The sequence below is a fragment of the Achromobacter sp. Root565 genome (assembly GCF_001427425.1).
Lineage (GTDB): Bacteria > Pseudomonadota > Gammaproteobacteria > Burkholderiales > Burkholderiaceae_B > Achromobacter > Achromobacter spanius_D.
On the sequence record NZ_LMGO01000001.1, the window covers coordinates 2,485,508 to 2,599,949 of the forward strand.

The 114,442-nt window shown below is 65.3% G+C and carries 100 protein-coding genes and 4 tRNA genes (2 of these 104 cut by a window edge); 56 read left to right on the top strand and 48 right to left on the bottom strand.

The features are described 5' to 3' along the window. The 5 genes in view from ASD71_RS11100 to ASD71_RS11120 are tightly spaced (at most 13 nt apart) and all read left to right on the top strand, a layout consistent with a single transcriptional unit that may run on beyond the window. On the top strand, positions 1–1,237 hold the 3' portion of the coding sequence (locus ASD71_RS11100; protein ID WP_056563321.1) for an O-antigen ligase. The gene continues 59 nt to the left of window position 1, outside the view; only the last 1,237 of its 1,296 coding nucleotides appear in the window; its start codon lies off the left edge, out of view; its stop codon occupies positions 1,235–1,237. Continuing rightward, positions 1,230–2,360, top strand: a complete 1,131-nt coding sequence (locus ASD71_RS11105) for a glycosyltransferase (protein ID WP_056563324.1) — start codon at positions 1,230–1,232, stop codon at positions 2,358–2,360. The genes ASD71_RS11100 and ASD71_RS11105 overlap by 8 nt, the downstream gene beginning before the upstream one ends. A 13-nt stretch (positions 2,361–2,373) precedes the next feature. Beyond that, complete coding sequence (locus ASD71_RS11110) at positions 2,374–3,261, top strand: glycosyltransferase family 2 protein (protein WP_056563327.1); 888 nt, start codon at positions 2,374–2,376, stop codon at positions 3,259–3,261. Continuing rightward, positions 3,258–3,818, top strand: a complete 561-nt coding sequence (locus ASD71_RS11115) for a putative colanic acid biosynthesis acetyltransferase (protein WP_056563330.1) — start codon at positions 3,258–3,260, stop codon at positions 3,816–3,818. Before ASD71_RS11110 ends, ASD71_RS11115 begins: the two co-directional genes overlap by 4 nt. Next, positions 3,815–5,086: a glycosyltransferase WbuB gene (locus ASD71_RS11120; protein ID WP_056566767.1), complete on the top strand. Its 1,272-nt coding sequence runs from the start codon at positions 3,815–3,817 to the stop codon at positions 5,084–5,086. Before ASD71_RS11115 ends, ASD71_RS11120 begins: the two co-directional genes overlap by 4 nt. 90 nt (positions 5,087–5,176) lie before the next feature. On the opposite strand, the gene ASD71_RS11125 is transcribed toward ASD71_RS11120, so the two are convergent. The 5 genes from ASD71_RS11125 to ASD71_RS11145 form a co-directional block, all read right to left on the bottom strand. After that, positions 5,177–6,076, bottom strand: a complete 900-nt coding sequence (locus tag ASD71_RS11125) for a hypothetical protein (protein WP_056563333.1) — start codon at positions 6,074–6,076, stop codon at positions 5,177–5,179. Beyond that, a complete protein-coding gene (locus tag ASD71_RS11130; RefSeq protein ID WP_156395122.1) occupies positions 6,073–9,090 on the bottom strand; it encodes a toxin VasX in 3,018 nt (1,005 codons plus the stop codon). The genes ASD71_RS11125 and ASD71_RS11130 overlap by 4 nt, the downstream gene beginning before the upstream one ends. Before the next feature lie 276 nt (positions 9,091–9,366). Further along, positions 9,367–10,032, bottom strand: coding sequence for a response regulator transcription factor (locus ASD71_RS11135; protein WP_056563340.1), 666 nt, complete (start codon positions 10,030–10,032; stop codon positions 9,367–9,369). 355 nt (positions 10,033–10,387) lie between these two features. Beyond that, on the bottom strand, positions 10,388–11,137 hold the full coding sequence (locus tag ASD71_RS11140; RefSeq protein WP_056563343.1) for a response regulator transcription factor: 750 nt from the start codon (positions 11,135–11,137) through the stop codon (positions 10,388–10,390). Positions 11,138–11,699: 562 nt separating this feature from the next. Then, positions 11,700–13,304, bottom strand: a complete 1,605-nt coding sequence (locus ASD71_RS11145; protein WP_056563345.1) for a hypothetical protein — start codon at positions 13,302–13,304, stop codon at positions 11,700–11,702. Positions 13,305–13,681: 377 nt separating this feature from the next. Between ASD71_RS11145 and ASD71_RS11150 the strand changes: the two genes are divergently transcribed. From ASD71_RS11150 to ASD71_RS11220, 15 genes are all read left to right on the top strand, one after another. Then, on the top strand, positions 13,682–14,365 hold the full coding sequence (locus ASD71_RS11150) for a TetR/AcrR family transcriptional regulator (RefSeq protein WP_056563348.1): 684 nt from the start codon (positions 13,682–13,684) through the stop codon (positions 14,363–14,365). A gap of 80 nt (positions 14,366–14,445) precedes the next feature. Then, positions 14,446–16,794: an acyl-CoA dehydrogenase gene (locus ASD71_RS11155; RefSeq protein ID WP_056563351.1), complete on the top strand. Its 2,349-nt coding sequence runs from the start codon at positions 14,446–14,448 to the stop codon at positions 16,792–16,794. 12 nt (positions 16,795–16,806) lie between these two features. Next, the gene (locus ASD71_RS11160) at positions 16,807–18,099 is read left to right on the top strand and encodes an acetyl-CoA C-acetyltransferase (RefSeq protein WP_056563354.1); all 1,293 of its coding nucleotides are present in this window, start codon (positions 16,807–16,809) and stop codon (positions 18,097–18,099) included. Further along, the gene (locus ASD71_RS11165; protein ID WP_056563357.1) at positions 18,096–20,057 is read left to right on the top strand and encodes a 3-hydroxyacyl-CoA dehydrogenase NAD-binding domain-containing protein; all 1,962 of its coding nucleotides are present in this window, start codon (positions 18,096–18,098) and stop codon (positions 20,055–20,057) included. The genes ASD71_RS11160 and ASD71_RS11165 overlap by 4 nt, the downstream gene beginning before the upstream one ends. A 62-nt stretch (positions 20,058–20,119) precedes the next feature. Next, positions 20,120–21,442: an OmpP1/FadL family transporter gene (locus tag ASD71_RS11170; protein WP_056563360.1), complete on the top strand. Its 1,323-nt coding sequence runs from the start codon at positions 20,120–20,122 to the stop codon at positions 21,440–21,442. A 54-nt stretch (positions 21,443–21,496) separates the two neighbouring features. Continuing rightward, a complete protein-coding gene (locus ASD71_RS11175; RefSeq protein WP_056563362.1) occupies positions 21,497–23,887 on the top strand; it encodes a 3-hydroxyacyl-CoA dehydrogenase/enoyl-CoA hydratase family protein in 2,391 nt (796 codons plus the stop codon). A 219-nt stretch (positions 23,888–24,106) separates the two neighbouring features. Then, complete coding sequence (locus ASD71_RS11180; protein WP_056563365.1) at positions 24,107–25,306, top strand: acetyl-CoA C-acyltransferase; 1,200 nt, start codon at positions 24,107–24,109, stop codon at positions 25,304–25,306. A gap of 16 nt (positions 25,307–25,322) precedes the next feature. Continuing rightward, positions 25,323–25,868, top strand: coding sequence for a DUF4442 domain-containing protein (locus ASD71_RS11185; protein ID WP_056563368.1), 546 nt, complete (start codon positions 25,323–25,325; stop codon positions 25,866–25,868). Continuing rightward, a complete protein-coding gene (locus tag ASD71_RS11190; protein ID WP_056563371.1) occupies positions 25,832–26,419 on the top strand; it encodes a chalcone isomerase family protein in 588 nt (195 codons plus the stop codon). Before ASD71_RS11185 ends, ASD71_RS11190 begins: the two co-directional genes overlap by 37 nt. A gap of 29 nt (positions 26,420–26,448) precedes the next feature. After that, positions 26,449–28,176, top strand: coding sequence for an AMP-binding protein (locus ASD71_RS11195; RefSeq protein WP_056563374.1), 1,728 nt, complete (start codon positions 26,449–26,451; stop codon positions 28,174–28,176). A gap of 309 nt (positions 28,177–28,485) precedes the next feature. Then, positions 28,486–30,576 (top strand): TonB-dependent siderophore receptor, encoded by a 2,091-nt coding sequence (locus tag ASD71_RS11200; RefSeq protein ID WP_056566770.1) that lies wholly within the window; start codon positions 28,486–28,488, stop codon positions 30,574–30,576. 192 nt (positions 30,577–30,768) lie between these two features. Further along, complete coding sequence (locus ASD71_RS11205) at positions 30,769–31,755, top strand: 2-keto-3-deoxygluconate permease (RefSeq protein WP_056563377.1); 987 nt, start codon at positions 30,769–30,771, stop codon at positions 31,753–31,755. Next, on the top strand, positions 31,752–32,969 hold the full coding sequence (dtnK, locus tag ASD71_RS11210; protein WP_056563380.1) for a D-threonate kinase: 1,218 nt from the start codon (positions 31,752–31,754) through the stop codon (positions 32,967–32,969). Before ASD71_RS11205 ends, dtnK begins: the two co-directional genes overlap by 4 nt. Then, positions 32,966–34,018, top strand: coding sequence for a 4-hydroxythreonine-4-phosphate dehydrogenase PdxA (gene pdxA, locus ASD71_RS11215; RefSeq protein WP_056563382.1), 1,053 nt, complete (start codon positions 32,966–32,968; stop codon positions 34,016–34,018). The genes dtnK and pdxA overlap by 4 nt, the downstream gene beginning before the upstream one ends. A gap of 5 nt (positions 34,019–34,023) precedes the next feature. Beyond that, the gene (locus ASD71_RS11220) at positions 34,024–34,914 is read left to right on the top strand and encodes a GntR family transcriptional regulator (protein ID WP_056563385.1); all 891 of its coding nucleotides are present in this window, start codon (positions 34,024–34,026) and stop codon (positions 34,912–34,914) included. A gap of 63 nt (positions 34,915–34,977) precedes the next feature. On the opposite strand, the gene ASD71_RS11225 is transcribed toward ASD71_RS11220, so the two are convergent. The 7 genes from ASD71_RS11225 to ASD71_RS11255 form a co-directional block, all read right to left on the bottom strand. Next, positions 34,978–36,375, bottom strand: a complete 1,398-nt coding sequence (locus ASD71_RS11225; protein ID WP_056563388.1) for a 3-carboxy-cis,cis-muconate cycloisomerase — start codon at positions 36,373–36,375, stop codon at positions 34,978–34,980. A gap of 25 nt (positions 36,376–36,400) precedes the next feature. Next, positions 36,401–36,970 (bottom strand): protocatechuate 3,4-dioxygenase subunit alpha, encoded by a 570-nt coding sequence (gene pcaG, locus ASD71_RS11230; protein WP_056563391.1) that lies wholly within the window; start codon positions 36,968–36,970, stop codon positions 36,401–36,403. Between the two features lie 3 nt (positions 36,971–36,973). Then, entirely contained in the window at positions 36,974–37,675 is a 702-nt protein-coding gene (gene pcaH / locus ASD71_RS11235; RefSeq protein ID WP_056563395.1) for a protocatechuate 3,4-dioxygenase subunit beta, read from the bottom strand. Positions 37,676–37,741: 66 nt separating this feature from the next. Further along, positions 37,742–39,022: a TRAP transporter large permease subunit gene (locus tag ASD71_RS11240; RefSeq protein WP_056563400.1), complete on the bottom strand. Its 1,281-nt coding sequence runs from the start codon at positions 39,020–39,022 to the stop codon at positions 37,742–37,744. Continuing rightward, entirely contained in the window at positions 39,019–39,585 is a 567-nt protein-coding gene (locus ASD71_RS11245; RefSeq protein ID WP_369818966.1) for a TRAP transporter small permease, read from the bottom strand. The genes ASD71_RS11240 and ASD71_RS11245 overlap by 4 nt, the downstream gene beginning before the upstream one ends. Positions 39,586–39,634: 49 nt before the next feature. Next, entirely contained in the window at positions 39,635–40,078 is a 444-nt protein-coding gene (locus ASD71_RS11250; RefSeq protein ID WP_056563405.1) for a type II 3-dehydroquinate dehydratase, read from the bottom strand. 20 nt (positions 40,079–40,098) lie between these two features. Continuing rightward, positions 40,099–41,106, bottom strand: a complete 1,008-nt coding sequence (locus ASD71_RS11255; RefSeq protein ID WP_056563407.1) for a TRAP transporter substrate-binding protein — start codon at positions 41,104–41,106, stop codon at positions 40,099–40,101. A 126-nt stretch (positions 41,107–41,232) separates the two neighbouring features. Between ASD71_RS11255 and ASD71_RS11260 the strand changes: the two genes are divergently transcribed. Continuing rightward, complete coding sequence (locus ASD71_RS11260) at positions 41,233–42,060, top strand: IclR family transcriptional regulator (protein ID WP_056563410.1); 828 nt, start codon at positions 41,233–41,235, stop codon at positions 42,058–42,060. On the opposite strand, the gene ASD71_RS11265 is transcribed toward ASD71_RS11260, so the two are convergent. Continuing rightward, the gene (locus ASD71_RS11265; protein WP_056563413.1) at positions 42,057–42,890 is read right to left on the bottom strand and encodes an IclR family transcriptional regulator; all 834 of its coding nucleotides are present in this window, start codon (positions 42,888–42,890) and stop codon (positions 42,057–42,059) included. The two genes, ASD71_RS11260 and ASD71_RS11265, sit on opposite strands and share 4 nt — an antisense overlap. A 173-nt stretch (positions 42,891–43,063) precedes the next feature. Between ASD71_RS11265 and ASD71_RS11270 the strand changes: the two genes are divergently transcribed. Both ASD71_RS11270 and ASD71_RS11275 read left to right on the top strand, forming a co-directional pair. After that, on the top strand, positions 43,064–44,095 hold the full coding sequence (locus ASD71_RS11270) for a TRAP transporter substrate-binding protein (protein ID WP_056563416.1): 1,032 nt from the start codon (positions 43,064–43,066) through the stop codon (positions 44,093–44,095). Positions 44,096–44,127: 32 nt separating this feature from the next. Beyond that, a complete protein-coding gene (locus tag ASD71_RS11275; RefSeq protein ID WP_156395123.1) occupies positions 44,128–44,781 on the top strand; it encodes a hypothetical protein in 654 nt (217 codons plus the stop codon). Positions 44,782–44,830: 49 nt separating this feature from the next. On the opposite strand, the gene gudD is transcribed toward ASD71_RS11275, so the two are convergent. Both gudD and ASD71_RS11285 read right to left on the bottom strand, forming a co-directional pair. Next, positions 44,831–46,177: a glucarate dehydratase gene (gene gudD, locus ASD71_RS11280; RefSeq protein WP_056563422.1), complete on the bottom strand. Its 1,347-nt coding sequence runs from the start codon at positions 46,175–46,177 to the stop codon at positions 44,831–44,833. Positions 46,178–46,223: 46 nt separating this feature from the next. Further along, on the bottom strand, positions 46,224–47,195 hold the full coding sequence (locus ASD71_RS11285) for a tripartite tricarboxylate transporter substrate binding protein (RefSeq protein ID WP_056563426.1): 972 nt from the start codon (positions 47,193–47,195) through the stop codon (positions 46,224–46,226). Positions 47,196–47,413: 218 nt separating this feature from the next. On the opposite strand from ASD71_RS11285, the gene ASD71_RS11290 reads away from it, so the two are divergent. From ASD71_RS11290 to ASD71_RS11315, 6 genes are all read left to right on the top strand, one after another. Beyond that, a complete protein-coding gene (locus ASD71_RS11290; RefSeq protein ID WP_082578859.1) occupies positions 47,414–48,439 on the top strand; it encodes a LacI family DNA-binding transcriptional regulator in 1,026 nt (341 codons plus the stop codon). A gap of 197 nt (positions 48,440–48,636) precedes the next feature. After that, entirely contained in the window at positions 48,637–49,284 is a 648-nt protein-coding gene (locus ASD71_RS11295; protein ID WP_056563431.1) for a DedA family protein, read from the top strand. A gap of 33 nt (positions 49,285–49,317) precedes the next feature. After that, the gene (locus tag ASD71_RS11300) at positions 49,318–50,319 is read left to right on the top strand and encodes a bestrophin family protein (RefSeq protein WP_056563434.1); all 1,002 of its coding nucleotides are present in this window, start codon (positions 49,318–49,320) and stop codon (positions 50,317–50,319) included. Between the two features lie 115 nt (positions 50,320–50,434). Further along, entirely contained in the window at positions 50,435–51,313 is an 879-nt protein-coding gene (locus ASD71_RS11305) for an RNA polymerase sigma-70 factor (protein ID WP_056563437.1), read from the top strand. Positions 51,314–52,317: 1,004 nt separating this feature from the next. Then, positions 52,318–52,752: a cupin domain-containing protein gene (locus tag ASD71_RS11310; protein WP_056563439.1), complete on the top strand. Its 435-nt coding sequence runs from the start codon at positions 52,318–52,320 to the stop codon at positions 52,750–52,752. A gap of 141 nt (positions 52,753–52,893) precedes the next feature. Beyond that, on the top strand, positions 52,894–53,895 hold the full coding sequence (locus ASD71_RS11315; protein WP_056563442.1) for a LysR family transcriptional regulator: 1,002 nt from the start codon (positions 52,894–52,896) through the stop codon (positions 53,893–53,895). Between the two features lie 32 nt (positions 53,896–53,927). Here ASD71_RS11315 and ASD71_RS11320 read toward each other — a convergent pair whose 3' ends face one another. Genes ASD71_RS11320 through ASD71_RS11330 form a run of 3 tightly spaced genes read right to left on the bottom strand, consistent with a single transcriptional unit; the run spans position 53,928 to position 55,687 of the window. Further along, positions 53,928–54,422: an Ohr family peroxiredoxin gene (locus tag ASD71_RS11320; protein ID WP_056563444.1), complete on the bottom strand. Its 495-nt coding sequence runs from the start codon at positions 54,420–54,422 to the stop codon at positions 53,928–53,930. Between the two features lie 20 nt (positions 54,423–54,442). Continuing rightward, a complete protein-coding gene (locus ASD71_RS11325; protein WP_056563447.1) occupies positions 54,443–55,198 on the bottom strand; it encodes an SDR family oxidoreductase in 756 nt (251 codons plus the stop codon). A gap of 9 nt (positions 55,199–55,207) precedes the next feature. Then, positions 55,208–55,687, bottom strand: a complete 480-nt coding sequence (locus tag ASD71_RS11330) for a carboxymuconolactone decarboxylase family protein (RefSeq protein WP_056563450.1) — start codon at positions 55,685–55,687, stop codon at positions 55,208–55,210. Positions 55,688–55,889: 202 nt separating this feature from the next. Between ASD71_RS11330 and ASD71_RS11335 the strand changes: the two genes are divergently transcribed. Then, positions 55,890–56,777: a LysR family transcriptional regulator gene (locus ASD71_RS11335; RefSeq protein ID WP_082578860.1), complete on the top strand. Its 888-nt coding sequence runs from the start codon at positions 55,890–55,892 to the stop codon at positions 56,775–56,777. A gap of 502 nt (positions 56,778–57,279) precedes the next feature. Here ASD71_RS11335 and ASD71_RS11340 read toward each other — a convergent pair. Further along, a complete protein-coding gene (locus ASD71_RS11340) occupies positions 57,280–57,948 on the bottom strand; it encodes a FadR/GntR family transcriptional regulator (protein ID WP_056563451.1) in 669 nt (222 codons plus the stop codon). A gap of 196 nt (positions 57,949–58,144) precedes the next feature. On the opposite strand from ASD71_RS11340, the gene ASD71_RS11345 reads away from it, so the two are divergent. Together ASD71_RS11345 and ASD71_RS11350 are read left to right on the top strand one after the other, a co-directional pair. After that, positions 58,145–59,014 (top strand): fumarylacetoacetate hydrolase family protein, encoded by an 870-nt coding sequence (locus ASD71_RS11345; protein ID WP_056563454.1) that lies wholly within the window; start codon positions 58,145–58,147, stop codon positions 59,012–59,014. 70 nt (positions 59,015–59,084) lie between these two features. Beyond that, on the top strand, positions 59,085–60,068 hold the full coding sequence (locus ASD71_RS11350; RefSeq protein ID WP_056563456.1) for a tripartite tricarboxylate transporter substrate binding protein: 984 nt from the start codon (positions 59,085–59,087) through the stop codon (positions 60,066–60,068). On the opposite strand, the gene ASD71_RS11355 is transcribed toward ASD71_RS11350, so the two are convergent. From ASD71_RS11355 to ASD71_RS11375, 5 genes are read right to left on the bottom strand one after another with little or no spacing between them, the layout of a single operon-like run. Next, positions 60,043–61,542, bottom strand: coding sequence for a class I adenylate-forming enzyme family protein (locus ASD71_RS11355; protein WP_056563459.1), 1,500 nt, complete (start codon positions 61,540–61,542; stop codon positions 60,043–60,045). The two genes, ASD71_RS11350 and ASD71_RS11355, sit on opposite strands and share 26 nt — an antisense overlap. A gap of 43 nt (positions 61,543–61,585) precedes the next feature. Continuing rightward, positions 61,586–62,320 (bottom strand): CoA-transferase subunit beta, encoded by a 735-nt coding sequence (locus ASD71_RS11360; RefSeq protein ID WP_056563462.1) that lies wholly within the window; start codon positions 62,318–62,320, stop codon positions 61,586–61,588. Then, on the bottom strand, positions 62,313–63,146 hold the full coding sequence (locus ASD71_RS11365; protein WP_056563465.1) for a CoA transferase subunit A: 834 nt from the start codon (positions 63,144–63,146) through the stop codon (positions 62,313–62,315). The genes ASD71_RS11360 and ASD71_RS11365 overlap by 8 nt, the downstream gene beginning before the upstream one ends. A 29-nt stretch (positions 63,147–63,175) precedes the next feature. Next, positions 63,176–63,895, bottom strand: a complete 720-nt coding sequence (locus ASD71_RS11370; protein ID WP_056563468.1) for an enoyl-CoA hydratase/isomerase family protein — start codon at positions 63,893–63,895, stop codon at positions 63,176–63,178. Continuing rightward, positions 63,892–65,061, bottom strand: coding sequence for a CaiB/BaiF CoA-transferase family protein (locus ASD71_RS11375; RefSeq protein ID WP_056563471.1), 1,170 nt, complete (start codon positions 65,059–65,061; stop codon positions 63,892–63,894). The genes ASD71_RS11370 and ASD71_RS11375 overlap by 4 nt, the downstream gene beginning before the upstream one ends. 311 nt (positions 65,062–65,372) lie before the next feature. Here ASD71_RS11375 and ASD71_RS11380 point away from each other — a divergent pair, with 311 nt between their 5' ends. Both ASD71_RS11380 and ASD71_RS11385 read left to right on the top strand, forming a co-directional pair. Then, complete coding sequence (locus tag ASD71_RS11380; protein ID WP_056563474.1) at positions 65,373–66,341, top strand: tripartite tricarboxylate transporter substrate binding protein; 969 nt, start codon at positions 65,373–65,375, stop codon at positions 66,339–66,341. Further along, positions 66,338–67,987, top strand: a complete 1,650-nt coding sequence (locus ASD71_RS11385; protein WP_056563476.1) for an FAD/NAD(P)-binding protein — start codon at positions 66,338–66,340, stop codon at positions 67,985–67,987. The genes ASD71_RS11380 and ASD71_RS11385 overlap by 4 nt, the downstream gene beginning before the upstream one ends. Here the strand turns inward: ASD71_RS11385 and ASD71_RS27635 are convergent. Together ASD71_RS27635 and ASD71_RS11395 are read right to left on the bottom strand one after the other, a co-directional pair. Further along, a complete protein-coding gene (locus ASD71_RS27635) occupies positions 67,896–68,660 on the bottom strand; it encodes an IclR family transcriptional regulator (protein WP_082578861.1) in 765 nt (254 codons plus the stop codon). The genes ASD71_RS11385 and ASD71_RS27635 overlap by 92 nt on opposite strands. Positions 68,661–68,741: 81 nt before the next feature. Then, positions 68,742–69,356: a cysteine dioxygenase gene (locus ASD71_RS11395; RefSeq protein WP_056563481.1), complete on the bottom strand. Its 615-nt coding sequence runs from the start codon at positions 69,354–69,356 to the stop codon at positions 68,742–68,744. A gap of 167 nt (positions 69,357–69,523) precedes the next feature. Here ASD71_RS11395 and ASD71_RS11400 point away from each other — a divergent pair, with 167 nt between their 5' ends. From ASD71_RS11400 to ASD71_RS11410, 3 genes are all read left to right on the top strand, one after another. Then, positions 69,524–70,312 (top strand): NAD-dependent deacylase, encoded by a 789-nt coding sequence (locus ASD71_RS11400; protein WP_056563484.1) that lies wholly within the window; start codon positions 69,524–69,526, stop codon positions 70,310–70,312. A gap of 98 nt (positions 70,313–70,410) precedes the next feature. Then, the gene (locus tag ASD71_RS11405) at positions 70,411–71,013 is read left to right on the top strand and encodes a helix-turn-helix domain-containing protein (protein WP_056563487.1); all 603 of its coding nucleotides are present in this window, start codon (positions 70,411–70,413) and stop codon (positions 71,011–71,013) included. 95 nt (positions 71,014–71,108) lie between these two features. Further along, a complete protein-coding gene (locus ASD71_RS11410; protein WP_175124227.1) occupies positions 71,109–71,357 on the top strand; it encodes a hypothetical protein in 249 nt (82 codons plus the stop codon). A gap of 22 nt (positions 71,358–71,379) precedes the next feature. Here ASD71_RS11410 and ASD71_RS11415 read toward each other — a convergent pair whose 3' ends face one another. Continuing rightward, positions 71,380–72,264 carry a LysR family transcriptional regulator gene (locus tag ASD71_RS11415; RefSeq protein WP_056563493.1) on the bottom strand — a complete coding sequence of 295 codons (885 nt, stop codon included), beginning with the start codon at positions 72,262–72,264 and terminating at the stop codon, positions 71,380–71,382. Between the two features lie 130 nt (positions 72,265–72,394). Here ASD71_RS11415 and ASD71_RS11420 point away from each other — a divergent pair, with 130 nt between their 5' ends. After that, positions 72,395–72,991, top strand: coding sequence for a short chain dehydrogenase (locus ASD71_RS11420; protein ID WP_056563497.1), 597 nt, complete (start codon positions 72,395–72,397; stop codon positions 72,989–72,991). A 168-nt stretch (positions 72,992–73,159) separates the two neighbouring features. On the opposite strand, the gene ASD71_RS11425 is transcribed toward ASD71_RS11420, so the two are convergent. Then, positions 73,160–73,236, bottom strand: a tRNA-Arg gene (locus ASD71_RS11425). A 165-nt stretch (positions 73,237–73,401) separates the two neighbouring features. On the opposite strand from ASD71_RS11425, the gene ASD71_RS11430 reads away from it, so the two are divergent. After that, positions 73,402–73,623: a DUF3079 domain-containing protein gene (locus ASD71_RS11430; RefSeq protein WP_056563500.1), complete on the top strand. Its 222-nt coding sequence runs from the start codon at positions 73,402–73,404 to the stop codon at positions 73,621–73,623. A 181-nt stretch (positions 73,624–73,804) separates the two neighbouring features. Here the strand turns inward: ASD71_RS11430 and ASD71_RS11435 are convergent. Together ASD71_RS11435 and ASD71_RS11440 are read right to left on the bottom strand one after the other, a co-directional pair. Further along, positions 73,805–73,881, bottom strand: a tRNA-Arg gene (locus ASD71_RS11435). Positions 73,882–74,058: 177 nt separating this feature from the next. Next, a tRNA-Arg gene (locus ASD71_RS11440) sits at positions 74,059–74,135 on the bottom strand. A 217-nt stretch (positions 74,136–74,352) separates the two neighbouring features. Here ASD71_RS11440 and acpA point away from each other — a divergent pair. After that, positions 74,353–76,098, top strand: a complete 1,746-nt coding sequence (gene acpA / locus ASD71_RS11445) for an acid phosphatase (protein ID WP_056563503.1) — start codon at positions 74,353–74,355, stop codon at positions 76,096–76,098. Positions 76,099–76,208: 110 nt separating this feature from the next. Here acpA and ASD71_RS11450 read toward each other — a convergent pair whose 3' ends face one another. Continuing rightward, on the bottom strand, positions 76,209–76,724 hold the full coding sequence (locus tag ASD71_RS11450; protein WP_056563506.1) for a DUF2199 domain-containing protein: 516 nt from the start codon (positions 76,722–76,724) through the stop codon (positions 76,209–76,211). Positions 76,725–78,015: 1,291 nt separating this feature from the next. Here ASD71_RS11450 and mnmH point away from each other — a divergent pair. Continuing rightward, entirely contained in the window at positions 78,016–79,062 is a 1,047-nt protein-coding gene (gene mnmH / locus ASD71_RS11455) for a tRNA 2-selenouridine(34) synthase MnmH (protein ID WP_056563509.1), read from the top strand. A gap of 121 nt (positions 79,063–79,183) precedes the next feature. On the opposite strand, the gene ASD71_RS11460 is transcribed toward mnmH, so the two are convergent. From ASD71_RS11460 to cysS, 6 genes are all read right to left on the bottom strand, one after another. Then, positions 79,184–79,276: transfer RNA gene (locus ASD71_RS11460), tRNA-Ser, on the bottom strand. 89 nt (positions 79,277–79,365) lie between these two features. After that, positions 79,366–80,631, bottom strand: a complete 1,266-nt coding sequence (locus tag ASD71_RS11465; protein ID WP_056563512.1) for an aspartate kinase — start codon at positions 80,629–80,631, stop codon at positions 79,366–79,368. A 187-nt stretch (positions 80,632–80,818) separates the two neighbouring features. Beyond that, a complete protein-coding gene (gene tilS / locus ASD71_RS11470) occupies positions 80,819–81,895 on the bottom strand; it encodes a tRNA lysidine(34) synthetase TilS (RefSeq protein ID WP_082578862.1) in 1,077 nt (358 codons plus the stop codon). Between the two features lie 53 nt (positions 81,896–81,948). Continuing rightward, positions 81,949–82,914 (bottom strand): acetyl-CoA carboxylase carboxyltransferase subunit alpha, encoded by a 966-nt coding sequence (locus tag ASD71_RS11475; protein ID WP_056563515.1) that lies wholly within the window; start codon positions 82,912–82,914, stop codon positions 81,949–81,951. 36 nt (positions 82,915–82,950) lie between these two features. Further along, entirely contained in the window at positions 82,951–83,595 is a 645-nt protein-coding gene (locus ASD71_RS11480; protein ID WP_056566776.1) for a DNA-3-methyladenine glycosylase, read from the bottom strand. Positions 83,596–83,615: 20 nt separating this feature from the next. Beyond that, a complete protein-coding gene (cysS, locus tag ASD71_RS11485) occupies positions 83,616–85,070 on the bottom strand; it encodes a cysteine--tRNA ligase (protein ID WP_056563518.1) in 1,455 nt (484 codons plus the stop codon). A 268-nt stretch (positions 85,071–85,338) separates the two neighbouring features. On the opposite strand from cysS, the gene ASD71_RS11490 reads away from it, so the two are divergent. The 3 genes from ASD71_RS11490 (at position 85,339) to ASD71_RS11500 (ending at position 87,432) form a co-directional block, all read left to right on the top strand. Then, a complete protein-coding gene (locus tag ASD71_RS11490; RefSeq protein ID WP_056563521.1) occupies positions 85,339–86,022 on the top strand; it encodes a tetratricopeptide repeat protein in 684 nt (227 codons plus the stop codon). 134 nt (positions 86,023–86,156) lie between these two features. Continuing rightward, positions 86,157–86,666 carry a peptidylprolyl isomerase gene (locus ASD71_RS11495; protein WP_056563523.1) on the top strand — a complete coding sequence of 170 codons (510 nt, stop codon included), beginning with the start codon at positions 86,157–86,159 and terminating at the stop codon, positions 86,664–86,666. Next, a complete protein-coding gene (locus ASD71_RS11500; protein WP_056563525.1) occupies positions 86,659–87,432 on the top strand; it encodes a UDP-2,3-diacylglucosamine diphosphatase in 774 nt (257 codons plus the stop codon). Before ASD71_RS11495 ends, ASD71_RS11500 begins: the two co-directional genes overlap by 8 nt. Positions 87,433–87,514: 82 nt before the next feature. On the opposite strand, the gene ASD71_RS11505 is transcribed toward ASD71_RS11500, so the two are convergent. From ASD71_RS11505 to azu, 3 genes are all read right to left on the bottom strand, one after another. Beyond that, positions 87,515–88,378, bottom strand: coding sequence for an undecaprenyl-diphosphate phosphatase (locus ASD71_RS11505; RefSeq protein ID WP_056563528.1), 864 nt, complete (start codon positions 88,376–88,378; stop codon positions 87,515–87,517). Positions 88,379–88,397: 19 nt separating this feature from the next. Beyond that, on the bottom strand, positions 88,398–89,984 hold the full coding sequence (locus tag ASD71_RS11510) for a TerC family protein (RefSeq protein WP_056563530.1): 1,587 nt from the start codon (positions 89,982–89,984) through the stop codon (positions 88,398–88,400). Between the two features lie 240 nt (positions 89,985–90,224). Next, positions 90,225–90,674, bottom strand: a complete 450-nt coding sequence (azu, locus tag ASD71_RS11515) for an azurin (protein ID WP_056563534.1) — start codon at positions 90,672–90,674, stop codon at positions 90,225–90,227. A gap of 268 nt (positions 90,675–90,942) precedes the next feature. Between azu and ASD71_RS11520 the strand changes: the two genes are divergently transcribed. The 9 genes from ASD71_RS11520 to ASD71_RS11560 all read left to right on the top strand — a co-directional run bounded on the left by ASD71_RS11520 (position 90,943) and on the right by ASD71_RS11560 (position 102,805). Next, positions 90,943–93,213, top strand: a complete 2,271-nt coding sequence (locus tag ASD71_RS11520; protein ID WP_082578863.1) for a NosR/NirI family protein — start codon at positions 90,943–90,945, stop codon at positions 93,211–93,213. Positions 93,214–93,266: 53 nt separating this feature from the next. After that, positions 93,267–95,183: a TAT-dependent nitrous-oxide reductase gene (nosZ, locus tag ASD71_RS11525; RefSeq protein WP_056563537.1), complete on the top strand. Its 1,917-nt coding sequence runs from the start codon at positions 93,267–93,269 to the stop codon at positions 95,181–95,183. Positions 95,184–95,189: 6 nt separating this feature from the next. Further along, entirely contained in the window at positions 95,190–96,575 is a 1,386-nt protein-coding gene (locus ASD71_RS11530) for a nitrous oxide reductase family maturation protein NosD (RefSeq protein WP_082578864.1), read from the top strand. Then, positions 96,572–97,477, top strand: coding sequence for an ABC transporter ATP-binding protein (locus ASD71_RS11535; RefSeq protein WP_056563540.1), 906 nt, complete (start codon positions 96,572–96,574; stop codon positions 97,475–97,477). Before ASD71_RS11530 ends, ASD71_RS11535 begins: the two co-directional genes overlap by 4 nt. Then, positions 97,474–98,304, top strand: coding sequence for an ABC transporter permease (locus tag ASD71_RS11540; RefSeq protein WP_056563543.1), 831 nt, complete (start codon positions 97,474–97,476; stop codon positions 98,302–98,304). Before ASD71_RS11535 ends, ASD71_RS11540 begins: the two co-directional genes overlap by 4 nt. Beyond that, the gene (locus ASD71_RS11545) at positions 98,301–98,810 is read left to right on the top strand and encodes a nitrous oxide reductase accessory protein NosL (RefSeq protein ID WP_056563546.1); all 510 of its coding nucleotides are present in this window, start codon (positions 98,301–98,303) and stop codon (positions 98,808–98,810) included. The genes ASD71_RS11540 and ASD71_RS11545 overlap by 4 nt, the downstream gene beginning before the upstream one ends. Before the next feature lie 65 nt (positions 98,811–98,875). After that, positions 98,876–99,874, top strand: coding sequence for an FAD:protein FMN transferase (locus tag ASD71_RS11550; RefSeq protein ID WP_056563549.1), 999 nt, complete (start codon positions 98,876–98,878; stop codon positions 99,872–99,874). A gap of 185 nt (positions 99,875–100,059) precedes the next feature. Beyond that, the gene (locus ASD71_RS11555; RefSeq protein ID WP_056563553.1) at positions 100,060–100,677 is read left to right on the top strand and encodes a glutathione S-transferase family protein; all 618 of its coding nucleotides are present in this window, start codon (positions 100,060–100,062) and stop codon (positions 100,675–100,677) included. A gap of 58 nt (positions 100,678–100,735) precedes the next feature. Next, positions 100,736–102,805, top strand: coding sequence for a pyridoxamine 5'-phosphate oxidase family protein (locus ASD71_RS11560; RefSeq protein WP_056563556.1), 2,070 nt, complete (start codon positions 100,736–100,738; stop codon positions 102,803–102,805). A 105-nt stretch (positions 102,806–102,910) separates the two neighbouring features. Here the strand turns inward: ASD71_RS11560 and ASD71_RS11565 are convergent, their stop codons facing one another. After that, positions 102,911–103,696 (bottom strand): inositol monophosphatase family protein, encoded by a 786-nt coding sequence (locus tag ASD71_RS11565; RefSeq protein ID WP_056563559.1) that lies wholly within the window; start codon positions 103,694–103,696, stop codon positions 102,911–102,913. 129 nt (positions 103,697–103,825) lie between these two features. Here ASD71_RS11565 and ASD71_RS11570 point away from each other — a divergent pair, with 129 nt between their 5' ends. Further along, the gene (locus tag ASD71_RS11570) at positions 103,826–104,602 is read left to right on the top strand and encodes an RNA methyltransferase (protein ID WP_156395125.1); all 777 of its coding nucleotides are present in this window, start codon (positions 103,826–103,828) and stop codon (positions 104,600–104,602) included. Positions 104,603–104,722: 120 nt separating this feature from the next. On the opposite strand, the gene ASD71_RS11575 is transcribed toward ASD71_RS11570, so the two are convergent. After that, positions 104,723–105,712 (bottom strand): tripartite tricarboxylate transporter substrate binding protein, encoded by a 990-nt coding sequence (locus tag ASD71_RS11575; protein ID WP_056563566.1) that lies wholly within the window; start codon positions 105,710–105,712, stop codon positions 104,723–104,725. A 161-nt stretch (positions 105,713–105,873) separates the two neighbouring features. Here ASD71_RS11575 and ASD71_RS11580 point away from each other — a divergent pair, with 161 nt between their 5' ends. After that, positions 105,874–106,635, top strand: coding sequence for an IclR family transcriptional regulator (locus ASD71_RS11580; protein WP_056563570.1), 762 nt, complete (start codon positions 105,874–105,876; stop codon positions 106,633–106,635). Positions 106,636–106,745: 110 nt separating this feature from the next. Here ASD71_RS11580 and ASD71_RS11585 read toward each other — a convergent pair whose 3' ends face one another. The 6 genes from ASD71_RS11585 to ASD71_RS11610 all read right to left on the bottom strand — a co-directional run bounded on the left by ASD71_RS11585 (position 106,746) and on the right by ASD71_RS11610 (position 113,912). Beyond that, on the bottom strand, positions 106,746–107,582 hold the full coding sequence (locus ASD71_RS11585) for a mechanosensitive ion channel family protein (RefSeq protein ID WP_056563573.1): 837 nt from the start codon (positions 107,580–107,582) through the stop codon (positions 106,746–106,748). 279 nt (positions 107,583–107,861) lie between these two features. Continuing rightward, complete coding sequence (locus tag ASD71_RS11590; protein ID WP_056563575.1) at positions 107,862–108,971, bottom strand: DUF1513 domain-containing protein; 1,110 nt, start codon at positions 108,969–108,971, stop codon at positions 107,862–107,864. Then, entirely contained in the window at positions 108,961–110,049 is a 1,089-nt protein-coding gene (locus tag ASD71_RS11595; RefSeq protein ID WP_056563578.1) for an imelysin family protein, read from the bottom strand. The genes ASD71_RS11590 and ASD71_RS11595 overlap by 11 nt, the downstream gene beginning before the upstream one ends. Beyond that, positions 110,049–111,566 carry a di-heme oxidoredictase family protein gene (locus ASD71_RS11600; RefSeq protein ID WP_056563581.1) on the bottom strand — a complete coding sequence of 506 codons (1,518 nt, stop codon included), beginning with the start codon at positions 111,564–111,566 and terminating at the stop codon, positions 110,049–110,051. Before ASD71_RS11600 ends, ASD71_RS11595 begins: the two co-directional genes overlap by 1 nt. Continuing rightward, entirely contained in the window at positions 111,563–112,861 is a 1,299-nt protein-coding gene (locus ASD71_RS11605; RefSeq protein ID WP_056563584.1) for an imelysin family protein, read from the bottom strand. The genes ASD71_RS11600 and ASD71_RS11605 overlap by 4 nt, the downstream gene beginning before the upstream one ends. Positions 112,862–113,000: 139 nt before the next feature. Next, complete coding sequence (locus tag ASD71_RS11610) at positions 113,001–113,912, bottom strand: LysR family transcriptional regulator (protein ID WP_056563587.1); 912 nt, start codon at positions 113,910–113,912, stop codon at positions 113,001–113,003. 243 nt (positions 113,913–114,155) lie between these two features. Here ASD71_RS11610 and ASD71_RS11615 point away from each other — a divergent pair, with 243 nt between their 5' ends. Beyond that, on the top strand, positions 114,156–114,442 hold the start of the coding sequence (locus ASD71_RS11615; RefSeq protein ID WP_056563590.1) for an ABC transporter substrate-binding protein. 721 nt of this gene lie beyond the right edge of the window; only the first 287 of its 1,008 coding nucleotides appear in the window; the start codon lies at positions 114,156–114,158; its stop codon lies off the right edge, out of view.

Genomic DNA, 114,442 nt, shown 5'->3' on the forward strand with positions numbered 1-114,442 from the left:
GCTGGCGCTGAACGACGACAGGTTCGTCGTGGGCGTGGGCAGCTTCAAGCTGTCGCCCTTCGATCTGCTGTTCGTGGCCATGCTGGGGGTCAAGGCGCTCAGGCTGGCCGACCCGCGCGCGTACGCGTTGCCGCGCGGCGCGCTGGGCATGCTGCTCGGCATCCAGGCGATCTCGGTGATCTACCTGCTGCTGGTGTCCGTTCACCACCCGGGCATCGAGACCGGCGACGTCGCGCGCGACTTGCGCATCGTCTTCTACTTTTTGTGCACGCCCTTCCTTTGCTACAAGGACATCGACAGTCCGCACGCCTACGCGATCCTGCAAAAGTACATCGTGGCGGCGAGCCTGGCGGTCGCCGCGCTGATGCTGGTGGAACAGGCAGCCGGCTTCAGCGTGGCCAACCCCCTGCGCAACGTGCGCCTGGGTGTGTGGGCGATCCCGATGGGCGTGGTGTCGCTGCTGTACTTCCGCCGCACGCTGAACGTATCGGGTCCCAAGGCCTACGCGCTGATCCTGTTCATGGTGATGGCGCTGGTGTTCTCGCTGAACCGCAGCCAGTACCTGCAGTTGGCGATCTCCGTCATCATCGCCGTGCTGCTGGCCGGCAGCGCCGACATCCGCCGCCGCGCCGTGATGATCTTCGCGCCGGCGGCCGTGGCCGGCGTGCTGATCTTCGCCAGCATTGGCTATCTGGACGTGCTTACCGATCGCATCTTCAGCGTCGAGCGCCTGGACGAAGACTCCAGCTACGGCGCGCGGGTGCAGGAAATGGAAGGCCAGATGCAGTTCTTTGCCGAAAGCCCCGTCTTTGGCAAGGGTGCGGGCTTTCGCAGCTGGGTGATGGGCGAGAACGGCTTTGAACTGAGCACGTTCGCGCACAACTCCTGGGCCTTCTACCTGATGAAGTTCGGGGTGGTCGGCACGACCATGATCATGCTGCCGCCCTTGTTGATCCTGCTGTTCTCGCTCTTTCGGCGCTATGCCCATCCCGGGCTGGAGATGCACCGGCGATATCTGCTCGCCACCGCGCCCATCTATATCTTCATCGACTCGATGTCCGGTGGCCTGGCCTATGCGCCCAAGACCGCGTTTACCGGCTTTCTGCTGTGCTATTGCCTGTCTCTGATCCGCAATGCACAGATCATGCCCGTGCCCCGCAACGAACCGCCCGTTCACAGCCCCCGTCCGGACATCGTGCGCCGGACGCCACCCACGCGAGTAATACCCCATGCCTGATGTCTTGTTTGTCGCACCGGACTTGCATGGCGGCGTCGGAAGATGCGTCGCCTTCATTGTGGATGCGTTGCCGGAACAGGGGGTGGACTCCTCCCTGTTCCTGCTGCGCTCGCGCAATCGCGAGTACCCCATCGCCAATCCCAAGGTCACCCGCGCATTTCCCATCATCGAGTCCCCAACCAAGCTGCGGCTCGCGCTGCCCGTGGCGTTCTTCAAGCTGCTGCAGCACATCCGCCGCGAAAAGCCCGCCATCGTCTGCTCGCATGGCCTCTTGTGCAACATGCTGGTCGTGCTGGCCAGAAAGATCCTGCGCGGCAACTTCCGCACGGTGGCGTTCGAACACAGCAGCCCGGCCATCCACTACGGCGCCTCAAAAATGCGGCGCCTGAAGTGCTGGCTGGTCAGCCAGACCTACCGGCGGCACGATGCCGTGGTGGGCGTGTCGCGCGGCGTGAAGGAAGACCTGGTCAGCATGTTTCCGCCGCTGCGCGGCAAGGTCCACACCATCTACAACGGCGTGCCGCTGGACAACGTGCGCCGCCAAGGCGCGCAGCCCAAGCCGGCCGACGACGGCGAGTCGCCCTACCACGTGGTTGCCGTGGGCCGCCTGGAGGCGGTCAAGGACTACGCCACGCTGATCGATGCCGCCGCGCTGCTCGACGATCCGCGCATCGCGTTCACAATCCTGGGCGAAGGCTCCGAGCACGCCGCCCTGCAAAAGCGCATCGACGACAGGCCGTCGCGCACGCAGGTCACGCTGGCAGGTCACATCGACAATCCCTTTCCGGTTATCGCTGGCGCTGGCGCCTTCGCGCTCACGTCCGTGCGGGAGAGCTTTGGCAACGTGCTGGTCGAGGCCCTGTGCCTGGGCGTTCCCGTAATCTCCACGGACTGCCCGCACGGCCCCGCCGAGATTCTGGACGCGGGCCGCTACGGGCTGCTGGTGCCGGTGGGCGACGCGGCGGCGCTGGCCGATGCCGTGCGGCGCCTGGCCTACGACGGCGAGATGCGCGAGAAGCTGGCGGCCCAGGGCCCCGAGCGCGCGGACGCCTTTTCCCTTGAGCGGCACTGCCGCAACGTCATCGATCTCTTCCGCCCGCTCATGCAGCGCGGAACGCCCTGAACAGGACAGCATCATGCAGAAGATACCGGTATCCGTCGTGGTGATGACGAAGAACGAGGAACGCAACATCGCGAAGTGCCTGAAGGGGCTGGTGGAGTTCGACGAAGTCTTTGTCGTGGACTCCAACAGCACGGACGCCACCTGCTCGATCGCCACGGCGATGGGCGCGCGCGTCTCGAATTTCCAGTGGGACGGCAAGTATCCCAAGAAAAAGCAGTGGTGCCTGGAGCAACTGCCCTTCACCCACCCTGTCGTCCTGTACGTCGATGCCGACGAAGAGATGACGCCGGGCCTCGCGGCCGAAATCCGCGACGTGCTGCCACGCTTTGCGGCAGGCGCGGGCGGCGCGTTCGTGCCGTTCGACTACGTGTTCTGCGGCAAGAAGCTCGAGCACGGCCACCGCGTCTACAAGCTGGCGCTGCTGGCGCGCGACCGCTCCCGCTTCCTGGACTACGACGACCTGGACGTCGCCAACATGTGGGAGGTCGAAGGCCACTACCAGCCGCAGGTCGAGGGCGAGACATTCGCGCTGCGCCAGCGCATGGTGCACAACGACCACGACTCGCTCTATCACTACTTCGACAAGCACAACCGCTATTCGGACTGGGAAGCGAACCTGCGCACCAAGGGCCTGATGAACGACCCGCGCGAAGCCAACGTGGGCGGCCGCGCGCTGCTCAAGCGCATTTTCCAGGCCATGCCGTTCAAGGCGCCCATCTCGTTCCTGCATTCCTACGTCTTCAAGCTGGGCTTCCTGGACGGCAAGGCGGGCTATGACTATGCCGTCGCGCGCGCCATGTACTACTGGCAGATCCGCATCAAGACCGAGGAAATCCTGAAGGCGCGCGAGGCCACCGAGGCCGCGTCCCGGCGCGATGCCGTTGCGGGAGCGGCCAAATGAGCACATTGCAACGCCTGGACCAGTTCGCGCTGGCGCCGGGTCAGCGCGGGCGTTCTGCGCTGACCGTGCAGTTGTGGTGGATGGTGCAAGGCACGCTGTTCCGCTGGTCGCCGCAGGTGGCCTACGGCTTTCGCCGCTGGCTGCTGCGCTGCTTTGGCGCGCGCGTGGGCCACAAGGTGCTGATCCGGCCCACGGCCACGGTCACCTATCCCTGGAAGGTGGAGATCGGCGATTACGCCTGGATCGGCGACGACGCGGTGATCTACAGCCTGGGACCCATCCACATCGGCGCGCACGCCGTGGTGTCCCAGCGCAGCTACCTGTGCGCGGCAGACCACGACGCCGGCCGGCCCGACTTCCCGCTACGCGAACGCGCCGTGCGCGTCGAAGACGGCGCGTGGGTGGCCACGGACGTGTTTGTCGGACCGGGCGTGACGATCGCGCGCGAGGCGGTGATCGGCGCACGCAGCTCGGTGTTCCGCAACATGCCGGCCGCGATGGTCTGCCACGGCAACCCGTGCCGGCCCATCCGGCCCCGCACCGCCACGCCAACATGAAAATACTCATCTATGGCATCAACTACGCGCCCGAACTGACCGGCACCGGCAAATACACCGCCGAACTGGCCGAATGGCTGGCCGCTCGCGGACACGAAGTGAGCGTGGTCACCGCCCCGCCCTACTACCCGCAATGGCGAGTCCACGACGGCTACCGCGGCTCGCGCTACACCAAGGAAACGCGCCGGGGCGTGACCGTGCGGCGCGCGCCCTTGTGGGTCCCCGAAAGACCAGGCGGCGCCAAGCGGCTGGTGCACCTGGCCAGCTTCGCGCTGTCCAGCCTGCCGTCGCTGCTGCGCGCAGCGATGCGGCGGCCGGACATCATCCTGGTCGTCGAACCCGCCCTCTTCTGCGCGCCGGCCGCTTGGCTGACAGCGCGCCTGACCGGCGCGCGCGCCTGGCTGCACATCCAGGACTTCGAGGTCGACGCGGCGTTCGAACTGGGGCTGCTCAAGGGCGGCGCCCTGCGATCGATGGTCAAGCGCGCCGAACGCTGGCTGATGCGCAGGTTTGACCGTGTGTCCACGATTTCAAACCGCATGCTGGATCTGGCGCTTTCCAAAGGCATCGATCCCCGCCGCGCGGTGCTGTTGCCCAACTGGATCGACGTCAATGCCATCACGCCGCTCGCTGAAGGCGGGGATTACCGCGCGCAGCTCGGCATTCCGGACAACGCCATCGTTGCGCTGTATTCGGGGAATATGGGCGGCAAGCAGGGCCTACAGATTCTGGCCGAGGTGGCGCGGCGTCTTAACCGCGAAGACCGCCTGTGGTTTTTGTTCTGCGGCCAGGGCCCGGAACGCGCGGCGCTCGAGGAAAAATGCCGTGGCCTGACGCGCGTCATCTTTCTGGATTTGCAGCCGGCGGAACGGCTGGGTGCGCTTTTGGGCACGGCAGACATCCACCTGCTGCCCCAGCGCGCAGGTGCCGCGGACCTGGTGATGCCATCCAAATTGACCGGCATGCTGGCCAGCGGCCGCCCGGTCGTCTGCGGCGCGGCGCGCGGCACGGAGCTTGCCAGTGTCGTGTCGCGCTGCGGCCTGCTGACGCCGCCCGAGGACGCAGTCGCCATGGCCGAGGCGGTGCGCAAGCTCAGCTACAACGCGCAGATCAGAGAAACGCTAGGTGCTGCGGCACGACAGTATGCGATGGCGCATTTGCATGTGGATGCGGTGCTGGGTGCGGCGGAGCGGGAGTTTATGGCGATTGCGAAGAACAAGGGGCGCGGAGTGCCGGCGGGTACGCAGGCGAGTGAGGGGGATGTTTGATGTTTAAGGGGGTGTGGGTGCCGGACTTGGCGCATGCATTGGCGCGCGCGGGACAGCATGGACACCGTCGCCTTGCCCAGCCGTTCTCGATTAGCCAGTAGAAAAGCCACAATGTCGATTGTTCTCTTCCGGAAATTGAATCTCCGGATACTTGAGGACGATCAGTTGCGGCAGGGCCCAGGATGGCATGTATAGAAGCAGAATCGCCAAATCCACCCAGATCATCAAAGGCAACCATAGCCGCCCCTTCCTCGTCGTCAGGGACCTAAAGATCCGGCGGCCACCATAGCGCATCAGCACGTCGCCCGGATTCTGAGGAAATAGGATGATTTTTGGTGGGGGAAGGTCTCCGACCTTATCCATAAATAGATGAAGCCAAGCCCAGATCTGGGTTCCGAAAATCTTCTCGTTAAAAATTACGGGTATCTTGACCAATTGAGGCTCGGGCAGGTTGCACGTATAACCAACGAGGTAAAGATACGGTTGCGCCTGACCTGTTGACCATTGAATTCCCAGCAACTGATCCCAATCAAGTTCCCAAACCGCTTCCGAGCTTTCCTCCGGATACGGAACATAGTAGACACGACGACTACGGCGATCAAATCGCACTTTCGAACAACGATATCGATAGCGCGGCCTCAAGACACGAGGAATGAAAAACGAAAGGAAACCTATACCAGGGAGGCCGAGTGACAGAATCAACACGCCTGCAGACCAGCCGCCAAAGCCTCCAATCAACGCATAGAAAAATAAGAAAATTCCAGAAAAAGTGAAAATTCGTAGAAGCTCCCCCTCCTTTCCGGTTTGCAAAGTATCGGAAATCACTTCGATGCAGTTTTCATTGAATCGCGTTGCTTCGATGGCGGGCGTTTCGTGAGCGTCAGCGTCCAGTGGCAATAACGTACTTGCGAAGCGAAACAGCCGCCACTTTCTCTGAACCTCCCTGAACGTTGGGCGGTACTGCCGAAGCTGCTTGGTAGTCCCCATCATTTAGGTTCCTGGACTGGAGCAAGCAGCGCTGCGTCGATGGGATCTGTGAGCCACGTACCGTGTGTAAAGACAAGCGGCTCCTGCTGTGGAAACATCGCGAGGCCAGGTTCGGTCACGATATCCGGCCTGTAACAGTAGTCCAACATGATCTCCGTGTCTCCCCGCATAGTAATTTGCCAACTTACATGGCGGGTACCGTCTCGAATGTAGTCCTTACCAACGACCATGCATTCCGTGTCATAGGGAAAGCGGTAACCCGGACCAGTTGCGATGGGTCCGCGGACTATATTCAGGCTTTGACCGTGTCTCTTGGCATTGAGCGTGTATTGGAAAACATCGTCATGGCTTATAAGCGGCGGCCCTTCGCCTAAAGTGGGATAGGCGGGCAGAACTACAGATAGGGAAAGCGTCCCGATGCCTTCCTTGGCGGCAGCACGCTTTAGATCCACGCTGTCTTGCCAGAGACCGTAAATAGGGATACTGCGAATTACGATGTTGCGTGCCGACATCGAGGGCGTCTCCCAACTCGCTACAGCGCGAACGCCGTAGACGGCGCCGTGAAAGGCAGCGAGTTCCTGGTCCATAGATTTATAGCGATATGCTCGATCTCCCCGACTCCAATAACAGTGGGCCAACCAGACTTCGTCGGGCTGAAACTTCGCGAAAGCGGCCTGGATGCTGAAATAAACTACTCCAACCGTGGCAAGGAAGGCCAGCACGACCCAGCCGACTGGTCCGATAATGCCAAGGACGGTGCCGGAGGCGCTTAAAGCCAAGCCCGCGGTCGCCAACACTCCGCACCCAGCAGACGCAAGATACATTCGGCCCGCTTCGAAATTTTGCTGTGTCGTGAATGCGATAGCAGCACGTATTCCGTCGGCGACAGCTCCAAGGCCAGCAGCTCCTGCACCATACATCGTTGCTAGTCTTCGCACTTCGAAAGCGGCTAATCGGGCTAAAGCAAGTGACTTCCCTTTCGCCAACGCATGTAGTTGGATCAGATCGCCCTTCACCAACAAACCGGAGCTAATTACAGCTGCCACCGCCGATAATGCGCTGACGCCGTTAACCATACCTACAAGCGACCGATCAAACTTCCCGGTCGCGAGATCTCTAATTGAAGAGCGCAGTGCCATGATGGCTGATATGGCAGCAAGGCCTGTGAACCCATATTCCCCGCGCACAATTCCAGTCTGCGCGGCGCCGTAAGCTCGACTTTGACGGGTCTGCTCCAGCATACGACTGAAAACATTTCCTTCAAGTTGGAACGGCTGCCGATTGTTCACTGTGGGTTGAGCGGAAGAAATGCGTTTTACCTGGTCACCGACACGCACCTCTTCGTATAGAAGCACGGTGGCTGGCTGATTGCGCAATGGCTGCTTGACGGTAATACCCCACTTCCTAAGCCGTTCGGTGTTCATGCGTTGCTCACCATTAAATCGGGCGTATTGAAAGCGCGCCTCAGCGCTGGACACGCGGTACGTGACGATCGTGCTGCCGACACGGACTTCAGCATACAGGCGCAATCGTCGAACTATCCTATCGGCCGTAGCATCGGGCAAACTCATATCGCCCAGCTGAGACAACATCTGGCTTACGAGTACATCTGAGGACTTAGTCGCCGGATAAGAGACATTGAATTGAAAGATAGGCGCAAAGGCGGCAACCCCAATGTCCAGCACATTTTTCAGCAGCGGAGGGTTGGCGAAGCTGCCGTGTAGCTCTCGAATACCGTGACCCAGCGCCAACCAGACAGGACTTTTTTCTGGTTGGGCCAACAACATCTTTCGGTAAGTGGAACGTCCACTTTCGCTGTGAGTCAGATTACCGACGCAGTGGGCAACAACTCGCTCGTAGTCTTGTGCGTTTTCTTTTGCGCCTAGGTCGAAACAGGACAGTACCTTGCTGAACCATCCATCCTGCCAATCCTTGGCTATGGCGCTGCCTCCCGTCTTGATCCAACTCTCTAGATCGTTCACAAGCGTGTCGATGGCGGACTGTTTCCGTTTAACGGCTTGTTCGTACGCCAGCATGAATGGAACAGCATTCCCGAACGAGGCATCCGAATTGCTGTTTTGATCGAAGCGAACCAGATCTCGCCTTTTCGCATAGGCTTCCGGGCTCGCCCGCTCCTGAACGCTCTCCAAGTACTGCTTGATGACGGTGGCGCTTGTGTACGCGTGATTGTTATCGATTTCATAAACTTGCCGATCTGCCGCGGCTACAGCGACAAGATGCGCCAATTCACTCACGACGCCGATCGGGTCGTGCAACGCGACCGCCAGAGGAACGATATCCTTTATCGGAACAAGCTCGAGGTGCGCGCCTGGAATGACGGTGTCGTATGTCGTGAACGACTCCGGAAGAGATATTTCGCTCCACGTGTAGCCCGGCCTACTATTCAGGCCGGGTCGTCGCAGTTCCGGCGTAGCGTGAGCAAGCAGCGCAATGTTGAACACGTGGGGTTGTTCGACACCACCGGATGGTCTGACCTTGGTCGCCAACCTGGTGCGGATGCCACCGCTATCATTTTCAATTTTCCAAAGCCGGGCATGGGTGAGCATCGTCTCGCTGGTCAGCAGGTAGACGACATCTGCTGTCTTGCTCTCTGGGGCAGATAGATATGGCTTTGCGCTGACGGTTTCGGGGCGAGCGAGTCGCCCGGGGATGGCATCCTGATCGTCTGCGCGGGTCCACCAAATGCGCGCAAAGCGCATGTCATCGGTGACTTGGTAGTGCTGCGTCCACATGCGGCCGTTCTCGAAGTAGCAGAGGTAGACGTAGGCGCCAGGACGCAGCACGCGCAGACCGTATGTCTTGCCAGCGGCCAGTTCGGGATAGCCCTCCGTGCTAAGCGTGGGAAACACGCCTTTATCCCACGAGCGCTCTGCAACGCCGTAGCGCAAAGGATAGATGGGAACACACCGCTGACAGGGTGGTGGTGAGATCGCCTTGCCAAGTTGTTTTTCATTAGGGCGGTCGGGACCCAGTGCTTTTTTGTAGGGCGTCGTCATATAGCGTTCGTCGGATTGAATAGGAATGGCGTGCTCCCGCAACGACAGGCCTTTCCCAACACCGATGAGTGCCCAGCCTGCGCCCGCTCATTACGGCACGCCAACTCGGGCCTGGATATCAGACACGTATGATTTTGAAGTTCGTCAGTTGAGAACTTAAGCGCGTCGCCACGCTCAACGCGCCAGTTCTATTGCGATAACTTTCACGCGCAAAAAAAGTCAGGGCCTGTGCAGGCAGCATCGCCACCCGCACAGACCCTGACTCACGTCCTCGCATCAGCTCGCGTCGCCCTTGCCAGGCGCGGGTTGCCCGTTCGAGCTTCGCACCAACCCCATCTGCACCGCGATGTACGCCGCCTCGGCCTGATTACGCGCATTCAGCTTCCAATACAACGTGCGCGCATGGCTCTTGACGGTGGCGACCGATATGCCGACCTGCTGGCCGATCTCGCGCATGGTCTTGCCTTGCACTAGAAGCTGCAGGATTTCCTCTTGCCGCTGCGTGAGCTCGCGCAGTTCCTGCACGGAGGCGTGTGACGTGCTGGGCGGCCTGCCCGCGGGTTGGGGATAGCACTCGCCGCCCGCGATCACCAGGCTGACCGCCGCGGCCAATGCATCGGGGCTGGAGGCCTTGGGCAGATAGCCCGCGACGCCGGCGCGCGCACACGCGGCCATGACGCTCTGGTCCATCGCCGAATACAAAACGAGCACGAGGCGCGGCATGAAGAATGCCATTGCCTGGGACAAAAGCCCGATGTCCTGCTCAGCCGAACCGCTGCAACCCACCACCAGCAACTCCACTGGCTTGTTGATCGAGCTGGACATATTGAGAAGGTGGGCTGGCGAGATGGCCAGGATATCGTCGGCGTTGCGCACACGTTCCAGCACATGCTGAATTGCGACACGAAGCAGAGCGTAGTCTTCGATCAGTACGGTTGTCATCCCGGGAAGAACCTTGTGACGCATGGCCCATTACGGTTCCCATGGCGCTGGCGCAACACCGCGCAAGGCGCGGGTTCACGCGCTTTGCCAGGTTCATGGGAATACTGCCCGCAACCTCGGGATTGCAGTGGCGAGACTAAGTGATTCGCCCTATCAATCCATGCTTGCGGACACAACTCATGCTATCAGCGGCTACGTTCGCTGAATCTCGTTCAGGAGGATGATTGGTGGCGGAAAGCGAGGCGACAGCAACCCGAACACCTGCTTTCTATGCCTTAGCCGTATTGGCTATGCGCAACCCCGGCAGCGTTGGAACTGGGCGTTCCTGCTGCCGGGCAGGCAGCGCAAACCTGACTCAACCGAGCTTGCGCCCATAGATCTGCCCGGCATCCACTTCACGCCCGTTCGGTTCATGCCATTCCAAGGTCGCACCGCGTTGCAGCGCCGCGTAAACGGCTTCGCCCTTGTTCTTGACATGCAGGCGCTGATACAGCGTGCACGCGTGCGTCTTGGCGGTCGCCACCGAGATGTTCAACATCCGGCTGACGGTCTTGATGGGATAGCCCCGCGCCAGCAGCACCAGCACTTCGTACTGGCGCGGCGTGATCTGCAGGAGCTGTGCCCCCGCGCTCACGGGCATGGTGCCCTTCGAGCCGGCTTCTTCCACGTCCCGCGACGGCAAGGCGCATACGGTGGAGGCCGGAGCCTGCAACGCCTGTTCGCTCGGGAAGCATTGCCCACCCGCCATCACCAGGCGTATGGCGGCCTCGAGGATTTCGACCGAAGCCGTTTTCATCAGGCAACCGTACACGCTGGCGCCAGGCAGGCCTTGCACCGGCATGGGCAAGGGCATGACGTCCGTCAAAAGCAGAATCCGCTTGGGCGTCAGCACGCGCTGAATCTCGTGCAAGGCGCTCCATGCTTCATCGGTATCCACTGGCAAACCATAGATCAGAAGATCGGCGCCCGCGTGCACGCCGTCGGCCTTGGACACGTCCGCAAGGCCCATCCCCTCGATCTCCCACACATCATCCAACTTGCTAAGAATCTGCCACAAACCCAACCGCAGGAGCGGATGAGCTTCAATCAGGACCATCTTGGCCATGGTGTCCTCCCGGTTTTTCGACGGGCCTAGAAGGGATCTTCGCTGTGCTGAAGACTATTTTTTTTCCAGCCCCGCGGGGGTGGTCCGCATATCCCGGAATATCTAATGAAGCTGAACCGGGACATTTGGGCTGGGCAACTTTGGTAGCCAACATAACGGATGGCATGGAACCCATCTTATGGTTCGGATTTGTCAAAATCAAGACGTTTCAGGGCGATATAATCCGACAAAATCAGAAATCAATCGTTAGCCTTAATCACGTTCGTAAATATGGATGAGAAGCGCATCTCGTCCTTTTCGCCGCTAGGGTTTTTACTAGCATCAAGGTGCTTCGGGGATGAGGCTCCCTATGAAGCGGCGATACAAGGCTGCCCGCACAGGCGCTCTGGCCCTTGTTACAGACGAAAAAAAGCCGCGTCTGGACATCTGCCGGACGCGGCGTCGAATAGCCGGAGGAAGAGGGAAACCTGTCAACTTGTATCCGCAGACACATCAAGCCCGTGAACAGTCCCTGTATTCGAAATAACGGTAACATTTTTTATTTTCACGCCCGCAGGCGGATTTACTCCATATAGGCGAAGTCAAATACCGTGTGCCCCCCCTGATGATGCCAATGGTGCATTGAAGCATGGCGTTTTCTCAGGAAGTTTGCGTAGTGGATTTCGCCGTCGGTTTCGATGTAGGTGGAAGGCGTCAGCTCCTCGATCCGGTTGAGCGAGACGCCCTTGCCGTAGTGACAGAACCCCTGGTACTGGGCGCACCGGATCACGTCTCCCCCAGGCGACACAACGATTCCGGCGTTGCGGGCGCGCATCGGGTTGCGCACGATCGGGTTGCAGGCGTGCGGCGTCCAGCTCGTGGAGCGCGGTGAATCGGAGAAAAACGCGAACAGCTCGTCGCAGTGGCTCTGGCCGTCGGTCCGGTCGATATTTGTTAATAGCCACCAGTATTCGCCATGTTTAAAAATAATGGTATCCACGGCTGAAATATTGGTCATCAGATTAACATCCAGCTCCCATTTCAGTGGAAATTCGGTGCATTTCCACAGTTCAATACTTCGATTTCCGCACGTTTCCGGGACCATGTAAGTCACCCCTTCGTGTTCAAAAATATACGGAAACGAAAGGTGATAAGGCAGGTTCAGCGCAGTGCCCAGCAGCCGGAAAGCCCCGTCGGAGTAGGTCGCGACCGAGATCGTTCCCTTGCGGGAAGTAAAATCGTAGTCCTCGAAAAAAATATATGGCTTTTTATCGTGGGTATAAACGAAGGGATCAGCAAAAAAGCGGCCCTTTGGCGGCTGCAATACCATCGCTTCGGATACCACGGCCTGCTGGCGTGCGGAGGGAAACATACCGATCCGCCAGCGGACATTGCGTTTCATGACGCGGCGCACAACGAGATCCGACATTAACCATGCCTGGCGCGCGATATAAGCGGCGCTATCCCACTCCGCCGGATCGGCGCGGCGCGGGCCGCTCATGATCTGCATGGCGGGCGGCGCGACCCCCGGGCGGTCATGGGCCAGCGCCTGCAAGGCGTCATAGACCATGAAGTTTCCCAAACTGAATGCGCGTGCCTGATTCTTCAGCCAGAACACTTCCGTGTTGAAACTGCGCTGGTCCAGAAGTTCGTCGTCTTCCTGCCTGGCGCCGACGCGCCAGAGTTTCACGGTGGTGTGATCCTCGCGCTGAAAGACCTCCCAGAAGCCGGCATAACGGCTGGTGGCCACCGCAATATCCGAGTAGCTCAATTGCCAGACGCCCAGCCGTGACCAGCTGGCGAGCTGCGCGCGCGTCGCCAGCGACGCACCCAATGTGATCACCAGATCGAGCTCCAGCGCCTTTACCTCGTCGCGCGCGTGCGGATCCTCGTCGCCCGGCGCCAGCGGGATCACCGATGTGCCCGCCTCCTGCAGGCCGTCGCGCATGTCACGGCAGGCCAGCATGACGCGCTGCTTCTGCGGCAGCAGCTTGCCCTCCAGGCGCGACAGCGAGCCGAATAGCGCCTTCACGCTCAATCTGGGCGCCGTGTCGGCGGCCTCGCCGTTCATCACCAGCAATGCCGTCAGGTCGAATTCCTGGCTGTGGAGTAGCCACTCAACCATCTCGTGCATCCAGCCGGGTTGCTCATACCCGTCGACCAGCAATCCCACCTTGTACGTCTTCATATCTCGTGCTCCTGTATCAGGGCGATTGGCTTGCCGCGCCGTGACTGCGCAGCGGCCTCGCCCAGCACACACCCGGGGCAATGCGTTCGTGTTCTCGCGCTGATACTGCGGGGTTTTGGGCGTGCATTCCAGAGCACATTCATCCTAGGGCCGGTGTCCGAGGCCAATCGGCCAAACCTCAACCTCCCGGGCATGAGGCGCCTCATGCTTCTTCCCGGCGCATCTCGTCCTTACGCCCGATGCGAAGCAAACGTGCTGCAAAACCGACACATCGGTTGCGTCGAGTTAGGGGTAAACCCTATTGGGGATAGCAGAGGCTCGCCTCTCATCCCTGCCTCCCGCATAATGCTTTGAAACAAACGTTTGAATTCAACCTTATGCAAGAAATCCGCTCCACTTCCACGAGAGAAACCATCCTCGACACCGCCGAGTCCCTGTTCGCGCAACAAGGACATGAAGCGACGTCGATGCGCCAGATCACCGGCGCGGCCGGCGTGAACCTCGCTTCGGTGAACTATCACTTCGGCTCGAAAGAGTCACTCGTGCAGGCGGTGCTCAAACGCCGCCTGGAAGTGCTGAACCGCGAACGCATGCGCCTTCTGGACGAACTTGAGGCGCAATCCGGCGGCAAGCCTCTGAAGCCTTCCCAGATCGTGGACGCGTTCTTCGGCACGCTGCTGCGCCTGGCGGCCGATCCGGCACAGGCTGGCAGCACCTTTCTGCCGCTGCTGGAACGCACGATGACCGATCCCACGGATTTCATCCGCGCGCTGTTTGCCGAGGAATATGCGGACGTGCTCGCGCGCTACCGCAACGCGCTGTTTGCCGCCCTGCCCGACGTGCCGCGCGCCGAGATCATCTGGCGCTTCCAGTTCATGTTGGGCGCGACGTCGTACGCAATCATGGGCACCGATTTGCTGCGCTCGGTCACCGGACTGGCCGGCGACGAAGCCGAGCAGCCCAACGACCGCGAGCTGCTCCTTCCGCGCCTGATGAGTTTCCTGCTGGGCGGGCTGCGCTCGCCCCTGCCGCACCTGAACGCAAGCCCCGGAGGCGCCTGACCCGCCTTCCAAAGCCAACCCGGCCGGCGAGCCGCCTTCGGTCACCGCCAGGCACTGAAGAACAACGAGGAGACAAGAAAATGTACGCAGTCATCGTCGCGCTGGTTGTCATTGCGCTCCTGGCCGCCGTGTTGCTGGGCGTTCGCCCCATCCGGCGGGCGCTGCTTTCAGCGCCGATCTTCAACCTGTATCGCAAGGTGCTGCCGCAGATGTCGGACACCGAACGAGATGCGCTCGAGGCCGGCACGGTCTGGTGGGAAGGCGAGCTGTTTCGCGGCCGCCCCGACTGGAGCCGCCTGCTGGCCTATCCGCGGCCTCGCCTTACCGACGAAGAACAGCGCTTCCTGGACAACCAGGCCGAAACCGCGTGCCGCATAGTCAATGACTGGAGCGTCACCCAAGAGCGCTTCGACCTGCCCGCCGATGTCTGGAACTACCTGAAGTCCGAGGGTTTCCTCGGCATGATCATTCCCAAGCAATACGGCGGCCTCGCGTTTTCCGCCTATGCCCATTCAGAAATCGTAACCAAGCTGTCCACGCGGTCTTCCGCGCTGGCCGTGTCGGTCATGGTGCCGAATTCGCTCGGGCCCGCCGAACTGCTGCTGCATTACGGCACCGAGGAACAGAAGAACCATTACCTGCCCCGCCTGGCGCGCGGCGAAGAAGTCCCAGCCTTTGCGCTGACCAGTCCCTGGGCGGGCTCGGACGCGGCCGCCATCCCCGACAGCGGCATCGTCTGCAAGGGCGAATGGCAGGGCCGCGAGGTGATCGGCATGCGCGTCACGTGGGACAAGCGCTACATCACGCTCGCGCCCGTCTGCACGCTGCTGGGCCTGGCGTTCCGCCTGTATGACCCGGACGGCCTGCTGGGCGGCAAGAAGGACCTGGGCATCACCTGCGCGCTCGTGCCGCACGACCACCCCGGCGTGGACACCGGCCGCCGCCACTTCCCCTTGAACGCCATGTTCATGAACGGTCCGACGCGCGGCAACGATGTCTTCATGCCGCTGGACTTCATCATCGGCGGCCCCGCCATGGCCGGCCAGGGCTGGCGCATGCTGATGGAATGTCTGGCCGCGGGCCGCTCGATCTCGCTGCCCTCGTCCAACACCGGCATGTCCAAGCTCACCGCGCGTGCGGTGGGCGGCTATGCGCGCGTGCGCAGCCAGTTCCGCATGCCGGTCGGCAAGTTTGAAGGCGTCGAAGAGGCGCTGGCCCGCATCGGCGGAAACACCTACATGATGGACGCCGCGCGCACCATGACGGCAGGCGCGGTGGACCTGGGTGAAAAGCCCTCCGTGGTGTCGGCCATCGTGAAGTACCACGTCACCGAACGCGCGCGCCAGGTCGTCAACGACGGCATGGACGTGATCGGCGGCAAGGGCATCTGCCTGGGACCGTCCAACTTCCTGGGCCGCGCCTACCAGCAGATTCCCATCGGCATCACTGTGGAAGGCGCCAACATCCTGACGCGCAGCCTCATCATCTTCGGCCAGGGTGCGATCCGTTGCCATCCCTACGTGCTGGCGGAGATGCAGGCCGCGCAATCGCCGGACCGCAAGCAGGGGCTCGATGATTTCGATGCCGCGTTCTGGGGCCATGCGGGCTTCGTGGTGCGCAACGCGCTGCGGGCGCTGGGCACCTCCCTGACTGGCGCCCGCTTTGTCGCCGTCAACGCCGACGTCGCACCGGACATGAAGCGCTATTACCAGTTGCTGGGCCGCTACTCGGCCGCCTTCGCGCTGCTGGCGGACACCTCGATGCTGGTGCTGGGCGGCAGCCTGAAGCGCCGCGAGCGCCTGTCGGCGCGCCTGGGCGATGTGTTGTCGCAGATGTACCTGATCAGCGCCACACTCAAGCGCTTCGAGGACGAAGGCCGCCAAAAGGCCGACGCGCCGCTTGCGCACTGGTCGATCCAGGACGCGCTGTGCAAGTTGCAGGAGGCCTTTGACGGCGTGCTGGACAACTTCCCGAATCGCGCGGTCGCGTGGATTATCCGCCGCGTCGTGTTCCCGTGGGGTCACAGCCAGATCCCGCCGTCCGACCAGCTTGGCCAGGACGTGGCCCGGCTGCTGATCAGCCCCAGCGCGACGCGCGACCGACTGACGGCCGGCTGCCATCTGCCCGACACCGCCGACGAACCCGTGGGCGCCATCGAACAGGCGCTGGCCGCCACGCTGGAAGCCGAGCCCATCGAAGCCAAGATCCGCGAGATCGAAAAACGCGGCGTGCTGGACGGCAATCCGCAAGCCAACGTACGCGACATCGCCGATGCGGCAGTCACCATCGGCGCGATCACCGCCGAAGAGTATGCGGTCGTCAAGCGCCGCAACCGCTTGCGCGACACCGTGGTCAAAGTGGATGATTTCCCCTTTGACCTCGGCGCCGCCGACGCAGACCGGCCCACGGCAGAACGCAAGGTCGCCTGAGGGAGGAAGCGGATGGCATTCAAACCGGTTTACGTCGTCGACGGTTCACGCACACCTTTCCTGAAGGCCCGCACGGGTCCAGGGCCCTTCTCCGCCGGGGATCTGGCGGTACAGGCCGGCCGCGCCCTGCTGCTGCGCCAACCCTACGCGCCCACGGACCTGGACGAGGTCATCGTCGGCTGCGCCGCGCCGTCGCCCGACGAAGTCAACATCGGCCGTGTGATTGCGCTGCGGCTGGCCTGCGGCGATCGGGTGCCCGGCTGGACCGTCATGCGCAACTGCGCATCGGGCATGCAGGCGCTGGACTCCGCCATTGCCAACATCCAGAACGGCCGTTCGCATCTGGTGCTGGCCGGCGGCACCGATGCGCTGTCCCGCGCGCCGGTGCTGTTTTCGGACGGCATGGTGCGCTGGCTGTCGCGCTGGTACGCCGCGCGCGGCCTGGGCGCGAAACTCAAGGCGCTGGGCGGCTTCAGGCCGAAGCACCTGGCGCCGGTCATCGGATTGCTCAAGGGCTTGACCGACCCGGTCGTGGGCCTGTCGATGGGTCAGACCGCCGAAAACGTCGCCACGCTCTTTCACATCGACCGCGCCGCGATGGACGCGTACGCGGCGCGCAGCCACCAGCGCGCACTCGCTGCACGCGCGGCGGGCATGCCCGAGATCACGCCACTCATCGACACGCAGGGCAAGCTGCACCCGCACGACGACGGCGTGCGCGATGACTCCACGCCGGACAAGCTGGCCAAGCTCAAGCCCGTGTTCGACAAACCGTGGGGCAACATCACCGCGGGCAACAGCTCGCAGGTGACCGACGGCGCAGCGATGCTGGTGCTGGCCTCGGAAGAGGCCGTTCAAAAATGGAACCTGCGCCCGCTGGGCCGCATCGTCGATACGCAATGGGCCGGACTGGATCCCGCGATCATGGGGCTGGGCCCCGTGCATGCCGCCACGCCGATCCTGCAACGCCACGGCCTGGGCTTGAATGACCTGGACTTGTGGGAGATCAACGAGGCTTTCGCGGCGCAGGTGCTAGGCTGCCTGGCCGCGTGGCGCGACGAGGCCTATTGCCAGCAGAATTTCGGCACGCCCGCCTGGGGCGAACTGGATGCCGAGCGGCTCAACGTCGACGGCGGCGCCATCGCCATCGGCCATCCGGTGGGCGCATCGGGCGCCCGCATCGTGCTGCATCTGCTGCACGCGCTCAAGCGCCGCGGCGCCCGGCGCGGCATGGCGGCCATCTGCATCGGCGGCGGCCAAGGCGGCGCGATGCTGGTCGAAACCCTGGACGAGGACCGCCCATGACGACACTGGATACGCTTTCCCACTGGCGCCTGGACCGCGACCCCGACGGCATCGCCTGGCTGACCTTCGACCGGGCGGGCAGCGCGGTCAATGCGCTGTCGGCCGACACCCTGGCCGAACTCTCCGTGGTGCTGGACGCGCTGGACGCCGAGCCGCCCACGGGCCTCATCATCCAATCGGGCAAGGCCACGGGCTTCATCGTGGGCGCGGACGTCAACGAATTCGCCACGCTGGACACGCCCGAGCAGGCGCGCGGGCTGGTGTCGCGCGGCTGGAACCTCATGAACCGCCTGGCCGGCGTGCGCTATCCGACGCTGGCGCTGATCCAGGGCCATTGCCTGGGTGGCGGTCTTGAATTGGCGCTGGCCTGCCGCTACCGGCTGGTGGCCGATCAGCCCGGCGCCTCGCTGGCGTTGCCCGAAGTCATGCTGGGCATCTTTCCCGGCTGGGGCGGCATGCTGCGCCTGCCGCAGGTAATCGGCGCGCCCGCCGCGCTGGACATGATGCTGACCGGCCGCGGCGCCGATGCGCGCCGCGCGGCCTCGCTGGGGCTGGTCGACGCGCGCGTGCCTCCGCGGCTGCTGCTCGCCGCGGCGCGCCAGACCGTGCTGTCGCGCAAACCCGCGCGGCGTGCGCGCGGCCTGGGCGGACTGCTGAACCGCTGGCCGTTCAAGGCCATCGTCGCCAACCGCGCCCGCAAGCAAATCGCTGCCAAGGATCCGCTCGGCCACTACCCGGCCGCGCCCGCCATTGTGGAGATCTGGGAAAAGCATGGCGGCAATGCGCTGAAGGCGCCCGACCTGATCGACCGCATCATTTCGTCCGGCACGGCGCGCAACCTGCTGCGCGTGTTCCGACTGCAAGAGCGACTGAAGGCCAATGGCAAGCAGCCGGGCGTCGCGCCAGCGCGCCATGTGCATGTGGTGGGCGCAGGCGTGATGGGCGGCGACATCGCGGCCTGGTGCGCGCTCAAGGGCATGACGGTCACGTTGCAGGACCAGGAGATGTCCCGCATCGCGCCAGCCATCAAGCGCGCCGCCGAGCTCTACGCGCGCCGCCTGAAAGATCCGCGCCTGGCACGCGCCGCGTTCGACCGGCTGGTTCCGGATCCGGCGGGTTTGGGTTTACCGCTGGCGGACGTTGTCATCGAAGCCATCAGCGAGCAGCCCGAGGCCAAGCGCGCGCTGTACCAGTCGCTGGAGCCGCGCATGAAGCCCGACGCGCTGCTGGCCACCAACACGTCCAGCCTGTCGCTGGAAACGCTCCGCGAGGCCCTGGCCCGTCCGGAACGTCTGGTGGGCATTCACTTTTTCAACCCCGTGGCCAAGATGCCGCTGGTGGAAGTCGTGCACGTGGACGGCGACGATCCCGCCATCGCGGCCCGCGCCTGCGCCTTCGTGGGCCAGATCGACAAGCTGGCGCTGCCGGTCAAGAGCGCGCCCGGATTTCTCGTCAATGCGGTGCTGGCGCCCTACATGCTGCAGGCCATGCGCAGCGTGGACGACGGCGTCGCACCGGAAACCGTGGACGCCGCCATGGTGGCCTTCGGCATGCCGATGGGGCCGCTGGAACTGGCGGACACCGTGGGCCTGGACATCGCGCGCGATGCTGGCGCGCAGTTGGCCGGCGGCGCGGAACCGCCGCGCTGCCTGGCCGATCGCCTGGCGCGCAACGAACTGGGCAAGAAGAGCGGCAAGGGCTTTTACACCTGGCGCGACGGCAAGCCGGTCAAGCGGCGCGATCCCGCCGCCGCACCTGCCGGCCTGGCACAGAAACTGATTCAGCCGCTCATCGACGCCACGCGGCAACGCGTGGCAGGCGGCATCGTGGCCGACGCCGACCTGGCCGACGCCGGCGTGATTTTTGGAACGGGCTTCGCGCCTTTCACGGGCGGCCCATTGCATTACGAAGACGGCAGCACCCAGCAGCACCGCAGTACGGCGGCTCGCGCCGAATAGACCGGCACTCCAGGCCGGCAGTGGTAGAGAGAGACACACATTCAACTCGAGGAGTCAGTACCATGCGCAGACGTTCATTGTCCCTGAGCACCCTGTCGGCCATCCTGGTCGGCCTGGGCGCATCCGCAACGTCCTACGCTGCCGGCTTTCAGCTCTTGGAGCAGAACGCTAGCGGCCTGGGCAACGCGTATGCCGGCTCGGCGGCAAACCCGGAGAATGCCAGCATCATGTATTTCAACCCGGCAGGCTTGACCTATCTGCCTGGGCTCAATTTCTCCGGTGGGGTAAACCTGATCAAACCGTCGTTCAAGTTTTCGGACAACGGCAATAGCCGCAACCCCAGCGTGCCCGGCATCCCCGGATCAGGCTTGAACGGTTCGGTTCCCACCGGCGGCAATGGCGGGGACGCGGGCCACCTGGGCGTCGTGCCCAACATCTATGCCTCCTGGCAACTGAACGAGCAGTGGTACATCGGCCTGGGCATCGGCGCCCCCTTCGGCCTGATGACCGAATACGACGACGGCTGGGTCGGCCAATACCACTCGAACAAGTTCGACATCAAGACCATCAACGTCAACCCGTCCATCGCCTACAAGGTCAACGAGAAGTTCTCGATGGGCTTTGGCTTGAACTGGCAGCACATCGACGCGAACTACAAGAAAAAGACCGTGGTGCCCATCGCCGGCCTGCCGCTGGCCACGAATGGCGACGCGGACCTGAACCTGAAGGGCGATGCCTGGGGCTGGAACGTCGGCTTCATGCTGCAACCCACCGAAGACACCCGCATCGGCCTGTCTTATCGCTCGAAGATCAAGCACTCGGCCAAGGGCGACACCGACATCGACAACATCGGCCCGACCGGCCAGTCCGTGTCGTTTGACGCCAAGGCCAACGTCGACCTGCCCGACACGCTGATCCTGAGCGCCACGCATCAGCTCAACGAAAGGTGGGAACTGCTGGGCGACGTGTCGTGGACGGGCTGGAGCAGCATCCCCCAACTGAAGATCAAGAACTCGGGTCCGGGCGCACGGGATGATGTGTTGCCGCTCAACTTCCGCGATACCTGGCGCGTTGCCGTGGGCACCAACTACAAGTTCGCCCCGGACTGGAAGTGGAAGTTCGGCCTGGCCTTCGATCAGTCGCCGGTGCACGATGCCGCAGACCGTCCCACATCCCTGCCCGACAACGACCGCTACTGGTTCTCGACCGGCGTGCAGTGGGCTGCCACCAAGTCCACCACGATCGACGTCGGCTACACCTACCTGTACCTGCGCAAGACGGACATCGACACCACGTCCGGCAGCCAGGCCACGAAGGGCCGCGTTGCGGGCACCTACGACAGCAGCGGCCACATCTTCGGCCTGCAGCTCTCGTCCCGCTTCTAGCCGTGAACGGGCGGACGGCCGCGCGCCGTCCGCCCGCTTTTTCAGGAGACTCCCTTGAGCAAGTTCGTCGTCAAACACGTCGCCGTGCTGGGTGCCGGCGTCATGGGCGCGCAGATCGCCGCCCACCTGGCCAATGCCGGCGTGCCGGTCACGCTATTCGACCTGGCCGCCCGCGAAGGCGACCGCAACGGCATCGTCAAGAAAGCGCTGGCCGGTCTCAAGAAGCTGGAACCCGCGCCGCTCGCCGGCGCATCGCGCCTCGCCCTGATCACGCCCGCCAACTACGATGACGACCTGGAGCGCCTGCAAGGCTGCGACCTCATCATCGAAGCCATCGCCGAGCGCATGGACTGGAAGACGGCGTTGTACGAGCGTATTGCCGCGCATGTGGCGCCCGGCGCCATCGTCGCCTCCAACACGTCCGGCCTGTCCATCGACGCGCTGGCCAATGCGCTGCCCGCCGGGCTGCGTGACCGCTTCTGCGGCATCCATTTCTTCAATCCGCCGCGCTACATGCGCCTGGTGGAAATCATCGCCACGTCGCACACGCAGTCCGCCGTGCTGGACCAGCTGGAAACCTGGCTGACGTCTGCCCTGGGCAAGGGCGTGATCCGCGCGCTGGATACCCCGAACTTCGTGGCCAACCGCATCGGCGTGTTCTCGATTCTGGCCGCCATGCACCACACCGCGCGCCTGGGTCTGGCCTTCGACGAAGTCGACGCGCTGACCGGCCCCAAGATCGGCCGCCCCAAGAGCGCCACGTACCGCACCGCCGACGTGGTGGGGCTGGACACGCTGGCCCACGTCGTGGGCACGATGGAAAAGAACCTGCCCGACGATCCGTGGCATCAGTATTTCGCGCTGCCGGAATGGCTGTCGGCGCTGATCTCCAAGGGCGCGCTCGGGCAGAAGAGCGGCGCCGGCGTCTACCGCAAGCAGGGCCGCGAGATCCAGGTGCTGGATCTGAAAAAGCAGGATTACGCGCCCGGCACGGGCAAGCTGGCCGACGAGGTTGCGGCGCTGCTCAAGGAACGTGATCCGGCCAAGCGCTTTGCCGCGCTGCGCGCCAGCGATCATCCGCAGGCGCAATTCCTGTGGAGCCTGTTCCGCGACATCTTCCACTACAGCGCCGTACAGCTTGAACACGTGGCCGACAACGCACGCGACCTGGACCTGGCCATGCGCTGGGGCTTTGGCTGGTCGCAAGGCCCGTTTGAAACCTGGCAGGCTGCCGGCTGGCAGGCGATTGCCGCCGCCGTGGCCGAAGACATCGCCGCCGGCCGCGCCATGAGCAACACGCCCCTGCCCGCCTGGGCGCTGGAGCCCGGCCGCCAGGGCGTGCACGCGCCCGAGGGTTCGTATTCGGCGCGCACCGGCAAGCTGCATCCGCGCTCGACGCTGCCGGTATACGCACGCCAGCTGTTCCCGGAACGCGTCGTGGGCGAGGCTCCCGACGACCGGGGCGTCACCGTCTGGGAAAACGAAGGCGTGCGCCTGTGGAACCTGCCGCAGGTCGACGCGGGCATCGCCATCCTGTCCGTCACGTCGCGCAACCACACGCTGGGCGCCGAAGTGCTGGAAGGCGTGCTGCAGGCGGTGGCCAAGGCCGAACGCGAGTTCGACGGCTTGGTGATCTGGCACGACGCGCCGTTTGCCGTGGGCGCCAACCTGCAACAGGTGGTCGAAGCCTGCGCGGCCGGCGAATGGGACATGCTGGAAGCCACGGTCGAGAAATTCCAGCGCGCCTCGCAGTCGTTCAAGTACGCGCAGGTTCCGACGGTGGCCGCGGTGCAGGGCATGGCGCTGGGCGGCGGCTGCGAATTCCTGATGCACGCCTCGCACCGCGTGCTGGCGCTGGAAAGCTACATCGGCCTGGTCGAGGCCGGCGTGGGCCTGATCCCGGCCGGCGGCGGCAGCAAGGAATTCGCCGCGCGGGCCGCCGCACTGGCGGCCAAGACGGCCACGCCGGGCGAAGTCTTCCCCTACCTGCAACCGGTCTTCCAGACCATTGCCATGGCCCAGGTCGCCAAGAGCGGGCTGGAAGCCATCGAGGCCGGCTTTGCGCGCGAACACGACATCGTGCTGTTCCATCCAGGCGAGCTGCTGTTTGTGGCGATCGGCCAGGCGCGCGCCGCCGCGCAGGCCGGCTACACCCCGCCCGCGCGGTTGCAGAACGTGCCGGTCGCCGGCCGCAATGGCATCGCCAACTTCGAGATGGTGCTGGTCAACATGCGCGAGGGCGGCATGATCAGCGCGCACGATTACCGGGTGGCACGCAGCGCGGCGGTTGCGCTGTGCGGCGGCGAGGTCGAGACCGGCACGAAGGTCGACGAGGAATGGCTGCTGGCAGTGGAGCGCAAGGAATTCGTGGCGCTGCTGCGCACGCCGGAAACCCAGGCCCGCATCCGCCACACCCTTGAAACCGGCAAACCACTACGGAATTGATCAGCCCCCCCCTTGCGCCTGCGGCGCTTCCCCCAGGGGCGCCGGTGGCGGACTGGCGGAGCCACCGTACGGAGCCCCCCCAGGCGCCTGCGGCGCCTCCCCCAGGGGCGCGCGCTGCGGACCGGCGGAGCCGGATCCGCGCCGCCCCGCCCGGAGGAGGCGTGGTGAGTGGGGGGAGTCGGATTGTTTCTCTCGCTATTGAACTTTGAGGAAATGGATATGAGCACGCAAATCCAAGACGCCTACATCGTCGCCGCGACGCGCTTGCCGGTGGGCAAGCGCAACGGCGCCTACATCACCACCCGCCCTGACGATATGCTGGCCGCCGCGCTGAATGGTGCGCTGGCGCAGGTGCCGGGTTTGGACGCGGCGCGCATCGAGGACGTGATCGCCGGCTGCGCCATGCCCGAGGCCGAGCAGGGCATGAACGTGGCCCGCATCGGCCTGCTGCTGGCCGGCCTGCCGCAAAGCGTGGCGGGCGTTACCGTGAATCGCTTCTGCGCGTCCGGGCTGCAGGCCGTGGCGGACGCCGCCGCCCGCATCCGCATGGGCGAGGCCGACATCATGATCGGCGCGGGCACCGAATCCATGAGCGCCATGCCGCAGATCATGGGCAACAAGGTGTCCATGAATCCGGAGATCTTCGCGCACGACGAGAACATCGGCATGGCCTTCGGCATGGGCCTGACCGGCGAAAAGGTCGCCGAGCGCTGGAAGGTGTCGCGCGAAGACCAGGACGCCTTTGCGCTGGCCTCGCACCAGAAGGCCTGCGCGGCCATCGCTGCCGGCCACTTCCGCGCCGAGACCACGCCTTATGAAGTGGTCACGCATCTGCCGGACGGCGCCAGCGGTGCGGTGCGCGTGGCGCGCCGTCTCGTCGAGGCCGACGAAGGCCCGCGTCCCGACAGCAGCCTGGAAGCGCTGGCCCGTTTAAAGCCTGTGTTTTCGACGCGCGGCAGCGTCACGGCCGGCAACAGTTCGCAGATGTCCGATGGTGCTGCTGCAGTGATTCTGGTATCCGACCGCATCCTGCGCGAATTCAACCTCAGCCCGCTCGCCCGCTTTGCGGGTTTTGCCGTGGCCGGCGTGCCGCCCGAGGTCATGGGCATCGGCCCGGTCGCCGCGATTCCGAAGGTACTGGACCGCGCCGGCATCAAGCAGGACGCGCTGGACTGGATCGAGCTCAACGAAGCGTTCGCGGCGCAGTCGCTGGCCGTCATCCGCGAGCTGAACCTGGACCCGGCCAAGATCAACCCGCTGGGCGGCGCCATTGCGTTGGGCCATCCGCTGGGCGCGACGGGCGCCATCCGCACCGCCACCATCACGCACGGACTGCGCCGCACCGGCGGCAAGTACGGGCTGGTCACGATGTGCATCGGCACCGGCATGGGCGCGGCCGGCCTGTTCGAGGCCATGTAAGCAGGCGGCGGACAGCGTGAAGCCCTACTGGTTCAAGAACCTGTCGCCCGAGTGGCGCGCGCGCCTGATGCGGGTGGGCTTCAACCTGCATCCGGCCTTTCGCGCCACCGGCGGCCGCGTGTTGCACGTGTCGCCGGATTTCCAGCACATCCGCATCAAGCTGCCGCTGCTGCGCCGCACGCGCAATATCGTGGGGTCGATGTACGGCGGCTCGCTGTTCGCCGTGACGGACGGCGCGCATCCGACCATGCTGATGTCGGCGCTGGGCCCCGATCACGTCGTGTGGGACAAGGCGGCATCCATCCGTTTCCGCAAACCGGCCTACACCACGCTCTACGTCGACTTCCGCCTACCCCCTGGCGAGATTGCGGAAATCCGGCGCCTGCTTGCCTCGCATCACGAAACGACCCGCACCTACACGGTCGAACTGAAGGACAAGGACGACGTCGTGTACGCCGTCGTGGAACGCACGATCTACATCGCAGACAAGAAGTTCTACAAACAGAAGAACACTGGAGGTGACAAATGCGTTTCAACCCCGGAGGGCGCGCCGCCGCCCTGAGTCTGATTCTTGCCGCCAGCCTGGCGGGCGCGCCGGCCCACGCTGACGTCGACGTCGCCGGCGTGCGCGTGCCCGAACAGCTTGCCGAAGGCGGCCACTCGCTGACGCTGAACGGCGCCGGCCTGCGCACCCGCTTCGTCGTGAAAGTTTACGTGGCGGCGCTGTACGTCACCACGAAGACCCACGACGCTGCCGCGATCATCGGCAGCACCGAACCACGCCGAATCCGTCTGCAAATGCTGCGCGACGTGGACAGCAAGAGCCTGGACGGGGCGCTGCAGGACGGTTTGCGCGACAATACGCCCTCGCAGGTGCTCGCCACCTTGAAGGAACCCGCCCAGCGCCTGTCGCGGCTGATGGCCGACATCGGCGCCGCGCGCGAAGGCGATGTCATCGACCTGGACTTCGACGCCCGCGGCGTTGCGATCGCCAGCAACGGCAAGCCGCGCGGCCGCATCGACGATCCCGCCTTCGCCCGCGCGCTGCTGCGCGTCTGGCTGGGCGACAGCCCCGCGCAGGCTTCCCTGAAGAAAGCCCTGTTGGGCAACTAGGGCCTTGCGCCCCAACGGAACCGCAAGACATGGAACGAATCTGGCACAAGAGCTATCCCTACGGTGTGCCCGCCGAGATCGACACTGACGGCGAGACAACGCTGGTGACGATCATCGAGGAAAGCTTCCGGCGCTTTCCCGACAAGACGGCCTACATCAGCATGGGCAAATCGATCACGTATGCCGAACTGGACGCGCTGACGCGCCGCTTCGCGGCATGGCTGCACGCCAACGGCCTCTCCCGCGGCGACCGCATCGCCCTGATGATGCCCAACCTGCTGCAGTATCCCGTCTGCCTTTTCGGCGCCCTGCGCGCCGGCTGCATCGTGGTCAACTGCAATCCGCTATACACCGCGCGCGAACTCGAACACCAACTGGCCGACGCCGGCGCGCGCGCCATCGTGGTCGCGGACAACTTCGCGGCCACGTTGCAAAAGGCCTTGCCCGGCACGCAGGTCGAGCACGTGCTGGTCACCTCCATCGGGGAAATGCTGGGGCCGATCAAGGGGCGCCTGGTGGACTTCGCGGTCCGGCGCGTCAAGCGCATGGTGCCCGCATGGTCGCTGCCCGGCTCGCACAAGCTGGGCGATGCCCTGCGTGCGGCGCGCGACCTGCCGTTCACCAACATGCAGCTTTCGCCCGCCGACCTGGCGTTCCTGCAGTACACGGGCGGCACGACCGGCGTGGCCAAGGCCGCCATGCTGTCGCATGGCAACATGGTCGCCAACGTGAGCCAGGCCTACGCGTGGGTCAGACCCCTGGTCAAGGACGGCGAGGAATGCATCGTCACGGCCCTGCCGCTGTATCACATCTTCGCGCTGACGGCGAACTGCCTGACGTTCATGAAGCTGGGCGCAAGCAACCTTCTGATCGTCAATCCGCGCGACATCCCCGGGCTGATCAAGGAAATGGGCAAAGTGCCGATCTCGGCCTTTACCGGCGTCAACACGCTCTTTAACGCGCTGCTCAACCACCCGGATTTTGCCCACCTGGATTTTTCGCGCCTGCGGCTCACCATGGGCGGCGGCATGGCGGTGCAGCGGTCGGTGGCGGATCGCTGGCGCGCGGCGACGGGCGTGTCTATCGCCCAAGCCTACGGGCTGACCGAAACGTCGCCCGCAGTCACCATCAATCCCCTGGACACCAAGATCTTCAACGGGTCCATCGGTTTGCCCGTACCGTCCACCGACCTGTCGATCCGCGACGACGCGGGCCGCGAACTGGGCATCGGCGAAAACGGCGAGATCTGCGTGCGCGGTCCGCAAGTCACGCGTGGCTACTGGAACCGGCCGGACGAGACGGCGCTTGTGATGTACCCGAACGGCTTCCTGCGCACGGGCGACGTGGGTTATGTCGACGAGACCGGCTACGTGTATCTGGTCGATCGCAAGAAAGACATGATCCTGGTGTCGGGCTTCAACGTGTACCCGAACGAAGTCGAGGACGTGGCCGCCCTGCACCCCGGCGTGCGCGAAGTCGCGGCCGTGGGCGTGCCGGACGAGCGCTCCGGCGAGGCGGTCAAGCTGTTCGTGATCCGCAAGGACCCCGCGCTGGATGCCGAAACGCTGATCGCGCATTGCCGCAGCCAGCTTACCGGCTACAAGGTGCCGCGCCACATCGAGTTCCGCGACGACCTGCCGCGCACCAACGTCGGCAAGATCCTGCGGCGCGAGCTGCGTCCCGACGGGCAGGCGCCCGCCGCCACGCGCGCCGTGAACCCTCCCGGCATCGCCAATCAGGCGACCCGCGAGGACTGATCCCCGCCCCGCCGACCGCACCCCGTTTTTGCGCGTGCAACACTGTCGCGCGCCGCCAACAGCGGCCGCGGGAGCGTCCGCCATCACGCGCCGCTTCAACTCGATGAATTCACAGGAGATTCCTGTGCAAAGCCCTGCCGCCTTGACGCGCCGCAGGGCTTTTTTACATCTTCCCCCGATGCGCGCTATTGGCTGGCCATATCGCCACAATTGATAATTATTATCGTTGTCATTTCTATACGTAACTGGCCGTACCAAACCGACGCCAGTGGGGAGATCCTCTTGAAGCACCATCACACCCAGGCCGCCTTGCGCGCGCGGCTGCACACCCGTGTTCCCGCCGCCGCCGCGCTGGCCGCCTGCCTGGGCGCGGGCGCCGCGCACGCGCAGCCCGAACAGCCCGCCACCCTGCCGGCCGTGCAGGTGCTGGGCACCGGCGAAACCGCGACCGGCCCCGTCGACGGCTACATCGCCCGGCGCAGCGCCACCGGCACCAAGACCGACACGCCCTTGTCCGAAACACCCCAGGCCATCACCGTGATCCCGCGCGAGCAGATCGTCGACCAGGGTTCGCAGAACGTACAGGACACGATGAACTACGCAGCGGGCGTGCGGCCCAACGCTTACGGCGTGGACAACCGCGGCGACTACGTGCGCGTGCGCGGCGTGGAGCCCGTGCAATACCTGGACGGGCTGCGCCAGTTCTTCAGCTTCAACAACCCGCGCACCGAGGTCTATGGCCTGGAACGCGTCGAGGTGCTGCGCGGTCCGTCGTCGATGCTGTACGGACAGGGCAGCACGGGCGGCATCGTCAACCTGGTCAGTAAGCGCCCGCAGGCCGAGCAGCAAGGCGAAATCGGCGTACAGCTGGGCAACTTCAACCGCCGCGAGATTCAGGCCGACATCACCGGCCCGCTGACCGAGGACGGCCAGTGGCTGTATCGCGTGGTGGCGCTGGGCCGCGACAGCGACACGCAGGTGCAGTACGCGCAGGACGACCGGATGTTCCTCGCGCCGTCGCTCACGTGGCAGCCCAGCGCGGCCACGTCGCTGACGCTGCAGGCCTCATGGCAAAAGGACCGGTCGGGCACGACGCAATCGTTCCTGCCGTGGAGCGGCACCGTGGATCACAATCCCAACGGCCGCATCCCGACACGCCGTTTTGCCAGCGAACCGGGCTTTGACACCTACGACACCGAGCAATTCAACGTGGGCTGGCTGTTCGAGCACAAGTTCAACGACACCTGGAAAGTCCGTCAGAGCTTCCGCAATACTGTCAGCAGCGTGGACTACAAATCGCTGTACCCGAACGTGTACGGCGACCGCCGCGGCAATTCGTACATCGATCCCGAGCAGACCACGGTCGACCGCTATTACTACATCAACAAGCCCCGCATGCGCACGCTGCTGGCCGACCAGAACCTGGAAGGCAAGCTGAACTGGGGCCGCACGCAGCACACCGTCATCGTCGGCATGGACTACACGCGTTACCGCGAAACCAGCCAATCGGACAGCGGGCTGGGATCGCCGCTGAACCTGTACCACCCGGTGTACGGCAACGCGCCGGACTACACACTCAGCGACTCGCCCAAGCAACGCCAGCAGCAACTGGGCTTCTATGCGCAGGACCAGATCACGTTCGACAAGAACTGGATCCTGCTGGCCGGCATCCGCCGCGATCGCGTCGAAAGCACGGCCGAGGGCCAGGACAAGGAAACCGATCAGGCCACCACCAAGCGCTTCGGCCTGATGTACGCGGCCGACAACGGCTGGTCGCCGTACGTGAGCTACAGCGAGTCCTTCACCCCCATCGCGGGCGCGGACTTCTACGACCAGCGCTGGAAGCCCATGCGCGGCAAGCAGTGGGAACTGGGCCTGAAATACATGCCGCCGGGCGCCGACCTGGAATTCACGGCGGCGGCGTACGACCTGCGCGAAAGCAACCGGCAGACCAACGATCCGGACAATCCCAACAATCAGATCCAGGCGGGCAAGACGCGCACGCGCGGTGTCGAACTGGAAGCGCGCGGCCGCGTCACCCAGAACGTGGACGTGATCGCCAACTACATCTACACCGACATCGATCCGCAGCTTGAAGGCATGCCCAAGCACATGGTGTCGCTGTGGAGCAAGTACCGCTTCGCGGTGGCGGGCCAGCCTGGCTTCGCGGTCGGCGCCGGCGCGCGCTTCCTGTCGAAGTTCCGCGACGGCGGCGCGCCGGAGACGCCGTCCGTGACGCTGTTCGATGCGATGGTCAGCTATACCAACGGCCCGTGGCGTTATGCGCTCAACGTCAACAACATCGCGGACCGCACGTACGAAGTGGTCTGCCTGGATCGTGGCGACTGCTTCTACGGCGCGCGCCGCACGGTCATGTTGAGCGGCGCCTACCGCTTCTGACGGCACAACCGTCCCTATATCCGGGACGGGAATTGGGGTCAACCTGTACGTACATGCTGTACGTACAGGTGTACACTACGATTTTTTCACCCGTCCGACAGACGCGCGCATGAACGTCTGCAACCCAGAAAAATCGTCCTGGAGACCTCGATAGTGTCGACCGCAACTACCCGCTCGCCCTTTTTTGGCACGATGCAGAAAATCCCTGGTGGATTGATGCTGGTGCCGCTGATCCTGGGTTCCCTGATCGGCACCTTCGCCCCCGATGCGCTCGCCATCGGCGGCTTCACCACGGCCCTTTTCAAGAACAGCGCGCTGCCGCTGATCGCGCTGCTGATCTTCGCGACCGGCACGCACGTCAACGCCCGCACCGGCGGCCCGATCCTGGCCACGGCCGGCACCATCCTGCTGATGAAGACGATCGTGCCCGCCACGCTCATCATCATCCTGGGCAGCTACGTCGGCCTGGACGGCCTGTGGGGCGTGTCGATCCTGGCAATGCTTGCCGCGTTCGACAACAGCAACGGCGGCCTGTGGCTGGCCTACACCGGTCAATACGGCGATGCGCGTGACCGCGGCGCCTACGTGGCCAGCGCGGTCAACGACGGCCCCTTCTTCAGCCTGCTGTTCCTGGGCGCGTCGGGTCTGGCCGACATCCCGATGATCGCCCTGGTGGCGGCGCTGGTGCCGTTCCTGCTGGGCGTGGTCGTGGGCAACCTGGACCCCAAGTGGCGCGACGTGCTCAAGCCCGTGCCGAACATCGTCATCCCGTTCTTCGCCTTTGCGCTGGGCACCGGCATCGACCTGGGCGCCGTGGTCGGCGGCGGCATCAGCGGCCTGATCCTGGGCCTCATCATCAGCCCGATCACGGGCGGCCTGGTCTACCTGGGCTACCGCATGATCCTGCGCCGCGGCGGCAAGAGCGGCCTGGGCTTCGCAGCCGGCACCACCGCCGGCAACGCCATCGCCACGCCCGCCGTGGTGGCTGCGGCCGACCCCAACTTCCAGCAATACGTCTCGACCGCCACCGCGCAAGTCGCCGCGTGCGTGCTGATCAGTTCCATTCTGGCTCCGGTGCTGGCATCCTGGTTCCTCAAGCGCGCCGGTGAACTGAAGTCCGAGGACCCCGACGCCACCGTCGCACCGCCCCTGACCGAAGCCCGCGGAGAGGCCTTGTGAAACCCACCATCGCCATCGTCGCCGACGATCTGACCGGTTCCGGCGACACCGCCGTGCAATTCGTGCGCGCCGGCTGGTGCACGCACCTGTCGATCGGCGGCGCGGACGAGGCCCTGTCCGGGCCCGCCCACGACGGCGTCGAGGTGCTGGCCGTCACGACCAACAGCCGGGCGCTCAGCGCGGCCGATGCGGCCGAGGTCATCCGCGGCAACGTGCGCCAGTTGCGCGACGCCGGCGTGACGCGCCTGTACAAGAAGGTGGATTCGACGCTGCGCGGCGCCTTCAAGGCCGAGATCGACGCGGCGCGCGGCGCCTGGCGTGATGACGCGATCGCCGTGGTCTGCCCTGCCTTTCCGGCGACGGGCCGCACCGTCGAGCAAGGCATTTTGTATGTGAACGGCAAGCCGGTCACCGAGACCTCGGCGGCGACCGATCCGGTCACCCCCGTAACCGAAAGCCATATTCCCACCCTGCTCGGCTGCGCCCACGTGGCGCCGCTGGCTGAAGACACGCCCGAAACGCTTGCCGCGCGCATCGCGCAGGCGGGCGGCGACGTGGTGGTGGACGCGGCCACCGATGCCGACCTGGAACGGCTGGCGCGCGCCGTCGGTCTGCTGGGTGAACGCGCCCTGCCCGTGGGCGCGGGCGGCCTGGCCGTGCCGCTGGCCCGCGTGTGGGCCGGCGCCGACCAGACCGCGCCCGTGGTGGTCGTGGTGACGTCGCAGCACAGCGCCGCGCGCGGCCAGGCCGCCGCGCTGCAGGCGGCGGGCGCCGACACGTGGAGCCCGTCGCTCGATCAACTGGCCGACGACGCGCAGTGGCAGGCCTGGAGCCAGCCGCTCCTGCAGTCGCACGCTCAGGCCCCACTGGAAGCCGGCACCATTCTGCTGCTGGCCCCCGAAGGCCAACGCGCCGGCCTGGACTCCGATACGGTCGCCGACCGGCTCGGCAGCCTTGCCGCGCAATTGATTGCCGCCTCGCGCGCGGCGGGTGTCGTCGCCACGGGCGGCGACGGCGCGCGCAGCGTGCTGGTGGCCTTGCAGGCCAACGGCATCGCGCTGGTGGACGAAGTAATGGGCGGCGTGCCTTTGGGCACGCTGACCGGAGGCACGGCCGCTGGCCTGCCCGTGGTGACCAAGGCCGGCGGCTTTGGCACCGAAGACGTACTGGTTCGCGCCGTGCGCGCGATCCGCGACAGGAGATTCAAGCGATGACACAAACCCCTCCCGCAAAGCTGCCCCTCTTGGCTGTGACCTTGGGCGACGTAGCGGGCATCGGGCCGGAAATCACGGCCAAGATGCTCATGGGCCACGACGAACTGCGCCAGAAGGCGCGCCTCTTCGTGGTCGGCGACGTGGACGTCATGGCCAATGCGGTGCGCGGCCTGGGCGGTGACCCCGCCATCGTGCGCAAGCTGGACCGCGCGGCCGACGCCACCAACACGCCGGGCACGATCGAAGTGCTGCAAGCCGGCCCGTCGCTCGCGCACGTGAAGCTGGGCGAGATCAGCGCGGACGCCGGCGACGGCTCCGTGCGCTTTGTCACCACGGCCTGCGCCCTGGCGCGCGCCGGCGAGATCGACGGCATCGTCACCGCCCCGCTGAACAAGGCCGCGATGCACGCCGCAGGCCACAAGTGGCCCGGCCACACCGAATTGCTGGCCCATGAGTTCGGCGTCAAGACCTTCTCGCTGGTGCTGTCGGCCGGCGACCTCTACATCTTCCATGCCACGACGCACGTCTCGCTGCGCCAGGCCATCGAAGACGTGAACCCTGCACGCATGCGCGCCGTCCTGCGCCTGGCCGGTTCGTTCGCCACCGCCCTGGGCCGCGGCGACGAACCCGTCGCCGTCGCGGGCCTGAACCCGCATGCCGGCGAGAACGGCATCTTCGGCAGCGAAGACGCCGACATCCTGGCGCCGGCGGTGGCCGAAGCCAATGCCGCCGGCATCCTGGCCGCCGGTCCCATCCCGGCCGACGCGCTGTTCCCGCAGGCGGTGCGCGGCAAGTGGAAGTTCGTGATCGCCTGTTACCACGACCAGGGCCACGCGCCCTTCAAGTCCGTGTACGGCGACGACGGCGTCAACATCACGGTTGGCCTGCCCGTCGTGCGCGTGTCCGTGGACCACGGCACTGCCTTCGACATCGCCGGCAAGGGCATCGCGCGCGAAGACAGCCTGATCCTGGCCGCCGAGCGCGCCGCGCATCTGGCCCCGGGCTGGACGCATGTATGGGAAACTGCGCGGGCACAAACCGGAGGTTGATTCCCATGGCGCCCGCCACGCACGACGCATTGCCCGATCTTGACCGCGCGGGAGACATCCCGCTGCACGCCCAGGTGGCGTCGCGGTTGCGCGGATACATCCGCACGAACAAGCTCGCGGCGGGCGCCGTGCTGCCGAGCGAAGCCGCGCTGTGCGACCGCTTCGGCGTGGCCCGCAGCGTGGTGCGCCAGGCCCTCGCGGCGCTTGCGGCGGAAGGCCTCATTCAACGCGAGACCGGCCGCCCCGCCACCGTGGCCGCGCCGCAGGAACACCGCCGCCTCGTGCAGCGGTCCACCGGTCTATACGAGCAGTTCGCCCAGTCGGGCGTTGCGCTGCGCACGCGCGTGCTGGCGCTGGGCCCGGGCGAGCCGCCCGCCGAGGTCGCCGAGTTCTTCGGCACCACCCGCCTGCTGATGCTGGAACGCCTGCGCCACGTGGCCGAAGCGCCGCTGGCCTACGTGCGCACCTGGCTGCCCGCCGACGCGGTGCCGGGCCTGCGCGCCGAACACCTTGCCGACGCGTCCCTGCACGGCGTGCTGACGCGTCAATTCGGCCTGCGCCCCGGCGCCGGCCGCAACCAGATCCGCGCAGTCGCGGCGAACAGCGAGCTTGCCGCCCTGCTGGACACGCAGGCCGGCACGCCGCTATTGATGCTGCAGGGCCAGGGCATGGACCAGCACGGCAAGCCGCTGGAATGGTTCACCACTTGGCATCGCGCCGAACAACTGGTGTTCGACGTGGACGTCAGCATGGGGCATGAAAGCGTGCAGCCCCGGCTGCATGAAACCGCGCCCGAGCCGCAGGCGCCAGTCAACGCACAGGACCCGCTGGCGCGCGCGCAAGCGCTGGTGGCGGAGCTGTCGGCGGAACTGGCGCGGTTGCGCGGGCAGTCCTGAACCACCGCGCGATTCGCGCGGGTCGGCTTTCAGCGTTCTGAGGCGCTGCAAGGCGCAGGCACTTTACACCGACGTCGCTCCATCCCCGCCCTCCCTCCACGCCGCCAGCACCCTGTCGCAGATTGCCGGCGCCTCGCCAACATAGTTCGCCGGATCGCCCAGACGATCCAGGTCATCGCCGCTAAGCAGTCCGCGCGTCGCGGCATCGCTTTCCAACGCCTCGCGCAGTGCATCCCTGAGTGAACGCTTGTTCGCGACGGCATCGCGCGACGCGCGCTCCACCAGCGCATGCGCGGGCAGGCGGCCCAGCCGGGCGCCAAGCGCCAGCATGTAGGCCTCGCTCAGGATGAGGCCGTCGGTCAGCGCCAGATTCTTTGCCATGCGGTCTGGATACACCTCCAGCCCATCCAGCATGCAGCCCAAATGGCGCAACGCGCCGCCGGTCAGCGCAGCAATCTGGGGCAGCACATCCCACTCGGCCTGCCAGCCGCCCAACGCGCGTTCATGTTCCTGGATCATGCCCGACAGCATCGTCGACACCAGCGGCGGCACTCGGATCGCGGCGGTCAGGATGGCCGCGCAAGCCACGGGATTGCGCTTGTGCGGCATGGTGCTCGATCCGCCGCGCCCCGGGCCGGACGGCTCGCTCACTTCGCCGATCTCGGATTGCGCCATCAGCGACACGTCCCGCGCAATCTTGCCCATCGTGGCGGTCAGCACACCCAGCGACGCGGCCAGGCTGGCAAGCCGGTCGCGATGCGTGTGCCAGGGCATCGCCGGCACGCCCAGACCCAGCTCGGCGCCCACCGCCCGCGCCACATCGGCCCCCGCAGGCCCCAGACTGGCCAGCGTGCCCACGGCGCCGCCGAATTGCAGCAGTGCGATCTGCGAGGCGTCCTGCCGCACGCGCAGCCGGCTGCGTTCCAAGGCCTCGAGCCAGCCGGCCGTCTTGGCGCCGAACGTCGTGGGCAGCGCATGCTGCAACCACGTGCGTCCCACCATGATGGTGTCCCGATGCGCGCCGGTCAGCCGCGCGCACGCCAGCGTGGCGCGCTGCAGGCTCGCGTCCAGCCTGGCGGCCACCTGCCCTATCTGCAGGACGAGCGCGGTATCCAGAACGTCCTGGCTGGTCGCGCCCCAATGCACGTAGCTGGCGGCTTCGGCATCCACGCGCGCGACGGCCGCGGTCAACTGCTTGACGAATGGAATCGCAATGTTGCCCGCCGCCACCGCGGCCGTCGCGATGGCATCCGTGTCCAGCATGCCGCTGATTCCGCCGCCCCGGCAGACCTCGTCAATGACCGTCGCGGCGCCAGGGGGAATGACGCCGCATTGCGCCTGCGCGCGCGCCAGGGCCGCCTCCACGGCAAGCATCTGGCTGATGGCCGCCGGGCCCGAAAGCATCGTCAGGATCGCTTCATCCGAATAGATGGATTCGGTCAGCCCGGAAACGTTGTTCATCGTGTGGATCTCGTCGCGCGCCGGGTCAGATATCGAAGAACACGGTTTCCTGCGGTCCCTGCAGGATGATGTTCCAGCGCAGAACGCCCGCTTCCGCCGCTTGCGCCACCAGCGTGCCGCGCCGGCCGGCGGGCACCTTGGCCAGAATCCAGTCCGCCTCGTTGGCGCCAGCCTCATCCGGAAAATACATCCGCGTCGACAGATGCTTGAGCAGGCCGCGCATGAAGACGGACACCACCAGATGCGGCGCCTGCAGCTGTCCGTCCGGCCCGGACACACGGCCCGGCTTGATGGTGGTGAAGCGGAAGCCGCCGTCCGGCTGCGTGGCCACACGGCCAAAGCCGCCAAAGCCCGCACTGCCCTCGGTATGCCGGGGATCGTCTGGATGCCCATACACGCCGCGTGCATCGGCCTGCCATATCTCGACCATGCCGTCCGGCACGGGATTGCCCTCGCCATCGATCACGCGTCCCTCGATGACGACGGCCTGCGCACCCAGGTCTGCGCATCCTTCCGTCAGATCGTCACGGTTCAACCCGGACAGCCCGATGTGCAGATAGGGACCGACAGTCTGTGAACTGGTGGGATAGAGCATGCGTTACTCCATGGGCGTGGCGTTGCGGCCGCGCAGGACGATGTCGAAACGATAGCCCAGCGCGTACTCGGGGACCGTGGTCTCCCAGTCCAGCGCGGCAACCAGCCGGTTGCGCGCCTTGGCGTCGGGTACGCACTGGAAGATGGGGTCGAACTCCAGCAGCGGATCGCCGGGGAAATACATTTGGGTGACCAGGCGCGTGGCATAGGCCCGGCCAAACAGCGAAAAGTGAATATGCTGGGGACGCCACCCGTTGTAATGGTTGCCCCACGGATACGCGCCCGGCCGGATCGTCTTGAACTGGTAGCGCCCCTGCGCGTCCGTGACAGTTCGCCCATCGCCGCTGAAGTTGGGATCCAGCGGCGCATCGTGCTGATCGCGCTTGTGCAGGTAACGGCCCGCGGCATTGGCCTGCCAGATCTCGATCAGCGCGTCCGGCACCGGCCGGCCGTTCTCGTCCAGCACCCGGCCGGAAACGATGATGCGCTCGCCGATGGCCTCAGCGGTGGACACGCGGGTCAGGTCGTTATCGCCCTGCCTGACGAACGCCGCACCAAACATCGGCCCCGTGACCTCCGAGAGCGTCTGCGGCACGGCGATCAGCGGTTCGTTCGGCGAGCGCAAACGGGTGGACCCATACGGATCGAAACGGTAGCCCGGCTGGGTGTCCCAGAAGGGGCGCCGGTATTGAGCAAGATCGGACATTGCGAATAATCTCCAATGAATCAGGCTTTACGGTGCGCGGGCGCCGCGCGGGAGGCGCATGGGCGCCTACCCGCCAAACCAGCGCGCGGGAATGATCACCAGGGCCGGAAAGGCCACCATCAGGAACATGACAAGAAACTCGGCAGCCATGAACGGCAGAACGCCGCGCGTCACGTCGTCCATCTTCATCTTCCCGACGCCGGCCACCACATTGAGCACAGTGCCCACCGGCGGCGTGACCAGGCCGATCGAGTTGTTGATGATGAACAGCACGCCGAAATACACCGGATCGATGCCCGCGGCGCGCACCACCGGCATCAGCACGGGCGTCAGGATCAGGATGGTCGGCGTCATGTCCATGGCGGTGCCAACCACCATCACCAGCACCATGATCGCGGCCATCAGCAGGATCTTGTTGCCCATGAACGGCTGCAGCATGTCCACCACCTTGGATGGCAGGTCGGCCACGGTGATCAACCATGCGCTGACCATGGCGGCGGCGATCAGGAACATGACGATGGCGCTGGTCTTGGCTGCCGACACGAACACCGCATAGAGCTGGTTGAGCTTGAGCTCGCGGTAGACCAGCGTCGACACCAGCAACGCGTAGGTCGCGGCGACCACCGCGGCTTCGGTCGGCGTGAAGACACCCATCCGCAACCCCACCAGGATGATCACCGGCAGCATGAGCGCCCAGATCGCCTTGCGGAACGCGGTGGCGATTTCTTGCGGGGACTTGCGCGGCGGCGGCACGATCTTCTCGCGCCTGACCAGCCACGCCCACGTCAACCACAACGCGCCCCCGATCATGAGACCGGGCGCAATCGCCGCCATGAACAGCTTGGAAATGGACACGTTGGCCGCCACGCCGAAGATGACCAGACCAATGCTGGGCGGAATGACCGGACCGATCACGCCGGTAGCCGCAATCAGGCCGCCGGCGGTCTGCTTCTTGTGTCCGGCGCTGACCATCATGGGCAGCAGCAACGCCGTCAGCGCGGCGGCGTCCGCCACGGCCGATCCTGACAGGGCCGACAGCAGGCAGCCCGCCATGATGGTGACGTAGCCAAGCCCGCCCTTCACGTGGCCGACCAGCGCAAGCGCCAGGTCGACGATGCGGCGGGACAGCCCGCCCACGTTCATGATTTCGCCCGCCAGCATGAAGAACGGCACGGCCAGCAGCGGAAAGCTGTCCGCCCCGCCTATGACGTTCTGCGCCAGGATCTGCGCGTCGAAGATGTCCAGATGCCACATGAGCGCCACGCCGCTGGCCAGCAGCGCAAAGGCAATGGGCACGCCCAGCGCCATGACGCCCAGCAGCGATCCGATGAACACGGCGATGGTCATGCGCTTCTCCCTGGCGCGCCGTTGCCGGCATCCTCGAGAATCTGCTTGAGCTGCACCGCCTCTTCGGATTCCTGGACCATGATCAGGTCCTGGTCCTGCAGCTTGCCGGAAAGCACGCGGTACAGGTCCATGGCGATGATCAGGCCCGCCATGACGGAGAACACCAGCCCGGACGCGTAGACGATGGCCATCGGCAAGCCGCTCACGGGCGCGCTGACATCGGCATTGATCACCGCCTGGTCCCAGCTGCCCTTGAACATGAGGCTCACGATGTACAGCATCAGGAGCTGCCCCACGACCAGGCAGATCTTCTTGCCGGCCGTTGGCAGCTTGGCCACCACCATGTCCATGCCCAGGTGGCCGCGCTCTTTCAGGGCGATGACCGCCCCCAGAAAGGTCAGCCAGATGAACATCCAGCGCGACAGCTCTTCCGACAGCGTGATGCCGGAGTTGAAGCCGTAGCGCGCGACGACATTGCCGAAGACCAGCACCACCATCGCCGCCAGCAGCAGGGCGATGGCGAACTCAAGCACGCGGCAGACGGCGCCGATGAACCTGTCTATGACGACCATGGCCAGCCTCCTTGCGGCTTCGGATGCGCGTGCGCCCGCCTCATGCCTTGGCGTCCTGCAAAAGGCCAACCAGGCCGCGCAAAGCCGTCAGATAGGACTGGGGCCCCAGCCCCTGCACCGTGCCGCGAACCGCGGGCGAAATGATCGAATGCGCGCGCCAGGTCTCGCGCGCGGCGATGTTCGACATGTGCACTTCCAGCGTGGGAAACGGCATGGCCTTGATGGCATCGTGCAACGGCACGCCGTGCTGCGTCAGCCCGGCCGGATTCACCAATGCCCCCTGCGCCGAGTCGATGTTCTCGTGCAGGAAGTCGATCAACGCGCCCTCATGGTTCGATTGCAGCGTCGACAACTGGACGCCCAATTCCGCGGCCAGCGCGGCCAGGCGGTCGTTGATCTCGGCAAGCGTCGTGGTGCCGTAGATGTGCGGCTCGCGGCGGCCGAACAGGTTGAGGTTGGGGCCGTGCAATACAAGGATCTTCATGATGGGGATGCCGGTGCGGTTTACTTGCGGATGCGGGCGAGTTCGTCGTTGTAGAGCTTGACGATCGCCGGGTCGTAGCTGCTGGTGAAGTGCTCGATCACCGGCTTGACGACCTGCTGCATGCGGGCCTTTTCGCCCGGTTCGATCGTGTTGAACTGGATGCCCTTGGCCTGCAATTCCGTCACGGCCTTCTGGGCGGCGGCCCGGCTGACCTTGCGCTGGTAGCCGCGCGCTTCAATAGCAGCCTCTTGCAGGATCTTCTGCTCGGCGGGCGACAGCTTGTCCCAGAACTTCTTGCTGACCAGCACGATGTTTGCCGCGTAGACGTGGTTGGTCGCGCTGACGAACTTCTGCACTTCGTAGAACTTGTTGGACAGGATCACCGAATAGGGATTTTCCTGGCCGTCGACCGCCTGCGACTCCAGCGCACCGTACAGCTCTGCAAAGGGCATCGGCACGGGATTGGCCTTGAACGCCTTGAACGTGTCGAGGAAAACGGGGTTGGGAATCACGCGGATCTTCAGGCCCGCCAGGTCCTCCGGCTTGCCGATCGCATGCTTGGAGTTCGTTACGTTGCGAAAGCCCAGATCCCAGAATCCCAGCGCGACCAGGCCTTTTTCGGGCAGCTTGGCGATCAGCGCCTGGCCCAGCGGGCCGTCCAGCAGCGCGTCCGCCTGGCCGAAGTCGGTGACGGAGAACGGCAGATCGATCAGCCCGAACTCCTTGACGATGCCCGCCAGCGACGTGGAAGCCGGCGCGGACATCTCCTGCACGCCGCCCTGCAGCCCGGACTGCTGCTGCATTTCATTGCCGAGCTGCGAGGCGGGAAACTCCTTCACCTTCAGCTTTCCGCCGCTCTTGGCCGCCACCAGTTCCGTGAACTTCTGCACCCCGGCGCTGACGGGGTGATCCGTGTTGTTCAGATGGCCAAAGCGTATCGTGCGCTCCTGGATGTCCTGCGCGGTGGCCGTCATGGCGCTTGCGCACAAGGCCGCCGTCAATGCAATGCGGAAAAGGCTGGTCTTCATCGTTGTCTCCGGTGTAGTTGGAATTTTTTCGATGTCTGGCAAGACTCGGTAGTGGAATGTAATTCCGAGTGGAATAGTTTTCCACCTAGGGTTATCATCCATCACCCCACTACTTGTTGAGATGACATGGCCGGAGTCCTCGAACGCGCGCTCGCCGTCATGGAGTACCTGTCCTCCAGACCCGAAGGCGTGCCCCTCGCTTCACTTGCCCAGCAACTGGAGATTCCGCAGAGCGCCGCGCACCGTCTGCTGACAGACCTTTGCCGCTGCGGCTATGTGCGCCAGATCCGGGATCACGGCGACTACGCGCTGACGGCCCGGGTCGCTTCGATCGGGTTGAGCTACCTGGCGGCAACCGGCATCGTCGACATCGCCCAGCCGCTGGTGGACCGCTTGGCGGACATATCCGGCGAACTGGTGCGGCTGGCCATCGTGGATAACGAAGAGCGGCTGACCTGGGTTGCGAAGGCGCAGGGCGCGCGCCACGGTCTGCGCTACGACCCCGAGATGGGATCCGAAGCCAGGCTGTCCTGCAGCGCCTCCGGTCACGCGTGGATGCTGACCATGGCCGACGAACGCGCGCTGGACCTGGTCTCACGCCAGGGCTTCGGCTCGCCGGAGGAATACGGTCCCAATGCCCCCACCACCATCGCCGCGCTGACGAAGATGCTTCAGGCCGGCCGCAAGCGCGGCTACGCGATGATCAACGAAGTGTTCGCGCCGGGCATGACCGCCATGGCCGCGCCCGTGCAGCGCAAGGGCGAAGCGGCCATCGGCGTGTTGAGTATCGCCGGCCCGGCGATGCGTCTGACCGAAGCGCGGATGGAGACGCTGGGTCCCGACCTGCTGGCGGCCGCGCAGGAACTGGCGCTGGCCAGCCTGGCATCACCGATGTTCAGGACGCGCTTTCCGATGCAGGGCCGCAATTCTGGAGACGATGCGTCTTCGGATTAATCCGCAGGCGGATCTTCACCCCGCGCAGGGCCATTTCCCCAGGTGCCTATGCGCGCCGAGCGCAACAGCGGCGAGGCGTCCCCGGCCTGCGCCAGTTCGCTTGCCGCGCGCAGCAGCGCCGGCCCGAATTTCTCCATGGCTTTAACGGTCAAGCGTTGCGACGGACCTGCAACCACCAGGATGCCGGTGCTTTGATGCCCGGGACGCCGGATGGGCGCCGCCATCGCGCTCATGCCGGCCGCGTAAACGTCTTGCAGAATGCTGTAGCCGCGGCGCCGATGCGCGTCCAGGCTGGCCAGCAACGCCCGTATCGACGTGGGCGCGTTCGGCCCGAAATCCCGCGGTTTTCCCAACCCTTGTTCGGTGACGTACGCGATGGCTTGGTCCTCGGGCAACGTCATCAGCCACGCGTGGCCCGCCGCACTGCAAGAAAGACGCAGGTCGATGCCCATGTCCGGGTCGTACAGCAGCCCTGATTTCGCGCCTTGCGCCTTGGCCACCAGCGTCAAGCGCTTGCCGTCGACGATGGCCAGGCGCACCAGCTCACCGGTTGCCGCGGCAAAACGGTCGATGACCGGCTGGGCGATGTCGATCACGCCGGACCGGCTCAGGAAACTCAAGCCCATCGACGCAAGCTTGGTCGTCAGCGCATATTCCCCGCGCACGGATGTCTGGCGCACGTAGCCGAACTTCATCAGCTCGTGCAGGGTCCGGTGACATCCGCTGCGCAATTGGTGCAGGTCGTCCGCGATGTCGGCCAGGTTTGCCCCGTCCGGATGCGCAGCCAGGTATTCAAGCAATGCCAGTGTCTTTTCGATTGCCCCGCTCATCGCGCTCTCCGGCTGACCGTCCATGAAAATCGTTCAATTTTTGAATTCGATCAAATTTTGAACGGCATTCAAAATTATGCCCTATGCTCGCAGCCGGGTATTCACACGATGACCCGCCGCCGAAGCTGCATCAACCGGACCTTTGCCAACGACAACCGAAGAAGGTGCTTGTGATGAATTCAAAGAAAACGTGCTTGCGCATCGCCGTGAATGCGGCAGCGACCGTCCTGGCCTGCCTTGCCGTGGCGGGAACCGCAGCCGCGCAAGACATCAAGGCGCGCACGATGAAGTTCGCGTTCAGCCTGGCCGCGGACCATCCCCTGGGTCAGGGCGCGCAAAAATTTGCCGATCTTGTCGCGGAGAAAAGCGGCGGAAAGATGAAGGTGTCGATCTACGCCAACGCGGTGCTGGGCGGCGATCCCCAGAATCTGTCGGCCGTTCGCGGGGGCACGCTGGACTTCACCTCGATGGCCACGGGACTGCTGGCCGGCATCGACAAGCGTTTCATGGTCTTCGACCTTCCGTTCCTGTTCAACGACGCACGCGAAGCCTATGCGGTGTCGGACGGACCCGTTGCCCAGCGCCTCTTGAACGGCCTGTCCGATCACGGCCTGATTGGCCTGGGCATCTGGGACCTGGGCTTTCGCAACATGACCAACAGCAAACGCCCGATCGCGCAGGCGCAGGATCTGCAAGGCCTGAAGATGCGCGTCATCGCGGCCCCCGTCTACATCGACATGTTCAAGACCCTGGGCGCCAACCCGGTGCCCATGACGTTCGGCGAGGTCTACGGCGCGCTGGAGTCCAAAGCCATCGACGGCCAGGACAACCCGGTGGGAGTGATCCTGTCCGCGAAGTTTGCCGAAGTGCAGAAATACCTGTCGCTCACGCGCCATATCTACACGGGCATGCCGTTCCTGATGAGCCGCAAGACGTGGGACAGCATGTCGGAACCCGAGCGCAAGATCATTCTGGAAGCGGCCGCCGAGGCCAAGGCGGAGGAACGGCGGATCTCGCAAGCCAAGGAAGCGGTGGCCATCGACGATCTGCGCAAGGTCATGCAGGTCAACACCTTGACGCCTGAAGCTGTCGAGCGCCTGCGCGGCGCCGTCAAACCGGTGGTGGACAAATTCGCGGGTGAAATCGGGCCCGACGTCATGCAGCAGGTCACCGCGGAACTTGCCGCTTTGCGGGCCAAGAACTGACCATGGGCATGCTCGGAAAGGCCGCAATCGCAATGTGGTGGGACATTGCGCCGGCTTGGCGCGCGGAGTTCGAAGACTGGCATACCCATGAGCACTTTCCGGAGCGCATGGGCGTTCCCGGATTTCTGCGCGGGACGCGCTGGGCCAGCGCGCACGGCGGCGAAGGATTCTTCGTGATGTACGAACTGGACGCCTACGCGACGCTGGTCTCCCCCGGCTACCTCCAGCGCCTCAACGCCCCCACCCCGTGGTCCACGAAGCTCATGCCGCAGCATCGCAACATGATCCGCAGCCAGTGCCGTGTGCTCGAAAGCGTCGGCGGCGGCCTGGCAAGATATGCGCTGACCATCCGCCTGTCACCCCGGCCGGGATCGGAGGACGCGTTGCATGCGTACCTGAAGACGCATGCGGCGAGCGCGGCGGCGCAGCCCGGATTGAGCGGCGCACATCTGATCGTGACGGACACGCCGGCAATAAACGCCACGACGGAACAGAAAATACGCGGCGGGAAGGACCGCGCGGCCGACTGGATCTACATCGTCAACGGTTATGCGATCAACGCGGTGACCGCCTGCGACGGCGACATCCTGAACTCGGCACAGATGCGCGCGCTGACGGGTGATGCCCCGTCCTGGTCAGAAGTCTATTGCCTGTCCCACACGCTGGAGGCAGCGGGGGCAAGGTAGGCCCCTGCCCCGCGCCATGCGCCCTGCGCCGTCACCGGCGCGGGGCCGATCAGCGCACCATGCAAGGCCGCTTGTTGTCGAACTTCCAGCCGGGCACCAGATACTGCATCGCGGTGGCGTCGTCGCGCGCGCCCAGGCCGTGCTGCAGATAGAGCTGGTGGGCGCGTTCGATCGCGTCCATGTCCAGCTCGATGCCCAGGCCGCCGGTCTGCGGCAGCTCGACGTACCCGTTGCGGATCTGCAGCGGGTTGCGGGTCAGGTGCTGGCCGTCCTGCCAGATCCAATGCGTGTCGATCGCGGTGACGCGGCCCGGCGCGGCGGCGCCCACGTGCGTGAACATCGCCAGCGACACGTCGAAGTGGTTGTTGGAGTGCGAGCCCCACGTCAGGCCGAAGGCCTGGCAGGTCTGCGCCACGCGCACCGAACCTTGCATCGTCCAGAAATGCGGATCGGCCAGCGGGATGTCGACCGATTGCAGCGACAGCGCATGCGCCATCTCGCGCCAGTCGGTGGCGACCATGTTGGTGGCGGTGGGCAAGCCGGTGGCGCGGCGGAACTCGGCCATGACTTCGCGGCCGGAAAACACGCCTTCGGCGCCGCAAGGGTCTTCCGCATAAGCCATCACGCCATGCAGGTCGCGGCACAGACGCACCGCGTCCTTGAGCAGCCAGCCGCCGTTCGGATCGAGCGTAACGCGCGCCTCGGGAAAGCGCTCGTGCAGGGCGCGGATGGCTTCGACCTCTTCTTCGCCGCGCAGCACGCCGCCCTTGAGCTTGAAGTCCTGGAAGCCGTAGCGGTCGTGGGCCGCTTCGGCCAGGCGGACGATAGCCTCGGGCGTCATGGCCTTTTCGTGCCGCACGCGCAGCCAGCCTTCGGCCTCGGGCGCCGTCTGGTACGGCAGCGGCGTTTGCGCGGCGTCGCCCACGTAGAACAGATAGCCCAGCATCTGCACGGACGTGCGCTGCACGCCTTCGCCCAGCAGCGCTGCAACAGGCACGCCCAGGTGCTGGCCCAGCAGGTCCAGCAAGGCCGATTCCACCGCCGTCACGGCATGGATCGCCACGCGCAGGTCAAAGGTCTGGGCGCCGCGTCCCCCGCTGTCCAGTCCGGCGAACGCCTGGCGCATCTGGTTCAGCGTGTGCTGGTAGTTGCCGATGGAGCTGCGCGCGATGAGGGCGCGCGCGTCCTCCAGCGTGTTGCGGATCTTTTCGCCGCCGGGGACTTCGCCCACGCCGGTGTTGCCCGCGCTGTCGGTCAGGATGACCAGGTTGCGCGTGAAGTAAGGCGCGTGGGCGCCGCTCAGGTTGAGCAGCATGGAGTCCTGACCGGCCACCGGCACGACGCGCATGCCGGTGATCGTGGGCGTCTGGGAGGCTTGCGATGCGTGAAGAGTCATGATTGCTTCTTGAAAAAGCCCGGCCGCGACGGCCGGGCGCGTTGCGTCATTGCACGGAGATGCCGCCGGTCTCGATGACCTGCTTCCAGCGGGCGCTTTCCTGCTGCTGGAACTTGGTGAAGGCTTCTGGCGAGTTGGCGACGACCTCCAGGCCGATGTCGGTGAAGGGCTTGCTGATCGCCGGATCCTTCAGGGCGGCGGTCAGGGCGGCGGACAGCTTGTCGCGCACGTCGGCGGGCAGGTTCTTGGGGGCCACGACGGCCTGCCAGGCGTAGACGTCGACGCCCGGCACCGATGCTTCGGCGAACGTGGGCACGTCGGGCAGCACGGGCGAACGCTTGGAACCCGTGACGGCGATGGCCTTGAGCTTACCGGACTTGATGTGCGGCAGCACGGCGTTCACGTTCTGGAACGACATCTCCACCTGGTTGCCCAGCAGATCCGAAATGGCCGGCGCGCCGCCCTTGTAAGGCACATGCAGGCCCTTGGTGCCGGTCTTCTGCCAGAAGAGTTCGGCGGTCAGGTGGTCGGACGATCCCGCGCCCGACGTCGCGAAGCTGATCGCGCCCGGCTTTTCCTTAAGCAGCGCCAGCACGTCCTGCACGCTGTTGACCTTGGAGGCGAGCTGCGGGCTGACCACCAGCACGTTCGGGGTCTGCACGGCCACGGTGAGGTACGTGAAGTCCTTGGCCGGATCGTAGGTGATGCCCTTCATCAGGTGCGGGGCCACCACCAGCGGCGCCAGCGACGTGACCATCAGGGTGTAGCCGTCGGGCGCGGCGCGGGCCACCTGCGAGGCGCCGATGGTGCCGGTGGCGCCAGCCTTGTTTTCGACCACGAAGGATTGCTTGAGCTGTTCGCCCAGCTTGTTGGCTAGTGCGCGCGCCACCGAGTCGGTGGCGCCGCCCGGCGGGAACGGCACGACGACGGTGACGGCCTTATCGGGCCAGGCGTGCGCCACGCTGGCGGCGGCCATCAGGGTCACACCAAGAATCCACTTGCGCGCATTGCTCGTCATTACTGTCTCCGATTTAGGTTCTTTTATGTACGTTAACGTTAACATTTCATTTGTTAACGTTAACATCAGTGCGTCGTTAGCATATTTCGGCCCAATCGCCGTCCGCCATCCGGATAAACCCTGAGCACACCCAGCCCGCAAAAGCGGCGTCTGCGGTTAGGCTTGACGCCAGTTTCACGCCACGTTTTTCGTCCCTTTTTCCGATGCACCCGCCCCGAATGCCGCCAGCCGATTCCCCGTCCCGCTCGTCAGAGCGCGCCAACGTCACCGTGCGCGAGGTGGCGCAGGCGGCCGGGGTGTCGATGATCACCGTGTCGCGCGCCATCAATACGCCTCAGCAGGTCTCGCCCGCCACGCTGGACAAGGTCAACGCCGCCATCCAGGCGTTGGGTTACGTGCCAAACCTGATGGCCGGCAGCCTGCGCCTGTCGCGCAGCAATCTGGTGATGGTGCTGGTGCCATCGATCGCCGGGTCCCTGTTTGGCGGCATGCTGACCGCGCTGACGCAGTCGCTGGAGGCCAAGGGTTTCCAGCTCATGGTCGGCCAAAGCGGTTACCACTCGCCGCGCGAAGACGCCCTGCTGCGCGCCATCATCGGCCGCCGTCCCGACGGCATCGTGCTGACGGGGGTGATGCACTCGCCGCAAGGCCGGCAGTTGCTGAAAGCCTCCGGCATCCCCATCGTCGAAACGTGGGACGCCACGGACGCGCCGATCGACATGCTGCTCAGCCTGTCGCACGACGCGATCGGCGCAGCCGTCAGCCATTACCTGCGCGACGCGGGCAAGACGCGGCAGGCGGTGCTGAGCGGCGACGACCACCGCGCCCGGCTGCGCGCCGAAAGTCTGGTTCGCGCGGCCGTCGAATCGGGGCTGCCCGAACCGCTGGTGCACTACATGCCCGCGCCGACGACGCACGCGCAGGGCCGCGAAGGCCTGCGCGCCCTGCAAAGCTCAAACCAAGACATCGACGCGGTGTTCTGCAGCTCGGACATGATGGCCGCCGGCGTCCTGACGGAAGCCGCCGCGCAAGGGCTGGAGGTGCCGCGGCAACTGGCCGTGATGGGATTTGGCGACATGGAGATCGCCGCGTCGATGTCCCCGGCCATTACGTCCGTGCACGTGGACGGCGCCGCGATCGGCGCGCAGGCTGCCGAGATGATCGGCCTGCGCGCGAACGGCCAGCGTCCCGCGCAATCGGTGGTGGAAATCGGCTTTCGCATCGTGACCCGCGAAAGCGCGTAAGCCTCGCCCGCGTCGTCCCCGCAGCGCATTGTTGTCGCCCGGACAACACCGTGCGTCCCTGCGCGGGTCTACCGCGCCGCGGGCGCAATCTCTAGGATCTGTCCTGACCGGCCACGCACCGCGGCGCGGCGATTCAAGGAGATCCCCCATGCGCACGCCCACCATCGCCCGCCACGGCCAGACGCACGGAGCGCCCCATGCTGCCGCATGAATGGATCGCGCAATACGGGGTGCTGGCCGTGTTCCTGAACGTGCTCGGCGCGTCGCTCGGTCTGCCGCTGCCCGTCATGCCCACGCTTATCGCGGTGGGCGCCAGCCAGGCGGCCACCGCCGGCGCAGCGGGCCACGTCGCCCTGCCGCTGGCCGTGGTGCTGGCCGCCGCGGTGCTGGCGGGCGTGCTGGCAGACCTGCTGTGGTTTCGCGGCGGCAGACGTTACGGCCCCCGCACGCTGCACACCGTCTGCAACCTGTCGCTCTCGCGCGACGCGTGCATCAGCCGGACCGAGCGCTTCTTCAACCGCTGGGGTGTGCGCCTCTTGATCGTCGCGCGCTTCATGCCCGGCCTGTCGATGGTGGCTGTGCCGTTGTGCGGCGCCAGCGGCACGCGGTTGCGGTCGTTCGTCTGGCACGACTGCGCGGGCCTGGCGTTGTGGGCTGCGGCGGGGCTGCTGCTGGGCGCGGTGTTTTCCGCGCGCGTGGAAGCGTTGCTGGCGGCGTCGAGCGCGCTGGGCGGGCGCGCGTCTGTCGTTGCCGGCGCGGCGGTGGCGCTTTTCCTGGGCTATCGCTATGCCCGGCGCGCGTGGGGCGCGAAGACGCCGCGCCAAGCCGGTCCGTCTGTTCATTGAACGGACGTTTGAAGGCTATCAAGGATCGACATCATGCACCTCGGAAAATCCTATCGCCTGTGCGAATTCGTCGTCTGGACACGCCGGACCATCTACGGCCTCGCCGCCTTCAGCCTTGTGCCCGTGCTGCTGTATCAGGTGGCCGGCATGAAGTGGCTGACGCTGCCGCTATCGGTGGTGACGCTGCTGGGCACCGCGACGACGTTCGTCGTGGGCTTCAAGAATGTGCAGACCTACACGCGCACCGTGGAGGCGCAGAAGATCTGGATGGGCATCGTCAGCGCCAGCCGCGCGTGGGGCGTGCTGTGCGGTCACTACGCCGGTGATGCGGGACGCGACGCCGGACTGGTCGACCGGCATCTGGCGTGGCTGACTGCGCTGCGCTATCAGCTTCGCGCGCCCCGTGTCTGGGAGTCCATGCAGAGCCGGCCGAATGCGGAATACGGCAAGCGCTACGCGATCCCCGAGCGCCGCATGCCGCTTGAAACCGCGCTGGCCCGTTACCTGCCGGCGGCGGAAATCGCGGCCTTGGCTGCGACCGACAACAAGGCGGTGCAGCTGCTGAATGGGCAAGGCCGCACGGCAAGGCAGTTGCTGGACGAGGGCACGATCACTGCCTCGGAATACGCCGATCTGAACGGGCGCCTGCGCGACCTGCTCGACCTGCAAGGCCAGGCCGAACGCATCAAGGATTTTCCGTATCCCCGCCAGTACGCCATCATCAACACGCTTTTCGTGCGCGCATTCTGCGTGGCCCTGCCCTTTGGCCTGACCGCTCAGTTCGACCAGATCGGCGAGGCTGCCGGCGGCTTCATGCAAGGCCAGATGGCGTGGCTGGCAGCGCCTTTCAGCGTGATCATTGCGTGGATCTACACGTCGCTGGAACAGGTGGGCCAGAGCACCGAAAACCCGTTCGAAGGCAACGCCAACGATGTGCCGATCAGCCAGTTGAGCACGATGGTGGAGCGCGACTTAAAGCAGATGCGCGGCGCCACGGCGCTGCCGCCGCTGTGCACGAATGACATCGTGCTGTAGCCCGCGCAGGACAGGATGGGGGGCCGGCATGGACGCCCCGCGCGCTTGTCGCAGTCGGGCCCCTGCGGCAAAATACCTGCCTCCCTCCCCCCTCATCCCGGCGCTGGCCCATTCCATGACCGACTCTGTCGCCCTCTTCGACCAGCACCGTTCCCGCCTTTATGCCATCGCCTACCGGATGCTGGGCGCTGTGGCCGAGGCCGAAGACGTGGTGCAGGAGGCCTGGCTGCGCTGGCACGGCGCCGACCGCACCGTCATCCAGAACCCGGAAGCGTGGCTTGTGACCGCCACGACGCGGCTGTCCATCGACCACCTGCGCGCCGCGAAGGCCGAGCGCGAACACTACGTGGGCGTCTGGCTGCCGGAGCCCATGCTGATGGGCGCGCCGTCGACGCCGGAACAGATCCACGAGATGGCCGACGACGTGTCGGTGGCGTTTCTTTTCATGCTGGAACGCCTGTCGCCGGATGCCCGCGCCGCTTTTCTGATGCGCGATGTGTTCGACGCGGATTACGAAGACATCGCGCAGACTCTGGACAAGAACCCGGCCGCCATCCGCCAGATGGTGCGGCGTGCACGGCAGCAGCTGCGCCAGGGCGCGCCGCGCGAAGCAGTGCCACGGGCAACGCTGCAGCGTCTGTTGCAGGCGTTTGCCGATGCGATGCAGCGTAGCGATTTCAACGGGCTGCTTGCGTTGCTGAGCGACGACGCAGAACTCATCGGCGACGGCGGCGACAAGGTCACGGCGTTTGCCAGCCTGGTGGGCGGCAAGCGACTGGCGCAGCTGTTTTATGCCGGCAAGCGCCGCTATCGCGATGCGTTGGAGGTCGAGGTGGTGCAGGTGAACGGGCAATGGACCTTGCTGCGTTTCATCGACGGCGAGCTGGAATCTGTGCAGTCTTACGAGACCGATGGCGAGCGGTTGACGCGAGTGTTGGTGCAGCGCAATCCGGACAAGCTTGCTCGTATTGCTGCGGATCTCAAGCGATCCTGATTACTGGGGTTCTTTAGACGCCCGGCGCGGCGTGGGCCTTGGGGCGGGCGGGGCTCCGATTGCGGTCCGGAGCCTTCGCTCCGGACTGCCCCATCCTCAACCTCGTCCGCCTTCGGCTCCCTACGGTTTCCGCCGGGCGCATCTAAACGCCCCGCCCACCGCAGGCCCACGCCACACCGGGCTCGCGTTGCTTGATCCTCAAGGACGCTGGGGCGAGTCGGGTTCGTGAGGTTCTTGCACGCATTTGTGTGGAAGAGAAGCGTCTTGCGGTGCCCGCCCCCGGGCGGCCGCGCGGGCGGCCTTCGGGGGCTTACGCGACGTCTTGCGTCGTGGCGATGACGCTTCGCGCGTGGCTGCTTCTGAGTCAGGTGTCTTACACCCTGGTGAGATTCGTGTCATACCAAGTTCATCTCCCAAGGGTGTCAGACACCGGCAGCGACGACGCTTCGCGCGTGGCTGGTTCTGCGTCAGGTGTCTGACACCCTGGTGAGATTCGCTTCATACCAAGTTCATCTCCCGAGGGTGTCAGACACCGGCAGCGGCAGACGCTCTCGCGACTTCAAGCGGCGCCGCCCCTAATCGTCAATTGAACTCAAGTGCCGGATGGGCGGCGCGCGTACAGGTCGGCAGGTTGTAGCTGACGGTCGACGCGCGCCGCCCATCACCGCCCTCCCCCCGTGACGGCGGCCATTAGCAAACCACTCACCGCCAGCGCGAAGCGCACCCGCCACGACGTCCCACCGACCCGATGCCGGCTTGCCGCCGCCCGGGCGGCTGCAACCCGGCGGCCCCGCAAATCCCCTTCCCTGACCACAGGTCTTACAGCGCCCCAAACCAAAGACCCTAGCAGCACGGCGTCGTGGTCACCGGGGAGGCTGTGACCGCAACGTCGTGCGACCCAAGAACGTTGGTGCATCCCAGGCAACACCGTGATCCCTTACACGGACCTACCGCCCCGCCCCCACCAAATCTACGATGAACCCGTCACCCTCCAAGGACAAACCATGTCAAAGCTAACGAAATTCCTCTTACCCTTCATCGCCACAGCGACGTTACTCAGCCAGCCCATCCAAGCCGCCTCCCATCACGCCCAGGCCACGCCCAAGCCCACCGACCCCGTCGTCACCGAAGTAATGACAAAGGCCCTGCCCGACATCCCCGGCAAGGAAGCCCTGATGCTCGTCGTCGACTACCCGCCCGGCGGCGCCGACCCCGTCCACCGCCACGACGCCTACGGCTTTGTTTACGTCCTGGAAGGCACGATCGTCATGCAGGTCAAGGGCGGCAAGGAAGTCACGCTCAAGCCCGGTGAAACTTTCTACGAAGGCCCCGACGACATCCACACCGTGGGACGCAACGCCAGCCAGACCGAGCCGGCCAAATTCGTGGTCGTCCTCATCAAGAAGCAAGGCACCCCCGCCCTGACGCCGGTCAAATAGGGACGCCGGGCGGACGCCGCCCCTCAGAACGCCAGCAGGCCTTCCCCCCAGGGAAGGCTTTTTTCTTTTGCGCTTGATGTCACAAGATTGCGGCGCCCGCCGTCTTAGCTGTAGGATCAACCCACTTGCGGCGCCGCCACCATGTCGACACCCTACCCAACCCCCTCGTATACCCCTTCGAACGGGCCGGACTCCCTGGCCGACAGCTTTGCCACCAGCTATGCCGGTGTCATGGCTTTCATTGCCGTTGCCGCCGAGGGCAACTTCGCCAAGGCGGGCGACCGGCTCGGCATCGGCCGCTCGGCCGTCAGCCGCAGCGTCCAGAAGCTCGAAGACCAGCTTGGCACCCGCCTGTTCGTGCGCACCACACGCAGCACGTCGCTCACGCCCGAAGGCCAGCGTTTTTACGAACAATGCCACCCCGGCGTCGAGCGCATCATCCAGGCCCTGGACGACATGCGCGAACTGCGCGAAGGCCCGCCGTCGGGCCAACTGCGGGTGTGCTCCACGGTGGGCTTTGGCCGCAAGGTCGTCGCCCCGCTGCTCAAGGGATTCCGCGAAACCAACCCCGGCATCTCGGTCGAGCTGCTGCTGGACGACGGCCCCACCGACTTCACCACGGACCGGGTCGATGTGTCTTTCCGCAATGGCCGCATGGAAGACAGCCAGGTGATCGCCAAGAAGATCATCCCGATGCAGATGATGCTGTGCGCCTCGCCCGCCTACGCCACCGCGCACGGCCTGCCCGCCAGCGTCGACGACATCGCCGACCACGCCTGCGTGAATTTCAAGCTGGCGTCGGGCCGCGTGTTCGAGTGGGAGTTCAAGGTGGCCGGCCAGCTGCGCAAGGTGGCGCCGCCCGCCATGCTGACGTTCAACGATGCCGACCTGGTGCTGCAATCGGTGCTGGATGGCCACGGCATCGCGCAGATGGCCGCCTATCAGGTCTGCGATCACCTGCGCGCCGGCACGCTGGTCGCCTGCCTGCCGCAATACGCGCCCGATGACCGCGGCCATTACCTGTGTTTCTTGAGCCGCCAGCACCTGCCGGCGCGCATGCGCGCGTTCATCGACTACATGACCGAAAACATCCGCGCGATGGACTTGCAGATATTGGACAGCCTGCTGGTGAAGCAGGCTTGAAGGGATGGCAGTGATGCGCGATGAACGACGCGCTACTGCGTCAGCGCCACCACGCTTTCAATGCCGCCCTGCGCCATCTTGGAATACGGACAGAGTCGCTCGGTGTTGCGCACCAGTTCCTCGGCAAGGGCCTTGTCCAGGCCGGGCAGGTGGATGTTGACGTCCGCGGTCAACGCGAACAGGCCATCGACCGGATCTCGCCCGAACGAAATGGTGGCCGTGACCGACGCCTCGGGAATGGAAACCCCGGACCGCTCGGCCAGCATGCTCAGCGCACCGTGAAAACACGCGGCGTAGCCGGCGGCAAACAGCTGTTCGGGATTGGTGCCCCCGCCCGTGCCACCCAGCTCCACCGGCAGGCGCAGTTCCACGATCAGTTCGCCATCGTCCGAGATGGCAATGCCCGAGGCGCGGCCGTGCGCGGCCTCCCCGCCGCGCACCGTCACGCTGGTGGTGTACAGGGGACGGAAGTCGCCGCCCCGGTACTTGTCCAGGAGGTTTTGGGAAGGAGGCCGCAGTTTGCTCATGTGGGTCCTTGTGCCCGCCGCTACTTTTTTGCGCCCGAACGGCTGAACCAGGTTTCGAAGTCGATCTTGCCCAGGCGGGGGCCGGATCCCGGCACCAGTGTGTCGTCGTCGAGCAGCGCGCCAAAGTAGCGCACGCCGGCGTCCGCCTGCACGGTGCGAGTGTCCCCGATTTTACCCATGTAGCGCTGGGCCAGTTCCGACAGCCTGACCTTCTCGGGACCGGCGATTTCCACGATGCCGTTCACCGGCGCGCCCAGCGTCGCGTCGGCCATGGCCAGCGCCACGTCATCGGACGCGATGGGCTGCACGTAGGCGGACGACAGACGCACTTCATCGCCCTGCGTGCCAGACTGCACGATGCCGCCCAGGAATTCGAAGAACTGCGTGCTGTGGACGATGGTGTACGGCAGGCCGGCGGCTTCGATCAGGTCTTCCTGCGCGATCTTGCCGCGGAAGTAACCGCTTTCGGCCAGGCGGCGGGTGCCGACCACCGACAACGCGACGTGATGGCGCACGCCGGCTCGCTTTTCGGCGGCCAGCAGGTTGCGGCCCGAGGTCTGGAAGAACTCCAGCACAGCCTTGTCTTCGAAGGACGGCGAGTTGGCAACGTCGACCACCACGTCAACGCCGGCCAAGGCCGCATCCAGGCCTTCGCCCGTAATGGTGTTCACGCCGGTGGCGGGGGACGCGGCGATGGCCTCATGGCCACGTTCGGTGAGCAGCTTGACGAGCTTGGAGCCGATCAGGCCCGTGCCGCCGATGACGAGGATTTTCATGATCGTTCCTTAGTTGAATTGGGCCTTGTCCAGCCCGTACGCCTTGTCCGCCGAGCCGGGCACGGTCTGGAAGCCCACGTTCAGGCGGTTCCAGCCATTGATGGCCATGATGGCAAAGCTGAGGTCCGAGATTTCCTTTTCGGACAGTTCACCGCGCACGCGCTCATACACCTCGGTCGGCACGCCGTGCACGCCCAGCGTCGTCAGCGCTTCGGTCCAGGCCAGGCACGCACGTTCGCGCGCCGAAAACTGGTTCGATTCGCGCCAGATGGCGACGTGGTGCAGGCGCAGTTCGCGTTCGCCGGCAATCTTGGCCTGCTTGATGTGCATGTCCAGGCAGAAGGCGCAGCCGTTGATCTGCGAGGCCCGGATGTCGACCAGGGTCAGGATGGACTCCTCGATCGCGCCAGCCTTGGCCAGCATGCTGAATTCGACAAATTTCTTGAACAGTTCGGGCGACTGGGCAAAGGCGTTGAGACGTTGGCTCATGGTGACTCCAGGGTGGTTGGGCGCTTCCCGATGGGGGTATCGGGTGTTGCGCTGGTTTGTTCGACGCCCAAATCGTAGGCCGGCGCGCCGCGCGGCAGTAGCCCCGGCGCAGGGACCACGATGTTGCCGCAATGACAACAATCGCCACGCCCCATCACGCCGAAAATACGCTGGCAATCAAGGCTCGCGCCCGGAACCCATCATGAACAGAAACGATATTTCGATGCAGGACATCCACTACTTCGTGGAAGTCGCCAAACGCGGGAAGCTGTCCGCCACCGCCGCAGAACTCAGCATCCCCGTGGCCACGCTGTCTCGGCGCCTGACACAGCTGGAGCAGACACTGGGGTACAAGCTGCTGAACCGCACCACCCGCAGCATCGGCCTGACGGCGATCGGCCAGCAGTACTTCGACCAATGCGCGGTGCACGTCGAAGCCGCCCTGTCCGCGCACGAAAGCATCCATTCCAGCCTGAACCATCTGGCTGGCACGCTGCGCGTGTCGGTGATGCCGGGACTGACCATGATCCTGCCGGCGGTATTGAAGGAACTGCGCGAGACCTATCCGCAGATCTCGTTCGAGGTGGAACTCGGCTCGGCCGGCACCGCCCGCAACGGCCAGCCCTTCGACCTGATGCTACGCACGGGCGAGCTCGAGGATTCCGCGCTGATCCAGAAACACGTGGCCCAGGTGCAATGGATTCTTGTCGCGGCACGCAGCTATCTGGACCGCTTCGGGCGGCCGGCCTGCCCGGAAGACCTGGGCCTGCACGAGCGCATCATCACGGGCGGCCTGCCGGACTGGACGCTGGGCGAAGGAGACAGCCTGCTCAACGTCCGCGGGCCGACCCACATCGGCACCAACAGTGCGGCGCTGGGCGTGCAGCTGGCCACTGCCGGGCTGGGCATCGCCTGGATGCCCAGCCATCAGGCGCTGTCGCAAACGCTGCGGGAACTGGCGCTGGAACAGATCCTGCCCGACTGGAAACTGCCGCCGGCCACCATCTACGCACTAACCGACAACCGCGTGACGCCAGCGCGGGCCAAGGTGTTTTTGGACACGCTGCAACGGCATTTGAGGGTGAATTAGGCCCGGTCCAGCGCGCACACCGGCCTCCGAAGCTTTCTTGCCCCGGTGTCTGACACCCTGGTGAGACCACCTTCATCCTGCTCCACCGCATCAAGGGTGTCAGACACCTCCATAGCAACATGCCCCGGTGTCTGACACCCTGGTGAGACCACCTTCATCCTGCCCCGCCGCATCAAGGGTGTCAGACACCTCCATAGCAACGTGCCCCGGTGTCTGACACCCTGATGAGACCACCTTCATCCTGCCCCGCCGCGTCAAGGGTGTCTGACACCTCCATAGCAACATGCCCCGGTGTCTGACACCCTGATGAGACCACCTTCATCCTGCCCCGCCGCGTCAAGGGTGTCAGACACCTCCATAGCAACGTGCCCCGGTGTCTGACACCCTGGTGAGACCACCTTCATCCTGCTCCACCGCATCAAGGGTGTCAGACACCTCCATCGCAACGTGCCCCGGTGTCTGACACCGCAATCGCAAGCGACCCGTCAGACCCGCGCCCCTATTACCCCAGCAGGTTCTCCCTGACATGCACCAGATGCCGCCGCACGGCCGCCATCGCGCGGTCCGCGTCGCGATCATGCAGCGCCTCGACGATCTCGCGGTGTTCGATCTGATACGCCGCACGCCGCTCGGGCGTCAGGCTCTTGCGCTTGAGCGCGCCCCACGTCGCCTGCGAGCGCGCTGCGGTCATCAACGCAAACACCTTTTCGATGAAGAGGTTGTGCGTGGCCGTAGCCATCAGCTCGTGCAGTTTCGCGTCCCACACCTCGAATGCCTCGAAGCTGGCCGCGGCCTCCGCTTCATCGCACGCATTCTGCATGGCGGCGAAGTCGGCCGGCGTGCCGTGCTGCACCACCAGCGCCGCAATGGCCGGTTCCAGCACGAGCCGCGCAGCCATCAGTTCGGCCGGACTGGTGGACAGCACCTCGCCGCGCAGCACCGCCTCGGTCTGCGCCAGCGCGGTGGGCGGGTTGGCATAGGTGCCGCTGCCCACGCGCTGCGAGATCAAGCCTTCTTCCTTCAACTGCGTCAGCGTGCGGCGCACGGTTGATCGGCTGATGCCGAATTGCTCGCTCAAGGCGCGTTCGGTCGGCAGGCGATGACCCGCAGGCCAAGCGCCCGACTGGAGATTTTCGATGATGACTGCCCGCATGGCGGAGGCTTTGTCCATGGGTGTTCCCGGATGAATACGCTGCGGATGATACCAAATCAGTCCAATAAAATCTTATATCACTGCTAGAAAACGGATTCGCGCGCGGAGAATTTTGGTTTATTCTGCCCAACACCAGCAATTGGGCCTATAAACAATCAAATTGGTATTTTTTGGTATGTCATCACAGGCGGCCTCGGCCGCCGTAGGAGCAAGCATGAAAATCGCGGTATTCCGAGTCAATGGCGAGCGGCGCGTGGGTGTGGTGTCGGACGACGGCAGCACAGTCACCGCACTGGACTTCCCCCCGGCACTTGCAGCAGCCGGCGCGCTGACGGCGGTGCAATGGCTGGCCGAGGGCCGCGCCCTGCCCGCGCAAACGGGTCCGGCCTATCGCTGGGATCAGGTCGAGCACGAAGCGCCCCTGCCCGCGCAGCCGCGCAACCTGTTCTGCGTGGGCCGCAACTACCACGCCCATGCCAAGGAACTGCGCGACTCCGTGTTCAAGGACAACGACGCCAATCCGGAATCCTGGCCCATCGTCTTCACCAAGGTGCCGCAGACCGTGGTCGGCCCCTGGTCCGACGTGACGCTGCCCACGGGCATCTCCGACAAGATCGACTACGAGGCCGAACTGGCCGTGGTCATCGGCAAAGGCGGCCGCAATATTTCGCGCGCCGAGGCCATGAGCCACGTGATCGCCTACACCGTCGTCAATGACGTCACCGCGCGCGACGTGCAGATGCGCCACCAGCAGTGGGACCTGGGCAAGTCGTTCGACACCTTTTGCCCCATGGGTCCGTGGCTGGTCACCGCCGATGAGCTGGACGGCCGTCAGACGCGCGTGCGCTGCTGGGTGAACGGCGATCTGCGCCAGGACGGCAATACCGAAGACCTGATCTTCGACATCCCCACGCTGATCGAGACTTGCTCCCGCGGCATCACCCTGTATCCCGGCGACGTCATCGCCACGGGCACGCCCGCCGGCGTGGGCCAGGGCCTGAATCCGCCGCAGTTCCTCAAGCACGGAGACGTCGTCCGGATCGAAATCGACGGCATTGGAAGGATCGAAAACCGATTCGTCTGACGCCCGCGTAAACGAGCGCCGGTCACAAGCAACCGGCGCCGCGCAGCACAAAAGACCTAAGGAGTGAGACATGAACCTGCGCTGCAAGCATGTAGCCAGACGGGCGGCTGCTGCCGCCTTGCTATGCCTGGGCGCCACGTCCGCGATGGCCGCCGGGTACCCGGAGCGTCCCGTCACGATGGTGGTGCCCTTCCCGCCCGGCGGCGTCGCCGATACCATCGCCCGGCCCCTGGCGCAGGCCCTGGGCGACAAGCTGGGCCAGCCCATCGTCATCGAAAACAAGGGCGGCGCGGGCGGCGCCATCGGCATCGGCCAGGCGGGCCGCGCCAAACCCGACGGCTACACGCTGCTGCTGAGCCTGTCGTCGATCTCCATCCTGCCCGCCGCCGACCGCCTGCTCGAACGCAAGCCGGCCTATCAGCTTGACCAGTTCGTGCCGATCGCCCGTATCACTGCCGATCCCACCGTGCTGGTCGTGCGCGCGGACGCGCCGTACAAGACGCTGGACGAATTCATCGACGCCGCAAAAAAACAGGGCGGCAAGCTGAGCTACGGCAGTTCCGGCATCTACGGCACGATGCACGTGCCGATGGAAATGCTGCAGAACGCCGCGGGCATCAAGATGATGCACGTGCCGTTCACGGGCGCCGGTCCGGCGGTGCAGGCCCTGGTTGGCGGCCAGGTCGACGCGCTGGCAACCGGCCCGTCCAGCGTCATGCAGCTGATCCAGGCCGGACGCGTGCGGCCGCTGGCGCATTGGGGCGAGGGCAAGCTGGACAGCCTGCCCGAGGTGCCGTCGCTGACGTCCAAGGGCTACGACGCCAGTTTCGTGCAATGGTCCGGCGTGTTCGCGCTGGCAGGCACCCCGCCCGCCGTCATCGACAAGCTGCGCCAGGCCGTCAAGCAGATCGCGGGCGATCCGGCGGTGCAGGCGCGCATTGCCGGCACCGGCAGCCCGGTGCAATACCTGGACGCGCCGGCATTCGACGACTACTGGAAAAAAGACTCCGCGTCGCTGGAAGTTGCGGTCAAGCGGATCGGCAAAGTGGAGTAGCCGCCGCCTGCCGCGCCAACGCCTTGCGGTCGACCTTGCCCACCGCGTTCTCGGGCAGCCGGTCGACCCAGCACACGTCGCGCGGCACATAGATCCGGCCCAGCCGCGCCAGCACTTCGGCCTGTATGGCGGCCGCGTCGGGCGCGGATTCACCGTTGCGCTGGACGAAGATCACGGGTGTCTCGCCCAGATCATCGTCCGGCGCCCCCACCACGCAGCAGACGGCAACGCCAGGCATCCCCGTCACCACGCCTTCGATGAGCGCGGGCGAAATGTTCTCGCCGCCCCGGATGATCACGTCCTTGATGCGCCCGGTGATGGTCAAAAAACCCTGCGCGTCGAAGCGGCCCAGATCGCCGGTGCGCAGCAGCTTGAGCGCCCCCGCGTCCGCGCTATCCACGCCCAGATAGCCCAGCATCAGGCTGTCGCCCGCAATGCAGATCTCGCCTTCGGCGCCGGCCGGCGCGAGGCCGCCATCGGGCAGGCGCAGGCTTACGTCCTGTCCTTGCAGCACCGTGCCCACCGACCCCACGCGCCGCGCGTCCGGCGGATTCATCGTGGACGTGCACGTGGCCTCCGACAACCCGTAGGACACTACCAGCGGACATCCCAGAAAGGCTTCGATCCTGCGATGCAAGGCCTCGGTGATGGGCGCCGAGCCGCAACGCGCGAAACGCAGCCCGGCCAGGCTGTCCGGATCGAACGTCAGTTCCAGCATGCGCGCATACATCGTCGGCACGCCGGTGATGATCGTGGGCCTGAACGCGTCCAGCAGGCCGGGCATATCCTGCGCGCGGAACCGGCCGGCCAGCGCCACACTGGCGCCGGCCAACAGCGGCGTGAAAATCTGGTTGTTCAGTGCGTTGGTGTGATGCAGCGGCATGACGTGCAGCAGGCAATCCGACGGCGTGAGGCCCGTATGCGCCAGCACGCCGCGCGCGTTGTTCACCAGGCCTTGATGGGAAAGCAGCACGCCTTTCGGATTGCCCGTGCTGCCCGACGTGAAGAGCAACAATCCCGGCGCTTGCGGCGCAATGTCCGCGCCCGCCCAGTCGGGGGTGGCCGACGCCACCTGCGCGGCATCGAGCACGCGCGCCTCGGGCAGGCCGCAGGCGCTGGCCGTGGCGGCGTTGTCGTCGTCCGCCAGCATCCACGTCAAGCCCACCGCCGCCACGCGCCGCGCGGTTTCCTCGACCGACAGCCGTGGCTCCAGCGGGCACGGGCAAGCGCCCGCCGCCATGACGCCCAAAATGGCCAGCACCTGCGCCAAAGAGCGCTCCATCGCCACGCCAACGAAATCGCCCGGCGCGACGCCCGCGGCCCGCAGGCCGCCCGCTGCCTGTCCCACGCGGCGGCGCAGATCCGCGTAGCTGACCGTTTCCTCGGCGGTCACCAACGCTGTGCGAGCCGCCCATTCCGGCTGGTCCCACAAGTGCGCAAACGCCGCCACGACCGTGGCATCGGCAATCGTCATGACTACTCCCCCTGTAACGGGCTCGTTGATGAGTGGCGCGCGGTCAGCGCAGTGCGACGGCGGCGTCGCGTTCGAACTGCCCACCGGCGTCCAGCTCGCGCAAGGCGCGGGCTTCCTGCTCGGTCGGCGGTTCGGTCGGACCCGCGCCGATGGCGTCGAATTCGAAACCCGTGCGTTCGCGCACTTCTGACAGGCTGGATTCCGGATGCCAGGATTGCAGGGCCAGCCGGCCGTCGCGTTTGACGAACACCGCAATCGGCGTCACCACGCCATGAAAGCCGCCCCACGACGTCATAAAGTCCAGCTTGGGCACGAAGGTGCGGCGCGAATGCTCGGTGCGCCAGGTGCAGGCGCGCCGAGCCGTCGGCAGCATCACCGCCCCGCCGCCCCCGCCGGGCAACCGGACCTTGGGTTCATGCCAGTCGCCGATGCACGAGTTGTTGGCGCAGCCCGCGCCGTCGATCTGCGCGGCGCCCAGGAAGGTCAGGTCCATGCGGCCACGCGTGCACAGGTCGTAGAAGTCTTCGTTGGAAAAGATCGACGCGGTGTGCTCGGCCAGCACCGGATCCGAACTGGACAGCGGAATGTGCGATGGCCGCGGGTTCACGCCGCCCGCCACGTTGATGTACACGAAGTCCCAGTCATAGGCGCGCTTGGCAAGCAGGCACGCCAGCATGGGCATGGTGGAGTTCACGCCGCTGAACGTGATTTCGTCAGGACGGATAAAGCGCGCCAGATTGGTGACGATGTACGAAAAGCCCGACCATTGCTCAGCCATGATTTCCCTCCCGCGCTTCGGGCGCCGCCGCCATGTGCGCGCGCAGATCGCTGTTCTTGTCCATGTAGGTTTCCACCGCCGGATAGTCGATGGCGTAATCGGGCCAGCACGACCCCGGCCATGCGCCCTGCGGCACGACCGCAAAGGCCTGCACCATGAAATACGGCACCAGCGTGGATTCGGGCTGCGCCTCGAACACGGCGCTGTCCACCTGCTTTTCGGCCACGACCAGCACACTGCCCGCGGCGCGCGACATGATGCGGTCCCAGTGCGCCGTGCCGTGCACGCGCACGTTGCCCAGCGCATCCACTTCGGACGCCTGGATCACGGCGAAGTCCGGCTTGATCGCCGGCACCACCCAGGTCTTTTCGCCGCTGCCGTACGGATCATCCAGGCATTTCCACCCATTCAATTCGGGCAGGCCGCTGCCATGCAGGCCGCCGCAAGGCTGGAACGGCACGCCAAAGGCCGCCGCGCGCAGCCCCGCCGTCAGGCTGGCGCAGGCGTGTTCCTCAAGTTCGATCTCGTGGCGCTCGACAGCGCGCCGATACCAGGGCGCCAGCCCGAAATTGCCTTCCATCGCGACGATGCCCGCGCGCACGCGGCGCAGCACGCCCGCGCGGCACAGGATGTCCACGTCGTACCCCGGTGACTGCTTGATCAGTTCGAGATCGCGCTTTTCCTGGCGGATCAGTTCGCGCACGAACGCGAACGGTCCGCGATGCAGAAAGCTGCCGCCCAGCGCAATCGACGCCCCGTTGGGCACCAGCGCCGCCAGTTCCTGCAAGCTGCACTGCTTGTTCTTTTGGTTGAATCCTGAAGCCATTGTCTTCCTCCCTGCTCGATGGGACGCGCCTAGCGCGCCTGCAGATATGCCGCCACGCGGTCCTTCAAACCCGGCGCCGCGGCCGAACGCACCAGCCGCGCCAGGTCCGTGTCCGGCGTCTCCTGCGACAGGGCCGCGTACAACTGCGCGCGGCTGGCATCGGTTAGCGCGCCGGCGGTTTCCAGCGCCGCTTCGACGATCTGCGGCCACTCCTGCTGTGTTGCCAGCCGGCTGGCGAAGCCATCGCGCAATGCGTCTTCGGCAGTGAACGTGGCCGCCTGTTCAAGAATCGTGCGCGCGCGCTCGGCGCCCACCAGCGACGCAAAGCGCCGCGTGCCCAGCACCAGCCCAAACTTCAGACCGGGCATACGGAACGTTGCGTCCGGCGCGCTGATGCGCCACTTGCAGGCGCCGAACACATCCACGCCCGCGCCGAAATTGCGCCCGTGCGCCAGCGCCACCGTCAGACACGGCGATGCCGCCAGCCGCTGCAGCAGGGTCTCGATCCGCACGAAGCGCAACAGCAGATCGCCTTCGCTCTGCGTCTGCCAATCGCCAAAGTCAAAGCCCGCGCTGAAGTTCTTTCCCTCGCCTTGCAGCACGATGACCTGGGCACGTTCGCCTTCGGCCTCGTCCAGCGCGGCGATCAGCGCATCGACCAGGTCGGCCGACAACGCATTCATCTTTTCGGGACGCGCCAGCGTCAGCACGTGTCGCGGCCCTTGCCGGTCGATGCGTAATACGCTCATTGCTTGCCTCCCTTGCCGGCGTCGCGCAGCGGTCCCAGCACCTCGTCGTTATGCTCGCCCAGCGCGGGCGGGCGGCGGCGCAACGCCGTGGTCTCGCCATCGAACCGCACCGGCAGACCAAACGTGCGGGTCTGCACGCCATTGGGCAGCTCCAGCGCCTGCACCCAGCCCATGTGCTCGACCTGCGGGTCCGCCAGCACCTCGGAATACGTGTTGATCGGCGCGCACGGTACGCCGGCTGCGCGAAAGCGCGCCAGCCAGTCCTGCGCCTCATGCTCGGCGAAGATCTCCTCCAGGATGTCGCGCAGCGCCGTCTGATTGCGGGCGCGGGCGCTGGTGTCGGTAAAGCGGGGATCGGCCAGCAGGTCTTCGCGCCCGACCGTCGCGCACACGGCCTTCCACAGCGCCTGGTTGCCCGCGGCCATGCCGAAATAGCCGTTCTTGCAGCGAAAGGCCTGGTACGGCGCATTGCGCGGATGGGCCGACCCGAGCTTGACCGGATCCTTGCCGCTGCCGAAGAACTCGGACGTCTGCAAGGCGGCGATGCCCAACGTGGCGCCCAGCATCGGCACGTCGATGTGCGTGCCCTGCCCGCTAGCCTGGGCCGCACGCAGAGCCGACGCGATGGCGAACGCGCCGTACAGCCCCGCGGAAAAGTCCGCCAGCGGCACGCCGCACTTGACCGGTTCGCCGCCGGGTTCGCCCGTGACGCTCATGATGCCGCTCATCGCCTGAATGGTCAGGTCAAAGCCGCCCTCCTGCGCGCGCGGCCCGGATTGGCCATAGGCGGAAATCGAGCAATACACCAGCCGGGGATTGGCCTCGCGCAACTGCGTGTAGCCCAGGCCCAGCCGCTCCATGACGCCCGGCCGGTTGTTTTCGATGAGCACGTCGGCGCGTAGCGCGAGTTCCCGCGCCAGGACCAGATCGCCAGGATCCTTCAGGTTCAACGTCACCGACCGCTTGTTGCGGTTGAGCGAGGCGAAGTTCTCGCTGTAGCCGTCCGAGATGGGCGGCCAGCTGCGCAGCGTATCGCCGCCCTCCGGGTTCTCCACCTTGATCACGTCCGCGCCCATGTCCGCCAACAACATGCCGCAAAAGGGTCCCGCCGCAACGTTGCAAATCTCCAGCACCGTAATGCCGGCAAGCGACGAACTGGGTGTCATGTCTGACCTCTCGTTATGAAAATTCAATATTTGGGATGCGAAAAACAGTATAAGACGCGGCCATCAACGATGGCATCATCCAGACCCGCCTCAGCGAAAACCGCTTACCCTCAGGGCCAGTCTTAGTGCAATCCCTAGGTGCTGCGGTTAATTGTTGACCAGCATAGCACCGTGTGGAATTCTACGTAAACCATTTATTGAAACATCAATCCTAATATTTAGGATTCAACAAAGAGGACTGCAGCGGCCCCGGCGCCCCGCAATCGCGAACCGCCCCGTCGCATGCTGGCCCATCCACCGAGGAGACTTGCATGAGACTGTCGTGGCGTATTGCCCTGGCCAGCACGGTGCTGGCGCTGTCGGCCAACCCCGCATCGGCCGACAACTGGCCGACCAAACCCGTACGCATGGTGGTGCCGTTTCCGCCGGGCGGCGCAACCGATGCCGCCGCCCGCATCTATGCTCAGCATCTGGGAGATTTCCTGGGCCAGAGCGTGGTGGTTGAAAACAAGGCTGGCGCGGGCGGCGAGATCGGCGCCGAATTCGTCGCCAAATCCCCGGGCGACGGCTACACCCTGCTGATGGGCGCGGTGGGCAGCCATGCCATCCATGCCGCCATGCCCGACAAGCCGGGCTACGACTTCGGCACGGCGTTCGTCGGCGTGTCCATGGCCACCAGCATGCCGATGGCGGTCGCGGTGAACAGCAGCAAGATCCCGGCCAAGAACGTGCAGGAGCTGATCGCGCTGGCCAAGAGCAAACCGGGATCCATCACCTTCGGATCGGCCGGCCCCGGCACCTCGCAGCACATGGCGGGCGAACTCTTCCAGGCAGTCACCGGCACGCGGCTCATGCACGTGCCGTATCGCGGCAGCGGGCCGGCCATCACGGATCTTCTGGGCGGTCAGATCGACATGGTCATCGAAACGCTGCCCGCGCTGCTGCCGCAGGTCGCCAGCGGCAAGATCCGCCTGCTGGGCGTCACGACGGCCAAGCGCGCCACCGCGCTGCCCGACCTGCCGACGCTGGCGGAACAGGGGGTGAAGGATTATTCGGTCGCCACCACGTATGCGCTGCTCGCGCCGGCGGGCACACCGCCCACGGTCGTGGACAAGCTATCGGACGGCATGCAAAAGGCGGCGGCAATGGAATCCGTGCAGCAGGCCGCCCTGAAACTCGGCGCCGACGCCATTGCCACCTCGCCTGCCGACACCAGTCGGATGCTCAAGCAGGAAGTTGCGCGCTGGGCCGACGTGGTGCGCCTGTCGGCGGCGAAATGACGCGCGGCCCCGCATCGGCCCCGCCGGCCGCAACCGACCTGGTCATCGCGGGCGGCGGCTCGGTCGGCGTCAGCTTCCTCTATCAGTTCCTGCTGGCGCTGCAGGCTGGGCCGGGCTTGCGCCCACCAACGATCCATCTCTTCGAACCGCAGGCCGCCCCCGGTCCTGGCGACGCCTACCAGGACGACCTGCGCAGCAACCTCCTCAACATTCCGGCGGGCAACATGTCCGCACGCGCCGACCATCGGCTGGACTTTGTCGACTGGCTGCGCGAACAGGATGCCAACTGGCTCCAAGGCTACGGCGTCACCACGATCGACCCCGCCGACTTCCTGCCGCGCCCGCTGTTCGGCGCCTACCTGCGCGCGGTCTACGCGCGCTGCCGCCTGCTTGCCGAATCGCTGGGCGTGACGCTTGCACACGTGCCTAGCCGCGTACACCGCGTGACCCCGCAGCCCGACGGCCGCGTGCGCGTCCAACCCGCTCACGGCGCACCGCTCGCCGCGCGCCACGTCGTGCTGTGCAACGGCAACCTGCCTTCGCAGGCGTTCCCCGCGCTGGAGGGCGTGGCGGGTTACTTCAATAGCCCGTATCCGGTGTCGTCGCTGACGCACGCGATCGCGCCCGATGCCTCCGTGTGCATCGTCGGCACCAGCTTGAGCGCCGTGGACGCCGTGGCCGCGCTGCAGCAGGCCGGGCACCGCGGGCCCATCCTGTGCGTCTCGCGTAACGGACGGCTGCCGTCGGTGCGCAGCCCGCACAACCGCGCGCCCAGCACGCTGCATCACCTGAGCCGCGACGGCGCCCTTCGGCTGGCGGCCCGGCACGGCGGCGCGCTGACGCTGGACACCATCTGGCAGGCGCTGCAGGACGAGGTGCGGGCGCAGCAAGGTTCGCTGGACGACAACGACGTGCTTGGCATGGAAGGCGACGCGAGAGCCGCACTGGACGATGAAATCCGCCGGTCGTCCGCGGCGCCGCGTCCATGGCAGGCGGTGGCCGCCGCCACCAACGCGGCGGTGGACCAGATCTGGCATCTGCTGCCGGACACCGAACGGCGCCGCTTCCAGTCGCAATGGCGATCAATCTGGATGGCGCGCCGTGCAACCTTCCCGATGCGCAACGCCCTGAAACTGCAGGCCTTGTTCGGCGCGAACCAGCTTCGCGTTGCCGCCGGCTTTGCCGGCTGCGATCACGATTCGGCCACGGGTCTGTTCCGCACGCGGTTGCGCACGGCGGGCGGCCAAGACGAACATCTGAGTCAGCATCTGATCAATGCCACGAGCTTCTCGGTAGATGCGCAGCGCACGGACGATCCGCTCGTGTCCCAGCTGCTGCGCGACGGTCACGCGCAGGCCGATCCGCATGGCGGACTGGCGCTGGACTACGACACCGGCTGCTTGAAAAACGCCGGCGGCCAGATCGAGGCGGGCGTCTCGGTGCTGGGCAGTCTGGCGGGCGGCACGTACTTCTGGACCACCTCCATGGACGTTAACGCCCGGCTCGCGCGCGATCAGGCCGAGCGGATCGCGGCCACGCTGCGCGCCCCAACCGCTATTGATCCAGAAATCCCCGGCGATATCCCATCCCCTGAGAGATGGACTGCGCACAGGCCGCCACATCCGGCGCAAGCTGCTTCATCCTAGCGGCGCTCAGGCGGTCCAGCGGTCCCGAGATACCCACCGCCGCGACGGGCTGGTCCAGGCTGTTGAACACGGTCACGGCCAGCCCGCCCACCCCTTCCCGCCATTCGCCGCGGTTGACCGCGTAGCCGGCCCGCGCGATCTTGCGCAGTTCGTCTTTCAAGAGTGGCATGGACACAATGGTGGACGGCGTGTGCCGCACCATCTGCTCGGCGTAACGTTCGACGTAGCCTTCGGCCTGGTAGGCCAGGAGCGCCTTGCCGGTTGCCACTGCGTAGGCAGGCGCGCGGCCGCCCACCATGGAATACGCGCGAATGGGCTGCGGGCTGTCGATCTTGTCCACGTAGACGACATCAAAGCCGTCCAGCACCGACAGGTGCACGGTCTCGCCGGTCTGATCTGCGAGCGTGCGCATGTAGGGCGCGGCCAGCTTGCGCACGTCCAGTTGCGCCAACTGCCGCGCCGCCAATTCGAACAGGCGCACGGCGCCACGGTAACCGCCGCCGTCGTCGTCCTTGATGACATAGCCGGCGTGGATCAGCGTCTGCAAGGTGCGATGCGTATTGCTGCGGGTCAGGCCCACGCGCGCCGCCAGCGCATCGATGGTGCGAGGCGGATTGTCCACATCGGTCACCGCTTCCAGCACCATCAGCCCTTTGAGCAGCGTCTTGTCCATTCGTAGTTTTTCCTAATATTTAGGACGGGAACATAGCACGAGACGCGGCGCCGGAACAGCGGATTTGCCGCAGCGCCCTTGCTAGCCCAGCGTGGCGCGGACGGCGGCCGACCGATCCCACAGATTGGGCAGGCTGGCCGACGAATAGCCCGACACGAACGGCTTGGCCATGCCGGTGTCCGGGTCGTAGATATGGCGCGACACCGCGCCAATATTGCCGCCATACAGATGCACGCTGATCGAGACCCGGTCGGGATAGGCGTTGGACACCTGATGGATATCGCCTTCGGCCGGCGACAGACGTTCCACATCGCCAGGCCGAAGGGTCGTGGCCTCGCCTGCGGACGCCAAGCGCCCGTCAGCGCCGCGCACAAACCGCTGATTGATCTCCGAGCCGCGCAGCATGCCCACATAGCCCCAGACCTCGTGATCGTGCACGGGCGTGGACTGGCCGGGTCCCCACACAAAGCTCACCAGCGAGAACCGCTCCAGCGGGTCGCAATGCAGCAGGAACTGTTGATAGAACTGCGGATGCGGCGCGGTACAGGCTTCCGGCAGCCAATCGTCGTGGCGCACCAGGTCCGCGAACGCCACCTCAAGTTCGGGCGTCTGGTCCAGCGCCTGCGGCGTGGCCAGCCGCGTCGCGGTGGCGATAAAACGGCGCAGCCGTTCCACGCTGTTGTTCGATTCAGGCATTGCAGGTCTCCAGGCGGGATCAAATCCCAGAATGAAAAAAGAGTATCCACGATTCAGGACGGCAACGCACGCGCCTGCCGATTCCCGCACGGACCAACCCCGCGCAACCGCGCTTGACAGGTCCTTGCCGGCGCGTGCAGCGTATCGGACTGTCTGCAAGGTTGGAAATGAAAAACACGCATCACGATATTCCGCCCGCGCTGGCGCAGGCGCTGCGCGACGCGCGCCGCGTGGTTGTCTTCACGGGCGCAGGGGTGTCCGCCGAAAGCGGCATCGCCACGTTCCGCGATGCCTTGACCGGGCTCTGGTCGCGCTTTGACGCGCAGGCGCTGGCCACGCCCGAAGCCTTCCGGGAGCATCCCGACGTCGTCTGGGGGTGGTACGAATGGCGGCGCGCGCAAGTCCTGCGCGCCGCACCCAATGCCGCGCACCACGCCATCGCCACACTCGCGCTCCATGTCCCGGCGCTGACCGTCATCACGCAGAACGTGGACGATCTGCACGAGCGCGCAGGCAGCCGCGCCGTCACGCATCTGCACGGCAGCCTGCATGCGCCGCGCTGCTCGCGCTGCGGCGCGCCGCATGCCTTTGCCGCCGAAACGCCGCAAGAACCGGATGCCGGCCGGCGCATCACGCCGCCTGCGTGCACGGCATGCGGCGCGCCGGTGCGGCCGGGCGTCGTGTGGTTTGGCGAAAGCCTGCCGGCGCAAGCCTGGCGCGACGCGACGGACGCCGTGCGGCAATGCGACCTGCTGTTCAGCATCGGCACCTCGTCGCTGGTGTACCCCGCCGCCGAACTGCCACAGTTGGCCATCGCAGGCGGCGCCACGGTCGTGCAGGTCAACCCGGCCGCCACGCCGCTGGATGCGCTGGCCCATCACAATCTGCGCGGCGCCGCAGCCGAAGTGATGCCCGAATTGCTAGCCGCCGCGAGGTTTGGTGAGGATCCGTGGTAACCGAAACACACAGCTATGACACGCGCGCGACACTTGCGGGGAAACCCCCAAATTCACCATTACAACCGCGGTAGACAGTGGTGTAATGGGCTTCGCTTGTGGAGATGATCATTCCGTTTTCCTGGAGACTTCCTGACGTCTTCGTACGTTCGCCAGACGGTGTCTTGCACCGTGTGGTGCGGCACGCCACGACCACGGAAACCATCGCCCTGCTCGAAGGCATGCCCAGCAACACCCATCTGGATTGCGAATGCAAGCTCGACAACGGCGAAACGCTGTGCTGGGTGGGCAACGACGAATACCGCCAGTTGAATGGCGGCGCCGTCTTTTTCGCCGTCACGGCACACACGACACCTCGAGGCGAGTCGCGTCACAGCGTCTCGGCCCCGAGCGATGAAAAGCCGGCATCCGCGCCGAGCCCCTCACGCAAAAAGTTTGCAGGGGCCCAAGCTCGCCTGCCGCCCGCTGTAGTCAATCTAAAAACCGGCAACGATTGGAGCCTGATCCGCGCCTGGCGCGAGCATCTGAATATCAGCACTGCTGACATGGCTGCCCGCCTTGGCGTAGACCACTCCATCTATATTGAATTGGAACGGCCGCGCCCGCGGCCCCGGCAGGTGATTCTTGACCGCGTGTCCGAGGCCCTGGGCGTTTCGCCGGAACAACTCGATGATTCATTGTTAGGCGGACAGTTTCATTAGCGCTGCGCGCGAGGCATTGCCCCGCGCCCGCGCCATGAATTGTTCAAACGACTTTGGCGCCGACACCTGACGGCCCGCGCATGGAGGTATTGAATATGCTCGGCACCGCAAGACGATTGACCGACGTGCTCGCCACATCGCCGGATGGCACGTTGTATCGCATCGAACGTTTCGTTTCCGATCCCGGCGCGTATTCCGCGCTGGGCACGCCGCGCTTCGACCCGAAGACACACTGCGTCTGCCGCACCAGTTCCGGTGAAAAAGTCGCGTGGCTGGGCGGCCAGACCTATCAACTTCTCAAGAGCGGCACGTCCTTGACCGCGGTGGACCGACGACGCGCCTGACAGCCGCCGTTGCCGCCCCCCGCTACCGCCCAAAGCGCGTCACCACAAAATCCACGAATGTCGTGAGTTTGGGCGGGGCCTGGCGGTCCTTCGCATACAAGAGCGTGATGGGCCGGGCCACCGGCCAGTAAGGCTGCAGGATGGGCACCAGGCGGCCGGCGCGCACATCGTCGGCCAGCAGCAGTTCGGGCTGCAGCACGATGCCAAAGCCCGCCAGTGCGGCCTGCCTGAGCGCCTGCCCGTTGTTCGACACGAACCGCCCCGCCGGATACCCCATCTCTCCGCCTTCGTCCGTGCCCAGCCTCCAGCCGGTGCGCCGGCTCCAATGCGAGAAGTCCAGGCACTGATGCCGCGCCAGATCACCTGGCACGGCCGGCGTGCCGTAGCGCTCCAGATATGCCGGTGCCGCGCAGATGATCATCTGATAGAGCCCGATGCGGCGCGCCACCAGGCCGGAGTCTGCGGGTTCGCCGATACGCAGCGCCACATCGAAACGCGACGCCACAACGTCTTCGACCAAGTCGCTCAATGACAGCTCCACACTGACGTCCGGATAGATCGAGAGGTAGTCCGCGATAGCCGGCGCCAGCGCGAATGAACCGAACGACACCGACGAGGTGATGCGCAGATGGCCGCGCGGCGCCGAACGCAGCGCCTCGGCACCCTGCTCGGCGTCGCGGATGTCGGCCAGGATCGTCTTGCAGCGCGCGAAGTACGCCTGCCCCGCCTCGGTCAGGCTCTGGCGCCGCGTCGTGCGGTTCATCAGCCGCAATCCCAGCCGCTCCTCCAGGCCCTTGACGTGCTTGGCGGCCATGGCCGGCGACATATCCCGTTGCACCGCGGCGGCAGACAGGCTGCCCAGCTCGACCACGGCCACAAAAACTTCCATGCTGAGCAGGCGATCCATGGATTACGCACTCCGAGTGTTGACTGATCCAACAATTCTAGGATTTTTCGGACGGAATGCGGGGCGCAGAATGCGTCCATGCGTTGGCGCCCTTGCCGGCGCGCCCATTTCAACAATCCACGGAGAACCCATGAAGATCATCCTCATCGGCGCAAGCGGCACCCTCGGAAGCGCGATCGCCCGCGAACTCGGCCAGCGGCACGACATCATCGCGGTGGGCAAGACTCGCGGCCAATACCAGGTCGACGTCACCCGTAGCGACAGCATCCGCAGCCTGTTCGAACGCGTGGGCAAGGTCGATGCCATCGTCTCCGCCACCGGCAGCCTGCACTTTGGCCCGATCGCCGACATGACGGCGGACCAGTTCAAGGTTGGGTTGCATGACAAGCTGCTGGGCCAGGTCGACTTGGCCCTCATCGGCCAGCACTACGTCAACGCGGGTGGCTCGATCACGCTGACCAGCGGCATCCTGAGCGATGAGCCCATCCGCTTTGGCGCGAACGCGGCCGCCGTCAACAGCGCCATCGACGGTTTCGTGCGCGGCGCGGCCGTGGAACTGCAAGGCATCCGCATCAACGCGGTCAGCCCCACCGTTTTGCAAGAGTCGCTGGACAACTATGGTCCGTATTTCCAGGGCTTCGAAGCCGCCCCCGCCAGCCGTGTCGCGCTGGCCTACAGCCGCAGCGTCGAAGGCGCGCAGACCGGGCGGGTGTATCGGGTGTGGTGATGCCGTGCCGCAATGAGCACCCGCCAACCGGCGGCGGGCACTGAAAATCGCTGACAAGACAAGCGGACAAAAAAAAAGCGGCTTGAGAATTCATCAAGCCGCTTTTGCGTACGCATTGCTGCGTTTTTCTGGCAGAAATCATACTGTGCAGCATGATCTCGAATAAGTTGGTGCGCCCGGCAGGATTCGAACCTACGACCCCCTGGTTCGTAGCCAGGTACTCTATCCAGCTGAGCTACGGGCGCCCCGAAAGAGGCGTTTTTATAACACGAAAGAATCGTGCCATGCAAATCGACCCCGTTTTAAATCGGGTCTCGGCAGGTGGCGCCCGTGGGTTTGCGAGATGTCAATGAAACGCATGGCCCGTGCGCAGTACGCTCAGTTCCATAAGAACACATCAGGCAGACGGCATGGCCAAGAAGTTTCCCCTGCATCCCAAACACCCCGAACGCATTTGCTGGGGCTGCGACCGATACTGCTCCACCGATTCCATGGCCTGTGGCAACGGCTCGGGCCGCACCATGCACCCGGCGGAATCGCTCGGCGACGATTGGTATCTATTCGGAGATTGGGGCTTCGACGACGCGGACGACAAGCCAGAATCGAAAGAGAAAGAAGAGGCCGCACATTAATGTGCAGTGCAGTGCAAAACCAGTGACGCGCAAAACAGGTGATGCACAAAGCAGGTGATGCACAAAACCAGCGATGCACAAAACAAGTGCCGCACAAAACAAAAAGGCCTTTGATTCAAGATCAAAGGCCTTTCCATTTTCTTTGCCGCTTTTTGCATCGCGGCGTTTAGACCGTGATGTTTGGTGCGCCCGGCAGGATTCGAACCTACGACCCCCTGGTTCGTAGCCAGGTACTCTATCCAGCTGAGCTACGGGCGCTCCGACAAAGAGGCAAAATTATATCAGAATAATCGTGCCATGTTTGTAGTGGAGCAGAACTTTTTGCAGAGAACGTCTTACCGCACTGTTCTTATTGCAACTTTCACTTCACTACGGCTGCTTTTTTCGTCTTCTTTTCTGCCGATCCGCGCATTGCGCGAACTACAACAAAAAACTTGGTGCGCCCGGCAGGATTCGAACCTACGACCCCCTGGTTCGTAGCCAGGTACTCTATCCAGCTGAGCTACGGGCGCTTGAAAAAGCAAGCCTTGAATAATAGCGTTGTTTCGCAAGATGCGCAAGTTGGGCGGCGCGCAGATGGCTGCGTACAGCTTCCCGACAGCGGATGGTCACACCGATAGAACCTTGTCTCTTTAGCCTAGCGGCCGTTAACGATGCCGGCTGTCATCCGGCGATTTTCGTGACGCAATGACAGTGCGCCACGTCATCCGCAAGCTTAAGAGACCTTTCATGTCCGACAAAGACAAAAGCACTGGAGAACCTTCGCAGGACGGCTCCAGCGCAACGCCCGTACGCGCCACCCGCCGCGGCTTTCTGACCGGCATCGCCGCATTGGGCGCCAGCGCGGCCGCCATGGGCGCGCTGTCCGGCTGCTCCAATGACGACGACGATGACAGCCCCGCAGCGCCCGCGCCCGCCCCCGCGCCTGCGCCAGAACCCACGCCCGCCCCTGCGCCCGACCTGACCACGCAGCTACGCGACAACGTCAAGACGCTGGTGGTGATCTTTGCCGAGAACCGCAGCTTCAACAATCTGTTCGCCAACTTCCCCGGCGTGGAAAAGCCCCTGTCCGCGCTGACGCCGGCCGACTATACGCAGCTCGATCGCGACGGCACACCGTTGCCCGTGCTGCCGCCCGTGTGGAACGGCATGGTGCCCACGTCGCAGCAGGCCAACCACATCACCTACCAGGTGGACCAGGCTGCGGCCTACATGAACAACCTGTCCAACGCGCCGTTCGCGTTGCAGGGACCGCAAGGCGAACCCTTGCCGCAAGGCGTGGTGACGCGCGACCTCTGGCACGTGTTCTACCAGAATCAGATGCAGATCAACGGCGGCAAGAATGACAAATTCGTCGCATGGGCCGATTCCGGCGCGCTCGTCATGGGCCATTACAGCGATTCCGCGTACAACCTGCGGCTGTGGAAGCTGGCGCAGGAAATCGTGCTGTGCGACAACTTCTTCCAGGGCGCCTTCGGCGGCTCGTTCCTGAACCATCAATACCTGGTCGCCGCACGCCCGCCGTTCTATCCGGACGCCGCAAGCTCGGTCGCCCAGCCTCAGATCGCGCAACTGCAAAGCGCCGATCCCGCCGATCCCCGCCTCGAACCCAAGCCCACGTCGCCCGCCAGCGCGCTGACAGGCGTCCCGCAATTCGGCGCCAGCGCGCTCACGCCCGACGGCTACGGGGTCAACACCATGGCCCCGCCTTACTGGCCTTCGTTCAGCCGCGATGCCACCGATCCCACGCTGGCCGACCCGACAAACCCGCAAACCATGGTCCCGCAAACGCACGCCAACATCGGCGACCTGATGAGCGCCAAAGGCCTGGACTGGGCGTGGTACGCAGGCGGCTGGAAAGCGGCCGTGGATTCGACGGCCAACACGGGCTTTCCGTCTTCGCCCAATTTCCAGGCGCACCATCAGCCCTTCAACTACTTCAAGAGCACGGGGCCGGGCACCTCGGCGCGCACGACGCACATCCGCGACGGCGGCCTGGGTGACCTCAATGCCACCAACAACTTCCTGGCCGATGCCGAAGCCGGCACGCTGCCCCCGCTGACCTTCTACAAGCCGCAGGGCAACCTGAACATGCACGCGGGGTATGCGGACGTTGACTCGGGCGATCGCCACATCGCGCACATCGTGGACAGCCTGAGGAAGAGCAAGCAGTGGGAGAACATGGTGGTGGTAATCACCGTGGACGAGAACGGCGGCTGGTGGGATCACGTCGCGCCGCCGCAAGGCGACCGCTGGGGCCCGGGCACGCGCATCCCCGCAGTGATCGTGTCGCCCTTCGCCAAGAAGGGCACCGTGGACCACACCATCTACGACACAGGATCCATCCTGCGCCTTGCGACGCGGCTCTTCGACCTGCCGATGCTCGACGGCCTGAAGGCGCGCGATGACGCCATGACGGCACGCGGGCAAGCGGCGATGGGCGACCTGACGAATGCGCTGACGTTCAGCGCCTGACGCAGGTAGGCGAGCAGGCGGGCGGGCGATTTGTCGGGCGGCGATTTGTCGGGTGGAGTTCCTTCGGGCAGCATGCACTCCGACAGCGATCCGTCTGGCGAATCGCCCGCCTACGCCGTTCCCGCCTGCCCGTGCACGAGCAGCGCGTAGATCTCCGCGACTCGGCCGGTCGTAATCCCCTCGCGTTGCTCGACCGCCAACGGATGGCTCGTCTGCTCCAACTCGATGAACGGCCGGAAGCCGTCGTCCCTGAGATGAACGTGCGTTTTCAATCCGATCGTGTCGGGATACGGATCAAGCCGCGTCGTGAGCCAGCCAAACAATGGCGGCGTGTGCGAGCGCTTCGGCTCGTCTGACATCCGCACCCATGTCTCGTAGCTTTGCAGACTGAGCGACACCCATACGCCCCATACAAACGGCTCGGGGTGACCCACGATGGGCAGCTCGATGCAGCCGCGCACATAGAAGTGCTGCTCGTCGATCACGCAGTCGTCGCTGCCCAGATCGCAACGCTGCTCGCGATCTTCAGGCGGCACGGCGTAGTACGTGGCGGGCGCTTCGGCGCCGAAGCTCGGCAGGCCGTAATGAACCTCGTCGCAGGTGGTGCATTTGAAAGAGAAATCCATTGCTGCTGCCTTCATCAAGCGGGGGATGTGGTTGCTCGGGTGCTTTGATTTGCGCGTTTTTCGGCACGCTGAGCCGGTGCTTTAGATCTTTGCTGCTTGGTGTTGATGCGGTGCGGGTTCTTAAGGCGTCCGGCACGGTGGCGGCCCGAGGCGAGCGGGGCCACGATTGCGGTCCGGAGCCTTCGCTCCGGACTTGCCTAGGCGCCCCCCCCTTCGTCATCTTCGTCCGCCTTCGGCTCCCTTCAGATTCCCTCGGGCTTATCGACGCCCCGCGCACCTCGCGCCGCCACCGTACCGGACTCTAGCATTTGAAGCTTGTCGGGCGTTGGGGGTGGCCGGTGTGCTTGGCATTTTTGCGCAGAGGTTCTTGGGCTCAAAGCATCTTGCGGGGCCCGTCCCCGTTCGGCCGCGCGGGCGGCCTTCGGTGACTTACGCAATGTCTTGCGTTGTGTTGATGACGCTTCGCGCGTAGGTGACGCCTCGGTGTCTGACACCCGCATAGTTTGCCTACAAGCTTGAAACGGCGCCCCAAGGGTGTCAGACACCCAACTTGACGATGCGCGCCCCGTTCGGCCGCGCGGGCGGCCTTCGGTGACTTACGTGGTGTCTTGCATTGGGGTGATGACGCTTCGCGCGTAGGTGGCGCCTCGGTGTCTGACACCCGCATAGATGGACTACAAACCTGAAGCGGCGCCTCCAGGGTGTCAGACACCCAACTTGACGATGCGCGCCCCGTTTGGCCGCGCGGGCGGCCTTCGGTGACTTACGCGGTATTTTGCGTTGGGGTGATGACGCTTCGCGCGTAGGTGACGCCTCGGTGTCTGATACCCGCATAGATGGACTACAAACCTGAAGCGATGCCCCCAGGGTGTCAGACACCCAACTTGGCGATGCGCCCCATTCGGCCGCGCGGGCGGCCTTCGGTGACTTACGCGGTGTCTTGCGTTGGGGTGATGACGCTTCGCGCGTAGGTGGCGCCTCGGTGTCTGACACCCGCATAGATGGACTACAAACTTGAAGGGGCGCCCCAAGGGTGTCAGACACCCAACTTGACGATGCGCCCCATTCGGCCGCGCGGGCGGCCTTCGGTGACTTACGCGGTGTCTTGCGTTGGGGTGATGACGCTTCGCGCGTCGGTGTCTGACACCCGCATAGATGGACTACAAACTTGAAGCGGCGCCCCCAGGGTGTCAGACACCCAACTTGACGAGTTGCAATCCTATCCGCCACCACGACGCCGGCAGACAGCGCCGCGTGCGAAAATTGCGGACCTACTTTCCGGGACGGCCGCGTGAAACACCTGCTTGTCAGCCTCGACAAACTGCATGATTTCGACGAAATCATCGACGTGCGCACGCCCCTGGAATTTGCCGACGACCACATCCCAGGTGCCCGCAACGCGCCGGTGCTGGACAACGACGAACGCGCGCTGATCGGCACGATGTACAAACAGGTCTCGCCTTTCGAGGCGTCACGCGCCGGCGCGGCGCTCGTCGCCCGCAACATCGCCCGCCATCTGGAAACCACCTTCGCCGACCGCCCGCAAGGCTGGCGCCCGCTGGTCTACTGCTGGCGCGGGGGCAAACGGTCGGGGTCGATGACGCTGATGTTCAACATGATTGGCTGGCGCGCCCGGCAACTCGACGGCGGCTACAAGACTTACCGGCGCGCCACGCTGGACAGCCTGCAGACGCTCCCGCAGCCTCAACGCTTCGTCGTATTGACCGGCCCAACCGGCAGCGGCAAGACACGCCTGCTGCACGCGCTGCACGAAGCAGGCGCACAGACGCTGGACCTGGAAGACCTCGCATCCCATAGGGGTTCGCTGCTGGGTGCAGTGCCCGACGCGCAGCAGCCCACGCAAAAGCGCTTCGACACCCTGCTCGCCGTTAGGCTGCGCGAACTCGACGCCAGCCGGCCGGTGTTCGTCGAAGCAGAAAGCCGCAAGATCGGCGCCGTGGAACTGCCCGCGTCGTTGCTGCACGCCATGCATCAGGGCGACTGCATCGAAGTGCGCTCCAGCCGCGAAGACCGCACGCGCTTCCTGCAGCAGGATTACGCGCGGCTCTTCGACACACCGGATTGGCTCAAAGCGCAGTTGCAGCGCATGGTGGGACTGCACAGCCGCGACACCATCAAGAACTGGATCACGCTGGTGGACGAAGGCCACCGCGAAGACCTGGCGCGCGAACTGATCGATCGGCATTACGACCCAGCCTATGCGCGCAGTTCGCAATCTCACTTTGTGAACCTGCCGCGAGCCATTCGGCTGGAGTTTCGGCCGAACGATGCGGATGTTATCGATCAGGCCCGTGCGCTGATCAGCCAGCTGGCGTGAATCACGGCAACCGTATCTCGCGACCCCACTCACGTCAGAGGCGCGCAGAAAACAAAAAACCCGCAGAGCAAAAAGCTATGCGGGTCTTGAGGCAACCTTTGTTCACTGGTGCAAGTGTCTTTGGCGGAGACGGTGGGATTCGAACCCACGATGCAGTTTTTAGCCACATACTCCCTTAGCAGGGGAGCCCCTTCAGCCTCTCGGGCACGTCTCCGAAAAGAGAACGAGATTCTAGCACAATTTTTTTGGCTCTTGCCCGCGATTCGGGCGTTTACGTAAAAAAATCGTGCCGGAACTGATCGGTCAGACCTTGGTGGCGGGCGCCTGGTCCAGGCCGAAGGCCTTGTGCAGTGCGCGCACGCCCAGTTCCATGTACTTGTCGTCGATGATGACCGAGGTCTTGATTTCGCTGGTGCTGATCATCTGGATGTTGATGCCCTCTTGCGAGAGCGTCTGGAACATCAGGCTGGCGACGCCGACGTGCGAGCGCATGCCGATGCCGACGATGGAGACCTTGGCGACCTTTTCGTCGGTGGACAGTTCACGTGCGCCCACGGCGGGAATGACTTCGCGCTTGAGCAGGTCCACGGCGCGCGCAAATTCGTTGCGGTTCACGGTGAACGAGAAGTCGGTCGTGCCAGCCACGGACTGGTTCTGCACGATCATGTCGACGTCGATGTTGGCGGCGGCGACGGGACCCAGGATGGAGAACGCGATGCCGGGTTTGTCGGGAACACCCAGCAGGGTGATTTTGGCTTCGTCGCGGCTGAAGGCGATGCCGGAGACAACGGCGGCTTCCATTTTTTCGTCTTCCTCAAAAGTAATCAGCGTGCCCGAGACCATTTCTTCCTCGAGCGGGATAAGGGGGTCGGTCAGCGAGGACAGGACCCGGACCGGAACACGATACTTGCCGGCGAATTCGACCGAACGGATCTGCAGGACCTTGGAGCCCAGCGAAGCCATTTCCAGCATTTCTTCGAAGGAAACGACGGACATGCGGCGCGCTTCGGGCACCACGCGCGGATCGGTCGTGTAGACGCCGTCCACGTCGGTGTAGATCAGGCATTCGTCGGCCTTGATGGCCGCTGCCACGGCCACGGCCGAAGTGTCGGAGCCGCCGCGGCCCAGCGTGGTGATGTGGCCGTCAGGGTCGATGCCCTGAAAACCCGTCACGATGACCACGCGGCCGGCGTCCAGATCAGCGCGCACGCGGGCGTCGTCGATGGACGTGATGCGGGCTTTCGTGAACGACGAATCGGTGCGCACTGGCACTTGCCAACCGGCATAGCTGCGCGCGGACACGCCCTCGGCCTGCAAGGCAATGGCCAGAAGGCCGCTGCTGGCTTGCTCGCCGGTGGCGGCGATCATGTCGAGTTCGCGGCCGTCGGGCTGGGGCGAGAGCTCGCGCGCCAGGCCCAGCAGACGATTCGTCTCACCCGCCATGGCGGACGGGACAACAACAACTTGGTGGCCGGCGGCGTGCCACTTAGCGACGCGACGCGCCACGTTTCTGATGCGCTCGACCGAGCCCATCGAAGTACCGCCATATTTGTGAACGATCAGGGACATCTCGTACTCTGGCTGGATACCCGCCGCAAGTGTTGACGGGCAAAACCATATATTCTAGCGCGACGGTAAAAATTTGCGCAGATAGCGCAAATTTATGTCCATTTGGTGGCTTTAACGCCGCGTTGGGCTTGTCGGCACGGTTCCGAAGCGAATCACCTGACCGCCCGCCGCGAACCGGCTTACCCCTTCATGAACCGGCTTGGCCCCGGCGCTCCACCCACACGCGGCCGCGGTGGCATCTCACGACGTGCCCCGCCTGCTCCACGCGCAATTGCCGGTCGTGGCCCAGGCTATGCAGGCCGCGAAGCTGGCGCAGCAGGTCCGCCATGCGCGCATCGGTCGGCATGCGCGCGCCATTGCGCTCCAGCCAATGGCGCAACACTTGCGCCTGACGGGCAGGTGAAAGTCCCCGCCACGCCTGCAACGAAAAGCTCACGCCGTCGGCACTGGGGTCGAGCCCCGCGAAATCCTCACGCGCGACTTCGTCCAGGATCTCTGCCGCCTCGGCCATGTGCCGCGCATGGCGCGCGACGATGCCGCGCCAGCCGGGCCATCTTGCATCCAGCACGGGCGCCAGCAGCGCACGCAGCGCGGCGCGGGTGTAGCGCGGATCGGCATTGGAGGGGTCCTGCACGGCGCGCCAGCCGATGGCGGCCTCGACGTTATCCGCCGCCTGCAGAATCTCGCTGCGATCCCGTTCCAGCCACGGACGCAGATACGTCACGCCGCCGCGCTGCGTCACCGGCGCCATGGCTGCCATGCCCGACAGCCCGGTTCCGCGCAAGAGGCGCAGCAAGACGGTTTCCGCCTGATCGTTGCGGTGATGGGCGAGCAGGATGTGATTGACGCCATGTTCGCCAGCCAACCGGGCCAGCGCGGCATAGCGCGCGTCGCGCGCAGCGGCCTCGATGCCCTTGCCGCTGGCCGGCTCTACGTGGACGCGCGCTTCGATGAGCGGCAGCGCAAGCTTTGCTGCCAGATCCTGTCCGCGTTGCGCCCACTCGTCGGCCTGCGCCTGCAAGCCGTGGTGCACATGAAAGAGCATTACCTCGATGCCAAGCAATGGCGCGACGGCGGCCGCGTGCACGGCGAGCATGGCCGAGTCGGCTCCGCCGCTGAAGGCGACGGCGATGCGGCGCGGACGCTCGGACAGTGCCTGGAGCGTCTGGCGCAACGCCGCGGCAAGTGCGGTGGAGATGGGCAGGGAGGGAATGGCGCCCGCGCCGGCCAGAGGATTGCTGCCGGGCGGCGGGACGTCAGTCATGAGATAGGGCGCGGGGGCCGCGGCGCTGGCTGAAGGCCGGCGCCCTGCCCGCTTTACGCGCGCACTTCCTGGAAGGCGCCGTACGAGAGCACGCGCTGGAGGCGCTGCTCGACGAGCTGATCGGGCGTCAGGCCCTGGAGCTGGCGCAGGGCGTCGCCGAGCGCGCGGCGCAAGAGGCGGGCCATGACGCGGGGGTCGCGGTGCGCGCCGCCCACGGGTTCGTTGACTACGCGGTCCACCAGACCCAGATCCTTGAGGCGGGGCGCGATGATGGCCAGCGCGTCGGCGGCCTCGGGGGCCTTGTCGGCGCTGCGCCAGAGGATCGAGGCGCAGCCTTCCGGCGAAATCACGGCGTAGGTGGCATATTGCAGCATCAGCACGGCGTTGCCGACGGCAATGGCCAGCGCGCCGCCCGAACCGCCTTCGCCGATGATCGTGCAGATCAGCGGGACTTTCAGTTCGGCCATGGCGTAAAGGTTGTGGCCGATGGCTTCGGACTGGCCGCGCTCTTCGGCGCCGATGCCGGGATATGCGCCCGGGGTGTCCACAAAGGTGAAGACGGGAATGCCGAATTTTTCGGCCAGGCGCATCAGGCGCAGGGCCTTGCGATAGCCCTCGGGGCGCGGCATGCCGAAGTTGCGCGCGGCGCGCTCCTTGGTGTCGCGGCCCTTCTGGTGGCCGATGACCATGCACGGCGTGCCATTGAAGCGCGCCAGGCCACCCACGATGGACTGGTCGTCGGCGTACATGCGATCGCCATGCAGTTCATGGAAGTCGGTGAACATTTCGCGCACGTAGTCCAGCGTGTAGGGACGCTGGGGGTGACGCGCGACAAGCGCCGTTTGCCAGGGAGTGAGCTTGGCGTAGATCTCCTTGGCGAGCGTCTGGCTCTTCTGCTGCAGACGTCCGATTTCATCGGAGATGTCTACCGCCGAATCGGCCTGCACATAGCGCAGCTGCTCGATCTTGTTTTCAAGCTCGGCGAGCGGCTGTTCAAATTCCAGAAATGTATTGCGCATGTAGTGTGGTTCCGTAGATGGGCTGCCTGGTTTGCGTCAGTATTGGACCGGCGTCGGTTCCAGACTGCGCCACAGATACCAGGTTGCCACGGTACGCCAGGGTTGCCACGCCAACGAGACTTCGCGAGCCTCGAAGCGAGAGACAGGCTCGCCGCTGAAATAGTGTAGCGAGATTGCCTTGAGCAACCCAGGATCATCCAGCGGCAGGACATCGGGCCGCTGTAGATTGAAAATCAAAAACATCTCCGCCGTCCAGCGTCCGATACCGCGGATGGCGACCAGTTCCGAGATGACGGCCTCGTCGTCCATGGCCGCCCACTTCTCGGGGTGGACCCGGCGTTCGCCGAAATGCACGGCGAGGTCGAGCACGTACTCGGCCTTGCGTTGAGACAGTCCGGCCTTGCGCAGGCCGTCCACGCCAACGCGCAGCACGGCGACGGGCGTGGGGCGTTTGCCCACGGCGTCGATGAACTTGGTCCAGACGGCATCGGCCGCCTTGGGGGAAATCTGTTGCCCGATGATCGCCCGCGCCAGCGTGATGAACGGCGTGCCGCGCGAGGTCAGCCAGACCTCCGGGTGCTGGGGGATGATCTTTTTCAGAATGCGGTCGCGGCGCATCAGGTGCGCCACGGCGGCTTCCCAGTATTCAGGCTTGGGAATCTCGAGATCTGCGGTGGACATGTCCGGCGTATCCTGCGGGGTCACGCGCGGCGCCATTGCGTCAGGCCGCCCGGCTTGTCGTCCAGCTCGATACCGGATTCGCGCAGTTCTGCGCGGATGCGATCGGCCTCGGCGAAATTGCGGGCAGCCTTGGCGGCCGCGCGCGCGTCGATCAGCGACTGGATGGCGTCGGCGTCCAGCGTGCTTCGCGCGCCCTGCTCGATGGCGGCCGCGGAATAGCGGGTGGCAGACTGGAAGTACGTTGCCGGCGCTTGCTGCAGCAGGCCCAGCAGCGAGGCCAGCGCCTTCATCTGCCCGGCGCTGCGCGCGCTTTTGGTACGGTTGGCTTCGGAGGCCAGTTCGAACAGCGCGGCCACGGCGCCCGAGCTGTTGAAGTCGTCATCCATCGCGGCCTTGAAGGCCTGCGCCTGCGGTTCGTTCCAGTCGATGCCCTGATCGTCGGCCGGCACGTTCTGCAAGGCCTGGTATAGGCGATCCAGGGCGTTCTGCGCGTCGATCAGGTTGTCCGGCGTGTAGTTCTGCGGGCTGCGGTAGTGGTTGCGCACAATGAAGAAGCGCACCATTTCCGCTTCGCGCGGGTTCACCTGGTACTCGGACTGGCCGGCCGCCGGTTCGCTCTGCGCGACGGTCTGGCGGATCGTGCGGAAATTGCCCAGGGACTTGGACATCTTGTCCGAATCAACCATCAGCGGGCCGCAGTGCATCCAGATGTTGGCCAGCGTGCCGCCGAAAGCGCCCTCGGTCTGGGCGATCTCGTTCTCATGGTGCGGAAATTTCAGGTCCGGACCGCCGCCGTGGATGTCGAGCGGCAGGCCCAGCAGCGACTTGCTCATGGCCGAGCACTCGATGTGCCAGCCCGGGCGTCCCAGGCCGTAGGGCGATTCCCACTTGGTGTCGGCGGGTTCCTCGGCCTTGGCGGACTTCCAGAGGACGAAATCCAGCGGATCGCGCTTGCCGGACCCGACTGCCACGCGCTCGCCGGCGCGCAGGTCATCCAGCGTCTTGCCGGACAGCTTGCCGTAGCCGGGGAAATCGCGCACGGCGTAGTTCACGTCGCCGTCTTCGGCCTGGTAGGCCAGACCGTTGGTTTCAAGCTTGCCGATAATGTCTAGCATCTCGCCCACGTATTGCGTGGCGCGCGGCTCGCGGTCGGGGGATTCGACGCCCAGCGCACGCTCGTCGGCGTGCATGGCGTCGATGTAGAACTCGGTGACTTCGCCGATGCGGCGGCCGGTTTCCACGGCGCGGCGGATGATCTTGTCATCGATGTCCGTGATGTTGCGCACGTAGTCCACCGTCAGGCCGCTGGCGCGCAGCCAGCGCTGCACGACATCAAACGACACCAGCATGCGGGCGTGGCCCAGGTGGCAGAAGTCATACACGGTCATGCCACACACGTACATGCGCACCTGGCCGGCCTGGGCCGGTTTGAACGGTTCTTTGGTACGCGATAACGTGTTGTAGATTTGCAGCATGGCGCGATAGGCTTCGTTTAGTTTTCCGTGGCGGTTTCGGAAAGTTGCTGTCGACGGACGATACCGTCAACGCGTGCCGCCCCATTAGCACTGTGGCAGGTAAATTCGCAGCGGAACAATTTCAATTCTGGCCCTGCTCCGTACTACCTTGAACGCGATGGTCGAGCCAAAAACCCAACCGGGGCTAAAATGGTGGTCGTCAAGTATAGCAAGCGGCCCGGTCGCGCGCGTAAGCGCCGGCCGGCCAAGACTTTTAACGGAACCCCACGTGACTATCAAGCCGCGTTTTTGCGTTGCCCTGCTCGCCCTGGCCCTGGCCGGCACGCCCGCTGGCGTTGCCCTTGCCCAGTCGATGAGCGGCGGCGCGGGATCGAATCCCAACGCCAGCCGCACCACCCTGGACCCGATTCCCCCCGAAGGCGGCTGGGATGCCCTGGCCAATCTGCTGGAAGCCGCCAAGCCCAGCGTGGACACGCGCCTGACGCCGTCCGCCTCCCAGATCACCACGCACATCGAGCGACTGCTCACCCGTGGCGACAATCAGGAAGCCCTGGCGATGATCGAAAAGCGCGAGGCCGAGATCAAGGACCAGCGCGGCACCGACGTCCAGCTCATGTTCCAGCACGCGCGCGCCCTGGCCGCGCTTGATCGCACGAACGAAGCGATCGACATTTACACCGATATGACCACGCGGTTCCCCGAATTGCCGGAACCCTGGAACAACCTGGCGGCTCTATATGCTGGCCGAGGAGAACTCGACCGCGCGCAGGACGCCCTGCAAATGGCACTGCGCGCCGATCCGACCTACGCGGCGGCTCGCGCCAATCTGGGCGACCTGCAACTGCTGCAGGCCTTGCGCACCTACAAGAAGGCCGCCAGCGACGGCGTGCCTGGCATGCGGGAAAAGGTCCGCGAAGTTGAAACAATGTTGAAGGATAAACAAGGCAAATGATGTCCCGTTACTCCCCTCTACACCTGCTGCGCCTGACGGCGTGCTCGTTCGCACTGGCTGCATTCGCTCCGGCGTTCGTCAGCGCCGCCCCCGCAGCCTCTTCTTCCCCCTCCACCTCCGAAGGCACCAAAACCATGAGCACCAATCCCCGCGTCAAGCTTCAAACGAACCAAGGCGACATGGTCATCACCCTGGACGCCGCCAAGGCGCCCAAGTCCGTCGAAAACTTCCTGACCTATGTCAAGGAAGGCTTCTACAACGGCACGGTGTTCCATCGCGTGATCGACGGCTTCATGATCCAAGGCGGCGGCTTTGAACCCGGCATGAAGCAGAAGCAGACGCACGCCCCGATCGAAAACGAGGCCAACAACGGCCTGAAGAACGACAAGTACACCCTGGCCATGGCCCGCACCAGCGATCCGCATTCGGCCACCGCACAGTTCTTCATCAACGTGTCCAACAACGACTTCCTGAACTTCACGTCGCCCACGCCGAACGGCTGGGGCTACGCCGTGTTCGGCACCATCACCGAAGGCACCGACGTGGTCGAGAAGATCAAGGGCGTGAAGACCGGCAACAAGGGCTTCCACCAGAACGTGCCGAACGAAGACGTGATCATCGAGAAGGCCGAAGTTCTTGAATAAGATCTCCCTGCCCGGCCCGGTCTGGCTGGCATCCGACCTGCACCTGGGGCCGGCCACGCCGGCCACCTCGGAGGCCTTCCTGGCCTTTCTGCAGGCGGCAGAGGAAGAGGCGGCAGCCCTGCTGCTGCCCGGCGACATCTTCGACGCCTGGATCGGCGACGACGTGATCCGCGCCGCCCCGCCGTGGCTTGCCACGGTGCTGGTGGCGCTACGCAATACGGCTGCTCGCATCCCGGTTTGGCTGGGCCGCGGCAACCGCGATTTCCTCATCGGCGAAGAACTGGCCAAGGCCGTGGGCGCCAGCCTGCTGCCCGAGCCGGCGCTGCTGGAAACCGATTTCGGCCAGGTCCTGCTGACGCACGGCGACGAGTTCTGTACGGACGACGCCGCCTACCAGCAATTCCGCAAGATGGTCCGCAACCCGCAATGGCAGGCCGAGTTCCTGGCCAAGACCATCCCCGAGCGGTTGGCCATGGCGCAGCAGGCCCGCGGCGAAAGCCAGGCGGCCAACCAGACGAAGTCCATGGAAATCATGGACGTCAACGCGGACGCCATCGAGTCGATCTTCCGCGAGACGGGCGTGCGCGTGCTGGTTCATGGCCACACGCATCGCCCCAACCGCCACGTGCTCGACATCGACGGCCAAAAGAGCGAACGCTGGGTGCTACCCGACTGGGACTGCGACCACGTGTCGCCCCCGCGCGGCGGCTGGCTGGTCATCGACCGCGACGGACTGCAGTTCTACGACCTGGAAACAGAAGCGTAGACGCCGCAAGACCCACGCAAGTCAAAAAAAGGGCCGCTTCAAGAAGCGGCCTTTTTTCTGCTCCCGCCGAGGCGGGGAGGAATCAGCGCGTGAAGATCCAGGCCGCCACAATGGCGCCGAAGATGATCCGGTACCAGGCGAACACGCGATACGTGTGGTTGGCCACGAAGCGCAGCACGGCCCGCACCACTACCATGGCGCTCAGGAACGCCGCGATGAAGCCCACGGCGATGCCCGACAGGTCGTGCTGGGTCAGCAGGCCGAAGTTCTTGTACATGTCGTAGGCCGCCGCGCCCAGCATGGTCGGCATGGCCAGGAAGAACGAGAATTCGGTGGCCGTCTTGCGCTGGATGCCGGCAATCATGCCGCCGATGATGGTGGCGCCCGACCGCGAGGTGCCGGGAATCATCGCAAAGCACTGCGCCACGCCCACGCCCAGCGCCTGCTTCCAGGTGATCTGTTCGAGCGTGTGGGCCGAGGCGCGCTCGTCCGACGCGGTGTCGTCAGCGGCGCCCGGCGCATCGCCCGGCGTGTGGCGCGTGCGGCGTTCCACGTACAGCATGATCAGCCCGCCCAGCACCAGCGTCACGACGACCACCGCCGGGTGGTAGAACACCGATTTGATGGTCTTGATGAAGATCGCGCCGATCACCGCCGCCGGCAGGAACGCCAGGATCAGGTTGCGGGTGAAGGCCACTTCGCTGGGCACGCCCGTCAGCGTGCCGCGAATCAGCTGGAGCAGGCGGGCGCGGAAGACCCACATCACGGCAAGGATGGATCCAAGCTGGATGACCACCTCGAACACCTTGCCGTCGCCCGAATCGAAATTCAGCCAGTCGCCGACCAGGATGAGGTGGCCCGTGCTGGACACGGGGATGAATTCCGTCAGGCCTTCCAGGATGCCCAGGATGAATGCTTTGATCAGATAGAGCGAGTTCTCGGTCACGGGCTAGGGTCTCTCTCTGTTAGTCGTTGGCTAGGGATGCTTCGTCGGGGAAATGCTCTTCGGGGCGCTTCTCGACGCGCACCAGCGCGATGCGGCGGCCATCCATTTCCAGGACTTCGAAGCGGAAATGCTGGTGATGGATCTGGTATTCGCAGACGTCGCCCGGCTTGGGCAGATGTCCGAAGCGCGAGAGCAGATAGCCCGCGAGCGTGGAAAAGTCCTGGGCGTCGTCGACCAGGCCTTCGGTTTCAAGCACCTGCTCGACGTGGTGCAGGTCGGCCGCCCCGTCGATCTTCCAGGTGTTGGCGCCGTCCGCCACGATGTCGGGCAGTTCGTCCTCGTCGGGGAATTCGCCGGCGATGGCTTCGAAGACGTCGATGGGCGTCACCAGCCCCTCGATGGCGCCGAACTCGTCAGCCACCAGCACGAGCTGGCCGCGCGAGCGCTTGAGGGTGTCCATGAGGCGCAGGATGCCGATCGACTCGTGCACGATGATTGGATCGCGCAGGCGGTTGCGGCGCACCCGGCCTTCGGTGATCAGGTCCGCGATCAGGTCCTTGGCGCGGCCGATGCCCAGCACTTCATCCAGCGAGCCGCGGCACACCGGGAAGAAGCTGTGCGGCGCCTCGGTGAGCTGGCGGCGGATGTTGTCGGGATCGTCGTCGATATTGATCCAGGAAACGTCCGTGCGCGGCGTCATGATGGACCGGATGGAACGCTCGGCCAGCGTCAGCACGCCGCTGACCATGTTGCGCTCTTCGACCCCGAACGCCTGGACGGCTGGGCTGCCGGCATGGGGCAGGTCGGGTTCGTCGCTGGCCGGCGGGCGCTTGCCCAGCATGCGCAGCACGGCCGAGGCGGTGCGTTCGCGCATGGGGAAGCGGGCGTCGAGCTTGAGCAGGTTGCGGCGCGCCACCTGGTTGAGCGCCTCGATGGCAACCGAGAATCCGATGGCCGCGTACAGATAGCCCTTGGGCACCTTGAAGCCGAAGGCTTCGGCCAGGAGCGAAAAGCCGATCATCAGCAAGAAGCCCAGGCACAGCACCACCACCGTCGGGTGGGCGTTGACAAAGCGCGTCAGCGGCTTGGACGCGATCAGCATGATGCCGATAGCGATGATGACCGCGATCATCATGATGGCCAGGTGGTCCACCATGCCGACGGCGGTAATCACCGAGTCCAGCGAAAACACGGCATCCAGCACCACGATCTGCGTGACGATCACCCAGAAGCTGGCGTAGACGCGCGGGCCGGACGAGCCGGTGTGCATGCTGCCTTCAAGGCGCTCGTGCAGTTCCATCGTGCCTTTGAACAGCAGGAACAGGCCGCCCACCATCAGGATCAGGTCGCGACCCGAAGGCGATAGTGGACCGATATTGAACAGGGGGGTAGTCAGCGTGACCAGCCATGACATGACGGACAACAGGCCCAGGCGCATGATGAGCGCGAGGCTCAGGCCCATGATGCGCGCGCGATCGCGCTGCGCGGGCGGCAGCTTGTCCGCCAGGATGGCGATGAAAATCAGGTTATCAATGCCCAGGACGATCTCAAGGACGACCAGGGTAAGCAAGCCGACCCACGCAGCGGGGTCCAGCAGCCACTCCATCAGGAGCTCCAGAAGTTACACGACCGGTAATCGTACATGGAAAATCCATGACATGCCGGTGACGCATCCCGTCCGTAAGCCTGATGGACAGAGGCTTTGGGCCGAATGGACTAAGGCTTGCAAGCGCCTGAATCCGGCCCGTCGGCCCGGTTCACGCGCGCCGCGCGACAGGTGCCGCGGGCATGAAAAAGCCGGCCCCCCGGCCGGCTCTCGCTTGTCTCAACAGACCCGTCGGGGGGATTAGCCGCCGACTTTGAGCGTGCCCTTCATCATGGCCCAGTGGCCGGGGAAGGAGCAGAAGAATGCGTAGTTTTCGCCAGCGGCGAGCTTGGAGACGTCGATCTTGACGGAGTCGGATTCGCCGCCGCCGATGACCTTGGTGTGGGCGATGACGCGGGTGTCGCCCGCCTTGACGTAGTCCTGCGCGAGGCCGGCGCCCATGCCGTCCGTGGCGACGCCCTGCTTGTCGGCTTCCTTGGTGAGGACCCAGTTGTGGCCCATCGCGACCTTGGCCATCTTGCCGACGTGCTTCAGGTTGACCGTGAATTCCTTGCAGCTCTTGTCGACCACGATTTCCTTGACGTTGAACTGCATGGCGTCGTTGCTTTCGACGGTGGCTTCACATTGCGCGGCCAGCACGGGCAGGCTGGAGGCGGAAAGAAGGATGGCGAGGGTGGCTTTTGCCAGCATGAAATTCTCCGATGACACAGCGGTCGATGCACGTACGCCAGCCATATGCAGACGCCGTTGCCGCCGCGGGTCAGTGTAGGACTGCCTTCTCGTCGTCCGATTGACATCCATCAACACCACTCGCGGATACCCCCCAAATCTACGGAACTTCCCCTACATATCGTAGGGCTATTAGGCCTTCGACTCTGTCAGATTGACAAACCGCAATCCACCCCCCGATGCATGTTCGTAGGATGCCCGTAAGCAAACACAACGAACAGAGTTCAGCATGCGCGGCAGTACCGCAGTACACCTTCGGGTCACAAAATACGTTCAAGCCGCGTTCATTGCTTTATGGCTTTCCTGTCTGTTCCTGGCGCAAGCGGCGCAGGCGCAACGCCTGCCTGAATTCCTGGCCAGCACACCCATCACGGACGTATTCCCCGGCGCCGACCGCTCCGGGCCCGTCGAGGGCAAGCCCGCCATTGCCCGCGTGTTTGCGGGCAATAAGCCGCTCGGCCTTGTCTACCTGACTACCGACGTGGTCAACACCCGCGGCTACTCAAGCAAGCCGATCGACGTGCTGGTGGGGCTTTCCGACAGCGGCCGCATCATGGGCGCCAAGCTGGTCGAGCACCACGAGCCCATCGTGCTGATCGGCATACCGCAAGCCAAGGTCGATCGTTTCATCCAGGGCTACGTCGGCCTGAACTTCGTCGAGTCCCCGCCCCGTCACGGCGCACCGCCGCCCGTGGACATCGTCAGCGGCGCAACGGTCACGCTGATGGTGATCGGCGACACGATCACGCGGTCCGCCATTGCGGTGGCGCGCGCGCACGGCATCGACAAGTCGGGCGCGCCACGCGCCGCGGCGCAGCCGGCTGCCACCCGCGTCCTCGACGAAGACAAGGACACGGTGCAGACCTGGCAGGAACTGCTTGACGCGGGCGCCGTGAAGAACCTGCGCCTGACGCCCGACGACGTCAATCAGGCGTTCCTGCGGTCCGGCCGCAAGGACGCGGCCGATCATGGCGAGGGCGGCCCCGACGATACCTTCATCGACCTGTATGCCGCGCTGGTCAGCGCACCATCCATCGGCCGCAGCCTGCTGGGCGACAACGGCTGGCAGCGCCTGAAGGAACGCCTCAAGCCCGGCCAGCAGGCTGTGCTGGTCGCGGGCAATGGGCTCTATTCATTCAAGGGGTCCGGTTACGTGCGCGGCGGCATCTTCGACCGCATCGAGGTCATCCAGGACGAAGGCGCCTTCCGGTTCCGCGATCGCAACCACCAGCGGCTGGCCGACATCAACGCCAAGGGCGCGCCGGCGCTGCGCGAAGTCGCCCTCTTTGTCGTGCCCGAAGACACCTCGCTCGACCCGGTCAAGCCGTGGCGCCTGCAACTGTTGGTGCAGCGCGTGCTCAGCGTGTCGGACAAAGCGTTCGTCACGTTCGATCTGCCGTATGACCTGCCCGCGGCCTACACCCGCACCGTCGCGCCGCCGCCGGCGCCCGCCGCCAGTCAATCCTCCGCCATTCAGTCCGCCGCCGCCACGGCGCCCTCGCCCGACGCCGAATCCGCGCCGCCCGCGCTGTGGAAGCAGATCTGGCAGGGCAAGGCCGGCCAGATCGCCATCCTGACCATCGCGCTGACGGTGCTCGTCGGCATTTTCTTCTTCCAGGACCAGCTCTCCTCACGCCCGCTGCTGCACGACAGGCTGCGTCTGGCGTTCCTGGCCTTCGCGCTGTTCTGGATCGGCTGGTACGGGCAGGCGCAGTTATCCATCGTGAACGTGCTGACATTCTTCTCGGCCTTGCGCACCGACTTCCGCTGGGAATACTTCCTGATGGATCCGCTGGTGTTCATCCTGTGGTGCGCCACCGCCATCTCCATGGTCTTCTGGAACCGCGGCGCGTTCTGCGGCTGGCTGTGCCCGTTCGGCGCGCTGCAGGAACTGACCAACCGCATCGCCCGGCGGCTTGGTGTGCGCCAGCTCAAGATTCGCCACGGCGTGGCGCAACGGCTGTCCACGCTCAAGTACGTGATCTTCCTGCTGCTCTTCGGCTTCTCGCTGTATGACCTTGCGGTTGCCGAGCAACTGGCCGAAGTCGAACCCTTCAAGACCGCGATCATCCTGCACTTCGTGCGCCACTGGCCCTTCGTGCTGTTCGCCGTGGCGCTGCTGGCCGCAGGTCTGTTCATCGAGCGCTTCTTCTGCCGCTACCTGTGCCCGCTGGGCGCCGCGCTGGCCATCCCCGCCCGGCTGCGTATCTTCAATTGGCTCAAGCGCTACCGCGACTGCGGCAACCCCTGTCAACGGTGCAACATCGAATGCCCCGTTCAGGCGATCGACCCCTCCGGAGAAATCAATCCGAACGAGTGCATCCAGTGCCTGCACTGCCAGATGCTTTACCACCACAAACAGAAGTGCCCTCACCTGATCCAGAAGCAGGCAAAGCGTGAGCGGCGCCCGGCTCCGCCCCCTGAGCCGTCGGTGCAGGAAGTCGTTCTGCACCGCATGCCGACCCCCAACTCGGCAAATCGCCCCAACCGGGAATCGTGAAACACGATTTTCGTACCGCGGCGCAATGCGCCGTCCCTACCTAGGAGTTATCCATGTCCGACAAGACCCCCGAAAAAGCCGGCCTCACCCGCCGAAGCTTCCTGGGCACCGCAGCCATCACCGGCGCGGCCGGCCTCGTTGCCGGGGCGCAGATGTCCACCGCGCACGGCAAAGAGGGCAAATCTGGCAACGGCGCCGTGCTCGGGCATGTCGCGCCGGGCGAGCTCGACGAATACTATGCGTTCAACTCCAGCGGCCAGTCGGGCGAAGTCCGCGTGCTGGGCCTGCCGTCCATGCGCGAACTCGTGCGCATTCCCGTCTTCAACCATTGCAGCGCCACGGGCTGGGGCCGCACGAACGAAAGCCGCAAGGTCCTGACCGACGGCCTCACGCCTGAAACCCGCGAATACCTCAAGGATAAGGGCGGCGTGTTCCCCAACGGCGACGCCCACCACCCCCACCTGTCGTTCACCGACCAGACCTACGACGGCCGCTACCTCTTCATCAACGACAAGGCCAACAATCGAGTGGCCCGCATCCGCCTGGACGTGATGAAGACCGACAAGATCGTTGAGCTGCCCAACGTGTCGGGCGTGCACGGCCTGCGTCCGCAGCGCTATCCGCGCACCGGCTACGTGTTTGCCAACGGCGAGCACATCATCCCGCTGCCTAACGACGGCAAGGTGCTTGACGATCCCAAGAAGAACTTCTTCTCGGTCTACTCGGCCATTGATGGCGACACCATGAAGGTCGCGTGGCAAGTGCTGGTCGACGGCAACCTGGACAACGGCGACGCCGACTACCAGGGCAAATACTCGTTCGCCACCTGCTACAACTCGGAGAAAGGCGTCACCGTCGAGGAAATGTCCGCCAACGAGCAGGACTGGGTCGTGGTCTTCGACCTCAAGCGCATCGAGAAGGCGGTCAAGGACGGCGACTTCAAGACGATGGGCGGCGTGCCGGTCGTCGACGGCCGCCACGGCTCCAAGTACACGCGCTACATCCCGGTCCCCAACTCGCCCCACGGCTGCAACGCCGCGCCCGACGGCATCCATCTCATGCTGAACGGCAAGCTCTCGCCCACCGTCACCGTGATCGACGTGCGCAAGCTGGACGACCTGTTCGCCGACAAGATCAAGCCTCGCGACTGCGTCGTGGCCGAGCCGCAATTGGGCCTTGGCCCGCTGCATACCGCGTTCGACGGCCGCGGCAACGCCTACACCACGTTGTTCATCGACAGCCAGATGGTCAAGTGGAACATCGACAAGGCCAAGCGCGCCTACAAGGGCGAAAAGGTCGACCCGATCCTCCAGAAGCTGGACGTGCATTACCAGCCGGGCCACAACCACTCCACGATGGGCGAAACCAAGGAAGCCGACGGCAAATGGCTGGTGTCGCTGAACAAGTTCTCGAAGGATCGCTTCCTGAACGTGGGTCCGCTCAAGCCCGAGAACGACCAGCTCATCGACATTTCCGGCGACGAGATGAAGCTGGTGCATGACGGCCCCAGCTTCGCCGAGCCGCACGACATGTGCCTGGTGCACCGTTCCAAGATCAACCCGATCAGCGTCTGGAAGCGCGACGACCCCATGTGGGAAGACGCCCGCCAAATCGCCAAGAAGGACGGCGTGTCGCTGGAAGACGCCGCCAAGGTCGTGCGCGACGGCAACAAGGTCCGCGTGTACATGATGGCGGTGGCGCCGATGTTCAGCTTGAAGCAGTTCGAGGTGAACCAGGGCGACGAGGTCACGGTGTTCGTGACCAACATGGAAGTGATCGAAGACCTGACGCACGGCTTCACGCTGGAAGGCCACGGCATCGCCATGGAGATCGGTCCTCAGGCCACGTCGTCCATCACGTTCAAAGCGGATCGCCCTGGCATCTACTGGTACTACTGCCAGTGGTTCTGCCACGCGCTGCACATGGAAATGTCCGGCCAGATGATCGTGCATCCCAAGAAGTCTGCGTAACGATCCATGGCTGCCATCGCAACCTTGCGAAACGCGGTGTGGGCCGCGGCCGGCTTCGTGCTGGCCGGCTTCGGCCCGGTCCTGAACGGCGCCGCCGCGGCCGCCACCCTGGAGGTCGCGGCGGGCGCCGATCTGGCGCAAGCCGTCGCCACGGCGCAGCCCGGCGATACGCTGCGCCTGGCGCCCGGCATTTACGCCGGCGACGTGATCATCGACAAGCCGCTCACGCTGGAGGGACCCAAGGACCGTTCCGCCGTCATCGCCGGCACGCGCCAGGGGCGCACCCTGTGGATCAAGGCCACGGACGTGTCGCTGCGCAACCTGACCGTCACCCGCTCGGGGCTGGACCTGCCCGCCATGGACGCAGGCATCTTCCTGGACCGCACCGCGCATCGCGCCGTGGTGGAACACAACGACATCCTGGACAACCTGTTCGGCGTCTATGTATGGGGTCCGCAGGACGCGCTGGTGCGCGGCAACCGCATCGTGGGCAACAAAGAGCTGCGCGTGGCCGAGCGTGGCAATGGGGTGTCGCTATGGAACACGCCCGGCAGCGCGGTGGTGGACAACGACATTTCCGCCGGCCGCGACGGCGTCTTCGTGAACACCAGCAAACAGAACCGGTTCACCGGCAACCGCTTCCATGACCTGCGTTACGGCGTGCACTATATGTACACGAACGACAGCGAGATCAGCGGCAACGTGTCCACCGGCAACGACATCGGCTTCGCCATCATGTATTCGCACCGCCTGGTCGTCACCGGCAACGTGGCGGTGAACAACGTGGAACAGGGCCTGATGATGAATTACGCCAACGACTCCGACATCTCCGGCAACACCGTCGACGGCGCCGGCAAGTGCGTATTCATCTACAACGCCAACAAGAACCGCTTTGCGGACAACCATTTCTCCAACTGCGATATCGGCATCCATTTCACGGCGGGTTCCGAGGGCAATCGGATCTCGGGCAACGCCTTCATCAACAACCGCAACCAGGTCAAGTACGTGGGCACGCGGGTGATGGAATGGTCTGATAACGGACGCGGCAACTACTGGAGCGACAACACGGCCTTCGATCTGGATGGCGACGGCATCGCCGATACGGCCTACCGTCCGAACGACGTGGTGGACCAGCTGCTGTGGCGCGCCCCCGCCGCGCGCATCCTGCTTAACAGTCCGGCCATCTCGGTGGTGCGCTGGGCGCAATCGCAGTTCCCCGCGATCCTGCCTGGCGGAGTGATCGACAGCGCGCCGCTGATGAAGCCTGTCCGGGAACCGCGCGCTGACAACGGCGCCATCGCCGGCGCGAATCTCGACGCGCATCTCGACGCGAGTCTTGCCGCAAAACCCGACGCAAAAACCGGCGCGAAGCGCGCCGAGGACAATCAATGAGCAATCCACTGGTGACGCTTGCGGGCGTCAGCAAACACTATGGAGCCCACCGGGCCATCAGCGTCCTGGACCTGGACCTGCGCGAAGGCGAATGCGTGGCGCTGGCCGGGCACAACGGCGCCGGCAAGAGCACCCTGATCAAGCTGATCCTCGGACTCATCCGCCCGACGCACGGGCGCGTCACGTTGTTCGGCCAGGACGCGCACAGCCCGGCCGCCGCGCGCCTGCGCGACCGGATCGGCTACCTGCCCGAAACGGTCGCGCTGCATCCCGCGATGACGGGCGCCGAGACACTGGCTTTCTACGCGCGCCTGAAACGTCAGCCCGTATCGCGCAACGCGGAACTGCTTGAGAAAGTGGGCATCTCCGGCGCGGCGCACCGCCGCGTGGGCGGCTATTCAAAAGGCATGCGCCAGCGGCTGGCCTTGGCGCAGGCGCTGCTTGGCGCGCCGCGCATCCTGCTGTTCGACGAGCCCACCACCGGCCTGGACCCGGCCTCGCGCCTCAAGTTCTACGAGATCGTGCACGAGCTGCGCGCCAGCGGCGCCACCATCCTGCTTAGCACGCACGCCTTGTCGGAGCTGGCCGGCCACGCCGACCGCATCGTCGTCATGAAGGCGGGCGTGAAGATCGCCGACGGCGGCATGTCGGCGCTGCGCCGCGACACCGGGCTGCCGATCCGTATCAGCGTCACACTTGGGCCGGACAACGCATCCGCCCCGCCCTCCTCGGCCTGGCGCCAGGTCGACGCCAGCCGCTATGAACGCCTGTGCCACGAATCGGACAAGGTCGAGGCCATCCGCAGCATCGGCGCCATCGGGGCGCCCATCAGCGACCTGGACATCCAGGTTCCAGGGCTTGACGACATCTACGCCCATCTGCTTGAACGGGAAGACGCATGAACGCCGTAAGCACAATCATCGGCAAGGAAATCCGCGACGGCCTGCGCAATCGCTGGGTCCTTGCCACATCGCTCCTTTTGGCCGCGCTGGCGCTGGCGCTGGGCCTCTTGGGTAGCGCCCCCACCGGCGCGGTCAAGGTCGATCCCCTGACCGTCACGGTGGTCAGCCTGTCCAGCCTGTCCATCTTCCTGGTGCCGCTCATCGCGATGCTGCTGGCCTACGACGCCATCGTCGGCGAGGTCGACCGCGGCACCATGGCCCTGCTGCTCAGCTACCCGGTGTCGCGCTGGCAGGTCATCTTGGGCAAATTCATCGGCCATCTGGTCATCCTGGCCATCGCGACCGGCGCGGGCTATGGGTCGGCGGGACTGGCGCTGCAATGGGTGTATGGCGGCATGGACGCCAGCGCCTGGCGGCCCTTCGCCATGCTGATCGGCGCCAGCGTGCTGCTCGGCGCAAGCTTTCTCGCCATGGGCTACCTCGTCAGCACGCTGGTGCGCGAACGCGCCACGGCGGCGGGCATCGCACTGGGGGTGTGGCTGTTCTTTGTCGTCATCTATGACATGGGCCTCTTGGGTGTGCTGGCTGCGGATCAAGGCCGCCACGTCACGCCGGGCATGCTCAATGCGCTACTGCTGGCCAATCCGTCCGACGTATACCGGCTGCTGAACCTGACAGGGTTCGAGAACATTTCCATGTACGCGGGCATGGCCGGCGTCAGCGATCAGGCGCACATGCCCGTGCCGCTGCTGGTGGCGGCGCAATTGCTGTGGATCGCCGTGCCGTTTCTGCTGGCCGCCTTCTGCTTCCGGAGGAAACAGCTATGACGCTGCAACGTTGGGCCGCAATAACGGCCTTCTCGGCCATCATGCTGGCGCTGTCGGCCTGCGGCGGCGACGAACCCGCCGCGGCGCCGCCCGCGCCGCAGGCGGTCTCCGCTGAGGCCGTCGGCCACTACTGCGGAATGATGCTGCTGGACCACACGGGGCCGAAGGGCCAGATATTCGTAAAAGGGCGCGCCGCGCCGGTGTGGTTCTCGTCCATCAAGCAGGTGTTCGCCTACACGCTGCTGCCCGAAGAACCCAAGGGCCTGGCCGCCATCTATGTCAACGACATGGCGGCCGCCGGCCCCGATGGCGCGGCGGATCTGAAGGCGTGGGTCGATGCCCGCCAGGCCTTCTACGTCATCAACTCCAGCTTCATCGGCGGCATGGGCGCCGAAGACGCCATGCCGTTTTCGGATCAGACGCGCGCGCAGGCTTTCGCGCAGACCCACGGCGGACGCGTCGTGCGCTTTGCCGACGTGCCCGAGGACTACGTGTTTGCCCAATAGTGCGAACGCCCGCCGCCCTGATTGAATCGCCCTTACTTTTTGCGCCTCACCTGGTTGATAACGCCATGAACCCTCCCGCCCGTCGCCGCTTCCTCGGCATCGTTGCCGCGTCTTCCGCGCTGGCTCTCGCTCCCGGTTTCCTGCGCCGCGCGCATGCGGCCATCGCGCCGGTACGCTGGCAAGGCGTGGCGCTGGGCGCGGACGCGGAACTGCGGCTGTATCATCCCGACCGCCTGGCTGCCGAACAGCTCATCGAACGGGCGTTGCAGGAACTGCGGCGGCTCGAGGGCGTGTTCAGCCTGTACCGCGACGACAGCGCGCTGTCGATCCTGAACCGCCAGGGGTATCTGGCCGATCCGCCCTCCGACCTGGTCCGGCTGCTCAGCGAAAGCCGGCACTACGCGGAATTGACCGGGGGCCTCTTTGATCCGTCCGTGCAGCCGCTGTGGCGCGTGTACGCCGACCACTTCGCGCAAACCGATGCTTCCCCCGATGGCCCCGCACAGAACGATATCTCTCGGGCGCTGCAGTCCGTGTCGTACAGAAGCATCCAGGTCGACCCGCAGCGCATCCGCCTGCAGCCGGGCATGGCGCTGACGCTGAACGGCATCGCGCAGGGCTACATCACCGACCGCGTGACGGACCTGTTTCGCAACGCCGGTCTGGAGCGCGCGTTGGTCGACATGGGCGAGATACGCGGACTGGATGCATCGGCCAACGCTGCGGGGTGGCGCGTCGGGCTGGCCGATCCGCTGTCGCCCGACCAGATCCTGGCGCAGGTGCCGATCAGCAATCAGGCGCTGGCCACGTCGGGCGGCTATGGCACGCCGCTGGATGCCGCGGGACAGTATTCGCATCTCTTCGATCCGCTCACAGGACAGGCAAGGCCGCTGTACCGCAGCGTGTCCGTCATGGCGTCCACAGCCACGGCTGCCGATGCGCTGTCCACGGCGTTTTCGAACATGCCGCTGGAACGTACCGCGGCGCTGGTGCGCAGCCTGGGCGTGCGGGCGTGGATGGTGCTTCCCGATGGCCGGTTGATTGCGCAGTCCGCCGAGACCTGATCGCGGCACGGCTGCCTGCGCGAGCGTCGGGCACACAGATTTCGACCCCGGCCAAACCGATTATTTCTCCCAGCGTAATAAAGAAGTGCGCCCAGAGGTTATTCCTCTAAAAATCGTTCGGTTCCACACTGACGGCACGGTTCGGGAATTGTCCCGCTCCGAAAACCCACCCCAGGAGCCGGACCTTGAAAATCCACCACCACCCGCTGTCGGGCCATTCTCACCGAGTGGTTCTCTTCGCATCGCTGCTTGGCCTGAACGCCGAGCTGGTCGAAGTCGATCTGAAGTCGGGAGCCCACAAGAAGCCCGAATTTCTCGCCCTCAATCCCTTCGGCCAAGTCCCGGTTCTGGAAGACGACGGCGTTGCCATTGCGGATTCGAATGCCATCCTGGTCTATCTCGCCAACAAATCCGGCCAACGCGCCTGGCTGCCGGAAGACGCGCGTGGCGCGGCGGCCGTCCAGCGCTGGCTGTCGGTGGCGGCGGGTGAAGTCGCCTACGGGCCGGCGGCGGCCCGGCTGATCACCGTGTTCGGCGCCGGCTTCAACGCCGAAGAAGTCATCGGGCGCGCGCACGCCCTGCTCAATAAGCTTGAAGCCCACTTGGCCAATCGCGAGTGGCTGGCCGCCGATCATCCGACCATCGCTGACGTCGCAATCTACAGCTACCTCGCCCGCGCGCCCGAGGGGAACGTCGATCTTTCGGCGTACACCGCGGTCAAGGGTTTCCTCGGCCGAGTCGAGGCCTTGCCGGGCTTTGTGCCCTTCGTCCAGACCCCGGCCGGGCTGACCGCCAACGCGTGACGGCGTCCTGAGCACCGACGGCTTGGTCCGCGGTCCATCCCCCCAGCGAGAAACGAAAATGGCCGAGACATCCACCAAGTTGCCCACCTGGCATGCGGGCGAAAAATTCATCCAGGAGAAGGTCGGCGTCGCCGAACGAATGGAAGTGGTCGGCCAACGTGTCGTGCGGGACTACATGCCTGACCAACACCGGGACTTCTACGCGCAACTGCCCTTCATCGTGCTGGGAAGCGTGGACGCCGCGGGGGACGCCTGGGCGACGTTTCTTGAAGGCAGACCGGGCTTCATGTCGTCGCCGACACCGGCGACGCTCGATATCGCCGCCCGCCCGGATGCCACGGACCCGGCAGGCCGCGGCATGATTGAAGGCGCTCCGGTCGGCCTGTTGGGCATCGAGATGCACACGCGCCGCCGCAACCGCATGAACGGTGTGCTCGCACATGGCGTGGATAGCGGTTTCCGGGTCGGCGTCGATCAAAGTTTCGGAAACTGCCCGCGGTACATTCAGCTCCGCGACTTCACCTTTGTCCGCGATCCCGGCGTGCCCGCGCCGGTGCAGGCCGAGGAACTGGCGGGCATCGACCCGGAGACGCGGGCGCTGATCGAAAAATCCGACGCCTTTTTTGTCGCGTCGTACGCCGAGCGTGAAGACCGCCGCCAGGTCGATGTCTCCCATCGCGGCGGCAAGGCCGGGTTCGTGCGGGTGCATCAGGACGGCACGCTTACCATTCCGGACTTCAACGGCAACCTCTTCTTTGCCACGCTCGGCAACATCCTGCTCAACGGCAAGGCAGGACTTCTGTTCGTCGATTTCGAGACCGGCGACATGCTGCAGATGACGGGCGAGGCTCAGGTCATCCTGGACGCTCCCGACATCGCGGCATTTCAGGGTGCGGAGCGTCTATGGACATTCCGCGCGCACAAGATCGTGCGCAGACGGGGCGGCCTGGCCCTGCGCTGGAAGTTTCAGGAGGGCGGCTGGTCGGAGAGTTCGTTAATGACGGGCGATTGGCAGCAAGCCGATGCGCGGTTGCGCGCGGCGGAATTTGCAACCCGTTGGCGACCCTTGAAAGTGCGCAGCGTCGTGCAGGAAAGCGAGTCGATCCGATCGTTTCATCTGGCGCCGGACGATGGCGCTGGACTGCTGCCGCATCTGGCGGGCCAGCATCTGCCCATACGCGTCAACGTCCCGGGATTGGATAAGCCGATCATTCGCACCTACACGCTGTCGGTCGCACCGTCGGATGGGCATTACCGCATCAGCGTCAAGCGGGATGGCCAGGTCTCCCAATACCTGCACGACCACCTGCAAGAGGGCGACACCATCGACGTGCGGGCGCCGGCGGGCAGTTTCACGCTGGACGCGCAGACGAATCGCCCTGCAGTGCTGATGGCGGGAGGAGTCGGCATCACGCCCATGCTGGCGATGCTGCGCCATCTTGTCTATGAAGGGCTGCGCCGGCAACGCATCCGGCCCACTACGCTGTTTTATGCCGCGCGCGCCAAGCGCGAACGCGCGTTTGATGATGAGATTGCCCAGCTGGTTGCCGCCGCAAAAGGCGCAGTCAAAGTCGTTCGTGTGCTCAGCGATATCGCCGATGCCCGGGACGGCATTGATTACGAAGCCTCGGGCCGTATCGATATGCCACTGCTCAGCCGGTTTCTGGCATTTGGCGACTACGAGTTCTATCTTTGCGGCCCCCCGACGTTCACACAGGCCATCTACGACGGCTTGCGCGGCTACGGCATCGCCGATGAAAGAATCCTCGCCGAGGCGTTCGGACCGGCGTCGTTGACGCGCACGGGTACGCCCCATGCAGATAAGCCGGTCCGCTTGCCGCCGGCCACGGCCTCCGTGCCCATCGCGTTCATGAATTCGCTGAAGGAGGCACGCTGGACCCCGGGGTCCGGCACGCTACTTGATCTTGCGGAGACGCGCGGACTGAATCCTGAATTCAGTTGCCGTGAGGGGAATTGCGGGACGTGCCGCACCAAACTGATCAAGGGCGCGGTGACCTACATAAAGGAACCCACCGCCGAAGCCGGTGAGGATGAGGTCCTCATTTGCTGCGCGGTGCCCGCCATGCCGCTGGGCGAAGAAGAGAATCGAATCCAGTTGGCGCTCTGACCCACGTGCGGTATGCGGCGGGCCGCTAGCCCGCGCGGGTAGCGTCCTGACGTAGTGAAAAAAAACCGGCCGCCAGGGCCGGTTTCTGTTTGCGCGTCGCGCCGATCAGGCCGCCGAGGGTGGGTTCAGCGTGGAGAGCATCTGCGTGAAGATCTTGGGGCTTGCGGCCAGGACGTTGCCGCTGTCCATCCAGCCTTGTTCGCCATCGAAGTCGGCGACCAGACCGCCCGCTTCCAGCACCATCAGGCTGCCGGCAGCTACATCCCAGGGCTTCAGGCCCACGCCGCAGAAACCGTCCAGGCGGCCGGAGGCCACATAGGCGAGGTCCAGCACGGTCGAGCCCAGGCGGCGCACGCCGGTGGCGCCTTCGGCCATCTGGCGGAAACGCTGCGAGCCCTGTTCGGGATCGCCGGCATTGGGCCAGTGCGCGCCCAGCAGCGCGTCGTGGTAGCGGGTGCGGCCCGAGACGCGCACGCGGCGGTCGTTCAGGAACGTGCCGCTGCCACGGCTGGCGGTGAAGAGTTCGTTGCGCGAGGGGTCATAGATGACCGCTTGCGTGACCTGGCCGCGCTGCGTCAGCGCAATCGACACGGCGTAATTGGGCAGGCCGTGGATGAAGTTCGTGGTGCCGTCCAGCGGGTCGATGATCCACTGGAATTCCGCCTGGTCGGGTCCCTGCAGACCGAACTCCTCGCCCAGCACGGCGTGGTCAGGGTAGGCTGCGCGCAGCGTTTCGACGATGGACTCTTCGGCGGCGCGATCGACTTCCGTGACATAATCGCGCGGCCCCTTGCGAGCCACGCTGAGTCGTTCCAAATCCATGCTGGCACGGTTGATAATGGTGCCGGCACGCCGGGCCGCCTTGATGGCGATGTTGAGCATCGGGTGCATAAAATTCCGTACGTATGCGATGAGTTGGCTTGATGATAGGCCGCTTGCCGCCCCCCGGCACGCCGTCGCCCCCGCGGGGAAATCGACTCAAAAAACCAGGAAGGCACGAAGCCAAACGTGCCATTTTAAATGACTCAAGCATTTTCACGTGTTCGCTTCGTAATGGTGAACCCCAGCCACCCCGGAAATGTCGGTTCCGCGGCCCGTGCGATCAAGACGATGGGCTTCTCGGAACTGGTCCTGGTGGACCCCAAATTCCCGGATGTAACAAGCCAACCGGAGGCCGTGGCGCTGGCCAGCGGCGCGCTGGACGTGCTTGAGAACGCCCGCATCTATCCGTCGCTCGAGGAAGCCCTGGCGCCCGTCACGCTGGCTTTCGCGCTGACGGCGCGGGTCCGCGACCTGGGTCCCCCGCCCTGCGACATCCGGCAGGCGGCCGATCTGGCCTGCGCTCACTTGGCGGACACGGCCGAAGGCGTGGCCGCGATCGTGCTGGGCACCGAGCGCGCGGGGCTGACGAACGCGCAGATCGCGCTGTGCCACCGCATCTGCCACATCCCGGCCAATCCCGAGTACAGCTCGCTGAACGTCGCCCAGGCGCTGCAATTGGCCGCCTGGGAGCTGCGTTATGCGCTGCTGGCGGATCAGGGCGCCGAGCTCTTGCCGCGTTCCGCTGCCCAGGAACCGTCGCGTGGCGCGGAACCGGCTTCCAGCGAGGCGGTCCAGGCGTTTCTGGCGCACTGGGAGGAAGCGCTGGTCGGCGTGCAGTTCCTGGACCCTGCCCACCCGAAGAAGCTGATGCCGCGCATGCGCCATTTGTACTCCCGCCTGTCGCTCACCCGCGACGAAGTGGACATGATGCGCGGCGTCTGCACGGCGATGCTGAACGCGGCCAAGAAGAAATAGCGGTCGTGGCGCCGGCTGGAATCAATCGGCTGGATCAAACGCACAAATAAAAAAGGGACGGCCCAAGACCGTCCCTTTTTACTAAGCCCTCCGCCGGCGAGTGACCGGCAGAGGCGCCGATCAGTCCACCGTCGCGCCCGAGGCCTTGACCACGGGGGCCCAGCCTTCGACTTCCGACTTGATGAACTGGCCGAATTCGGCCGGCGTGGTCTTCACGCCCACGGCGCCCAGCTTTTCAAAGCTGGTCTGCACGGCGGGCTTGTCCAGCGCCTGCTGCATGGCGGCGTTGAGCTTGTTGATGACTTCCGGCGGCGTGCCGGCGGGAGCCAGCAGACCAAACCACGACGACACGTCAAAGTCCGTGAATCCCGATTCCTTCATGGTCGGCAGGTCCGGCGCGCTCTTGGAGCGGTCGGCGGTGGTGACGGCCAGTGCGTTCAGCTTGCCCGATTGGGCATGCGGCCAGGCCGAAGGCATGTTGTCGAACATGAACTGCACCTGGCCGCCGATCAGGTCGGTCATGGCCGGGGCGCTGCCCTTGTACGGCACGTGCAGGACGTCGATGCCCGCCTTCATCTTGAAAAGCTCGCCCGCCATGTGGATGGACGTGCCGCTGCCGGACGAGGCAAAAGCCAGCTTGCCCGGGTTCTTCTTGGCGTAGTCGACCAGTTCCTTCACGGACTTGACCGGCACCTGGGGATTGACCACCAGGATGTTCGGGACCTTGGCGCCCAGGGCGACCGGGGCGAAATCCTTGGTCAGATCGAACGAGACGTTCTTGTACAGGGTCTGGTTGATCGCGCTGGTCACCGCCACGAACAGCAGCGTGTAGCCGTCCGGCGTGGCGCGCTGGACCTGGTCGGTGGCGATGTTGCTGCCGGCGCCCGGCTTGTTTTCGACCACGAACGATTGACCGAGGGACTCGGTCAGTTCCTTGGCCATGATGCGGGCGATCACGTCGGTGGTGCCGCCGGCCGAGAAACCGACCACGATGCGGACAGGCTTGTCGGGATAGGCTGCGTGGGCGGAACCCAATGCAAATGCGCTTGCGGCGGTGGCCAGAAGGGTGGCGGCAAGGCGCCGCATGCCAGGCTTGTGACCTGTAGTCATAATGTCTCCGTGCGGGTACTGTCCATTAGATGGACGATTCGAATTATTGGATGGACGCATTCTGCGCTATACAGGCGGTGGCCATCAAGGTAGAGTCCACCCTACGGACGATGGTTTTCCCTCGTTCGTTTGTTGATAACCCTTAGTTTTCAGAGATCTGCATGCAAGACAGCGATGCCGCGGCCGCGGGCCCACGCACTCTGCGACGCGGCCTGGCCGTGCTGGCCGCCCTCCGTGACCAGGGTCCGGACGGCCTGAGCGTGACCGATATTGCCCGGTTGACCGGCATACAGCGGCCCACCATCTACCGGTTGCTGGCCGCCCTGCTCGACGCGGGCCTGGTGCTGCCGGTCGCGGGCACCAAGAAATACCGCGCCCAGCTTGCCGTCGATCCGGACACGCGGTCGCGCGATCCGCGTGTGCGCCAGCTCCTGCCCGTGCTGCGCCGCCTGGCGGACCGCACCGGTGACGCCGTGTTCCTGGTGGTGCGCGAGGAAGACGACTCGATCAGCCTGCATCGCGAAATCGGCAGCTATCCCGTACAGATCCTTGCCACGTATGCCGGCAAGCGCCAGCCGCTAGGCGTGGGCTCGGGCGGCATGGCACTGCTGGCCGCCCTGCCCGACGACGTGGCGCGCGGCATCGTCGAACGCAATTCCGGCAGGCTGGACGAGTACGGCGGCATGACGCCTCAGGAAATGTTCCGCCTGATCGAAAACACGCGCGCGCGCGGCTACTCGGTGGTCGGCAACCACGCGGTGCGCGGCGCGCTGGGCGTGGGTTGCGCGTTGCTGGACGCGCAGGGCGCGCCCCTGCTGGCCGTCAGCGTCACGGCCATCATCGACCGCATGCCCGCGCAGCGCCAGCGCGAGATCGCGGGCTGGATCAAGACAGAACTGGCCCGGCTTGCCATGCCGGCCTGATTGGCGGGTCGCCAAGATCGATCAAGCCATCTCGCCATCTCGCCGTCGAATAAAAATGGGCGCCTCCAAAGAGGCGCCCATTTTCATGGCTGACAAAACCAAACCCGCAATCAGGAAGCCGCCGCGCCCGTCTTGGGGTTCTGGATTTCGCGCAGCGGGATCGGGGCCTGGAAGCCAGCCTCTTCGAGCGAGCGGCGGATTTCCTGGTACAGGCTCCAGCGCAGGTCCCAATACTTGCCCGACTCGGCCCACACGCGCACGTTCACCGTGACGCCGTTTTCCTTGTAGTCGAACACCTTCACCTGCGGCGCCGGGTCCTTCAACGCGTCGGGACGCGCGTCCACGATCTGTTGCAGTTTGGCGACCACCGCATCCAGGTCGTCGCCATAACGAACCGGCACGGGGATGTCCAGACGGCGCGTCTTGTTGCGGCTGTAGTTGGTGATCGTGGCGTTCCAGACCGTGCTGTTGGGCAACGTCATGTGGATGCCGTCACCCTGCACGAGGCGCGTCAGAAACAGGCCCACTTCCTCGACCGTGCCATCCGCACCCGAGCTGAGCGCGATGTACTCGCCCGCGCGGATCGGACGCAGGATCAGCAGCATGATGCCGGCCGCAATGTTCTGCAGCGTGCCCTGCAAGGCCAGACCGACAGCAAGACCCGCAGCGCCCAGCACCGCGATCAGACTGGCCGTCTGCACGCCAAAGCGCGCCAGCACCGCGATCACGGTGAAGATCCGCACTGCCCACATCACGGTCGTGGAGAACATGGGCACGATCGTGGGATCGATCTTCGGCGACCGCGTGGCGGCCCGGCGGACCCAGTTGCCCAGCAACGACGACACCCACCAGCCAATGCCGAGAATGAGCAAGGCGACGAGCAGATTGATGCCCATATCCATCAGTCTCGGGGCCCAGATATAGAACTCTTTTACGGCCTCATCCATGGAACCTCCTGCGAAAAAAATCGACGGAAGAATGTATCAGAAGCGGCTTGCACAAAGCGGCGCGACGCCCGACGGGAGTGTCAGGCTTTGTAAAGAGAAGCAGCGCGAGCCACTACGGGGCACGACGTAGGACTGATTCCGGTGTCTGACGTCAGCGATAGGCGGAGGTGTCTGACACCCAAGGCACACCGCTGCAATCCCAAGGCCGTCTCCCCAGGGTGTCAGACACCGGCACCAGCACGCAGCATAGGTCTTGCCGCGCTGGCAGGCAAAGCCGCGTTACGCAGGCACGATGCGGAAGTGGTTGTCCCAGGAGACGTCGCGCGACGGGGGCAGGACCGGCTTTTCATTGCCCTGCGCGTCGGTGCGGATCATGGCGCCCAGACCGCTGCTGACCAGAAAGCCCGCTTGCGCGGCGGGTGCGACGCCGCAGCCGTCGGCAAGCGACGTGACGCCCAGGCATTTGCCGCTGGCTGCGTCCCAATAGATCACCTGCCCGCCGACCGGGCTGGATGTGGCCACGATGCCGCCGGATGCGTCGACCGCAACGGAGCCCACATAGTTGCGCGTGTTGCGCAGCGTCTCGGCCGGGCCTTCAAACAGTTCCAGCGCCGCGCCGCGGCGATGGCGGCCGACCAGCGCGGGACGATCGGCGGCCGGGCCCATGTATTGGCAACCGAACCACACCGCGCCATCGGCCGCCAGAGCCAGATGCCGGATCGACAGCCGGTGCAGCGCCGGCGCAAGCTCCACCTTCTCCAGCAGTTGCCCCGTGGCCGCGTCGATATACGCGAGCGACGGCCGCATGGTGTCCAGGTTCAGTTCCAGCTTGCCGTAGTCCGGGTGAGTCAGGATGCCGCCGTTGGCCACGCACAGCGTTTTGCCGTCGGGCATCAGCACGACCTCGTGCGGCCCGATGCCGCCGGAGTCGAACTCGCCCACGCGCCGGTAGCCGCCGCCGGGGGTGGCGTCGTACAGACCCAGCACGCCGCGCCCGCCTTCGAAGTCGTTTTCCGTGGCGGCCAGCAAGCGGCCGCCTTGCACGAAGGCGCCGTGGCCGAAGAAGTGCCGGTCCTCGGGCAGCGGCAAGGCCGCTGGCTCGCCGCCTTCCAGCGAAAAGCCCAGCGCAAAGAAGCCAGGCTGGCGGCCAAACACCACGGCGCGCTGCGCCGCGGCGTCGATCGCAAAACTGTGCCCGCGCGCGGGCATGGGAATCGCGAGGCGATCGCGGCCGGTCTGATCCAGCACCACCGCCTCGTCGCGCCCGCCGCGCTTACGCGCGGTCAGGTACAGCGGTCCGCCATCGGCCGGCAGCGCGGCGCGCGCGGCGGCGGGCGACAGGCCCAGCGCCGCGGCCAGCGCCAGGAAGCGGCGCCGGTCAATCTCCATCGAGCGCGTTGAAGCCGATGGTGACGCCCAGGGCGGGCGCCAGGTTCTCGTCGACGATGGCCTTCGCGTTCTTGAGCGTCAGCGACGCGAGGACCAGCAGGCGGCGCCCATCCTCGCCCGCCAGCGCCTGATCCAGCGGGGCCGGCACCGCACGCAGCGTCTCTGCGGCGCTGGACAATTCTCCGCGCACCGACGCATCCATCCATTTCTCGCCCGCGGGCAAGGGATAGCCGCCGGCCACGTAGAAGGCCTTCAACGCATCCAGGTTGGCCGCCAGCAGGCTCATGGACAAGCCGCTGCGCCAGAATGCCGCGCGCTTGGGCCGCACGGCTTGCGGCGAATCGCCCAGCACCGGCTCGATCTTCACGTCGCGCGCGAACTGCAGGCCGGTCGACAAGGCCTTCATGGCCTCGGCCGCGACTTCCTGCGAACTGCGATAGAGGTCATTGCCCGGCTGGGGCCTGGCAAACTGCCGCCCGAACTCGCCTTGCGCGCTCCAGGCTTGGCCCAGATCGCGCGAGATCGTCGCGACGTTGGCAGAGACGGCCGTGGCGTAGCCGCAAGCATACGCAAAGCCGGGCGCGCCAGTGTCCTTGAGCAGGTCGGGCTCGCCGTACAGCACGTATTCGAGTGCGGGCAGACCCTGCACCGCCACGCTGCGGCCGGCCAGCGCGCCCGGCTTGAGCAGCCCGTCGTCCTTGGCCGCGATCAGCGTCTGCACCTGACGGGGCATCACGCCGCGCGTGTCGGGCCAGAAGGCCAGGCGCTCGAAACGGTTGGCCTGCACCAGCGGGCCGAAGCGCAGAATCTCGACGTCCGACCACGCGTGCGCCAGCGTCTTGAACGCATCACCGACGCGCGCGGCGCCCGCCGCGTCGGGCTTGGCGCACCAGCCGCCCAGCGCGCCTTCCAGCGCCGCGGCGGCGTCCGTCATCTTCGCGACAGCAGGCCGGGCGTACTCGCGCGCCAGGCGTTCGCCCAGATCGGCGGGTAGCGCGGCCTGCGCGGTAACCGCGGCGATCGGCGCCGCCAGCATCAGCACCGCAGCCGCGGCGCGCGTGAACAAAAGGCGGGCCATTACAGGGACTCCAGGAAGCGGATCAGGTCCGCGCGTTCTTCGGGCGTCATATCCACGACGCGGTCGCGCGCGGGCTTGGCCGCGCCGCCATGCCACAACACGGCTTCCAGCAGCGTGCGGGCGCGCCCGTCGTGCAGCCAGGTCGCGTTGGGGTTCACGGTCTTGGTCAGGCCGATGCCCCACAGCGGCGGCGTGCGCCATTCGCGGCCCGTGGCCATGCCGTCACTCACGCCATCCGCCAGGTCGTCGCCCATGTCGTGCACCAGCATGTCGGTGTACGGCCAGATCAGCTGAAAGCGATGTTCCGGCTGCTTGGCGTTGCGGCTGGTCACGTACTTGGGCACGTGGCAGGCCACGCAATTGGCTTCGTAAAACAGCTTCTTGCCCGCCAGCACGCGCGCGTCGTCCGCATCGCGCCGCATGGGCACGGCAAGGTTGGTCGAATAGATGGTGACGAAGTCCATCAGCTTGCCCGGCACTTCCTCCGCGCCGAAGCGTGGCTGCGCGCCGTGCGGCATGTCCAGGCATTGGGTCTGCGCGGGCGTGCATTCGCCGGAATGCTTGGGGAACATCGGCGTGGATAGGCCCATGTCATTGGAGAACGCGGCAGCGCTCTGCTGCTCGACCGTCGGCTGTCCCGCCTTCAAATTGAACCGGCCCAGCACGCGTGCCCCGGTGCGCGCATCGGTGACCCAGTTAGCCTTGCCGACGATGCCGTCGCGCTTGTCCGCGCCGACGTTCGCCAGGATGTCGGACTCGTGGATCGATTCCAGCAGCCCCAGCCCGATCATCGGCGGCGCCAGCCGCGGCGAGATCTGCGTGTCCGCGCGCATCGGCCCGTAACCCAGGTTCTCGATGCGATACGTGGGCTTCATCAGCGTGGCGGTCTCGCCGCCGCGCAGCGCCACGGGTACGGCTTCATATTCGATTTCCATGCGGCCTTCGGCGGGCAGGCCCGCGACCGCGAAATTCTGCAGCTGCACACCATAGACGGGTTCCGGCAAGGCCGCGATCTCGTCGGCGCCCAGCTTGGGATGCCCGCGATCGGTGCCTTCCGGCACGGCCAGGCGCAGCAGCAGCGCAACCGCATCCGTGCGTTCCAGCGGATCGAAGCCCGGCACCGTGCCACGGCCGTCCTTCGTGTGACAGGCCTGACAGGAGCGTGCGTTGAACAGTGGTCCCAGGCCGTCGGACGCCTGCGTGGACGAGGGTGCGGACACCCAGTCCTTGCGGAACAGGCCGTTGCCGACGATGAACTCCTGGCGGCCTTCAAAACTCATGTTCGCCGACGGCTGCGAAAAAATGTCGGCGTTGATGAGCTTGTTGGTCGTCGCGGCCCCGGCCTGCATGGTCTCGAATGTTTCGACCTTCGAGAAATCACGGGTGGGCGCCGTGATGGCGGTGACGCGCTTCTGGTCTTCGGGCGTCAGATCTTCACGCCCGCCGGGAGCGGCGGGCGCGGCGGCGGCGACGGCATGAACCGACGCCGCCAGTACGGCGGCTAATGCGAGTTTCACTTGAACACGGCGTCGGGTTTATCCAGGCTGTCGGACCCTTCGATGGCAACCTTGCCCAGGTCCAGCAGCGTGATCACGCGTTCCAGGCTGCGCGTCTGCGCGACCAGGCTGTCGATGGCAGCCTGCACCACCGCGTTGCCCTCCTTGTTGCCTTCCGCGATCATCTGGTCATACGTCTCGACCGTCTCGGCCCGCGTCTTCATGGCCTGCATGGCGGCGACCGTGGCGTCCAGCTTGGCGCGCACTTCGGCGTCCAGCTTGGGATCCTTGGCCTTGACCAGTTCGGACAGGCTGGCGCCGGTCACCTTCTTGCCGTCGATGCGCGTGTACGAACCCAGATAGACATTGCGGATGCCGATCTGGTCGTAATAGTGCGAGTTGTGCGTGTTGTCCGAGAAGCAATCGTGCTCTTCCTCGGGATCGTGCAGCATCAGGCCCAGCTTCATCCGTTCGCCGGCCAGTTCGCCGTACGAGAGGCTGCCCAGCCCGGTCAGCATGGCGATGAGGCCGGCCTTCGGGTCCTCTTCGATCGCCTTGCGCGCCGCGCCGTCCTTCTTCCAGTTGCCCACCATTTCTTCGAGATCAGTCACCAGCAAGTCCGTTACCGCCTTCAAAAATTCAATGCGGCGTTCGCAATTGCCGCCGGTGCACTGTTTGGGGTCAAAATCCGTATGCGGGCGATTGCCCGAGTGACGCTCCTGCGGCGTGCCCTTGCGATCCGCGGGCGCGGCGCCGGTGCCGTTCAGGTCCTGGCCCCACAGCAGGAATTCGATCGCGTGATAACCCGTGGCCACGTTGGCCTCGTTGCCATCGGCCTCGTGCAGCACTTCGGACAGCAGCTCGGGCGTGATCTTGCTGACATCGACCGTCTTGCCGCCCACCGATACCTTGGCGTTGGCGATGACGTTCACAGCGTAGAACGCGTTTTCGTCGTTCTCCGTGCCGTAGGACGCGTCGACATAGTCAATCAGGCCTTCATCCAGCGGCCAGGCATTCACGCGGCCTTCCCAGTCGTCGACGATGGGATTGCCGAAGCGGTAGGCCTCGGTCTGCTGATAAGGCACACGCGCCACGATCCACGCTTCGCGCGCGGCTTTCAGGGTTTCGGCGCTGGGCTGGGCGACCAACGCGTCGATGGCGTCGCGCAGCTTCTTGGCGGCCGTCAGCGAATCCTCGTAGCCGGCCAGCGCCAGATCGGAGTACGTGGCGACCACGGCCTTGGGTTCGACGGCGGCTTGCGCCACTCCGCCGTACACCGCGGCGGCCAGCACCGCACCCAATAGCAACTTGCGCATCGTCTTTCTCCCGTAATTCGGACGGCCCGCCCCCGCGGCGGTCCGTTCCGGCTTGAATTTTGTGGATGCGAGTGTAAACAATTTTCGTTTGATATTCAGGCGCCGTTCAGTTAGCTGACAAATTTTTGAACGAAAACGCCTACCGGGCCGACCCCACCCGCGGCGCAATGACCGAGGCAGTGAACTGATCCGAAGCGCGGCACGCCAGTTCCGCCACCAGCCGGATCGCGTCCGAGCCGCCGCTTTCCAGATAGCTCACCGCCAATTGTTGCGGCGGCACCGGCGAGTCAGTGTGAATGACCTGGATCTCGCCACGCGCGACGTACTCATAGAGGGGCGGCAACGGCACGAGCGCACGGCCGAAGCCGCCGCGCACCAGCCGCGCGAGCGCCGAGATCGAACTGACGAAATGCACCTTGCCCTGCGGCATGCCGACCTCGCGGTACAAGGCCTTCAGCGCCTCGTGCGGCTGCGATCCCGGGCTCATCGTGAGCACCGGCTCGCCGAGCAGGTCGTGCGCCGTCATCGTGTCCTCGCCGCCCGCCGGTCCGATCCAGCCCATCTCCATCGGCAGGCAGGGCATGCTGACGATGCCCGTGTCGTTCAGCACGTCCGTCTGGAACGCGATGTCCAGCGTGCCCTCGCGCAAACCGCGATGCAGGGCGCGCACCGTCTCGGACGTCAGCTGGACGTCGATGCCGGGATACGTGGACCGCAGGTTCGTCAGAAAGCCGATCAGCCAGGTGTGCACGACGGTCTCGATGGCGCCGATGCGCACCAGCCCGGCGACCGCGTCGCCGCGTTTGCCCAACGACAGGATCTGCTGGCGGATCTCGAGCAGGCGCTCGCCGTAATCCAGCAGCCGCGTGCCGACCGCCGTGAGCTTCAATTCCTTGGCGTCACGCTCGAACAGGCGCGCGCCGATGTCCTCTTCCAGCGACGCGATGCGGTTGGCCACGGCCGCCTGCGTGATGTGCAGACGGTCGCTCGCGGCGCGAAAACTTCCTAGCCGCGCGGACCACAGAAAGGCTTCGACAAAGCGCGTGTTCATGCGCCCGATGCTACTGCCAACGCAGCCGGCGCGGGCGCGTCGTTGCCGGCGGAGGACACGTTATGTCCCCTTATATGGTGCGTCTTGCACCAATTTGGTTCACGACGAGCACCAGCCTGAGGCGAAGTGATCGCGCGCCAGAGGGCCAACCACCCCGCGCAAAACCTGGCACGGGTATTGCTTGATGACTGGTATGCAAGCTTGTCTACAAGCGCCCCCATCCAAGCAGCCCAGGAGCCTTTCATGATCCATCGCAATGCACCCTACGCCTTCAACGCCACCCGCCGCCGCCTGATCCAGGGCGCCGCCATGGGCGCGGCGGCGCTCGCCGCTCCGGCGCTGGTGCGCGCGCAATCGGGTCCGGTCATCCGGATCGGCTTCTGGCCCGTGGCCGCTGGCCTGCCGTTCTACGCCGCCATCGAGAAAGGCTATTTCAAGGAAGCCGGCCTGAACGTCGAGGCGCTGAAGTTCGCGGGCGCGCAACAGGTCATGGAAGCCATGCTCGCCGGCCGCGCCGACGGCAGCGCCAA

Excerpts from the sequence above, each read along its gene's own strand:
- ASD71_RS11105 (WP_056563324.1), top strand. The coding sequence starts at position 1,230 with ATGCCTGATGTCTTGTTTGTCGCACCGGACTTGCATGGCGGCGTCGGA.
- ASD71_RS11110 (WP_056563327.1), top strand. The coding sequence starts at position 2,374 with ATGCAGAAGATACCGGTATCCGTCGTGGTGATGACGAAGAACGAGGAA.
- ASD71_RS11115 (WP_056563330.1), top strand. The coding sequence starts at position 3,258 with ATGAGCACATTGCAACGCCTGGACCAGTTCGCGCTGGCGCCGGGTCAG.
- ASD71_RS11120 (WP_056566767.1), top strand. The coding sequence starts at position 3,815 with ATGAAAATACTCATCTATGGCATCAACTACGCGCCCGAACTGACCGGC.
- ASD71_RS11125 (WP_056563333.1), bottom strand. The coding sequence starts at position 6,076 with ATGATGGGGACTACCAAGCAGCTTCGGCAGTACCGCCCAACGTTCAGG.
- ASD71_RS11130 (WP_156395122.1), bottom strand. The coding sequence starts at position 9,090 with ATGACGACGCCCTACAAAAAAGCACTGGGTCCCGACCGCCCTAATGAA.
- ASD71_RS11135 (WP_056563340.1), bottom strand. The coding sequence starts at position 10,032 with ATGACAACCGTACTGATCGAAGACTACGCTCTGCTTCGTGTCGCAATT.
- ASD71_RS11140 (WP_056563343.1), bottom strand. The coding sequence starts at position 11,137 with ATGGCCAAGATGGTCCTGATTGAAGCTCATCCGCTCCTGCGGTTGGGT.
- ASD71_RS11145 (WP_056563345.1), bottom strand. The coding sequence starts at position 13,304 with ATGAAGACGTACAAGGTGGGATTGCTGGTCGACGGGTATGAGCAACCC.
- ASD71_RS11150 (WP_056563348.1), top strand. The coding sequence starts at position 13,682 with ATGCAAGAAATCCGCTCCACTTCCACGAGAGAAACCATCCTCGACACC.
- ASD71_RS11155 (WP_056563351.1), top strand. The coding sequence starts at position 14,446 with ATGTACGCAGTCATCGTCGCGCTGGTTGTCATTGCGCTCCTGGCCGCC.
- ASD71_RS11160 (WP_056563354.1), top strand. The coding sequence starts at position 16,807 with ATGGCATTCAAACCGGTTTACGTCGTCGACGGTTCACGCACACCTTTC.
- ASD71_RS11165 (WP_056563357.1), top strand. The coding sequence starts at position 18,096 with ATGACGACACTGGATACGCTTTCCCACTGGCGCCTGGACCGCGACCCC.
- ASD71_RS11170 (WP_056563360.1), top strand. The coding sequence starts at position 20,120 with ATGCGCAGACGTTCATTGTCCCTGAGCACCCTGTCGGCCATCCTGGTC.
- ASD71_RS11180 (WP_056563365.1), top strand. The coding sequence starts at position 24,107 with ATGAGCACGCAAATCCAAGACGCCTACATCGTCGCCGCGACGCGCTTG.
- ASD71_RS11190 (WP_056563371.1), top strand. The coding sequence starts at position 25,832 with ATGCGTTTCAACCCCGGAGGGCGCGCCGCCGCCCTGAGTCTGATTCTT.
- ASD71_RS11195 (WP_056563374.1), top strand. The coding sequence starts at position 26,449 with ATGGAACGAATCTGGCACAAGAGCTATCCCTACGGTGTGCCCGCCGAG.
- ASD71_RS11205 (WP_056563377.1), top strand. The coding sequence starts at position 30,769 with ATGCAGAAAATCCCTGGTGGATTGATGCTGGTGCCGCTGATCCTGGGT.
- pdxA (WP_056563382.1), top strand. The coding sequence starts at position 32,966 with ATGACACAAACCCCTCCCGCAAAGCTGCCCCTCTTGGCTGTGACCTTG.
- ASD71_RS11220 (WP_056563385.1), top strand. The coding sequence starts at position 34,024 with ATGGCGCCCGCCACGCACGACGCATTGCCCGATCTTGACCGCGCGGGA.
- ASD71_RS11225 (WP_056563388.1), bottom strand. The coding sequence starts at position 36,375 with ATGAACAACGTTTCCGGGCTGACCGAATCCATCTATTCGGATGAAGCG.
- pcaG (WP_056563391.1), bottom strand. The coding sequence starts at position 36,970 with ATGCTCTATCCCACCAGTTCACAGACTGTCGGTCCCTATCTGCACATC.
- pcaH (WP_056563395.1), bottom strand. The coding sequence starts at position 37,675 with ATGTCCGATCTTGCTCAATACCGGCGCCCCTTCTGGGACACCCAGCCG.
- ASD71_RS11240 (WP_056563400.1), bottom strand. The coding sequence starts at position 39,022 with ATGACCATCGCCGTGTTCATCGGATCGCTGCTGGGCGTCATGGCGCTG.
- ASD71_RS11250 (WP_056563405.1), bottom strand. The coding sequence starts at position 40,078 with ATGAAGATCCTTGTATTGCACGGCCCCAACCTCAACCTGTTCGGCCGC.
- ASD71_RS11255 (WP_056563407.1), bottom strand. The coding sequence starts at position 41,106 with ATGAAGACCAGCCTTTTCCGCATTGCATTGACGGCGGCCTTGTGCGCA.
- ASD71_RS11260 (WP_056563410.1), top strand. The coding sequence starts at position 41,233 with ATGGCCGGAGTCCTCGAACGCGCGCTCGCCGTCATGGAGTACCTGTCC.
- ASD71_RS11265 (WP_056563413.1), bottom strand. The coding sequence starts at position 42,890 with ATGAGCGGGGCAATCGAAAAGACACTGGCATTGCTTGAATACCTGGCT.
- ASD71_RS11270 (WP_056563416.1), top strand. The coding sequence starts at position 43,064 with ATGAATTCAAAGAAAACGTGCTTGCGCATCGCCGTGAATGCGGCAGCG.
- ASD71_RS11275 (WP_156395123.1), top strand. The coding sequence starts at position 44,128 with ATGTGGTGGGACATTGCGCCGGCTTGGCGCGCGGAGTTCGAAGACTGG.
- gudD (WP_056563422.1), bottom strand. The coding sequence starts at position 46,177 with ATGACTCTTCACGCATCGCAAGCCTCCCAGACGCCCACGATCACCGGC.
- ASD71_RS11285 (WP_056563426.1), bottom strand. The coding sequence starts at position 47,195 with ATGACGAGCAATGCGCGCAAGTGGATTCTTGGTGTGACCCTGATGGCC.
- ASD71_RS11290 (WP_082578859.1), top strand. The coding sequence starts at position 47,414 with ATGCCGCCAGCCGATTCCCCGTCCCGCTCGTCAGAGCGCGCCAACGTC.
- ASD71_RS11295 (WP_056563431.1), top strand. The coding sequence starts at position 48,637 with ATGCTGCCGCATGAATGGATCGCGCAATACGGGGTGCTGGCCGTGTTC.
- ASD71_RS11300 (WP_056563434.1), top strand. The coding sequence starts at position 49,318 with ATGCACCTCGGAAAATCCTATCGCCTGTGCGAATTCGTCGTCTGGACA.
- ASD71_RS11305 (WP_056563437.1), top strand. The coding sequence starts at position 50,435 with ATGACCGACTCTGTCGCCCTCTTCGACCAGCACCGTTCCCGCCTTTAT.
- ASD71_RS11310 (WP_056563439.1), top strand. The coding sequence starts at position 52,318 with ATGTCAAAGCTAACGAAATTCCTCTTACCCTTCATCGCCACAGCGACG.
- ASD71_RS11315 (WP_056563442.1), top strand. The coding sequence starts at position 52,894 with ATGTCGACACCCTACCCAACCCCCTCGTATACCCCTTCGAACGGGCCG.
- ASD71_RS11320 (WP_056563444.1), bottom strand. The coding sequence starts at position 54,422 with ATGAGCAAACTGCGGCCTCCTTCCCAAAACCTCCTGGACAAGTACCGG.
- ASD71_RS11325 (WP_056563447.1), bottom strand. The coding sequence starts at position 55,198 with ATGAAAATCCTCGTCATCGGCGGCACGGGCCTGATCGGCTCCAAGCTC.
- ASD71_RS11330 (WP_056563450.1), bottom strand. The coding sequence starts at position 55,687 with ATGAGCCAACGTCTCAACGCCTTTGCCCAGTCGCCCGAACTGTTCAAG.
- ASD71_RS11335 (WP_082578860.1), top strand. The coding sequence starts at position 55,890 with ATGAACAGAAACGATATTTCGATGCAGGACATCCACTACTTCGTGGAA.
- ASD71_RS11340 (WP_056563451.1), bottom strand. The coding sequence starts at position 57,948 with ATGGACAAAGCCTCCGCCATGCGGGCAGTCATCATCGAAAATCTCCAG.
- ASD71_RS11345 (WP_056563454.1), top strand. The coding sequence starts at position 58,145 with ATGAAAATCGCGGTATTCCGAGTCAATGGCGAGCGGCGCGTGGGTGTG.
- ASD71_RS11350 (WP_056563456.1), top strand. The coding sequence starts at position 59,085 with ATGAACCTGCGCTGCAAGCATGTAGCCAGACGGGCGGCTGCTGCCGCC.
- ASD71_RS11355 (WP_056563459.1), bottom strand. The coding sequence starts at position 61,542 with ATGACGATTGCCGATGCCACGGTCGTGGCGGCGTTTGCGCACTTGTGG.
- ASD71_RS11360 (WP_056563462.1), bottom strand. The coding sequence starts at position 62,320 with ATGGCTGAGCAATGGTCGGGCTTTTCGTACATCGTCACCAATCTGGCG.
- ASD71_RS11365 (WP_056563465.1), bottom strand. The coding sequence starts at position 63,146 with ATGGCTTCAGGATTCAACCAAAAGAACAAGCAGTGCAGCTTGCAGGAA.
- ASD71_RS11370 (WP_056563468.1), bottom strand. The coding sequence starts at position 63,895 with ATGAGCGTATTACGCATCGACCGGCAAGGGCCGCGACACGTGCTGACG.
- ASD71_RS11375 (WP_056563471.1), bottom strand. The coding sequence starts at position 65,061 with ATGACACCCAGTTCGTCGCTTGCCGGCATTACGGTGCTGGAGATTTGC.
- ASD71_RS11380 (WP_056563474.1), top strand. The coding sequence starts at position 65,373 with ATGAGACTGTCGTGGCGTATTGCCCTGGCCAGCACGGTGCTGGCGCTG.
- ASD71_RS11385 (WP_056563476.1), top strand. The coding sequence starts at position 66,338 with ATGACGCGCGGCCCCGCATCGGCCCCGCCGGCCGCAACCGACCTGGTC.
- ASD71_RS27635 (WP_082578861.1), bottom strand. The coding sequence starts at position 68,660 with ATGGACAAGACGCTGCTCAAAGGGCTGATGGTGCTGGAAGCGGTGACC.
- ASD71_RS11395 (WP_056563481.1), bottom strand. The coding sequence starts at position 69,356 with ATGCCTGAATCGAACAACAGCGTGGAACGGCTGCGCCGTTTTATCGCC.
- ASD71_RS11400 (WP_056563484.1), top strand. The coding sequence starts at position 69,524 with ATGAAAAACACGCATCACGATATTCCGCCCGCGCTGGCGCAGGCGCTG.
- ASD71_RS11410 (WP_175124227.1), top strand. The coding sequence starts at position 71,109 with ATGCTCGGCACCGCAAGACGATTGACCGACGTGCTCGCCACATCGCCG.
- ASD71_RS11415 (WP_056563493.1), bottom strand. The coding sequence starts at position 72,264 with ATGGATCGCCTGCTCAGCATGGAAGTTTTTGTGGCCGTGGTCGAGCTG.
- ASD71_RS11420 (WP_056563497.1), top strand. The coding sequence starts at position 72,395 with ATGAAGATCATCCTCATCGGCGCAAGCGGCACCCTCGGAAGCGCGATC.
- ASD71_RS11430 (WP_056563500.1), top strand. The coding sequence starts at position 73,402 with ATGGCCAAGAAGTTTCCCCTGCATCCCAAACACCCCGAACGCATTTGC.
- acpA (WP_056563503.1), top strand. The coding sequence starts at position 74,353 with ATGTCCGACAAAGACAAAAGCACTGGAGAACCTTCGCAGGACGGCTCC.
- ASD71_RS11450 (WP_056563506.1), bottom strand. The coding sequence starts at position 76,724 with ATGGATTTCTCTTTCAAATGCACCACCTGCGACGAGGTTCATTACGGC.
- ASD71_RS11465 (WP_056563512.1), bottom strand. The coding sequence starts at position 80,631 with ATGTCCCTGATCGTTCACAAATATGGCGGTACTTCGATGGGCTCGGTC.
- tilS (WP_082578862.1), bottom strand. The coding sequence starts at position 81,895 with ATGACTGACGTCCCGCCGCCCGGCAGCAATCCTCTGGCCGGCGCGGGC.
- ASD71_RS11475 (WP_056563515.1), bottom strand. The coding sequence starts at position 82,914 with ATGCGCAATACATTTCTGGAATTTGAACAGCCGCTCGCCGAGCTTGAA.
- ASD71_RS11480 (WP_056566776.1), bottom strand. The coding sequence starts at position 83,595 with ATGTCCACCGCAGATCTCGAGATTCCCAAGCCTGAATACTGGGAAGCC.
- cysS (WP_056563518.1), bottom strand. The coding sequence starts at position 85,070 with ATGCTGCAAATCTACAACACGTTATCGCGTACCAAAGAACCGTTCAAA.
- ASD71_RS11495 (WP_056563523.1), top strand. The coding sequence starts at position 86,157 with ATGAGCACCAATCCCCGCGTCAAGCTTCAAACGAACCAAGGCGACATG.
- ASD71_RS11510 (WP_056563530.1), bottom strand. The coding sequence starts at position 89,984 with ATGGAGTGGCTGCTGGACCCCGCTGCGTGGGTCGGCTTGCTTACCCTG.
- azu (WP_056563534.1), bottom strand. The coding sequence starts at position 90,674 with ATGCTGGCAAAAGCCACCCTCGCCATCCTTCTTTCCGCCTCCAGCCTG.
- ASD71_RS11520 (WP_082578863.1), top strand. The coding sequence starts at position 90,943 with ATGCGCGGCAGTACCGCAGTACACCTTCGGGTCACAAAATACGTTCAA.
- nosZ (WP_056563537.1), top strand. The coding sequence starts at position 93,267 with ATGTCCGACAAGACCCCCGAAAAAGCCGGCCTCACCCGCCGAAGCTTC.
- ASD71_RS11530 (WP_082578864.1), top strand. The coding sequence starts at position 95,190 with ATGGCTGCCATCGCAACCTTGCGAAACGCGGTGTGGGCCGCGGCCGGC.
- ASD71_RS11535 (WP_056563540.1), top strand. The coding sequence starts at position 96,572 with ATGAGCAATCCACTGGTGACGCTTGCGGGCGTCAGCAAACACTATGGA.
- ASD71_RS11540 (WP_056563543.1), top strand. The coding sequence starts at position 97,474 with ATGAACGCCGTAAGCACAATCATCGGCAAGGAAATCCGCGACGGCCTG.
- ASD71_RS11545 (WP_056563546.1), top strand. The coding sequence starts at position 98,301 with ATGACGCTGCAACGTTGGGCCGCAATAACGGCCTTCTCGGCCATCATG.
- ASD71_RS11550 (WP_056563549.1), top strand. The coding sequence starts at position 98,876 with ATGAACCCTCCCGCCCGTCGCCGCTTCCTCGGCATCGTTGCCGCGTCT.
- ASD71_RS11560 (WP_056563556.1), top strand. The coding sequence starts at position 100,736 with ATGGCCGAGACATCCACCAAGTTGCCCACCTGGCATGCGGGCGAAAAA.
- ASD71_RS11565 (WP_056563559.1), bottom strand. The coding sequence starts at position 103,696 with ATGCACCCGATGCTCAACATCGCCATCAAGGCGGCCCGGCGTGCCGGC.
- ASD71_RS11570 (WP_156395125.1), top strand. The coding sequence starts at position 103,826 with ATGACTCAAGCATTTTCACGTGTTCGCTTCGTAATGGTGAACCCCAGC.
- ASD71_RS11575 (WP_056563566.1), bottom strand. The coding sequence starts at position 105,712 with ATGACTACAGGTCACAAGCCTGGCATGCGGCGCCTTGCCGCCACCCTT.
- ASD71_RS11580 (WP_056563570.1), top strand. The coding sequence starts at position 105,874 with ATGCAAGACAGCGATGCCGCGGCCGCGGGCCCACGCACTCTGCGACGC.
- ASD71_RS11585 (WP_056563573.1), bottom strand. The coding sequence starts at position 107,582 with ATGGATGAGGCCGTAAAAGAGTTCTATATCTGGGCCCCGAGACTGATG.
- ASD71_RS11590 (WP_056563575.1), bottom strand. The coding sequence starts at position 108,971 with ATGGAGATTGACCGGCGCCGCTTCCTGGCGCTGGCCGCGGCGCTGGGC.
- ASD71_RS11595 (WP_056563578.1), bottom strand. The coding sequence starts at position 110,049 with ATGGCCCGCCTTTTGTTCACGCGCGCCGCGGCTGCGGTGCTGATGCTG.
- ASD71_RS11605 (WP_056563584.1), bottom strand. The coding sequence starts at position 112,861 with ATGCGCAAGTTGCTATTGGGTGCGGTGCTGGCCGCCGCGGTGTACGGC.
- ASD71_RS11610 (WP_056563587.1), bottom strand. The coding sequence starts at position 113,912 with ATGAACACGCGCTTTGTCGAAGCCTTTCTGTGGTCCGCGCGGCTAGGA.